Origin of the sequence: Nonomuraea sp. NPDC050153 (assembly GCF_044460125.1) — a bacterium.
Taxonomy (GTDB): Bacteria; Actinomycetota; Actinomycetes; order Streptosporangiales; family Streptosporangiaceae; genus Nonomuraea.
The window spans coordinates 226517-341859 of the sequence record NZ_JBITJQ010000005.1 but is presented as its reverse complement, the minus strand read 5'-3'; the positions used below and the strand labels follow the sequence as shown (position 1 = coordinate 341859).

The 115343-nt window shown below is 72.8% G+C and carries 91 protein-coding genes (2 of these 91 running past the window's edge); 53 read left to right on the top strand and 38 right to left on the bottom strand.

The window, feature by feature from the left end; all coding sequences use genetic code 11:
* Nucleotides 1-1230, bottom strand: partial view of a benzoate-CoA ligase family protein gene (locus ACIBQ1_RS16410; RefSeq protein ID WP_397278209.1) — the 5' portion only. 372 nt of this gene lie to the left of the window's left edge; 1230 of the gene's 1602 nt are visible here — the first part of the coding sequence; the start codon lies at nucleotides 1228-1230; its stop codon lies off the left edge, out of view.
* Nucleotides 1231-1381: 151 nt separating this feature from the next.
* Nucleotides 1382-2134: a FadR/GntR family transcriptional regulator gene (locus ACIBQ1_RS16405; protein WP_397278207.1), complete on the bottom strand. Its 753-nt coding sequence runs from the start codon at nucleotides 2132-2134 to the stop codon at nucleotides 1382-1384.
* Nucleotides 2135-2222: 88 nt separating this feature from the next.
* Between ACIBQ1_RS16405 and ACIBQ1_RS16400 the strand changes: the two genes are divergently transcribed.
* From ACIBQ1_RS16400 to ACIBQ1_RS16365, 8 genes are read left to right on the top strand one after another with little or no spacing between them, the layout of a single operon-like run.
* On the top strand, nucleotides 2223-3719 hold the full coding sequence (locus tag ACIBQ1_RS16400; RefSeq protein ID WP_397278205.1) for an ABC transporter substrate-binding protein: 1497 nt from the start codon (nucleotides 2223-2225) through the stop codon (nucleotides 3717-3719).
* Complete coding sequence (locus ACIBQ1_RS16395) at nucleotides 3716-4654, top strand: ABC transporter permease (RefSeq protein WP_397278203.1); 939 nt, start codon at nucleotides 3716-3718, stop codon at nucleotides 4652-4654. Before ACIBQ1_RS16400 ends, ACIBQ1_RS16395 begins: the two co-directional genes overlap by 4 nt.
* An 8-nt stretch (nucleotides 4655-4662) precedes the next feature.
* Complete coding sequence (locus ACIBQ1_RS16390) at nucleotides 4663-5484, top strand: ABC transporter permease (RefSeq protein ID WP_397278201.1); 822 nt, start codon at nucleotides 4663-4665, stop codon at nucleotides 5482-5484.
* Entirely contained in the window at nucleotides 5471-6385 is a 915-nt protein-coding gene (locus tag ACIBQ1_RS16385) for an ABC transporter ATP-binding protein (protein ID WP_397278199.1), read from the top strand. Before ACIBQ1_RS16390 ends, ACIBQ1_RS16385 begins: the two co-directional genes overlap by 14 nt.
* Complete coding sequence (locus ACIBQ1_RS16380) at nucleotides 6354-7154, top strand: ATP-binding cassette domain-containing protein (protein WP_397278197.1); 801 nt, start codon at nucleotides 6354-6356, stop codon at nucleotides 7152-7154. Before ACIBQ1_RS16385 ends, ACIBQ1_RS16380 begins: the two co-directional genes overlap by 32 nt.
* Entirely contained in the window at nucleotides 7151-8323 is a 1173-nt protein-coding gene (locus tag ACIBQ1_RS16375; protein WP_397278194.1) for a M20 family metallopeptidase, read from the top strand. The genes ACIBQ1_RS16380 and ACIBQ1_RS16375 overlap by 4 nt, the downstream gene beginning before the upstream one ends.
* A complete protein-coding gene (locus tag ACIBQ1_RS16370; protein ID WP_397278191.1) occupies nucleotides 8323-9438 on the top strand; it encodes a P1 family peptidase in 1116 nt (371 codons plus the stop codon). Before ACIBQ1_RS16375 ends, ACIBQ1_RS16370 begins: the two co-directional genes overlap by 1 nt.
* Entirely contained in the window at nucleotides 9435-10865 is a 1431-nt protein-coding gene (locus ACIBQ1_RS16365; RefSeq protein WP_397278189.1) for an aldehyde dehydrogenase family protein, read from the top strand. Before ACIBQ1_RS16370 ends, ACIBQ1_RS16365 begins: the two co-directional genes overlap by 4 nt.
* Nucleotides 10866-10913: 48 nt before the next feature.
* Here the strand turns inward: ACIBQ1_RS16365 and ACIBQ1_RS16360 are convergent, their stop codons facing one another.
* The gene (locus ACIBQ1_RS16360) at nucleotides 10914-11675 is read right to left on the bottom strand and encodes an SDR family NAD(P)-dependent oxidoreductase (RefSeq protein ID WP_397278187.1); all 762 of its coding nucleotides are present in this window, start codon (nucleotides 11673-11675) and stop codon (nucleotides 10914-10916) included.
* Between the two features lie 53 nt (nucleotides 11676-11728).
* Complete coding sequence (locus ACIBQ1_RS16355; protein ID WP_397278185.1) at nucleotides 11729-12265, bottom strand: GNAT family N-acetyltransferase; 537 nt, start codon at nucleotides 12263-12265, stop codon at nucleotides 11729-11731.
* A gap of 118 nt (nucleotides 12266-12383) precedes the next feature.
* Here ACIBQ1_RS16355 and ACIBQ1_RS16350 point away from each other — a divergent pair, with 118 nt between their 5' ends.
* Together ACIBQ1_RS16350 and ACIBQ1_RS16345 are read left to right on the top strand one after the other, a co-directional pair.
* Nucleotides 12384-13205, top strand: a complete 822-nt coding sequence (locus tag ACIBQ1_RS16350; RefSeq protein WP_397278183.1) for a MurR/RpiR family transcriptional regulator — start codon at nucleotides 12384-12386, stop codon at nucleotides 13203-13205.
* 11 nt (nucleotides 13206-13216) lie between these two features.
* On the top strand, nucleotides 13217-14056 hold the full coding sequence (locus ACIBQ1_RS16345; protein WP_397278181.1) for an aldo/keto reductase: 840 nt from the start codon (nucleotides 13217-13219) through the stop codon (nucleotides 14054-14056).
* Here ACIBQ1_RS16345 and ACIBQ1_RS16340 read toward each other — a convergent pair.
* Both ACIBQ1_RS16340 and ACIBQ1_RS16335 read right to left on the bottom strand, forming a co-directional pair.
* On the bottom strand, nucleotides 14053-14658 hold the full coding sequence (locus tag ACIBQ1_RS16340) for an HAD family hydrolase (RefSeq protein WP_397278435.1): 606 nt from the start codon (nucleotides 14656-14658) through the stop codon (nucleotides 14053-14055). The genes ACIBQ1_RS16345 and ACIBQ1_RS16340 overlap by 4 nt on opposite strands.
* A 2-nt stretch (nucleotides 14659-14660) precedes the next feature.
* Nucleotides 14661-16037: an MFS transporter gene (locus ACIBQ1_RS16335; protein WP_397278179.1), complete on the bottom strand. Its 1377-nt coding sequence runs from the start codon at nucleotides 16035-16037 to the stop codon at nucleotides 14661-14663.
* Nucleotides 16038-16154: 117 nt separating this feature from the next.
* Here ACIBQ1_RS16335 and ACIBQ1_RS16330 point away from each other — a divergent pair, with 117 nt between their 5' ends.
* Nucleotides 16155-16346 (top strand): DUF1918 domain-containing protein, encoded by a 192-nt coding sequence (locus ACIBQ1_RS16330; protein WP_397278177.1) that lies wholly within the window; start codon nucleotides 16155-16157, stop codon nucleotides 16344-16346.
* 9 nt (nucleotides 16347-16355) lie between these two features.
* Here the strand turns inward: ACIBQ1_RS16330 and ACIBQ1_RS16325 are convergent, their stop codons facing one another.
* Both ACIBQ1_RS16325 and ACIBQ1_RS16320 read right to left on the bottom strand, forming a co-directional pair.
* Nucleotides 16356-17021, bottom strand: a complete 666-nt coding sequence (locus ACIBQ1_RS16325) for a TetR/AcrR family transcriptional regulator (protein WP_397278175.1) — start codon at nucleotides 17019-17021, stop codon at nucleotides 16356-16358.
* A 30-nt stretch (nucleotides 17022-17051) separates the two neighbouring features.
* Complete coding sequence (locus ACIBQ1_RS16320) at nucleotides 17052-17978, bottom strand: MerR family transcriptional regulator (protein WP_397278173.1); 927 nt, start codon at nucleotides 17976-17978, stop codon at nucleotides 17052-17054.
* Between the two features lie 99 nt (nucleotides 17979-18077).
* On the opposite strand from ACIBQ1_RS16320, the gene ACIBQ1_RS16315 reads away from it, so the two are divergent.
* Both ACIBQ1_RS16315 and ACIBQ1_RS16310 read left to right on the top strand, forming a co-directional pair.
* On the top strand, nucleotides 18078-18584 hold the full coding sequence (locus tag ACIBQ1_RS16315) for a methyltransferase family protein (RefSeq protein WP_397278171.1): 507 nt from the start codon (nucleotides 18078-18080) through the stop codon (nucleotides 18582-18584).
* Between the two features lie 111 nt (nucleotides 18585-18695).
* Complete coding sequence (locus tag ACIBQ1_RS16310; protein WP_397278169.1) at nucleotides 18696-22715, top strand: hypothetical protein; 4020 nt, start codon at nucleotides 18696-18698, stop codon at nucleotides 22713-22715.
* 48 nt (nucleotides 22716-22763) lie between these two features.
* Here the strand turns inward: ACIBQ1_RS16310 and ACIBQ1_RS16305 are convergent, their stop codons facing one another.
* Nucleotides 22764-24077: an alpha/beta hydrolase gene (locus ACIBQ1_RS16305; protein WP_397278168.1), complete on the bottom strand. Its 1314-nt coding sequence runs from the start codon at nucleotides 24075-24077 to the stop codon at nucleotides 22764-22766.
* A gap of 125 nt (nucleotides 24078-24202) precedes the next feature.
* On the opposite strand from ACIBQ1_RS16305, the gene ACIBQ1_RS16300 reads away from it, so the two are divergent.
* Entirely contained in the window at nucleotides 24203-25183 is a 981-nt protein-coding gene (locus ACIBQ1_RS16300) for an acetylxylan esterase (RefSeq protein WP_397278166.1), read from the top strand.
* Nucleotides 25184-25226: 43 nt separating this feature from the next.
* Here the strand turns inward: ACIBQ1_RS16300 and ACIBQ1_RS16295 are convergent, their stop codons facing one another.
* Nucleotides 25227-25514, bottom strand: coding sequence for a HesB/IscA family protein (locus ACIBQ1_RS16295; RefSeq protein WP_397278163.1), 288 nt, complete (start codon nucleotides 25512-25514; stop codon nucleotides 25227-25229).
* Between the two features lie 123 nt (nucleotides 25515-25637).
* Between ACIBQ1_RS16295 and fxlM the strand changes: the two genes are divergently transcribed.
* Complete coding sequence (fxlM, locus tag ACIBQ1_RS16290) at nucleotides 25638-26804, top strand: methyltransferase, FxLD system (protein WP_397278161.1); 1167 nt, start codon at nucleotides 25638-25640, stop codon at nucleotides 26802-26804.
* 95 nt (nucleotides 26805-26899) lie between these two features.
* Nucleotides 26900-27550, top strand: a complete 651-nt coding sequence (locus ACIBQ1_RS16285; RefSeq protein WP_397278159.1) for a DUF4142 domain-containing protein — start codon at nucleotides 26900-26902, stop codon at nucleotides 27548-27550.
* Here ACIBQ1_RS16285 and ACIBQ1_RS16280 read toward each other — a convergent pair.
* Nucleotides 27538-29250, bottom strand: coding sequence for an exo-alpha-sialidase (locus ACIBQ1_RS16280; protein ID WP_397278157.1), 1713 nt, complete (start codon nucleotides 29248-29250; stop codon nucleotides 27538-27540). The two genes, ACIBQ1_RS16285 and ACIBQ1_RS16280, sit on opposite strands and share 13 nt — an antisense overlap.
* Nucleotides 29251-29496: 246 nt before the next feature.
* Between ACIBQ1_RS16280 and ACIBQ1_RS16275 the strand changes: the two genes are divergently transcribed.
* From ACIBQ1_RS16275 to ACIBQ1_RS16230, 10 genes are all read left to right on the top strand, one after another.
* Nucleotides 29497-30393 (top strand): hypothetical protein, encoded by an 897-nt coding sequence (locus tag ACIBQ1_RS16275; RefSeq protein WP_397278155.1) that lies wholly within the window; start codon nucleotides 29497-29499, stop codon nucleotides 30391-30393.
* A 69-nt stretch (nucleotides 30394-30462) separates the two neighbouring features.
* Nucleotides 30463-30711: a hypothetical protein gene (locus ACIBQ1_RS16270; RefSeq protein WP_397278153.1), complete on the top strand. Its 249-nt coding sequence runs from the start codon at nucleotides 30463-30465 to the stop codon at nucleotides 30709-30711.
* A gap of 17 nt (nucleotides 30712-30728) precedes the next feature.
* Nucleotides 30729-32129, top strand: coding sequence for an FAD-binding oxidoreductase (locus ACIBQ1_RS16265; protein WP_397278151.1), 1401 nt, complete (start codon nucleotides 30729-30731; stop codon nucleotides 32127-32129).
* A 92-nt stretch (nucleotides 32130-32221) separates the two neighbouring features.
* Nucleotides 32222-33790 carry an MFS transporter gene (locus tag ACIBQ1_RS16260; protein WP_397278149.1) on the top strand — a complete coding sequence of 523 codons (1569 nt, stop codon included), beginning with the start codon at nucleotides 32222-32224 and terminating at the stop codon, nucleotides 33788-33790.
* Nucleotides 33791-33816: 26 nt separating this feature from the next.
* Entirely contained in the window at nucleotides 33817-34938 is a 1122-nt protein-coding gene (locus ACIBQ1_RS16255) for an FAD-dependent monooxygenase (protein ID WP_397278147.1), read from the top strand.
* A 226-nt stretch (nucleotides 34939-35164) separates the two neighbouring features.
* Complete coding sequence (locus ACIBQ1_RS16250; protein ID WP_397278145.1) at nucleotides 35165-36193, top strand: fatty acid desaturase family protein; 1029 nt, start codon at nucleotides 35165-35167, stop codon at nucleotides 36191-36193.
* Nucleotides 36194-36229: 36 nt separating this feature from the next.
* On the top strand, nucleotides 36230-36712 hold the full coding sequence (locus ACIBQ1_RS16245; RefSeq protein ID WP_366328598.1) for a cation:proton antiporter regulatory subunit: 483 nt from the start codon (nucleotides 36230-36232) through the stop codon (nucleotides 36710-36712).
* An 8-nt stretch (nucleotides 36713-36720) separates the two neighbouring features.
* On the top strand, nucleotides 36721-37881 hold the full coding sequence (locus ACIBQ1_RS16240; RefSeq protein ID WP_397278143.1) for a cation:proton antiporter: 1161 nt from the start codon (nucleotides 36721-36723) through the stop codon (nucleotides 37879-37881).
* 17 nt (nucleotides 37882-37898) lie between these two features.
* Nucleotides 37899-38492 (top strand): pentapeptide repeat-containing protein, encoded by a 594-nt coding sequence (locus tag ACIBQ1_RS16235; protein WP_397278141.1) that lies wholly within the window; start codon nucleotides 37899-37901, stop codon nucleotides 38490-38492.
* A 52-nt stretch (nucleotides 38493-38544) separates the two neighbouring features.
* Nucleotides 38545-40404, top strand: coding sequence for a hypothetical protein (locus ACIBQ1_RS16230; RefSeq protein WP_397278140.1), 1860 nt, complete (start codon nucleotides 38545-38547; stop codon nucleotides 40402-40404).
* Between the two features lie 2 nt (nucleotides 40405-40406).
* On the opposite strand, the gene ACIBQ1_RS16225 is transcribed toward ACIBQ1_RS16230, so the two are convergent.
* The 3 genes from ACIBQ1_RS16225 to ACIBQ1_RS16215 all read right to left on the bottom strand — a co-directional run bounded on the left by ACIBQ1_RS16225 (nucleotide 40407) and on the right by ACIBQ1_RS16215 (nucleotide 42663).
* Entirely contained in the window at nucleotides 40407-41420 is a 1014-nt protein-coding gene (locus ACIBQ1_RS16225) for a hypothetical protein (protein WP_397278138.1), read from the bottom strand.
* The gene (locus ACIBQ1_RS16220) at nucleotides 41410-42000 is read right to left on the bottom strand and encodes a copper resistance protein CopC (RefSeq protein ID WP_397278136.1); all 591 of its coding nucleotides are present in this window, start codon (nucleotides 41998-42000) and stop codon (nucleotides 41410-41412) included. Before ACIBQ1_RS16220 ends, ACIBQ1_RS16225 begins: the two co-directional genes overlap by 11 nt.
* Nucleotides 42001-42096: 96 nt before the next feature.
* Entirely contained in the window at nucleotides 42097-42663 is a 567-nt protein-coding gene (locus ACIBQ1_RS16215; RefSeq protein WP_397278134.1) for a hypothetical protein, read from the bottom strand.
* 461 nt (nucleotides 42664-43124) lie between these two features.
* On the opposite strand from ACIBQ1_RS16215, the gene ACIBQ1_RS16210 reads away from it, so the two are divergent.
* The 4 genes from ACIBQ1_RS16210 to ACIBQ1_RS16195 all read left to right on the top strand — a co-directional run bounded on the left by ACIBQ1_RS16210 (nucleotide 43125) and on the right by ACIBQ1_RS16195 (nucleotide 46243).
* The gene (locus ACIBQ1_RS16210; protein ID WP_397278132.1) at nucleotides 43125-43841 is read left to right on the top strand and encodes a hypothetical protein; all 717 of its coding nucleotides are present in this window, start codon (nucleotides 43125-43127) and stop codon (nucleotides 43839-43841) included.
* 128 nt (nucleotides 43842-43969) lie between these two features.
* Complete coding sequence (locus tag ACIBQ1_RS16205) at nucleotides 43970-44614, top strand: response regulator transcription factor (protein WP_397278130.1); 645 nt, start codon at nucleotides 43970-43972, stop codon at nucleotides 44612-44614.
* A 51-nt stretch (nucleotides 44615-44665) separates the two neighbouring features.
* Nucleotides 44666-45163, top strand: a complete 498-nt coding sequence (locus ACIBQ1_RS16200) for an ATP-binding protein (RefSeq protein WP_397278128.1) — start codon at nucleotides 44666-44668, stop codon at nucleotides 45161-45163.
* 51 nt (nucleotides 45164-45214) lie between these two features.
* Nucleotides 45215-46243, top strand: coding sequence for a PAS domain S-box protein (locus ACIBQ1_RS16195; protein WP_397278126.1), 1029 nt, complete (start codon nucleotides 45215-45217; stop codon nucleotides 46241-46243).
* Here the strand turns inward: ACIBQ1_RS16195 and ACIBQ1_RS16190 are convergent.
* Together ACIBQ1_RS16190 and ACIBQ1_RS16185 are read right to left on the bottom strand one after the other, a co-directional pair.
* Entirely contained in the window at nucleotides 46238-47428 is a 1191-nt protein-coding gene (locus ACIBQ1_RS16190) for an acetate/propionate family kinase (protein WP_397278125.1), read from the bottom strand. The two genes, ACIBQ1_RS16195 and ACIBQ1_RS16190, sit on opposite strands and share 6 nt — an antisense overlap.
* Complete coding sequence (locus tag ACIBQ1_RS16185; RefSeq protein WP_397278123.1) at nucleotides 47398-49701, bottom strand: phosphoketolase; 2304 nt, start codon at nucleotides 49699-49701, stop codon at nucleotides 47398-47400. The genes ACIBQ1_RS16190 and ACIBQ1_RS16185 overlap by 31 nt, the downstream gene beginning before the upstream one ends.
* A gap of 61 nt (nucleotides 49702-49762) precedes the next feature.
* Between ACIBQ1_RS16185 and ACIBQ1_RS16180 the strand changes: the two genes are divergently transcribed.
* From ACIBQ1_RS16180 to ACIBQ1_RS16155, 6 genes are all read left to right on the top strand, one after another.
* Nucleotides 49763-51469, top strand: coding sequence for an IlvD/Edd family dehydratase (locus ACIBQ1_RS16180; RefSeq protein WP_397278121.1), 1707 nt, complete (start codon nucleotides 49763-49765; stop codon nucleotides 51467-51469).
* Nucleotides 51470-51567: 98 nt separating this feature from the next.
* Nucleotides 51568-53199, top strand: coding sequence for a glucose-6-phosphate isomerase (gene pgi, locus ACIBQ1_RS16175; RefSeq protein ID WP_397278119.1), 1632 nt, complete (start codon nucleotides 51568-51570; stop codon nucleotides 53197-53199).
* A 1-nt stretch (nucleotide 53200) separates the two neighbouring features.
* Complete coding sequence (gene zwf / locus ACIBQ1_RS16170; protein ID WP_397278117.1) at nucleotides 53201-54604, top strand: glucose-6-phosphate dehydrogenase; 1404 nt, start codon at nucleotides 53201-53203, stop codon at nucleotides 54602-54604.
* Nucleotides 54605-54657: 53 nt separating this feature from the next.
* On the top strand, nucleotides 54658-55011 hold the full coding sequence (locus ACIBQ1_RS16165) for a spore germination protein GerW family protein (protein WP_397278115.1): 354 nt from the start codon (nucleotides 54658-54660) through the stop codon (nucleotides 55009-55011).
* A gap of 1 nt (nucleotide 55012) precedes the next feature.
* Entirely contained in the window at nucleotides 55013-55549 is a 537-nt protein-coding gene (locus ACIBQ1_RS16160; protein ID WP_397278113.1) for a hypothetical protein, read from the top strand.
* Nucleotides 55546-56181 carry a LysE family translocator gene (locus ACIBQ1_RS16155; protein ID WP_397278111.1) on the top strand — a complete coding sequence of 212 codons (636 nt, stop codon included), beginning with the start codon at nucleotides 55546-55548 and terminating at the stop codon, nucleotides 56179-56181. The genes ACIBQ1_RS16160 and ACIBQ1_RS16155 overlap by 4 nt, the downstream gene beginning before the upstream one ends.
* Nucleotides 56182-56243: 62 nt before the next feature.
* Here the strand turns inward: ACIBQ1_RS16155 and ACIBQ1_RS16150 are convergent, their stop codons facing one another.
* The 4 genes from ACIBQ1_RS16150 to ACIBQ1_RS16135 all read right to left on the bottom strand — a co-directional run bounded on the left by ACIBQ1_RS16150 (nucleotide 56244) and on the right by ACIBQ1_RS16135 (nucleotide 60751).
* Nucleotides 56244-57464, bottom strand: coding sequence for an MFS transporter (locus ACIBQ1_RS16150; protein ID WP_397278109.1), 1221 nt, complete (start codon nucleotides 57462-57464; stop codon nucleotides 56244-56246).
* Between the two features lie 117 nt (nucleotides 57465-57581).
* A complete protein-coding gene (locus ACIBQ1_RS16145; protein ID WP_397278107.1) occupies nucleotides 57582-58481 on the bottom strand; it encodes a sugar ABC transporter permease in 900 nt (299 codons plus the stop codon).
* Nucleotides 58478-59464: a carbohydrate ABC transporter permease gene (locus ACIBQ1_RS16140; RefSeq protein WP_397278105.1), complete on the bottom strand. Its 987-nt coding sequence runs from the start codon at nucleotides 59462-59464 to the stop codon at nucleotides 58478-58480. The genes ACIBQ1_RS16145 and ACIBQ1_RS16140 overlap by 4 nt, the downstream gene beginning before the upstream one ends.
* 3 nt (nucleotides 59465-59467) lie before the next feature.
* Nucleotides 59468-60751 (bottom strand): extracellular solute-binding protein, encoded by a 1284-nt coding sequence (locus ACIBQ1_RS16135; RefSeq protein WP_397278103.1) that lies wholly within the window; start codon nucleotides 60749-60751, stop codon nucleotides 59468-59470.
* A 266-nt stretch (nucleotides 60752-61017) separates the two neighbouring features.
* Here ACIBQ1_RS16135 and pulA point away from each other — a divergent pair, with 266 nt between their 5' ends.
* The 5 genes from pulA to ACIBQ1_RS16110 all read left to right on the top strand — a co-directional run bounded on the left by pulA (nucleotide 61018) and on the right by ACIBQ1_RS16110 (nucleotide 69720).
* Entirely contained in the window at nucleotides 61018-63531 is a 2514-nt protein-coding gene (gene pulA / locus ACIBQ1_RS16130) for a pullulanase-type alpha-1,6-glucosidase (protein WP_397278101.1), read from the top strand.
* A gap of 192 nt (nucleotides 63532-63723) precedes the next feature.
* Nucleotides 63724-64305 carry a hypothetical protein gene (locus tag ACIBQ1_RS16125; protein ID WP_397278099.1) on the top strand — a complete coding sequence of 194 codons (582 nt, stop codon included), beginning with the start codon at nucleotides 63724-63726 and terminating at the stop codon, nucleotides 64303-64305.
* 138 nt (nucleotides 64306-64443) lie between these two features.
* Nucleotides 64444-65166 (top strand): VIT1/CCC1 transporter family protein, encoded by a 723-nt coding sequence (locus ACIBQ1_RS16120; RefSeq protein WP_397278097.1) that lies wholly within the window; start codon nucleotides 64444-64446, stop codon nucleotides 65164-65166.
* 69 nt (nucleotides 65167-65235) lie between these two features.
* Entirely contained in the window at nucleotides 65236-67521 is a 2286-nt protein-coding gene (locus ACIBQ1_RS16115; protein ID WP_397278095.1) for a hypothetical protein, read from the top strand.
* A gap of 39 nt (nucleotides 67522-67560) precedes the next feature.
* Nucleotides 67561-69720, top strand: coding sequence for a hypothetical protein (locus ACIBQ1_RS16110; protein WP_397278093.1), 2160 nt, complete (start codon nucleotides 67561-67563; stop codon nucleotides 69718-69720).
* Here the strand turns inward: ACIBQ1_RS16110 and ACIBQ1_RS16105 are convergent.
* Entirely contained in the window at nucleotides 69640-70830 is a 1191-nt protein-coding gene (locus ACIBQ1_RS16105; protein WP_397278091.1) for a cytochrome P450, read from the bottom strand. The two genes, ACIBQ1_RS16110 and ACIBQ1_RS16105, sit on opposite strands and share 81 nt — an antisense overlap.
* Nucleotides 70831-70935: 105 nt before the next feature.
* On the opposite strand from ACIBQ1_RS16105, the gene ACIBQ1_RS16100 reads away from it, so the two are divergent.
* On the top strand, nucleotides 70936-74421 hold the full coding sequence (locus ACIBQ1_RS16100) for a phosphodiester glycosidase family protein (RefSeq protein ID WP_397278089.1): 3486 nt from the start codon (nucleotides 70936-70938) through the stop codon (nucleotides 74419-74421).
* A gap of 6 nt (nucleotides 74422-74427) precedes the next feature.
* On the opposite strand, the gene ACIBQ1_RS16095 is transcribed toward ACIBQ1_RS16100, so the two are convergent.
* Nucleotides 74428-75240, bottom strand: coding sequence for a hypothetical protein (locus ACIBQ1_RS16095; protein ID WP_397278088.1), 813 nt, complete (start codon nucleotides 75238-75240; stop codon nucleotides 74428-74430).
* A 178-nt stretch (nucleotides 75241-75418) separates the two neighbouring features.
* Between ACIBQ1_RS16095 and ACIBQ1_RS16090 the strand changes: the two genes are divergently transcribed.
* From ACIBQ1_RS16090 to ACIBQ1_RS16080, 3 genes are read left to right on the top strand one after another with little or no spacing between them, the layout of a single operon-like run.
* A complete protein-coding gene (locus tag ACIBQ1_RS16090) occupies nucleotides 75419-76300 on the top strand; it encodes a thiamine pyrophosphate-dependent dehydrogenase E1 component subunit alpha (RefSeq protein ID WP_397278087.1) in 882 nt (293 codons plus the stop codon).
* A gap of 11 nt (nucleotides 76301-76311) precedes the next feature.
* On the top strand, nucleotides 76312-77340 hold the full coding sequence (locus tag ACIBQ1_RS16085) for an alpha-ketoacid dehydrogenase subunit beta (protein ID WP_397278086.1): 1029 nt from the start codon (nucleotides 76312-76314) through the stop codon (nucleotides 77338-77340).
* On the top strand, nucleotides 77333-78556 hold the full coding sequence (locus ACIBQ1_RS16080; protein WP_397278084.1) for a 2-oxo acid dehydrogenase subunit E2: 1224 nt from the start codon (nucleotides 77333-77335) through the stop codon (nucleotides 78554-78556). Before ACIBQ1_RS16085 ends, ACIBQ1_RS16080 begins: the two co-directional genes overlap by 8 nt.
* Here the strand turns inward: ACIBQ1_RS16080 and ACIBQ1_RS16075 are convergent.
* The 4 genes from ACIBQ1_RS16075 to ACIBQ1_RS16060 all read right to left on the bottom strand — a co-directional run bounded on the left by ACIBQ1_RS16075 (nucleotide 78527) and on the right by ACIBQ1_RS16060 (nucleotide 93105).
* Nucleotides 78527-83908, bottom strand: a complete 5382-nt coding sequence (locus tag ACIBQ1_RS16075) for an amino acid adenylation domain-containing protein (protein ID WP_397278082.1) — start codon at nucleotides 83906-83908, stop codon at nucleotides 78527-78529. The two genes, ACIBQ1_RS16080 and ACIBQ1_RS16075, sit on opposite strands and share 30 nt — an antisense overlap.
* A gap of 64 nt (nucleotides 83909-83972) precedes the next feature.
* Nucleotides 83973-90062 carry an amino acid adenylation domain-containing protein gene (locus tag ACIBQ1_RS16070; protein ID WP_397278080.1) on the bottom strand — a complete coding sequence of 2030 codons (6090 nt, stop codon included), beginning with the start codon at nucleotides 90060-90062 and terminating at the stop codon, nucleotides 83973-83975.
* Complete coding sequence (locus ACIBQ1_RS16065) at nucleotides 90059-91546, bottom strand: condensation domain-containing protein (RefSeq protein ID WP_397278078.1); 1488 nt, start codon at nucleotides 91544-91546, stop codon at nucleotides 90059-90061. Before ACIBQ1_RS16065 ends, ACIBQ1_RS16070 begins: the two co-directional genes overlap by 4 nt.
* A gap of 2 nt (nucleotides 91547-91548) precedes the next feature.
* Nucleotides 91549-93105 (bottom strand): AMP-binding protein, encoded by a 1557-nt coding sequence (locus ACIBQ1_RS16060; RefSeq protein ID WP_397278076.1) that lies wholly within the window; start codon nucleotides 93103-93105, stop codon nucleotides 91549-91551.
* A gap of 168 nt (nucleotides 93106-93273) precedes the next feature.
* Between ACIBQ1_RS16060 and ACIBQ1_RS16055 the strand changes: the two genes are divergently transcribed.
* From ACIBQ1_RS16055 to ACIBQ1_RS16045, 3 genes are read left to right on the top strand one after another with little or no spacing between them, the layout of a single operon-like run.
* Nucleotides 93274-93507, top strand: a complete 234-nt coding sequence (locus ACIBQ1_RS16055) for an acyl carrier protein (protein ID WP_355379372.1) — start codon at nucleotides 93274-93276, stop codon at nucleotides 93505-93507.
* A complete protein-coding gene (locus ACIBQ1_RS16050; protein ID WP_397278074.1) occupies nucleotides 93500-94876 on the top strand; it encodes a hypothetical protein in 1377 nt (458 codons plus the stop codon). The genes ACIBQ1_RS16055 and ACIBQ1_RS16050 overlap by 8 nt, the downstream gene beginning before the upstream one ends.
* Nucleotides 94873-96870 carry a N,N-dimethylformamidase beta subunit family domain-containing protein gene (locus tag ACIBQ1_RS16045; protein WP_397278072.1) on the top strand — a complete coding sequence of 666 codons (1998 nt, stop codon included), beginning with the start codon at nucleotides 94873-94875 and terminating at the stop codon, nucleotides 96868-96870. Before ACIBQ1_RS16050 ends, ACIBQ1_RS16045 begins: the two co-directional genes overlap by 4 nt.
* Before the next feature lie 50 nt (nucleotides 96871-96920).
* On the opposite strand, the gene ACIBQ1_RS16040 is transcribed toward ACIBQ1_RS16045, so the two are convergent.
* The 4 genes from ACIBQ1_RS16040 to ACIBQ1_RS16025 are packed head-to-tail and all read right to left on the bottom strand — an operon-like array spanning nucleotide 96921 to nucleotide 101368.
* Nucleotides 96921-98747: an NAD-dependent epimerase/dehydratase family protein gene (locus ACIBQ1_RS16040; RefSeq protein ID WP_397278070.1), complete on the bottom strand. Its 1827-nt coding sequence runs from the start codon at nucleotides 98745-98747 to the stop codon at nucleotides 96921-96923.
* Nucleotides 98744-99691 (bottom strand): methionyl-tRNA formyltransferase, encoded by a 948-nt coding sequence (locus ACIBQ1_RS16035; protein ID WP_397278068.1) that lies wholly within the window; start codon nucleotides 99689-99691, stop codon nucleotides 98744-98746. Before ACIBQ1_RS16035 ends, ACIBQ1_RS16040 begins: the two co-directional genes overlap by 4 nt.
* Nucleotides 99688-100377 carry a PIG-L deacetylase family protein gene (locus tag ACIBQ1_RS16030; protein WP_397278067.1) on the bottom strand — a complete coding sequence of 230 codons (690 nt, stop codon included), beginning with the start codon at nucleotides 100375-100377 and terminating at the stop codon, nucleotides 99688-99690. The genes ACIBQ1_RS16035 and ACIBQ1_RS16030 overlap by 4 nt, the downstream gene beginning before the upstream one ends.
* Nucleotides 100364-101368 (bottom strand): NAD-dependent epimerase/dehydratase family protein, encoded by a 1005-nt coding sequence (locus ACIBQ1_RS16025; protein WP_397278065.1) that lies wholly within the window; start codon nucleotides 101366-101368, stop codon nucleotides 100364-100366. The genes ACIBQ1_RS16030 and ACIBQ1_RS16025 overlap by 14 nt, the downstream gene beginning before the upstream one ends.
* Nucleotides 101369-101556: 188 nt before the next feature.
* On the opposite strand from ACIBQ1_RS16025, the gene ACIBQ1_RS16020 reads away from it, so the two are divergent.
* The 3 genes from ACIBQ1_RS16020 (at nucleotide 101557) to ACIBQ1_RS16010 (ending at nucleotide 106471) form a co-directional block, all read left to right on the top strand.
* A complete protein-coding gene (locus ACIBQ1_RS16020) occupies nucleotides 101557-102705 on the top strand; it encodes an amidohydrolase family protein (protein WP_397278063.1) in 1149 nt (382 codons plus the stop codon).
* A gap of 80 nt (nucleotides 102706-102785) precedes the next feature.
* Nucleotides 102786-105572, top strand: a complete 2787-nt coding sequence (locus ACIBQ1_RS16015) for a glycoside hydrolase family 2 TIM barrel-domain containing protein (RefSeq protein ID WP_397278061.1) — start codon at nucleotides 102786-102788, stop codon at nucleotides 105570-105572.
* Nucleotides 105573-105661: 89 nt separating this feature from the next.
* The gene (locus ACIBQ1_RS16010; RefSeq protein ID WP_397278060.1) at nucleotides 105662-106471 is read left to right on the top strand and encodes a class I SAM-dependent methyltransferase; all 810 of its coding nucleotides are present in this window, start codon (nucleotides 105662-105664) and stop codon (nucleotides 106469-106471) included.
* Between the two features lie 21 nt (nucleotides 106472-106492).
* Here the strand turns inward: ACIBQ1_RS16010 and tuf are convergent, their stop codons facing one another.
* The 5 genes from tuf to ACIBQ1_RS15985 form a co-directional block, all read right to left on the bottom strand.
* Nucleotides 106493-107668: an elongation factor Tu gene (gene tuf / locus ACIBQ1_RS16005; protein WP_397278058.1), complete on the bottom strand. Its 1176-nt coding sequence runs from the start codon at nucleotides 107666-107668 to the stop codon at nucleotides 106493-106495.
* 478 nt (nucleotides 107669-108146) lie between these two features.
* On the bottom strand, nucleotides 108147-108371 hold the full coding sequence (locus tag ACIBQ1_RS16000) for a hypothetical protein (RefSeq protein WP_397278057.1): 225 nt from the start codon (nucleotides 108369-108371) through the stop codon (nucleotides 108147-108149).
* Nucleotides 108372-108871: 500 nt separating this feature from the next.
* Nucleotides 108872-110104 (bottom strand): RNA polymerase sigma factor, encoded by a 1233-nt coding sequence (locus ACIBQ1_RS15995; protein WP_397278055.1) that lies wholly within the window; start codon nucleotides 110102-110104, stop codon nucleotides 108872-108874.
* 38 nt (nucleotides 110105-110142) lie between these two features.
* Nucleotides 110143-110475 (bottom strand): YciI family protein, encoded by a 333-nt coding sequence (locus ACIBQ1_RS15990; protein ID WP_397278433.1) that lies wholly within the window; start codon nucleotides 110473-110475, stop codon nucleotides 110143-110145.
* A 142-nt stretch (nucleotides 110476-110617) separates the two neighbouring features.
* Nucleotides 110618-111214 (bottom strand): hypothetical protein, encoded by a 597-nt coding sequence (locus tag ACIBQ1_RS15985; RefSeq protein ID WP_397278053.1) that lies wholly within the window; start codon nucleotides 111212-111214, stop codon nucleotides 110618-110620.
* 309 nt (nucleotides 111215-111523) lie between these two features.
* On the opposite strand from ACIBQ1_RS15985, the gene ACIBQ1_RS15980 reads away from it, so the two are divergent.
* The gene (locus ACIBQ1_RS15980) at nucleotides 111524-112273 is read left to right on the top strand and encodes a dienelactone hydrolase family protein (protein ID WP_397278051.1); all 750 of its coding nucleotides are present in this window, start codon (nucleotides 111524-111526) and stop codon (nucleotides 112271-112273) included.
* Between the two features lie 90 nt (nucleotides 112274-112363).
* Here the strand turns inward: ACIBQ1_RS15980 and ACIBQ1_RS15975 are convergent, their stop codons facing one another.
* From ACIBQ1_RS15975 to ACIBQ1_RS15965, 3 genes are all read right to left on the bottom strand, one after another.
* Nucleotides 112364-113386 (bottom strand): MFS transporter, encoded by a 1023-nt coding sequence (locus ACIBQ1_RS15975; RefSeq protein ID WP_397278050.1) that lies wholly within the window; start codon nucleotides 113384-113386, stop codon nucleotides 112364-112366.
* A 12-nt stretch (nucleotides 113387-113398) separates the two neighbouring features.
* Nucleotides 113399-114499: an o-succinylbenzoate synthase gene (menC, locus tag ACIBQ1_RS15970; RefSeq protein WP_397278048.1), complete on the bottom strand. Its 1101-nt coding sequence runs from the start codon at nucleotides 114497-114499 to the stop codon at nucleotides 113399-113401.
* Between the two features lie 184 nt (nucleotides 114500-114683).
* A complete protein-coding gene (locus ACIBQ1_RS15965) occupies nucleotides 114684-115235 on the bottom strand; it encodes an acyclic terpene utilization AtuA family protein (protein WP_397278046.1) in 552 nt (183 codons plus the stop codon).
* A 61-nt stretch (nucleotides 115236-115296) separates the two neighbouring features.
* Here ACIBQ1_RS15965 and ACIBQ1_RS15960 point away from each other — a divergent pair, with 61 nt between their 5' ends.
* On the top strand, nucleotides 115297-115343 hold the start of the coding sequence (locus ACIBQ1_RS15960; RefSeq protein WP_397278044.1) for a hypothetical protein. Its footprint extends 1027 nt past the window's final position; the window shows 47 of its 1074 coding nt (coding positions 1-47); its start codon is at nucleotides 115297-115299; its stop codon lies off the right edge, out of view.

Below are 115343 nucleotides of genomic sequence, written 5' to 3'. Positions count from 1 at the left end.
GCACTGGTAGAAGCCGTCCTCGTCCCTGATGTAGGTGTCGCCGGTACGCAGCCACTCGCCCTGGAACACCTGGCGGGTGGTGGCCGTGCGGCACCAGTAGCCGGTGGCCACCGAGTCGCCCCGGACGTACAGGTGGCCCGGCTCCCCGTCCTTGACGGGCGCGCCGGAGTCGTCGAGCAGCTTGGCCTCGTAGCCCGGCACGACGGTTCCCGAGCTGCCCGGGCGTACCCGGCCCGGATGGTTGGAGATGAAGATGTGCAGCGCCTCCGTCGAGCCGAGGCCGTCGATGACGTCCACCCCGAAGCGCTCGGTGAAGCGGCGGTAGATCTCGGCGGGCAGCGCCTCGCCCGCCGAGACGGCCAGCCGTACGGACCGGAAGGCGCCGGCGGGGGCGTCGGAGGCGAGCAGCGCCGCGAAGAACGTCGGGCCCGCGAAGAACAGCGTCGGCCGGTCCTCCATCACCCTGGCGACCGCGCCCGCGGGGGTGGGCCGCGCCGGGTCGAGGACCGCCGTGGCGCCCGCGGCCAGGGGGAAGAACATGGAGTTGCCGATGCCGTAGGCGAAGAACAGCCGCGCCACCGAGAAGCACCGGTCGTCGGGGCGGATGCCGAGGACCTGCCGCCCGTACCCCTCGTAGACGTCCTGGACGGCGCCGTGCCGGTGCATGGCCGCCTTGGGGGCGCCGGTGGTGCCGGAGGTGTAGAGCCAGAGGGCGGGCGAGTCGCGCCAGGTGTCGTACGGGAGGCCCGCCGCCCTGCCCGACTCCAGGACGTCGGACCACAGGCACACCGGCACCTCCAGCGCGGCGTCCTTCTCCGACGGCTCGATGACGACGAGCACCGCCACGTCGGGCGCGCTCCCCACGGCCTCGCGCACGACCGGCGCGAACTCCGGGGTGGCCACGACGACCCTCGCCCGCGCGTCCCGGACCAGGGTGGCGAGCTCGGTGGGGGTGTACATGGTGGAGACCGGTACGGCTATCGCGCCCATGCGCATGACGGCCAGGATGGTGATCGCGCTCTCCGGCCGGTCGGACATGACGAGCAGGACGCGCTCCTCCGGTCTGACGCCCAGCGTGCGTAACCCGGCCGCGAACCTGGCCACGTGGTCGGCCAGCTGCGCGTAGGTCATCGTGCCCGCGGGGCCCGTGAGGGCGATGTGGTCCCCGCGGCCCGCTTCGACCTGGCGGTCGAGGAGAAAGACGCTGGCGTTGAACGACTCGGACGACATGGGCGTCCCCATCCGCAGGCGCTTGTAGGTAGGGAAATCTTCTACATAGAAGGGATGCGCCGTCAATGACGTGTAGTACGGCGAGAAACCGCCGTACGGGGTTGCGGTCCTTCGAGGGGAGAGAGGGCTGCGGAGGGCGGACCGGGGGCGGTCAGTCGAGGAGGGCGGTGAGGGCGGGGCGTTCGGCGGCCGGTAGGTAGCCCGCGTAATAGTCGTACATCGCCTTCCGCGACAGCCGGGCGGCCAGCGGGCCGTCGCCGGCGCGCATGGCGGCCAGCACCTCCTCGTGGTGCCGGATGCTCTGCCGCATCAGCGCCTCCCGGTCGGGCGCGTCGGCGATCTTCTCCGAGATCAGCTTGAGCACGATCGAGCGGACCACGTCCGTGCAGATCTGGATGAGCTTGTTGCCGCTCGCCCGCGCCACCGCGTCGTGAAAGGCCACGTCGGTCTCGCCGAACGCGTCCTGCCCCGTCTCCACGGCCGAGCGCATGCGCGCCACGGCCGACTCCATCTCGGCGAGCTGCTCGCCGGTGCGCAGCCGGGCCGCCAGCAGGATCGCCGACGAGTCGAGCACCATCCTGAACTGCACCAGCTCGGCCAGCGACAGCTCCTCCACCCTGGCCAGTGTGGTCATCGACTTGTGCAGCGCGGCGGGCGAGAACGGCAGCACCTCCGCCCCGTTGGGGTCGCCGGGCCGCGACCGCACCAGGCCGCGAGCCTGGAGCACCCGCAGCGCCTCGCGCACGGTGGACCGGCTGACCGAGAACTGCACCATGAGCTCCCGCTCGCTCGGCAGCCGCCCGCCCGGCGAGAGAGAGCCGCTCTCGATGGCCTCCTCGACCTGCTCCACCACCCGCTCATAGGCGCGTACGGTACGCACAGGCTCGAACCGCGGACCACCCATCAAAGCCCCCTTGACCCGAGCCGTCGTCGACTGGCAATGTGCGTAGCCTACTGGTCCGACCAGTGCACTAGCCAGGAGGCAGTAACACATGAGGCGAATCGGAATCTGGATCGCCGCCGGCGGTCTCCTGCTGGGCACGGCCGCCTGCGGCGGCACCTCCAGCGGCGGCGGCGGTGCGGTCACCCCCAAGACCCAGACCCTTTCCGTCGGATTCGTGGCCGAGCCCGCGAACCTCGACTTCACCTCGACCGAGGGCGCCGCCATTCCCCAGGCGCTGCTCGTCAACGTCTACGAGGGCCTGGTCAAGCTCGACCAGGACGGCAAGATCGTGCCGCTGCTCGCGGAGAAGTGGGACGTCTCGCCCGACCGCAAGACCTACACGTTCACGCTGCGCAAGGACGTCAAGTTCAGCAGCGGCGCGCCGTTCACGGCCGACGACGTGGTGTTCTCGCTCGGCCGGGTGAAGACGGACTGGAAGCTCAAGATCAAGGCGCAGTTCGACGTCGTGGACAAGGTGGAGAAGAAGGACGACTCCACCGCCGTCGTCACGCTCGCGAAGCCGAGCAACGGCTTCCTCTACTCGATGGCCACCAGGCTCGGCGCCATGTTCAGCCGGACCGGGGTCGCCGACCTGGCCAACAAGCCCGTCGGCACCGGCCCGTACACGCTCGGCTCGTGGCGGCGCGGCGACTCCATCCAGCTCAACGCGAACGCCTCCTACTGGGGCACGAAGCCGCCGCTGTCGTCGATCACGCTGAAGTACTTCAAGGACGCCACGGCGATGAACAACGCGCTGCTGACCGGCGGCATCGACGTCATCTCCGCCGTGCAGGCGCCCGAGTCGCTGCAGCAGTTCGCCGACCCCAACCGCTTCCAGACGGTCGAGGGCACCACGAACGGCGAGGTCGTGCTGTCGATGAACAACAGCCGCCCGCCCTTCAACGACAAGAAGGCCCGGCAGGCCGTCCGCTACGCGATCGACCACAAGGCGCTGCTGGAGACCGCCTGGGCCGGGCGCGGCCAGCTGATCGGCTCGATGGTCCCGCCCACCGACCCCTGGTACGAGGACCGCACCGGCGACTACCCGTACGACCCGGCCAAGGCCAAGGAACTGCTCGGCGGCAAGCCGCTCAACGTCAAGATGCGCATCCCCAACCTGCCGTACGCGGTGGCCAGTGCCCAGGTCGTCAAGTCGCAGCTCGCGCAGGTCGGCATCAACGCCGACATCGAACCCCTGGAGTTCCCGGCCCGCTGGCTGGACGTGGTGTTCAAGCAGGGCGACTACGACCTGTCCATCATCAACCACGTCGAGCCCCGCGACATGGGCATATTCGCCGATAAGTCGTACTACTTCCGCTACGACAACCCCGAGTTCGGCAAGCTCCTCGCCTCCGCCGACGAGGGCACCGAGCAGCAGCAGACCGACGACCTGAAGAAGGCCGCCAAGCTGCTGTCCGACGACGCCGCGGCCGACTGGCTCTTCCTGTTCCCGAACCTGATCGTGGCGAAGAAGGGCGTCAGCGGGCTGCCGAAGAACGCCATCGCGGAGTCCTTCGACTTCACCGCGCTCTCCAAGCAGCAGTGACGCTTTACCTGATCAAACGCCTGGTGGTGCTCGTCGCGAGCACCGCCGTGGCCGGCGTGGTGGTGTTCGCGTTCATGGCCCTGCTGCCCGGCGACCCGGCGGAGGTCGCGCTCGGCGTGAACGCCACGCCCGACGCGGTGGCGGCGCTGCGCGAGCAGTTCGGCACCGACCGGCCGCCCGTCGTGCAGTTCTTCGACTGGTTCGGCGGGCTGCTGCAGGGCGACTTCGGCACCTCGTACGTGACCAGCTCGCCCATCGGCCCGCAGATCAGCGACCGGCTCGGCGTCACTGCCGTGCTGGTGCTCGGCGGCATGCTGGTGGCGCTGGTCATCGCGGTGCCCCTCGGCACGTTCGCGGCCGTGCACCACCGCAACCCGCTCGGCGCGGCCATCAGCGCGCTCAGCCAGGTCGGCATCGCGATCCCGGCGTTCCTGGCGGGCATCCTGCTGGTGTTCGTGTTCGCGGTGCAGGCGCAGGCGCTGCCCTCCGGCGGCTACGTGCCGATCACCGAGAACCCGGCCGAATGGCTGCTCGGCCTGTTGCTGCCGTGGCTGTCGCTCGGCCTCGTGCAGGGCGCGGTGCTCACCCGGTACGTGCGCAGCGCCGTGCTCGACGTGATGCGCGAGGACTACCTGCGCACCGCCCGCGCCAAGGGTCGGGGCAGCACCGGCGCCCTGTGGCGGCACGGCCTGCGCAACGCCTCGATCCCGGTCGTCACCGTGCTCGGCCTGCAACTGGCCACGCTGCTGATCGGCGCGGTCGTGGTCGAGCGGGTCTTCGTCATCCCCGGGCTCGGCGACCTGCTGCTCAACGGCGTCGCCGGGCGCGACCTGCTGCTCGTCCAAGGTGTGGTGATGGTGCTGGTGGTGGCCGTCCTGCTGATCAACTTCGTGGTGGACGTGGCCTACCGCGCGCTGGATCCGAGGCTGCGATGAGGGGCCGGATGAACGCCGGCCTGCTGGTCGGCGGCGTGCTGGTCGGGCTCGTGGTGCTGGCGGCGGTGCTGTCGTTCTTCTGGACGCCGCACGACCCGACGCTCGTGGACGCCGCGCGCAAGCTGCGCCGGCCGGGCGGCGGCTACCTGCTGGGGGCCGACAAATTCGGCCGCGACACCTTCAGCCAGCTCATGGTCGGCGCCCGGACCACCCTCTACGTCGGGATCGTGGCCGTCGGCATCGCCGCCGTCATCGGCACGCCGCTCGGCATGGTCGCCGGGATGACGCCGCGCGGCTGGCTCTCCGAGCTGATCATGCGGGTCAACGACCTGGTGTTCGCGTTCCCCGCGCTGCTGCTGGCCGTCATGCTCGGCGCGGTCTACGGGCCGGGCACGCTCACCGCGATGATCGCGATCGGCGTGGCCACCGTGCCCGCGTTCGCCCGGGTGGCCCGCGCCGCCACGCTCCAGGTCATGGTGACCGACTACATCCTGGCCGCCAGGGCCGCAGGGCGCCGCCGTCCGGCCATCGCGATGCGGCACGTGCTGCCGAACATCGGTTCCATGCTCATCGTGCAGGCGTCGGTGTCGTTCGCGATCGCGATCCTGGCCGAGGCGGCGCTGTCGTTCCTCGGCTTCGGCACCCGCCCGCCCACCCCGTCGTGGGGGCGGATGCTGCAGGAGTCGCAGGAGCTGCTGTTCTCGACCCCGCGCCTGGCGCTGTGGCCCGGCCTGGCTATCGCGCTCGCGGTGCTCGGCTTCAACCTCCTGGGCGACGGCCTGCGCGACTACCTCGACCCGAAGCTGAGGAGGGTCCGTGCTGAAGGTTGAGGGGCTGACCGTACGGGCCGATTCCCTCGAATTGGTGCACGAGGTGTCGTTCTCCATCGCGCCCGGCGAGCGGGTCGGGCTGATCGGCGAGTCCGGCTCCGGCAAGTCGCTGACCGCGCTGTCGCTCATGGGCCTGCTCCCCGAGGGCGTCACCGCCGCGGGCACGGCCACGATGGGCGGGACCGACCTGGTCGGCGTGCCCGAGAGCCGGCTGAAGCGGCTGCGCGGCCAGGACGTCTCCATGGTCTTCCAGGAGCCCATGACCGCCCTGAACCCCCTCATGCGCATCGGCGCCCAGGTCGCCGAGGTCATGACCCTGCACGGCACGCCCCGCCCACAGGCCCGCGAGAAGGCGCTCGGCCTGCTCGAACGCGTCCGCCTGCCGGAGCCCGCGCAGATCGCCCGCGCGTACCCGCACCAGCTCTCCGGCGGCCAGCGCCAGCGCGTCATGCTCGCCATCGCCCTGGCCAACGGGCCCGGCCTGCTCATCTGCGACGAGCCCACCACGGCGCTGGACGTCACCGTCCAGAAGCAGATGCTGGAGCTGATCGCCGAGGTCGCGCCCGCGCTGCTGTTCATCACCCACGACCTCGCCGTCGTGGCGTCCGTCTGCGAGCGGGTCCTGGTCATGTACGGGGGACGCGTCGTCGAGAGCGGCCCCATCCGCGAGGTGTTCACCCGGCCCCGCCACCGCTACACCGAGGGCCTGCTGGCCGCCTCCAGGCTCACCCCGCGCGGCACCCGGCTGCCCACCATCAAGGGCAGCGTCCCGGCGGCCGGGACGTTCCCCGGCGGCTGCGTCTTCCGCAACCGCTGCCCGCACGCCACCCCCGAGTGCGAGACCGTACCGGCGCTGACAGGAGACGGCCATGCCCACGCATGCTGGCACCCCGCTGATTGAGGCCCGCGACCTCAGCCGCCGCTACCACCGGCCCCGCACCTCGCTCACCAGGCCGGGCGCCGTCGTGCACGCGCTCAAGGACGTGTCGCTCACCGTGGGCCGGGGCGAGCGGTACGGCATCGTCGGCGAGTCCGGCTCCGGCAAGTCGACGCTGCTGCGCCTGCTCTGCGGGCTCGACCAGCCGACCGGCGGGTCCATCCTGTTCGACGGGCAGGAGATCGTCGGCAGGCCGGAGCGGCGGCTGCGCTTCCTCCGGGAGAACCTGCAGATCGTCTTCCAGGACCCGATGAGCTCCCTCGACCCGCGCATGCGCGTCCGGGACCTGGTCGCCGAGCCGCTCGTGGCGCTCGGCCTGCCGGTCGGCGACCGCGTGGCCGAGCTGCTGGAGGAGGTCGGGCTGCCCGCCTCGGCCGCCGACCGGTACCCGCACCAGTTCTCCGGCGGGCAGCGGCAGCGCATCGCCATCGCCCGCGCGCTCGCGCCCCGGCCGAAGGTGCTGGTCGCCGACGAGCCGGTGAGCGCCCTGGACGTGTCCGTGCGCGGGCAGATACTCAACCTGCTGGCCGACCTCGTGGACGAGCTGGGGCTCACGCTCGTGTTCGTCTCGCACGACCTGTCCGTGGTGCGGCACGTGTGCGAGACGGTCGCGGTCATGAGCCGCGGGGAGATCGTGGAGAGCGGGCCCGTGGACGAGGTCTGGGCCGCGCCCGCCCACGACTACACGCGTACGTTGCTGCAGGCCGTACCGACTCTGGAGGGATTGTTTTGATCGACGTCGACGCCGACGGAGTGGTGGAGTTCACCCAGGCGCTGGTGCGGATCCCCAGCACCAACGACCCCGGGCGGCGCGAGCGGGCCGCCGCCGAGCTGGTGGCCGCCAGGATGCGGGAGTGGGGCTGGGAGCCCACCGTGTACGAGGTGGAGCCCGACCGGCCCAACGTGGTGGCCGTGGTCGAGGGCGGCGGCGGCGCCGGGCCGACGCTGATGTTCGAGGGCCACACGGACGTGGTGACCGAGGGCGACCTGTCCACCTGGACCGTGGACCCGTTCGGCGGGGAGATCCGCGACGGGAGGCTGTGGGGGCGGGGCAGCGCCGACATGAAGTCCGGCCTGGCCGCCACCCTCTACGCCACCCGGGCCCTGCAGCTGGCTGGACCGTTCCCCGGGCGGATCAAGGTGTGCGCGCTGGCCGACGAGGAAGGTCTCATGATCGGCGCGCACCACTTCGTGTCCGAGGGGCTGACCGCCGACGTGGACGGCGCGATCGTGGCCGAGCCGGAGGCGGGCGAGATCTGCGCGGTGGCCAAGGGCGCCCTGCGGCTGCGGGTGGACTTCACCGGCAAGATGGCGCACGGCGCCATGCCGCAGCACGGCCGCAACCCGCTCCCGGCCGTGGGCTCGCTGCTGGTGGGGCTGCAGTCGCTGCAGGAGGAGCTGCAGGGGCGGCATCCGGCGCACGAGCACCTCGGCGAGGTGTACGTGACGCCGACCGTGCTGCGGGCCGGCTCCGAGGAACAGGTGAACGTGATCCCGGCCGGCGCGTCGGTGTTCGTGGACGTGCGGACGATCCCCGGGGTCGAGCACAAGCTGATCGCCGACCGGGTGGCCGCGCTCGCCTCCTACGACGGGATCGCCGCGGAGGTGGCGGTGCTGGTGGACCGGCCGCCGGTGGACGTGCCCGTGTCGGACCCGGTGGTGGCCGCGCTGGCCGCCGCCCACCGTTCCGTCACCGGCGCGGAGCCCGTCTACGGCGGGGTGCCCGGGTCCACGGACGGGACCGTGCTGACGCACTGGGGCGGCGTCCCCTCCGTGGTGTACGGGCCCGGCGGGAAGTGGATCGCGCACCAGGCGGACGAGTTCGTGGAGGTCGCCGAGATCGTCCAGTGCACCCGCGTCTTCGCCGAGGCGGCCCGGCGCTTCCTCAGCGGGGACTTCTGATGCGCCCTGGACCCTCCAACTCGCTGGCGGACGTGGCCGGGCTCCGGGTCGGCCACGCCCAGCGGGTCGGCGGCGGCTACCGTACGGGCACCACCGTGGTCCTGGCCCCGCCTTCGGGAGCCGTGGCGGGGGTGGACGTACGGGGCGCCGCTCCCGGGACGCGCGAGACCGAGCTGCTGGACCCGCGGAACCTGGTGTCGCGCGTGCACGCCGTGGTGCTGACCGGGGGGAGCGCGTACGGGCTGTCGGCGGCCTGCGGGGTGATGGAGCGGCTGGCGGACGCGGGCATCGGGTACCCGGTGGCCGGCGGGGTGGTGCCCATCGTGCCGGCGGCGGTCATCTTCGACCTGGGGCGCGGCGGCACGTTCCGAGCCGTCCCGGACGCCGCCCTCGGCACGGCCGCCTACGACGCCGCCGCGGATACTTCCGCGCCGTCGACGGCGGGGGTCCCTTGGCCCAGAGGCGGGACGGGCTCGCTTGACGGTGCGCTCCCGTCCACCGGCGCCTCCGTCCAAGGGACTGGCGCGCGTGGCGGGTCGGCGGGGAGCGGGTCGCTCGGGGCCGGGACCGGGGCCAGGGCCGGTGGGCTGGCCGGAGGGGTGGGGACGGCGAGTGCCGTGCTGCCCGGCGGCGCCACCGTGGCGGCCCTCGTCGTCGCCAACCCCGTGGGCTCGGTCCTCGATCCCCGCGACGGCACCCTCGCCGGCGCGAGGTACGGCCTGCCGGGCGAGTTCGACCACCTCCAGCCCCCGCTCCAGGGGGAGATCGACGCCTGGCACCCGGAGAACGCCCCCTCCTTCAACACCACCATCGGCGTCGTGGCCACCGACCTCACCCTCACCAAGGCCCAGTGCGGAAAGCTGGCCGCGGTCGCCCACGACGGCCTGGCCAGGGCGATCAGGCCGGCCCACACCATGACCGACGGCGACACGATCTTCGGCCTGGCCACCTGCGAAGGCCCCGAGCCCGACCATGACACCCTGCAGGAGATCCTCGCGGCGGGGGCCGACGTGTTCAGCCGCGCCATCGCGCACGCCGTGCTGGCCGCCACCGGCCACGAGGACGCGCCCGCCTATCTCGACGTGTTCCCCAGCGCCCAACGGAAGCAGTCATGAGCATCGACACCGCATGGCCGTCCGGCCTGCCCATCGGCGACGGATGGGTGGAGACGGCGGAGACCGACGACGTCACCTTCCCGTACGACGGCTCCCTCGTGGCCGCGGCCCCGAGAGGCGACGCGGGCCTGGCCCGGCGGGCCGTGGACGCGGCCCTGGCCGTGGCGCCCGCCATGGCGGCGCTGCCGTCGCACGCCCGCCGCGCCGCCCTCATGAAGGCCCACGACGCGCTGGCGGCCGACCGGGAGGAGTTCGAGCGCCTGCTCGTCCTCGAGACCGGCAAGCCCCTGGTCGACTGCAGGGTCGAGGTCGCCAGGACGCTCGTCACGCTGGCCACGGCCGCCGAGGAGGTCGCCAGGCTGCACGGCGAGACCGTGCCGCTCGACCTGCTGCCCTCGGGGGAGGGGCTGATCGGGTTCTGGACGCGCCGCCCGATCGGCGTGGTCGTCGGGATCACCGGCTTCAACTACCCGCTGCTCCTCGCCGCCCACAAGATCGCCCCGGCGCTGGCCGCGGGCTGCCCGGTGATCGTCAAGCCCGCGCCCGCGACCCCGCTGGCCACCCTCTGGCTGGTGCACCTCATCCGTTCGGCGAACGCGCTCCCCCCGGCCGCCGTGCAGCTCGTCACCGGTGACGTCGAGGTCGGCAGGACGCTGGTGGAGGACCGGCGCATCGGCGCGGTCTCCTTCACCGGCTCGGCCGCCGCCGGGCACGCCATCGCCCGCAACGCCGCCCCCACGAAGGTCCTGCTGGAGCTGGGGTCGAACGCGGCGCTCGTGGTGGCGGCCGACGCCGACCTGGAGGCCGCCGCCGACGCGGTCGTGCGCGGCGGCTACTACGCCTCCGGCCAGGCATGCATCTCCGTCCAGCGGGTGCTGGTCGAGGAGCCCGTACGGGAGCGGTTCGTGTCCCTGCTGGCCGAGCGCGTCAAGGACGTCACGGTCGGCGACCCCCGCCTGCCGGAGACCCGCGTCGCCCCGCTCATCGACGAGGCCGCCACCGACCGCGTGCTGGAGTGGATCGCGGAGTCGGGGGTCGAGCCGGTCACGGGCGGGCACCGCGACGGCCGGGCCATCGCGCCGACCGTGCTCGCGGGCGTCGGCGACGGGGCCGCCGCCTGGGACGAGGAGATCTTCGGGCCGGTGGTGAGCGTGCGCTCGGTGCCCGACCTCGACGCCGCCTTCGCCGCCGTCAACGAGTCCAGGTACGGCCTGCACGCCTCGGTGTTCACCCGGTCGCTGGCCACGGCGTTCGCGGCCATCGAGCGGATCGAGGCCGGGGGAGTGGTGGTCAACGAGGTGCCGGGGTTCAGGGCGGACAACATGCCGTACGGCGGCGTGAAGGACTCCGGCATCGGGCGCGAGGGGCCCCGCTTCGCCATCGAGGAGCTGACCGTGACCAGGATGGCGATCATCCGGCCCGCCTAGCCGGTCGTGGCGACCGGGCCGCGGGACCCGGTCGCCTGGTTGGGCGGCCTAGTTGGGAGGGTCGAAGCGGCCGTCCACGGCCGTCCAGCCGCCGTCCACGTACAGGACGGAGCCGGTCACGAAGCTGGCCGCGTCGCCGGCCAGGTAGACCACCGCGCCGGCCATCTCCTGCGCCGTCGCCCACCGGCCGAGCGCGCTCTTGTTCGCGTACGCGGCGTACCAGTCGGGGTTGTCCTTGATCTGCCTGGTCAGCGGCGTCTCCACGACGCCGGGCGCGATGGCGTTGACCCGCACACCGTGCGGCCCGAACTCGGCCGCCGCCGTCCGCAGCAGCTGCACCAGGCCCGCCTTCGTGGCCGAGTAGACGCTCTGCCCCGGCTCGGTCACCGACGCGCGGATCGACGCGAACCCGATGATCGACCCGCGCCCCCGCTCGACCATGCCCGCCCCGAAGGCCCGCACGACGTCGAACGAGGCCCGCAGGTTCAGCCCCACCACCCGGTCGAACTCCTCGCCGGAGTAGTCGAGCAGCCGCTTGCGCACGTTCGTGGCGGCCGTGAACACCAGCACGTCGGCCGGCTCCTCCCCGGCGGCCCGGTTGACCTCGGCGGCGTCCAGCACGTCGAGCAGCCGGGCGTCGCCGCCGCACGCGGCGGCGGTCTGCTCGGCCGAGGCCAGATCGCGGTCGGCGCACACCACGGAGGCCCCGTGAGCGGCCAGCGCCAGTGCCGCCTCCCGGCCGATCCCGCTCCCTGCCCCGATCACCACGGCCCGCCGCCCATCCAGGCGGAACAGCGCGTCATATCCCATACGAGGCACCCTAGCGACTGGTCCGACCAGTGCACCAGGTCGGGGTCAGCGCGTCAGCGCGTCTCCCATTCGGCGCGCAGCAGCTCGTACTCCACCTCGCCCTGCTCGGCCCCGGGGAGCGGGTCCTCCCAGTCGAGGTGGAACGTGCGGGCGAACCGCAGCCCGCACTTCTCCATGACCCGCCGCGAGCGCACGTTGACCGCCATCGTGTGGGCGAAGACCCGGCGCGCGCCCAGCTCCCGGAACGCCTTGTCGATCAGCGCGCGCGAGCCCTCGGTCGCGTATCCCCTGCCCCAGGCCGACCTGTGCAGCCGGTAGCCCAGCTCCGGCTCGTCGTCCGGCGAACCCTTGGGCGCGCGCAGGTGGAACCAGCCGAGGAACGCCCCGGACGGCTTGTCGAGGGCCGCGAAGAAACCGGACGCGATGAACGCGGGCAGCGTCTCCCCGACGATCTCCTCGCGCGGCGTGGGCCTGCCGCCGTTGAGGAACTCCATGACCTCGGGGTCGTTGTGGAGGGCGAACAGGTGGTCGGCGTCGGACTCGGTGAAGCGGCGCAGGAGCAGCCGCTCGGTCTCCAGGTAGGTGTGCACCGGCAAACGCTAGCCAGCCGGTGGGCGCCCTCTCGACAGGTTTTCCGGCAGCTCGCGCGGCCGGGCCCGCGCCTCGGCGGCATCAAGACGGAATTTCGTTCTCTGGTAATCTTCGCCCATGGAACAAAATTCCCTCGCGGCGGCCGTGCGGGCCAGGCTCTCCGGGCTGTACGACGCCGAGGCGCGGGTCGCGCAGGTGGTGCTCGACCAGGGCGCCGGGCTCGTCCACCTGAGCGTGAGCGACGTGGCGCGGCTGGCCGGCACGTCGGCGTCCACCGTCGTGCGGGCGTGCCGGCGGCTCGGGTTCGGCGGCTACCAGGAGGTGAAGATCGCCTCCGCCCGCGAGATGCCGGGTCCCGAGCCCCAGGACGAGAGCGACCCGCTGGCCGCGACCGTGCGGGCGGCCCGGGACGCGCTCGGCGGGCTGGGCGCCACGCTGTCGCGCGACGGTCTGAGCGCCGCCGCCGAGGCCCTCAACGGGGCCGCCCGGGTGCTGGTCGCCGCCACCGGCCTGTCGGGGGCGGTCGCCCTCGACGCCGCCTACCGGCTGCGGGCCCTCGGCCTGCCGGTGGACCTGCCGCCCGACCCGCTCACCGCGCACCTGGCCGCCGAGCTGCTGCCGGAGCCGTCGGTCTGCCTGGCGATCAGCCACAGCGGGGCCACCCGCTCCACCGTCGACACCGCCCGCCGCGCCCGCGCCGCCGGGGCCCGGGTCGTGGCGATCACCAGCTACGCCAGCTCGCCGCTGGCCGAGGAGAGCACGTGGGTGCTCGTCGGCGGCGGGCAGGACCTCGTCTTCGGCATGGAGGCGGTCGCCAGCCGCCTGGCCCACCTCACCATCGTCGACACGCTGTCCATGATCGTGCTCGGGCTGCGCGGCGGCGCGGCCGAGCGGGCCGTGTCGGCCTCCGCCGACGTCACGGCGAGCCACAGCTACTGAGAGGGGCCACAGTGATCAGTCAGAGCTTCGACCTCGCGGGCGAGCTGCGGGTCAGGCGGCTCGGGTACGGCACCGGCATGCTCACCGGGCCCGGCTACTGGGGGCCGCGCCTCGACCCGGACCAGGCGGCCGCCATCCTGCGCCGTGCCGTGGACCGCGGGGTGATGCTCGTCGACACGGCCGACAACTACGGGCCCGGCCTCGCCGAGGAGCTGGTGGCGCGGGCGCTGCGCCCGTACCCGGACGATCTGATGATCGCGACCAAGGGCGGCGTCGTCCGTACGGGCCCCAACGTCTGGCACGTCGCCGGACGGCCCGAGCGGCTGCGCGCCATGTGCGAGGCGAGCCTGCGCCGGCTCGGGACCGACACCATCGACCTCTACCAGCTCCACCGGATCGACCCGGAGGTGCCGCTGGCCGACCAGCTCGGGACGCTCGCCGAGCTGCGGCGGGAGGGCAAGATCCGGCACATCGGCCTCGACACGGTCACCGTGGAGGAGCTGGAGCGGGCGCTGGAGATCGCGGAGATCGCCTCCGTGCAGAACCGCTTCAACCTGCTGGACCGCGAGTCCGCGCCGGTGCTGCGGGCGTGCGAGGAGCGCGGGCTGGCGTTCCTGCCGTGGTTCCCGCTGGGCAACGGCTCGCTGGCCCGTGCCGGCCTGCCGGAGGTGGCGCGGCGGCACCGGGCGACCGCCGGCCAGGTGGCGCTGGCGTGGCTCCTGCACCACTCGCCCGTCATCCTGCCCACGCCGGGCACCGGGTCGCTCGCCCACCTGGAGGAGAACCTGGACGCGGCCGCCGTCGAGCTCACCCCCGACGACCTGGCCGCCCTGGACGGCCTCCTGTCCTAGAGGGAGCGCACGGCGGCGACCAGCTCCGGCATGCTCCCGACGCAGGGCTCGGCCCCAGGATCCGGCGCGACACCGGTGTCGTCGCTGCGGAACAGCAGGGTGCGCATGCCCAGCGCGCGTGCCGGGGCCAGGTTCGCCGGCCGGTCGTCGACGAACAGCACCTCCCCGGGGGGCACGCCCAGCCCGTCGAGGACCGCCGCGTAGGGCGCCGGGTCGGGTTTGCGGGCCCCGAGGTCCGAGCTGATGAACCAGCGCCGGATGCGCAGGTCCAGGCCGAAGCGGCGGCGCAGGAGCGCCGACCACGCCGCCGCGTCGTTGCTCAGGCAGGCCGGCTCGAACCCGTCGCCCGCCAGCTCGTCGAGGGCCTCGCGGGCGCCGTCCGTGAGCGCGTGTTCCCGGCAGTAGTGCTCGTCGCGCGGGTCCAGGCCGAGCGCCGTCCAGAACTCGTCCGTGGTCACGCGCCCGAGCGTCACCGACCGGTACGCCGACCGGATCTCCTCCTCCGGCGCCGTGCAGCCCTGGCCCCGCAGGTACGGGATGAGCACCCGCCCCTGGACGTTCCCGTACCGGTACAGCACGCCCATCGCGTCAAAGACGATCATCTTCACACACCGACGCTACTGCGGCGCGGGATGGCGGAGGCGACGGCGACCGCGGCGACCGCGAGGACGGCGAACGCCGCGAACGCCGTGGTGTAGCCGGACTCGGCCGGCACCGGGCCGGAGTCCGGCGTGCCGGCGGCCAGCAGCGCGGCGGCGATCTGGGCGCCGACCGCGCCGCCCACGGTGCGCACGATGGTGTTGACGCCGGTGGCCACCCCGGTCCGGTGCGGCTCGACGGCCTCGACGACGAGGTTGCCGATGGAGGCGAACGCCAGCCCGTAGCCGATGCCGACGACGAGCCCGGCGGCGTGGAAGTGCCACAGGCGGTCGTGGACGGCCGCCAGCAGCAGGAACGACACGGCGGCGCAGGCAGCCCCGGCCTGGAGCGGCAGCCGCGACCCGAACCGCCGCCCCAGCAGCGGCGCCAGCGGCGTGGCCACCAGCATGATCAGCGCCATCGGCAGCATGACCAGCCCGGCCTGCGCGACCGACGCGCCGAACCCGTACCCGGCGGACGGCGGTGTCTGCACGAAGCGGGGGATGAGCGTGATGACGCCGAACATGGCGGCCCCGACGACGAGCGTGGCCAGGTTCGTGGTGACGAGCGCGCGCCGGCCCATGAGCCGCAGGTCCACCAGCGGGTCGGGGGAGCGGAGCTGGACGCGGGCGAAGGCGGCCAGCAGCAGCGCGGCCGCCGCGAACAGCCCGACGACCGCCGCCGAACCCCAGCCCCAGGCCCTGCCCTGGCTGATGGCCAGCAGCAGCGCCACCAGCGCCCCGGACAGCAGCACGGCCCCCGCCAGATCCACGCGCCCGGCCAGGGCCGCGCGACGGGCGGGCGGGAGCGCGGCGCACGCGGCCAGCGCCGCCGCCGCGAGCACCAGGGTGCCCCAGAACAGCCACCGCGTGCCCGCCGCGTCGGCCACCGGACCCGCGACCACCATGCCCGCCGACCCGCCGATCCCGAACATGGCGCTGAGCAGCGCGACGACGCCGGGCACCCGGCCGGGCGGCACCGAGGCCCGCACGATCCCGAAGGCCAGCGGGAACACGCCGCCCGCCACCCCCTGGAGCGCCCGCCCCAGCACCATCCAGCCGAGGCTTTCGGCCGGCGCGCACACCAGCGTGCCGAGGGCGAAGCACCCCAGGCAGGCGAGCAGGACGCGGCGGTGGCCGAACATGTCGCCCAGCCGCCCCGCGATGGGCGTGGCCACCGCACTGGACAGCATGAACGCCGTGAGCACCCACGTCGCCGCCGTGGCCGAGGCGCCGAGCGCGGGCCCGAGCACGGGCAGCACCGCGATCACGATCGTCTGCGCGAGGCTCGCGGTCAGCGCCGCGACCAGCAACGCGCCCACCACCATCTTGTGTTCCGTCATAGTTAGGGAACCCTAAGTCTTGTGGACATGCGTCCGCAAGCTTGGTGGTGCGGCTTTCCGGGTGCAATGTGGGAAGGAACCTCAAAGTTGCTGCAGACCAGCTGAGAGGAACTTGTCATGCGCGCGAACGTCGGTGACCACCTGATCGTCCACGGCAACGTCGTCGGCCACGGAGACAGGCGAGGAGAGATCATCGAGATCAAGGGCGAGAACGGCGCGCCGCCGTTCCTCGTGCGATTCGAGGACGGGCACGAGCAGCTCATGTTCCCGGGGCCCGACGCGCTGGTCGAGCCCGCCGGGACCGTCTGACCGGCGCCCTTACGGAGCGGCCGCCCTGATGGCCTCGACGAGCATGTCCAGCTCGGCCTCGAAGAGCTCCTCGGGCGAGACGGCGCGCAGGTGGGGCTCGGCGGCGCGCAGCCTGGGGTGCTCGCCGGTCCGCTCGGCCAGGGCGAGCAGGCTCGCGGTGCGGTGTGCGGCCACGGGATCGCCGTGCAGCTCGCGGTGAAGCCTGCCCAGGACGAGGTCGATGAAGATCATGTAGTGCCGGGCCGCCTGCCGCTCGTCGAGCCCGGCGTCGGCGAGGATCGCCAGGATCGTCTCGACCAGGTGGAGCGCGCCGGGGCCGTGGTTGGCGCGGGTCATCAGCACGTCCACCATGCCCGGGTACGCAGCCAGCTGCCGGCGCATGGCGGCGGCCAGCAGGCGCAGCCGGTGCGGCCACGGGCCCTCGTCGATGCCGGGCGGGACCAGGTCGTGCTCGGCGATGGCGTTCATGACCAGGTCGACGAGGGCGTCCTTGTCGGCGACGTGGCGGTAGAGGGCCATCCGGGAGGCGCCGAGGTCGGCCGCCAGGCGGCGGACGGTCAGCGCCTCCATGCCCTCCGTGCGGGCGATCTCCAGGGCCACGGCGACGATCCGCGCCTGGCTGAGGCTGCCCCAGGCGCGGCGGCGCGACGGCTGCTGGCTGGCGGATGGAGCCACGGTGAAACCGTACTGGATACCTCGGGGGCCTCAGCCCAGGCGGGCGCGCAGGGCCTCGGTGAACCAGCCGAGGGCGGGGGCCAGCGGCTCCGGGGCGGGCCAGCCGTTGATCACCGCCAGCAGTTCGAGGTAGCGCTCCCTGCGCGGGTCGTTCGCCTCCTCCAGCCGGGCCAGCAGCCGCCGCCGCAGATCGGGGCCGTCCGGGAGGCCGCGGTCGCGGGCGTACGCGGCCACCACCGCCGCGACGGCGGCGCCGGCCTCGGAGGAGGCGGGGGCGAGGCCCGCCGCGAGGGCCGGGCGGGCGTGGTCGCGGGCCAGCACGACGGCGTCGGGGCGCGGGGGCGCGTCCCCGGTGCCGGCTCGCTCGGCCGCGAGCCCGGCGGCCGTGCGCCGGACGGCGGCCCGGAAGTCCGGGTCCTGCGCGAGCTCGGCCAGCTCCACCCACGCCTCCACCTGCTCGGGCGAGGGATCGTCGGGCAGTTCGGGCGTCATCGAGCTCATGATCCCCGCGAACCCGGGAACCGTGTCCAGGCCGTCGAAGGCGGCCTCCAGGAAACCGTCGACGAGGCGGCGGCGTTCGTCCTCGGAGAGTCTTGCCAGTTTGTGCATGAGATCCATTTCCTTGGGGCTGGAGCCGCGCCTGGCCACCGCCGTGAGCACCGCGCGCCGCAGCCGGAGCGTGCGGATCTGCACGGCCAGGGCTTCGGCGTGCGCGGCGGCGACCTCGGGGAGCGAGACCTCGCGGTCCACGACCCGCCGGATCGTGGGCAGGTCCACTCCCAGGTCGCGCAGCGTCCGGATGAGCTCCAGGCGTGCGACGGCGTCGAGGTCGTAAAGGCGGTACCCGGCCGGGCTCCGGTCGGCAGGCGGCACGATCCCCCGATCGGAGTAGAACCGGATGGCCTTGACCGTCAGCCCGGTGCGCCGGGCCAGGTCGCCGATGGAGTAGAGCGCCATGCCTCCACCTTTCCGTCTCCCCTGAAGGGAGACTCAACCGGTTGACGGTGATTCGCCCGCTTCTTAAAATCATCTAGTAGTGAATTAAGGAGCCGTCCTATGCGCAGGACACCCGCGGCCATCGTCAGCTCCGCCTTCTTCGTCGCCGCCCCCGGCACCTTCGCCGTCCTGGTCCCGTACTGGATCGGCGGCTGGCGCATGCGCGACCCGTTCCCGGACCCGGTCATGATCCCGCTCAAGGCGCTCGGCGCGATCCTCGCGCTCGCGGGGCTGGCCGTCGTGGTCAGCGCGTTCGTCAGGTTCGTGGTGGAGGGGCTCGGGACGCCCATCCCCGTCGCGCCGCCCGACCGGCTGGTCGTCGGCGGGCTCTACCGGTACGTGCGCAACCCCATGTACGTCGCGCTCCTGGCCGCCGTCATCGGGCAGGCCATGATCTTCGGCGATCCCTGGCTGCTCGGCTACGCCGCCGTCGTGGCCGCCGTCACCTACACGTTCGTCCGCCTCTATGAGGAGCCGAACCTGCGCAGGAGGTTCGGGGCCGACTACGAGCGGTACCGGGCCCGCGTCCCAGGGTGGTGGCCGACCGTGCACCCGTATCGCTCCTGAAAATTGGGGTCCCATGTCCGGGCGGGTTTGACTACCTGTGAGGAGATGTGGTCGCATCGTGACCTATGTTTCTGATGGGATGAATTAGACCGGTCCGGGGGAGAACGTTTCATGCCGCACGCCCTTCTGCGCGTGCTCGCTTCGACGTCCATCGCAAGCGCCACAGTCCTGGTGGTCCTGCCACCGCCTGCCCAGGCCCAGACGCAGGCCCAGACGCGGGCCCACGCCCAGGTGAGGGTGCAGCCCGTGCCCGCCGTGGAGGAGCCGCCGGCCGCCGCGGTCAGCGTGCCCACCCGGCCCTCGCTGGCAGTCAGGCCCGCGGGCACCGGGCGGGTGGGGCCCGACGAGCCCGAGGTGACCACACCTGCCGGGCCGCGCCTCATCGACGAGGTCACTTCCGAGGCCGCCTCCGTCCAGGAGGAGCAGGGCTTCGGCAGGCAGGCGCCCGACGTCCGGAGCGTGCTGCCCGATACGGCGGACGCCGAGCCGCTGACGCTGATCAAGCCGCTGGCGCCGATCCTCAAGGCGTTCGACGGGCTGGGCAAGGCCGTTCCGGGGCTGACGTACCGGCTCTGCGTTCAGAGCGAGGCCGTGCCGGTCTCCTGCTCGATCTCGCAGCCGGTCGCCACGCCGGCCGTCGCCGACGTCACCGGCGACGGCAAGCCCGACCTGGCCGGCGACCTCGTGCCCACGGCCAACCCCGTGGAGGGGGCGGCCGGGCTGGGGTTCGCGGTCAAACGGCTGTCGCAGGAGAGCGTCAAGGCGCTGGTCTGGGCCGAGTACGACGGCAAGGTGTCGGTCGGGTTCGACGGCCTGCGGCACGGCGCGTCGCTGTCGGCCTTCGACTGGGGGACCTTCAGCGTCGACCTGGCGGGCAAGCAGATCAAGGCCAGCGTGAAGCGTACCGATCCGGGCAGGTCCGCGGCCCTGGTCGCCGGGCTGACCGGCCGCAGCGTGGTGAGCCTGCGCCAGACGCCCGCCACCCGCAAGCTCACCGTGACCGCCGCGCTCGACTCGCCCTCCCTGGACGTCGACGCCTCCGCGCCCGCCAAGCTGGAGGCGCTGGCGGTGACCGGCCGCCAGTTCACCCAGGCCGTGCTCGACCGCATGCCCGCCCGCGCCACGGTGCGGCTGTCGAACGGCGAGGTCCGCTTCACCAGCCCGTCCTCGATCGCCCGCGCCCGGCTGAACAGCTTCACCTACCGTGACGGCAAGCTGGCCAGGGTGCTGAGCGCCCAGCTCAGGAAGGTGCCGCCGACCCTGACCGCCAAGTACGCGACCGCGGGCGGCAAGCAGATCCTGACCGTCGAGTCCGGCCGGGGCCGGGCCGGCGCGGCCTCCCTGCTCTTCTTCGACCGGGCCGCCGACAAGACCGTGCTCAAGACCGAGCTGAGCGCCCTGCCGGCCAAGGTGCGCCTGGTCAACGACCTGGCCGAGCACCGCGTCACGCACACGACCAGCTCGCCGATCGGCCGGTTCGCCGTGGTGCTCCAGCGCAACGAGGGCGCCGTCTCCAGCCCGCGCGGCGGCCACGTCACCATGATCAAGAAGGGTGCCGCGCTGGGGGTGTCGGGGCTGCTGACGGGGCTGTCCGGGTTCGACGTCACGTACGGGCCCGTGCCGCACGCCCACCTGGAGCTGGACTCCAGCGGGCGGTCGTTCGTGGGCGCGGCCAGCATCGACGACACCCACGTGGCCCGCCTGGAGGTCTCGAACACGCCCTCCACCGTCGACGTCACCCTCGACCCCGCGGGCAGGAAGGCCGAATACCAGGCCAGCGGCGAGATCCGCACCTTCCGCGCCGCCTACGCGAACCTGAAGACGGGCCCCACCATCGACGGCACCGTCCTGGGCGTGCGCGACGACGTCAAGGCGTCGTGGGAGCTGGGCGAGCGCTCGACCGTCAAGGTCGCCACGTCCTCGAAGATTGACCAGATCAGGATTTATGCCAATAAAGCGCACGTGACCTCTCCGTCCGGGGAGGACCTGGAGGCGACCGTCGAGGGCGTGCGCAAGAGCGTCGAGCTGGTCGCCGACACGGCCGCCAGGAATCTCACCTGGACCGCGGACGCCCCGGTGGCCAAGGTGTCGGCGCTGGCCAGGGTCAAGCTCGGCGACCGGTACGCCAGGGCCGCCGCCGAGGTGAGCGGCGTGCCGGCCCGATTCGACGCCTCGTGGGACCCGGCGGCGTACCGCTTCCGCGGCCTGTCCGGGCCGGTCGGGTCGGCGGAGCTGGCGTTCACCAACCACGACGGCGCCACGGCTCCCACCGGGCCGCACCTGTCGGCGCACTACAGCCAGGCCACCGGCGACCTGGACGGCAGCGTGCTGGTCAAGGGGCTGGAGCAGGTCGGGTTCAGCCCCTTGGAAGGCACAGCCGCGCAGGGGTTCAGTGCGGACTTCCGCTCGGCCAGGCAGACGCTGGCCGTGGACGCCGACGTCACGCGGGGTGACGCCCGCTTCGGCCTGATCGGCACCCTCGGGCCCGTGCCCGGCCGCCTGTCCGTCACCTCCGAGGGCGGCAAGCTCACGTACGCCGGTTCGCGCCTGGACGTGCGCGCCCGCGCCTGGCTGGGCAAGACCGGGGCGCTCGACCGCATGCGGGCCGCGCCGGCCGTGCCCGGCGGCGTGTCCCTGGTGGACGGCGGCTGCGCGGCCGGATCCGCGGGCTGCTCCCAGGGGGCGTTCTGCACGCCGGATCGCGGCTGCTACGGCCTTCAGGGATACCTGGACGTGACCGGGCTGCCGGACCAGGTGAGCGTGGACATGATGGGCAAGACGTTCGCGTTCTCGGGGTTCAGCCCGCGGCGCAAGAGCCTCGGCGTCTATCTGGCCAGCAGCGTGCTGTCACCGGTGCCCGTCAAGGCCAGGGCCACCCTGACCGGGCTGCCCTCCAAGATCACCAGCCTGTCGCTGGGGCCGTTCGGCGTCTCGCCGGGCAACGCCGTGCAGGCCGCGTACCGCATCGAGCCGGCCGTCACGCTCGGCACGCTCGACGTGCGGGCCGAGGCAGGGGACCTGCGCGGGCAGGTGTCGATCGACCCCGTGCCGGCCTCGGTGTCCGTCCAGGGCACGTACGGCGCCAAGACCCGCATCCGCGTGAACAACTCCGCGGCCGTCAAACGCCTGGACGCCAAGGTCACCCTGGCCGGGAAGGGCACCGGCGAGCTGCGCTTCGCGGACGTGCCGGCCGTGTTCGGGGTGGACGCCGACGCCTCGGCCGCCGGGCTGAGCGTGCCGGCGCTCACGTACAAGTCGAACGTCAGCACCCTCGACGGCCACCTCGGCGTGGAGGGCGGGCTGGTGGACCCGCAGGGCAGGCTCGGGGACCTGTCGTTCGAGGTCAAGGACCTGGCCGCCGACACCACCATCCGCATGAACCCCGACCAGTCGCTCGACCTCGTCTCCCGCCCCGTCCCCACGGGCGGCCTGTCGCTGCACGCGGGGCTGCGGATGGACCCCGTCGCGCCGCAGCTGATCTCGGTGAGCAAGGAGGTCCCGTACACGACGGGCTTCCTCACCTACAACGTCGGCGGGAAGTTCGGGCTGGGGGCGAGCTCGATCAAGGACCTGTCGCTGCGGGCGCAGCGCGTGTCGTGGCTGCGCATCCGGCCGGGCAAGATCCCGTTCGGCCTGAAGGCGTCCCCGGCGCTCGGGTACGTCGCGCCCGGCTTCGAGGGCGACTACGGTCAGCTCAAGCTGGCCGCCAAGGGCGTGGACCTGCGGCCCGAGGTCTCCCTGGACGTCCGGCTGAGCAGGGAGGTCGGCAACGACCTCTTCCACGACTCGGTGCGGCTGGCCCCGACCGACTCGCTCGCGCTGCGCCGCTACGACCAGCGGATGCGGCGGATCGGGGCCAAGCAGGAGATCAAGGCGGCGGGGATCAGCCTGGCGTGCGTGACGGTGGACGCCAAGCCCGGCTTCGCGGCCGGGGACGGGTCCAGCTCGATCACGTTGCGCGGCGCCGACGGGCCCCAGATGGTCTCGCTGCTGGATCCGGGGGACCAGGTGCCGGACTACGCGGTGGACCTGCTGACCCACTTCATGAGCCCGTTCCCCGGGGCGGAGTGGAAGGTCGCGGGCACCAAGGCCGGCGGCTGCGGCCCCGCGCGGCGCCCGGCCTCGCGCTGACCCCGGCGGGACCCCCCGGCTGACGGCCGCGCGCCTGGTGCGCGGCCGTCAGCCGGGGCCGCGGTAGCCGGACGGCGGGCGCTCGCCCTCGTACGCCCGCACCGGGCGGCCGGCCAGGAACGCCCGCAGGAGCCCGAGGTACGCCTCGCTCGCGTAGGCGTCCCCGTCGGCGCCGTCCTCGCCGGAGCCGTTCTTGGGGGCGTCGTCTTTGGGGGCGTCGTCCTCGGCAGGGTCGTCGCCGAGGTAGGCGAGCGTGGCCGAGGGCAGCGCCCGCCGGTAGTCCATGGCCGACGTCCAGCCCTGCTCGTCGCACCGGCTCTTGACGATCAGCACGGGGACCGTCACCTCGGACAGGCTCAGCGGGAGGGAGCCGGGCGCCGTCCGCCCGGTCAGGCCGACGTACCCGCCGGTCGCTGTGCCGGACGCGGCGGTGGACGCGGCGGTGGCCGGGCACGGGTGCGGCGCCCCCTGCCGGACGAGGCCGAGGTAGGCGTCCAGCTCCTGGTCGCCCGCGAAGTCGTGCGCCGCCCGCGGGTCCACCCGCAGCAGCGTGGAGACGGCGAGCAGGCGCGGATCCGGCGAACCGTCCCGCCCGAACACCGCCGCCGGCTCGACCTCCCTGTCCGCCTTCCGCCCGGGAGGCAGCCCGGTGGGCGCCGCCAGGACGGCCTTGGCCACCCGGTCCGGGTGCGCGGCCAGGTAGGCGGTCGCCAGCTGGGCGCCGTAGTCATGGGCGACCAGGATCAGCCGGCCGGCGCCCACGGTCTGCCTGATGGCCTCCAGGTCCTCCACGTCGCGCGTCAGCCCGTACTCGCCCGGGTCCCGCAGCCGCGCCGAGCGCCCGGCTCCGAGCTGGTCGTAGACGTACACCTGGTAGCCGTCGGCCGTCAGCTTCCTGTAGAAGGCCGCGGAGGCCGCCAGGTCGGCCACGCCGGGCCCGCCGTGCAGGAACACCACGGGGTCGGGGCGCGTGACCCGCTTGGGCGCGAACCGCACGTACGCCAGCGCCGAGCCCGTCGGCAGCCGCCACTCCCGCTGCCCGGCCACCGGCGCCGGGGGAGCGGGCGGCCGGAGCGGGCGCAGCGTGGCGACGCTGACCGGCCACACGACGGCCGCCGCCACCCCGAGGATCACCACGGCCCGCAACCAGCGCCCCCAGGCCGCCCTCGGCCGGGGCACGCACAGCAGCAGCCCCAGGAAGAACACCGACGCGAAGACCGCCAGCCCCGTCACCGCGAACGCGGTGGGCTCCGCGCCCACCATCGCGGTCCCGGCCAGCGCGGCCAGCCCGAGGACCGGCGACAGGGCCAGCACCCCGGCGCCCGCCACCGCCCGCCCGGCAAGCCTGGCGAAAGAAGCCACAAGGGGACGCTAGTGCACGCCATGGGTTTCGGTCAGGGAGATGGGGGTTCCGGCCAGGGGGCGGGATAGCGCTTTCCGTCCGAATGCTGTGAAATATCAGCATCCTTCTACAGGCTGGAGCTTCCGTGCCACTGTTCGACCTGCCGCTTGAACAACTCCGCAGCTACCTCCCCGAACGCGACGAGCCCGCCGACTTCGACGCGTTCTGGTCACGCACCCTGGCCGAGGCCAGAGAGTTCGACCTGAGTGCCGAGTACGTCCCGTACGACCTGCCCCTCGCCACCGTCGACGTGTTCGACGTCTCCTTCGCGGGCTGGGGCGGGCACCGGATCAACGGCTGGTTCCTGGTGCCGCGCGGTGTGGAGGGCCCGGTGCCGTGCGTGATGCACTACATCGGCTACAGCGGCGGGCGCGGGTTCCCCAAGGATCACCTGTTCTGGCCCAGCGCCGGATACGCGGTGTTCGTGACGGAGACCCGCGGCCACGGCGGCGCGAACGCCGGCAGCCCCGGCGCCACCGGCGACCCGCACGGCAGCGCGTCGCCGCAGGCGCCGGGCATGATGACGCGCGGCATCCTCGACCCGGACGACTACTACTACCGGCGCGTCTTCACCGACGCCGTCAGGGCCGTGGACGCGGCCGCCGAGCACCCGGCCGTGGACGCGAACCGGATCGTCGTCTCGGGCGGCAGCCAGGGCGGCGGCATCGCGCAGGCCACGGCCGCGCTCCACCCGTCGGTCAAGGCGGCGCTGATCGACGTGCCGTTCCTGACCTATTTCCGGCGGGCCGTCGAGATCACGGGGAAGGACCCGTACCAGGAGCTGGTGCGGTTCCTCTCGACCCGCAGGGACAGCGCCGACCAGGTCTTCCGCACGCTGTCGTACTTCGACGGGCTCAACTTCGCCGCGCGCGGCCGGGTGCCCGCGCTCTACTCCGTGGCGCTGATGGACGACATCTGCCCGCCGTCCACGGTGTTCGCCGCCTACAACCACTGGCAGGGCCCGAAGGAGATCTCCGTGTGGCCCTGGAACGGCCACGAGGGCGGCGGCGGCTTCCAGTCGGAGGAGCAGTTGCGCTACCTCCACAAGCTTCTCAGCGACGGGTGACGGGCGCGCCCGCCGTGCCGGTGCGGCACGGCGGGCGCCCGCGTCACGCCGTCTGGTCCTTGACCAGGAACGACACGCTGCCCTGGTCGTCGGCTCCGGCGTCCAGAGACTTGTCCTCCAATACGGTCGCGGCCACGGGGTCGAGGTAGACGCGCGCCCCCTCGGCCTCGACGACCGCATCGGCCGGCTCCGGCGCGGTGGCCAGCGTCAGGGTGAGCGAACTCGCGCCCTCTCCCTGAGACGAGATACGGATCCCGCTCTGGGCAGGCTCGGGCGCAGACGCGGTCAGATCGCGGATCGCCTGGGCTGCGTTGGCTGTCAGGGTGAGCACTACGGCTCCTCCTCACGGTCGACGTTCAGGAGTTGCCTGCCCTTCCCTCAACTCGGCGGCTCAACCCTTCTTGACTGTTTCTTTACCCGGAATTCCTGGAGCTCCCTGTGGAGAATGGGGGCCATGGACTTCGCGGAGCAGAGGCAGGCCATGGTGGCGCACCTGCGGGAACGCCAGGACATCAGCGACTCCGTGGCCGCCGCGCTGCTCGCGGTGCCGCGCCACCTTTTCCTGCCCGGCGTCGATCCCGAGGACGCCTACCGCGACGAGCCCATCGTCACCAAACGTGACGACGCGGGACGGCCGATCAGCTCGTCCTCGCAACCCGCGATCATGGCCACCATGCTCGACCAGCTCGGCGTCGAGCCGGGGCACCGGGTGCTGGAGATCGGCGCGGGCACCGGCTACAACGCGGCCCTGCTGGCCCACCTCGCCGGGCCCACCGGGCACGTGGTGAGCATGGACATCGACGAGGACATCGTCGCGGGGGCCGGGCGGCACCTGTCCGCCGCCGGTGCGACGCGGGTGGAGGCGGTGTGCGCGGACGGCGCCCAGGGGTACGCGGAGCGGGCCCCGTACGACCGCGTGATCGCCACCGTCGGCGTGTGGGACCTGGCCCCGGCGTGGCTGGAGCAGCTGGGCGCGGGCGGGCGGCTGGTGGCGCCGCTCGACCTGCGGGGCGTGCAGGTGTCCGTGGCCCTCGAACGCGCCGGTGACCACTGGGCCAGCCGGTCCGTGGCGCCGTGCGGGTTCATGCGGATGCGCGGGGCGTTCGCCGGGCCCGAGGCGGTCGTGGTGCTGCGCCGGGATCCCGAGCTCATGCTGGGCCTGCCCGAGCGGCGCGAGATCGGCGACGTGCTGGGCGCGCTCGACACCGAGCCCGACGAGGTCGTCGTCGGCGGGGGCGAGACGCCGTACGGGCCGGGCGTCACGATGTGGCTGGCCCTGCACGACCCCCGCTGCTGCCTGCTGACCGGCAGGCTGGGGCGGGGGTTCGGGATGAGCGTCGGCCTCGTCGACGGCGACGCCATCGCGCTGCTCGCCGGGGAGGGCGCGCACGTGGCCCGCGGCCGGGCGCCCACCGGCCCCGGCCTCGCGGCCCAGGGCCACGGGCCCGGCGGGGCCGCGCTGGCGGCCGACCTGGCCGGGCACGTGCGGGCATGGGTCGCGGCGGGCCGCCCGGAGTCGGGCGACCTGCGCATCCACGCCTATCCGGGGTCCGCCCCCGGTGACGGGCGGTCGACGGTCATCCCGAAGCGCCACACGACGCTGGTGGTCGACTTCGGCTGACCGCGGGCGCCTGCCCAGGTGGAATGCCGGAGATTGAGGGAAGGGGTGATGACGTTCTGTAGTTGATTCGTGCCACTATGTCATAGGAAATGCCCATGCGCACTCTGTTGCTGGCAGCCGCAGCCCTGGTCGCCCTCGGGGGCTGTGCCGACGTGTCGACGGACACCGCGGGCCTGGCGCCGCGTACCGACACGCAGCCGTCCGAGCAGGACAAGGCCTGGATGCGGGCCATCCACGAGAGCAACCTGGCCGGCGTCCGGGCGGGGCAGCTCGGGGCGGGCAAGGGCAGAACGCCGCGGATCAAGGCGATCGGCAAGATGCTCGTCGTGGACCACACCAAGCTCGACACGAAGGTGACCGGCGCGGCCACGCGGCTCCACATCGAGCTGCCCATGTCCCCGAGCGCCGACCAGCGCGCCATGCTGGCCGAGCTGCAGAACTCGCCGCCCAACGACTTCGACCAGGACTTCACGGCCGCCATGATCAACGAGCACCAGGACGCGCTGGCGGCCACGAAGGTCGAGATCTCCCACGGGACCTCGCCGACGGTGGTGGCGCTGGCCAAGATGGCGGAGCCGTCGCTGGTGGCGCACCTGACCGCGCTACGGCAGCCCGGGAGCGGCCAGGAGACGCAGACGCCCACCGAATCGTCCATCGGGACGCCCACGGGGACGACACCGGGGACGACACCGGGGGTGACGCCGGGAATGACGACGCCCGGGTCGCCCACGCCTCACGGCGAGTAGAGCTCGACCTCGTTGAGCATGCTGCACGTCCGGCCGAGCTCCGGCCCGCAGTCGGAGGTCGGCTCCGTGACGATCTTGACGTGCCGGCCCGTGCGGTCGATCTCCTCGTACCGCATCGCGTAGTCCGTCCGGTCCTTGATCGTGACGACGGGCTCGCCCCAGGAGCGGCCGTCCTTGGAGACGTACACGCGCGCCCCGGCCGGGTGGCCCGGGCGCAGACTGAGGCCGATCCTGGTCAGCGCGTACTGCCGGTCCAGGTGCAGCACGTACCGGCCGGGGCCCTTGGCGACGGCGCTCGACCAGTAGCCGGTGCTGCCGTCGAAGGCCGCGCCGGGGCGGCTCCTGGGCCGGCCGCTCCAGCGCATGGTGGTCTCGACGCCCAACCGGCCGTCCCGGCGCATCTCGGCCAGGTCGAGCAGGCCAGGGCCGGGCGGGTTGATCGTGAACAGCTGCCGCTTGATCGCGTACCAGCCGTGGTTCTCGAAGCGGCCGTGCGCCGGGCAGGCGGTCTCGTCCAGCAGGCCGTCGGGGCGCACGCCGGGCAGCTTGCAGTTGTCGACCACCTGGATCAGCCGGTGCGGGCCGAGGGCCGCGATCCCGGTGTAGCCGGACGAGCCGTGCACGGGCCAGATGCCGTCGCGGTTGTGGTAGGTCACCCGCGGCTCCAGCCACTCCTCGCCGAGCCCGTCGGGGGAGACGGCCATCCAGTTGTCCGGGCGCCCGGCGCTGAGCACGAGGATGCCGCCCGGGGTCAGCAGCAGCCGTGGCGCCACGCCGCGGACCACGCAGTCCTGGCCCGCGAAGCGCAGCGGGCGCACCGGCGACCAGGTGAACCCGCCGTCGGTGGAGCGGCTCTGGTGCAGCGTGGAGAACCGGGCGCCGTCGCGGCGCAGCACCGCCAGCAGGCTGCCGTCCATCGTCTGCGCGATGCTCGCCTCGTTGTAGACGAGCCTCCCGGACGGCCCCTCTGCCGGACCTCCGATCACGCCGCGCCGCTCGAACGTGCGGCCGCCGTCCCGGCTGGCGTACAGCTCGGCCTGGTACGTCCCCGTCTCCCGGTACTCGGCGTAGGCCGAGAACAGGATCGTGCCGTCGGCGAGCTGAACCGGCAGCCCGTGCGTGGCCCCGCCGGGCATCAGGTCGCCGGGCGTGGTCAGCGTCGCCTCCGAGCGCACCCAGCTCTCCCCGTCCTCCGGCGACGACGTGGTGAGCACGCCCAGCGTCGCGGAGTGCGGGCCGGTGTTGCGCAGGTAGTACTCGGTGGCGAAGTACCGGCCGTCGAGCAGCTGGACGGGGGCCTCGCGCAGCGGCGTCAGGCTCGCCGGGCCGAACGTCCGCCCGCCGTCGCCGGAGATCGCGGCCGAGTTGGTGAGGGTGACGATCTGGTCCACGTTCGCGGTGAAGGTGGTGATCACCTTCTGCCGGGGCGCCCCGCCGGGGCCCACGACGTCGAGGACCGAGACGTTCGGGAAGCCCGCGAACTCGAGCCGTTCGGACTCCGTCGGCTCCCGGTCGACGGGCGGCGGATTGGGATGAATCCAATCTAGTGAGGAAGCAGTATCGATCAGGTAAGCCTCGCCCGGGATGGACGGCTGGGAGTGATCCGGTAGCTGGCAGTAATCGGCCGCTGCCTGCGGCGGGTCCGGCGGAGCGGGCAGTCCCGCGGCCACCGACAAGGCCACGACCACGGATCTTGGCACCCACACCGGCTCGCTCCCCGTCCTGTTTTCCGCATTTGCCGAACCGTTCGGACTCTAGATGATCCACGCTCCGTAACACCGTATTCACCTGCGGGAAGTCGCGGGTTCACAGCTGCCGCCGATCGGGCGGCGAGAGATCCATACTGGATTCGTTAAGTACCAGTTGACAGAAAACCCCTCTCTGACGACGATCGGGACGGCACTATTAAGTGTCAATTTACGTCGTGGGTCGGGAGGTGGCCCCAGATGAGCATCGAGCCGAGGGCGAGAGTGGCCCCAGAGCGAGTGCTGCCAGGCCCGGTGCCCCTGGCGCCGGAGACAGCCGCCCAGCAGCGGGTGGTTCAACGGATCTGCGCCAGGGTGGCGCCCGCCGACGTGGACGTCGGCGTAGACGAAGTACCCCCGGGCGGACTGCAGGTGTGGATCGACACCCCGGTGCCGGTGGCCGCGCAGGAGTCCTGGGTGCTCTACCACCGCATGGCCCGCGAGGTCGCGCTCGTCGGCTGGCACTGCGAGGCCGACGCCGACCGCCTGCTGGTCCTGGGCTGGAGCGCCGCCTGCCTGCACAACCGCATACGCCTGCTCCAGAGCGGGCTGCGCCGGCTGACCGACTTCGAATCGACCGCGCAGCGGGCCGTGCAACTGGAAGGGCGGCGCCCGGACCAGCCCGCCACCGAGGTCGTCATCGCCGTGCGCGCCTCGATCGAGCGGCGGCTGCGCTGGCCCGAGCGGCTGGCCGAGCTCGACGGGTTCGAGCGCAGCTCGGGTCTGCCCCACCTGCAGCTGCTCCTCGCCCAGGTCATCGGACTGGAGGCGAAGGTCGCGGCCGCCTGCGCGGAGCACCTCGTCATGGCGCGGGTGCTGGCGCGGGCCGTCTGCGAGCAGTACGCCCGCCACTCCGACCTGTCGCGCGCCCAGCGCGACGTGCTGGCAGAGTCGCGCCGATGGGTGCACGCCAGCTCCATGATCCGAGGCTCGGCCGGCGCCCGGCCGAGCACCGGCGGCACCGCCGGCCGTCCCCACATGGGGCTGGCGGAGCGCCGTATCGCCGCGAGCGTCATCAACCACGGCGTGTCGCGGGCGATCCCCGCGGCCGTCACTCCGGTGGCCGACCACCTCGACCACACGGAAGGCGCACGCTGACCCAGATCCGCTCAACGGCGAGCGGTCGCCCGGAAAACCCCACCCGAATCCGGTAGGAGAGCTCCCGTCATGCGAACCCCCCCGCACCTGCCCGCCAGAACCATCCGTGACACCCGAGACACCGACACAGTCCGGCCCCGCCGGCACCCCTACGGCCTGCACGAGGTCCCCATTCAGGCGGCGCCGCTCGGAAGCCTCGACATCCCCGGCACCGACGCCGAGCCCGACGAGTACGTCGAGCAGCGGCTGCTCGGCATCAGGGAGATGTCCAACCAGGCCATCGGCTCCATCGACGACCTGCTCCAGCACACCGCGTGAGCCGAAAGAGGAGAGTCATGCAGGAACTTGAGCGACTGGAGCTGAAGTCGCACGACGTCGGGGGTCACCAACCGCGTTCCGTGGCGGGCATCGACTCGCCGCGCAGCCTCGACGAGGTTCGCGCACTCGTACGGCAGGCCATGAGGACCGGCCGCCGCCTCTACCCGATCAGCACCGGCAAGAACTGGGGCATGGGCTCGGCCGTGCCGGTCACGGACGACAACCTGGTCGTCGACCTGAGCGGCATGAACCGCATCCGCGGCCTCGACCTGGAGGCCGGCTTCGCGGTGATCGAGCCCGGGGTGACCCAGGCACAGCTCGCCGAGGTGCTGCTCGACACCCCGTGGATGCTGAACGTCACCAACTCCTGTGCCGATACCTCCGTCGTGGGCAACGCCCTGGACCGGGGCGACGGCACCTTCCGCTCCCGGGTGCACGACGTGGCCGGGCTGGAGGCCGTGCTGGCCGACGGCAGCGTGGTCACCACCGGTGGGCTGGACCCGGTGGGGCGCTACCACGGCCGGGTCGCCGGGCCCGACCTGACGCCCGCCTTCGTCCAGCACAACCTGGGCATCGTCACCGCCATGGCCGTCGCCCTCGTGCCGCGTCCGCAGACCGTCGGCCTCGTTTACGGCCGCATCCCGCGCGACCAGGTCGGCGTCACACTCGACGCGGTCGCCGGGTTCCTGCGCCGCGGCAACCCCGCCGACGGGATGTTGCGCGTGCGCGAGCTGGCGCTCGTTCCGAGCCACGGCGACTGGTTCCTGCCCAGGGGCGTCGACCCGGACCTGTTCACCGTCATGGGGCCGCTGCTCGGCAGCGACGCCGCCGTCGAACTGGCCGAGGAGCTGCTGCGCAAGGCGCTCATCGAGGTCGAGGGCGCCGAGGCGCTGCGCGTGGTCGACGCGGCCGGGGTGGGCCCCGACGACCCGCTCTACCCAAGGGCGCTCATGTCCCAGGGCATCCCCACCTGCCTGGGCGTGCGCAACGCCCTCCGCGTCACCTCCTGCGACCAGATCGACGAGGGCCAGACCGGCTTCCTGGCGTTGATGCCGCTGATGCCGACGCACGCCCGCAGGACCGAACACATCCTGGCCGCCCTCCAGACGGCCGTGGACGCGCACACCACCGCGCTCATGGTCGAGTGGAACCTCGTCAGCCGGCACATGGCCAACGGCGTCATCCAGATCTTCTTCGAACGGGGCGCGCCGGACGCTCCCTACCGCGCCCACCAGCTCCGCAACGACGGCAACTGCCTGCTGCGCGGCCACGGGTGCGCCATCTACCGCTCCGACATCGACCACGCGGCGGCCGACGTGTGGTCGGAGACCAGCACCGCCAGCCTCGGCATGCTGCACCGGCTCAAGACCGCCCTGGACCCGGACGGCCTGCTCTCGCCGGGTCGCTACGGCGCCTGACTGTTCGGGCTTAAGGAACGATCCACCTCCGCCGGTCGCACTGCCGGAGTGTGCCGGTCGGCGGAGACCACTCATAGCTTGGAGGTGACCGCGTGCGTTCGTCACCAGCGCGGGGGACGAGCACCATCGACCGTCGTCACGCCGTGATGTTGCGGCTGGTCGGCGCGGGTGTCATGTTGACGGTGATGGCCGACACCACGGCCACCACCCTGGCAGTCGGAGTCCTGCGGTACACACCCGCCGGGGCCGGCATGCCGCTGGGCGACCTGGTCTGGCTGACCAGCGCGGCGTTCATCCCGATCGCAGCGCTGCTGGCCACCGCGGGCCGCTGGGCGGACCTGTTCGGCCGCCGACGGGTCCTGGCCGTCGGGCTCGTGGTGTTCGTCCTGGGCGGCATCGCCACCGTCCTGGTGGACTCCTGGTCGTACGTCCTGGCGGCACGGGCCGTCCAGGGCGCCGGTGCCGCGGCGATGATCCCGGCCAGCCTCGGGCTGTTGCTCGGAGAGCTGCCGGAGTCGCAGCGGCGCGGCGCGATCGCACTGTGGAGCTCCGCCTCCGGGCTGGGCTGCCTGCTCATGCAGGCGGGCGGCGGCTGGCTGGTCGTCTCCGTCGGCTGGCGGGCCCTGTTCGTTCCCGACGTCGTCATCGGCGTCGCGCTCCTGATCGCCTGCGCCGCGCTTCCGCCGGGTAAGCGCGCCGGGGCCAGGGGCCTGCCGGACGTCCTCGGCGCGTGGCTGCTCGCCGCGGGCATCGCGGTCATCGTGCTGGCCATCTCCAAGGCGATGGCCTGGGGCATGGACGTGGTGTGGCTGGCGCTGGCCGCGCTGGCCCTGCTGGGCGGCGCGCTCGCGCAGGCCAGGCACCACCGCCTGCCCGCGATCGACCTGGCCCTGTGGCGGCGCCCCAGATTCGTCTGGGGCTGGCTCGCGACCTGGGGCTTCGGCGCTCTGTCGTACGGGCTGCTGACCGTGCAGCCGTTGTACCTGCTCCACCTGGGCTACCCCATGCTCGAGGTGGCCATGTGGCTGACACCCACGTCGGTGGCGGTCGTCGTGACGAGCTTCCTGGCCGGAAAGGTCGTCAAGCGGGTCGGCGCGTACGGGCTGATCTACGCCGGCTCGCTGCTGTGCGGCGGCGCCTGCGTGCTCGTGCTGACGCAGGCCGGGCCCACCGTGTGGGGCCTGATCGCCAGCGTCGTGGTCGGCGTCGGCGTCGGCGCGCTCGCGCCGGGCACCTCCGTCGCCACCACCCTGGCCGCCCGCCCCCACCAGTACGCCTCCGCCGTCGGCGCGGCCACCATGGCCCGCATGGTCGGCGGGGCCGTCGGCGTCGCCGTCGTGTCGGTCGTCATCGACCACCCGTTCATGACCGGCCCCTTCGCGGGGCTGGCCGGCGCGCTCGCGATGTGCGTGGCCATCTCCGTGCTGATCGGCGCACTGGCCCTCACCAAGATCACCCGGCTGCGGACCGACCCGGGCGACGTCATGATCAAAGTACCGCGCCGCATGCTGCTGGAGCTGCGCATGACGCTCGCCACCGTGGCGGCGGAGGCCGACGCGTTGCTGCCTGCCGAGACCCGCACACCCCCCACGGACCACATTCCGCGGCCGCGAGCGGCCGAGCCGGGCCCGCTCGCGGGTTCCCGCGGGAACCCGAACTAGTTCAACCATTCGAAAGGGCTCTCGTCATGGCAACCACATCGTGCGACGTAGCAATCGTCGGCGCCGGGCTCGGCGGCTGCTTCCTCGCCTTACTGCTGGGTCGCCGCGGACAGCGCGTCGTCGTCATCGAGCAGGGACCCTCGGTCCCCAGCGCGGGCGCGGACTTCCTCAAGCCCCCCGGGCTCCGGGTGCTCGCCCGGCACGGGCTGGCCGACTTGGTCGGACGCCATGGCCTCAGGCGCGACACCATCCGCTACTACCACGACGGCGACCCCATCCAGGAGTGCCGCTTCCCGGAGGGAGGCTTCCTCGTCCGCCCCTACCGGGAGCTGGTCGAGCTCATCTACACCAGCTGCGTGATGGAGGGCGTCGACTTCTGGTTCGACGCCGGCATCGACGACATCGCGATCGGCGACGGCCGCGTCGAGGAGCTGACGCTGTCGAACGGGAACCGGCTGCGGGCCGGCGTCGTGATCGGCGCCGACGGCACCAAGTCGGCCGTGCGGCGGGCGCTCGACATCGAGCAGCGCACGCTGCCGTACGAGCGGCTGCTGATGCGGGTGGCCACCGTACCGCTGACGGCCAGCGTCGCCCAGCTCAACCGGCTGTACTTCAGCTCCGAAGGCTGGTTCGCCTACCTCTATCCGATCAACAGGGACCAGGCCAGGGTGTTCGTCGGCCTGCCCCCCGAGGACGACAAGGAGATCTTCGAGGACGGCATCCCCGCACTGCTCGACGAGCTGAAGAAGTTCGTCACCGACAGCTCGGACGCCTTCAACGTCCTCCAGCCCGCGACCTGGCAGCGGATCAAGGTCTCGTCGATGCGGGTGGAGGCGTACCACAAGGGCAACGCGGCGCTCCTGGGCTCGGCCGCCTTCGCCTGCCACCCCATGACCGGGATGGGCATGAGCTACACGCTGCACGACGCGGAGCTCCTGGCCGACGTCATCTGCGCGGCGGGCGGCGACGCCGACCTGCTCGAACGGCTGCTGTCCGCCCGCTACGAGCCCCGCGGGGAAGCCCACAGGCAACTGATCGACTACGGGGACGCCCTGGTCGCCACCTTCCGCGACCGGGACGCCTACCTCGCGGCCTTCCGTCCGGAGCTGCACGTCTACGGCGACGCGGCGGCCCTGCAGTCGATCTGAGCCGGTGTCCCCGCCGCCCGCCATTCCCCACCAGGTGAGGTCGTCCGGTGCCACGCTGAGTGCGACGGGCCGGCCCTGTCCCCAGGCGGCGGGGGCGCCCACCGGGCGCCCCCGGTGGTAGGGCGTGCACTACCAAGAGAACGGGTGACAGCGGGGGTCCGCCGGGCCCCGTCTCTCGCGATGCTGATGACTGATCACCTATCAATCGTCAGCATCGGAGAGAAAAGTGGGGACTGTGGGGACCGCCGCCGTTCAGCGCGGCAGCGACTTCGCAAGGCTGTCACGCCGGATCGCCGAGGCGGGGCTGCTGGACAAGCGACCGGGCTACTACGCGGCCAGGATCTCCCTGGTGGGCGGCCTGTTCGCGGGGAGCTGGGCGCTGTTCGCCCTGGTCGGGGACTCCTGGTGGCAGATCCCGGTCGCGGTGCTGCTCGCCGTGGCCTTCGCCCAGGTGACGCTCCTGGCCCACGACCTGGCGCACGGGCAGATCTCCAGGTCGCGGCGCACCAGCAGGATCGCCGGGCTGCTCGTGGGCAACCTGGCCGTCGGGCTCAGCTACGGCTGGTGGATGGACAAGCACACGCGCCACCACGCCAACCCCAACCACGAGGAGCACGACCCCGACGTCGCGCCCGACATCCTGGTCTGGTCGCAGAAGCAGGCCGAGCAGTCGCGCGGCATACCCCGGTTCATCGGGCGCTGGCAGGCGTTCCTGTTCTTCCCGCTGCTCACCCTCGAAGGCGTGAACCTGAAGGTGTCGAGCTTCCGCGCGCTGCGCCGCCCCTCGCTCAAGAGCCGAGGGCTCGAAGGGCTGCTGCTGACCGCGCACGTGCTCGTCTACCTGGGTGCGGTCTTCCTCGTCCTGCCCTTCGGCGCGGCGCTGGTGTTCGTGGTCGTGCACCAGGCCTGCTACGGCATCTACCTCGGCTGCACGTTCGCGCCGAACCACAAGGGCATGCCGGTCCTGACCGCCGAGGACGAGCTGGACTTCCTCCGCCGCCAGGTCCTGACCTCCAGGAACGTGCGCGGCGGCCGCCTGGTCAACACCGCGCTCGGCGGCCTGAACTACCAGATCGAGCACCACCTGTTCCCCAGCATGCCGACCGCGAACCTGCGCAGGGCGCAGCCCATCGTCCGCGACCACTGCCGGCAGCTCGGCATCGACTACGTCGAATGCGGCCTGTTCGCGTCGTGGGGCCAAGCCCTGCGGCACTTGCACGAAGCCGGACGACCACTCCGCGTTGGTAGGGTTTAGTTGGAAATAGGCGGATCTGAGCAGGTTGGGGAATAGGTGGAGGTCGAACAGACAGCGCTGCCGGGAATCGGGCTACGACACGACTTCACCACCCGGAAAGGTCAGCGGGTCGGCGTCGTGTCCCACCGCACCGGCCGCCGGGACCTGGTGATCTACGACGCGGACGACCCCGACGCCGTCTGCCACGTGGTCAAGCTCAACGACGAGGAGGCCGACGCCCTGGCCGAGCTCCTCGGCGCGCCCCGCATCGTGCAGCGGCTCAACCAGCTGCACGAGCAGGTCGAGGGCCTGGTCAGCGTGCAGCTCCCCGTCCCCGACGGCTCTCCCTACGCCGGGCGTCCCATGGGCGACGCCCGCGTGCGGACCCGTACCAGCGCCTCCATCGTGGCCGTCGTGCGCGGCGGGCGGGTCTTCGCCAGCCCCGGCCCCGACTTCGTGTTCGCCGCGGGCGACGTCGTGGTCGTCGTGGGCAGCGAGGACACCACCGCCGAGGTGGCCGGCATCCTGTCGGACGGGTAGAGCCGCGGGTGCACCATACCGCGGTTCTTTTTCTCGAGTTCGGCGCCATCGTTCTTGCCCTGGGAATCCTGGGCGCCCTCGCGCTGCGCGTGGGCATCTCGCCCATCCCGCTCTACCTGATCGCCGGCCTGGCGTTCGGGACCGGCGGGGTGCTGCCGCTGGCGACCAGCGACGACTTCGTCTCCGTCGGCGCGGAGCTGGGCGTCGTCCTGCTGCTGCTGACGCTCGGCCTGGAGTACAACGCCGACGAGCTCGTCACGAGCCTGACCGGCAACGTCCGCGCGGGCATCGTCGACCTGGTGCTGAACGCCGCCCCCGGCGCGATCTGCGCGTTGTTGCTGGGCTGGGGCCCGGTCGCGGCCGTGGCGATGGCGGGCGTCACATACGCCACCTCCTCGGGCATCACCGCCAAGGTGCTGTCCGACCTGGGGTGGATCGGCAACCGCGAGACGCCGACGGTGCTGTCGCTGCTGGTCTTCGAAGACCTGACGATGGCCGTCTACCTGCCGGTCCTGACGACCATGCTGGCCGGGCTGAGCCTGGCCAGCGGGGCGGTCGCGGTGGGCGTCGCGCTGCTGACCGTGAGCGTGGTGCTGGTCGTGGCGCTCAAGTTCGGGCGCTTCATCGAGGCGTTCGTGGCCAGCCCCAACAACGAGGTGCTGCTGCTCAAGGTGGTCGGGCTCGCCCTGCTCGTGGCCGGGCTCGCCCAGCAGCTGAACGTGTCGGCCGCGGTCGGCGCGTTCCTGGTCGGGATCGCGCTGTCCGGCGAGCTCGCCGAGGAAGCGCAGGCGCTGCTGGCGCCGCTGCGCGACCTGTTCGCAGCGGTGTTCTTCGTCTTCTTCGGTCTGCAGACCGACCCGGCGAAGATCCTGCCCGTGGCCGGGCTGGCCGCGCTGCTCGCCCTGGTCAGCATGGTCACCAAGCTGCTGACCGGCGCGTACGCGGCCAGGCGGGCGGGCATCGGCAAGGCGGGCCAGGCGCGGGCGGGCATCGCGCTCATCCCGCGCGGCGAGTTCAACATCGTCATCGCGGGCCTGGCGGTGGGCGCGGGCGCCCATCCGGACCTGGGCGCGCTGGCGGCGGCGTACGTTCTCATCCTGGCGGCCTTCGGGCCCCTGGCGGCCAAGCTCGTGCAACCGCTCATCACGGCCATCGCGAAGCGGTCCTGATCCGCTAGTTTGTTCGCATGATCCAGCCCACCGAGAAGACGATCTGGTCCACCGACTGGGACAGCGAGGAGATCTCCGGCGAGAGCTATCGCCGGGTGCTGTTCCAGGACGTGGACATGACCGAGCTGGTCGACCACGGCTCCTCCTTCGAGGAGTGCCACTTCAGCAACGTGCGCTTCAACGTCTCGGCGCACGACGACGCCCGCTTCCTCAATTGCACGTTCACGCGGTGCTCGTTCTTCGACGCCACGTTCGAGGGGTGCAAGCTGACCGGCAGCGTGTTCGACGGGTGCACGTACGGGCTGCTCAAGGTCGAGGGCGGCGACTGGTCCTACGTCGGCCTGGCCGGCGCCGACCTGCGGGGCAGCGTCTTCCGCGGCACCCGGCTGCGGGAGGCCGACCTGTCGGGCGCCCGGCTGGAGGGCGCCGAGCTGCGGCGGGCCGACCTGTCGGGGGTGTCGCTGCGCGGCGCCGACCTGACGCGATGCGACCTGCGCGGCAGCGACCTGAGCACGCTCGACCCGCTCACCGTCACGCTCAGGAACGCGGTCATTGACCCGTTCCAGGCGACGGTCGTGGCCACCGCCCTGGGGCTGGACGTCCGCGCATAGACGGTCACCGGGATCGGCTGCGGATCTTCGGCGAGCGGCGCAAGATGGCCGTGTGAAAATCACCGATCTCCACCCATCCGAGCGCGCCGTGGCCGAAGCCGTGCCCTACGGCGGGGAAGTCGACCTGCGCTCGGGGGACCTCGACCCGGTCGTGCGCGCGCAGGCCCTGGCCGAGGTGCTCCTCGGCGAGCACGACGGGCCCAAGCCCGCCCTGCGGCTCATCGGCGCCCGGATCACCGGCCTGCTCCACCTGGCCTTCGCCGAGATCGGCTTCCCGATCACCCTTGAGCAGTGCGCGTTCGACGAGGCGCCCGACCTGTACCAGGCGCGCACCCGCTTCCTCAGCCTGAGCGGCTCCACGCTGCCCGGCCTGATCGCCTCGAACCTCCAGGTGGAGGGCAACCTGCGGCTGGCCGGCTGCCACGTCACCGGCGAGGTGCGCCTGTCGGGCGCCCGCGTCAGCGGCAGCCTCAACCTCAACCGCGCCCATCTGGAGAACCCGGGCGGCGCCGTCATCACCGGCGAGCACCTCGACGTCGGGGGCAACCTGCGGGCCCAGGACGGCTTCAGCAGCCACGGCGAGATCATCCTCACGGCCGCGCGGATCGGCGCCGCGGTCAACCTCGACGACGCCCGCCTGCACGCCCCCGGCGGCATGGCCCTGGAGGCGTCCAACCTGACCGCCCAGGTGGGCCTGTTCGCCCGGGGGATGACGGTCGACGGGGAGATCTGCGTGCGCTCCGCCCGCGTCGCAGGGCCGCTCACGCTCCGCGGCTCGCGCGTGCGCAACCCCGGCGGCATCGCCGTGCGCTGCGGCGGGCTCAACGCCGAGGGCGGCCTGTTCCTGTCGCTGGTCGAGGCCGAGGGCCAGGTACGCCTGGGCGGCGCCGCGATCACCCGCTCGCTCAGCCTCGACGGCGCCACCCTGCGCAACCCGGGCGGCGTGGCCCTGGCCGGCGACGGACTCACGGTGGACGGCGCCCTGCTCGCCCGCGACGGGATGACCGCGGAGGGCGAGATCAGCCTGCTCGACGCCTCCGTGACCGGCCCCGCGCACTTCGAGGGCGCCAGGCTGGCCAACCCCGGCGGCTCGGCCCTGACCGCCAACGGCATCACGGTCGGCAAGGTGCTCAACCTCTGCACCGGCTTCTCCGCGCAGGGCCGGGTCCGGCTGACCAACGCCCAGGTCGGCAGCCGCCTGTGCTTCGACGAGGCCACCCTGGAGGCCCCCGGCGAGGTGGCGCTCAAATGCTGGCGGGTCGAGGCGCGCGAGCTGGCCCTGCGGACCGCCGTACCCGTCCGGGGCACGGTGGAGCTGCGCCACGCGCGCATCGGCGTCATGCGCGACGACCCCGGAGTCTGGCCGGACGCCATGCGCATGGACGGGCTCGCGTACGAGGTGCTCGACCCCATGCTGCCCGCCGCCAGGCGGCTCGGCTGGCTGCGCAGGGATCCCGACGGCTACCTGCCGCACGCCTACGAGCAGCTCGCCGCGACGTACCGGCGGCTGGGCAGCGACGCCGACGCCCGCGACACGCTCCTGGCCAGCCAGCAGCGGCGGCGCGCCACCCTCCCGTGGTACGCCGCGTTCTGGGGCCACCTCCAGGACATCACCGTCGGGTACGGCTTCCGCCCCTTACGCGCGGGCGCCTGGCTGCTGGCGCTCCTGGCCGTGGGCACGATCGTGTTCGGCCTGGCCGAGCCGCCGCCGCTGAAGCCGGGGGAGGCGCCGCCGTTCCACCCGCTCGTCTACACGCTGGACCTGCTGCTGCCGATCATCGACTTCGGGCAGGAGAAGGCGTTCAACCCCGGCGGCGGGACGCAGTGGCTCGCGTACGGGCTGATCGCCGCCGGTTGGGTGCTGGCCACGACCATCGCCGCGGGCCTGACCAGGTCGCTGCGGCGCGCCTAGGGTCAGCAGAGGGCCATCGCGGTCTGCCACACGCCGGGCAGCGCCGCCAGGACCAGATCCCCCTTGCGGCGCCGGTCCCGGCGCGTCTCCGCCCCGAGGTCGGCCAGCAGCTCGCGGAAGCCGTCCTCGTAGCCCGACTCGCCTGCCTGCTCGCCCGCCTGTTCGCCCGCCGCGGCCCGCTTGGCCAGGCAGCGCGCGTAGGTGGCCACCAGCCAGAAGACCGCCTCCCGGTGCAGGCCGCACTGGATGAGCTCGCGGGTGCCGTCGATGGCGATGGGCCGCGCCGCCGGGGTGATGTCCGAGTCGAACGGGTAGGAGGGGACGCGGAGGGCCGCCGCGGCGTCGTACACCTTCTCCAGCACGGCCAGGTGCCGCTCGACCCGGGCCGCGCTCAGGTTCGCGGAGCCCAGCAGTTCGAGCAGGCTCTCGTGGAAGTCCAGCCGCCCGTGCTCGGCGAGCAGGTCGCGCACGGCCTCGTAGCGGCGGCGGATCGTGGGGTTGCGCAGCGCCGCCACCAGCAGCACGTGGGTGGTCACCCCGGTGCCGAACAGCCACGAGTTGACCTGGTCGGGCAGGGGCGCGCGCTCGTCGATGCCGTTGATGAACCCGCGCACCCGGTCCATGGCGTTGGTGCACCTGGCCAGGATCCACGGCCGCTCGGCGAAGTCGCGCGAGACCACCTGCTGGATCTCGGTCAGCCGCCCCGACGGGTCGGCCAGCACGCACGGGAGGTGGAAGCTGCCGGCCAGGTGGTAGTCGCTCAGCACCTCGTGCGTGGAGCCCAGCCCGGACAGGGAGGAGACCTCGAGCAGGATGCCGCGGTAGGCGAATTTACCCAGGCGGGCGGGCTGGTCCGCGACCACGATGACGTCCACGTCCGAGGTCGCGGCCAGCTCGTCGGCCGGGTCGGCCCACAGGGCCGACCCGGTCAGGAAGGCCCCGTCGAAGCCCGGCAGCGCGGTGCCCTCCGCCAGCACCCACTGCCGAGCGATCTGTCTGGCTTCCTCAACCCGCATCCACTTCCTCCCGATCTGGGCCGCGGCGCGCGGTCCGGATCAGAACGAACGCGCCCAGCACGACAAGCACCACCAGCCCGCCCCAGATCCAGCCGGGAACGCCCGCCGATGCCGCGGGCCGCTCGCCGGCCGCCGCGGCGGGCACGGCCGCCTGGGGCGGTGTGCTCGCCGTCGGCCCCCCGCCGATGGACGAGGGCGAAGCCGATGGAGAAGGTGATCCTTTCACGCTGAAGGGGATTTCGCCTTCGATGGGATGCCCGTCGGACGAAACGACCCGCCAGGCGATGACGTACGGGCCCGGCGGGAGCGGCTGCGGGACGTCGGTGAGCACCTTCGGCCCGTCGAGCACCGGCTTGCCGAGCGGGACCTCCTTGCCCGCCGCGTCGTGCAGCACGACGAACGGGAACTTCACGCTCGCGCTGTATTCGAGCTCGATCTCGTCGACCGAGCCGACCTGCGCGTCCTTGGCCGGTGAACTGCTCTTGAGCGCGTCGTGCGCGAACGCCGGCGAGGCCGGGAATATCAGGACGAGGGCGCACGCGAGCGCCGCCCCGATGATCTGTCGTGGCAGGAACGCCATGATGGGTCTCCAGAAACGATCTTCCGGACGCGCGCGGCGCCGTCCGGACACAGGCGAGAGTACGCGCCCCGCTGGACGCGCCGAGGGACTGGTGCTTCAGCTGAAGTGCCTGAGCCCCTGGGGTGGGCCTCGCCTGAGGATCGCGCCGGAGACGGTCCTTCCCGCGTACCCGGTCAGGTACGGGGTGACTGGCCGCCACGAGGGCCGGACGGCCTCGACCGGGACGGCGGCGGGCAGCGGGACGATCGGCCGCGGCGCGCCGTAGAGGCTGATCATGAGCCACAGCGCGCGCTCGCCCCGGTGCAGCCACCAGGCCGACAGCGCCGCCGTCGTGAGGTGGACCAGCGCCATGCCGGGCGCGGGATGCCCGTGCGCCGGACCGGTCAGGGCGTCGGGCGTGAGTCGCTCGAAGAGCTGGTGCAGCAGCATCTGCGTGCTCACGGTCGCCACGAGCACGGCCGCGGGGCCACGCTCGCGCCCGTCGATCAGGTACGCCAGCCCGAGCGCGGCCAGCACCCCGGCCAGGTAGACCTCGAACGGCACGAGGCCGCCGCCCGCCAGCGCGTGCCCACCCGCCGACACCGCGCCGCAGACCGTCGCGAACACGACGGCCCGCACAAGACGCAGCACCGGCGACGCGGAGGGCGACGCGGAGTGCGACACAGGGGGCGACACTGAGGGCACAGCCGATATTCTCCTCGAAGGTCGGGAGAAAGTCTCAGATTTCTCCCGTGAATGACCGTCCTGGCCGGTCCGGACGGCCCTGCGGGCCGCGTCACAGCAGGTCATCCGGCCCTTGTCCGGCTTTCCGGACACGGGCGCGGCGACGCCGGAACACCCTGATGAGGGTGTGTGAAAGGGGCGGCCTGATATTGACACTTTTTCACCGGCGCTTTCCCAGCATGGGAAATTCGCCTGCGGCGTGGCGTTGAAGATCGCCTCGCGGCAACTGTAACCATCGTACCGATCTTGTCGGCCCGCTCGGCGGGCGGCAGAGGCCGGATTCCGGCCTGACGCATTCCGAAAGGTTCCGAAAGGTACGGTACATGTCCACTCCCAATTCACGGACAACTGCCCCAGCCAAATCCGCCCGGCCCAAGGCGCGTCACGCGATGAGATGGGCGGTGAGCGGCTCTCTTTCGATGGCCCTGCTCGCCGCCCTGGTACCGGCGGCGAGAGCGGACGACGACGACACCGAGCGCACCGACCGCACCGTCGAGACCGCTGACACCGCCGGCGCGGCCGACACCACCGGCACCGCTGACACCACCGGCAGGGCCGACACCGTCGACCGCCGCAACCGCCGCCGCCACTTCCCCCTCATTCACGGCAGCAGATGCAGCCCGCACCTGTTCTTCAAGGTGCACATGCTCTCTCCGCGCAACTTCTTCCTGCCCCGCACCAACTACGTCGACGGCCCCGGCGGCACGGTCACGGCGTCGGTCACGAGGGAGCACGAGGTCCGCGCGTTCCTGGAGACCGAGAACGAGAGGCGGAGGGCCATCTCCAACAATGAACCGCTCACCCGCGTGGAACCGATCACCACTCGCGAAGTGGTGCGCGAGATGCGCCGGATGGGGCTTCCGCACCTCGAAGAGCGTCACATGGTCTTCACCGGCCACGAATACAGCCGGGAGATCACCAAGGGGATGTACGGCCATCTGTGGTACCGCGTCTTCGGCTACCGCGTCGGCTGGTCGGCCTGGCAGGTGATGGGCTCGTGCCGCGACGTCAAGGTCGCCAGCGGAATGGCCAACATCCCCGCCAGGGTCGAGGGCTGGCGCTACTGGGAGACCAAGTACCCATCCTTCAAGAACCGCCGCCTGCCCTGGAAGCCCTGAGCGAACCGCGCCGGCGCACACGGGCGGGCGGTGCGCCGGGCGGCGGGCCGTGGGACACTGCTCATGACGCCGGGCCTGGGTACGCCCGCGCGGGAAGCGGAAACCGCGGACAGAGGCGACTTCGGGCAATGGCGACTTCCCCTTCGATCCGGGTGGTCCTCGTGGAGGATCACGCCATGGTCGCCGAGGCCATCGGGCTGGCGCTGGCGCGGGTGCCCGACATCGAGGTGGTGGCCCAGACCGGCAGCATCGCCGGGGCGGTGGCCGAGACCGGCAGGTTCCAGCCGGACGTCGTCGTGCTCGACCGGCGGCTGCCCGACGGCGACGCGATCGCGGCCATCGGCAGGCTCGCGGCGGCGGCGCCCAAGGCGCGGGTGCTGGTGCTGACCGGCGAGGCGACCGTCTCCGTGGCGGCCAGGGCGGTGGCGGCGGGCGGCGCCGGGCTGGTGGTGAAGTCGTCCCGGCTGGGGGAGCTGGAGTCGGCGGTGCGGGAGGTGGCGGCCGGCGGGGTGGTGTTCGCGCCCGGGCTGCTGCCCGGGGTGCTCGACCGGCTGACCGGGCGTGCCGGGCGCCTGGGGTCGGCGCTGACGGCCCGCGAACGGGAGACGCTGCTGCTGCTGGCCGAGGGCGTCGGCACGCGCGAGATCGGCGAACGGCTCGGCGTGGCCCGCAACACGGCGCGCAACCACGTGCAGCACGTGCTGGAGAAGCTGGGCGCCAGGTCCAAGCTGGAGGCGGTCGCGCTGGCCCGCAGGGAAGGGCTGCTCGACTGACGCACTTGCACCATGTCGCGTCCCACAGGTGTACCGGGCGTCCTGGCGCGGATGCGTCTCGTGATCGGATGGTGGCTCCCCGAGAGTAGAGGGGTGGTCAGCGAGGAGGCCGGGCGGTACCAGGTGGACACGCCCCTGCCGAAGGAGATGGGCAGCATCACGGCGGCGCGCCGGATCGTCCGTCAGGCCCTGGCCGAGTGCGGCTATCAGGGCTACCACGAGGACGTCCTGCTCGTGGTCTCCGAGCTGGTGACCAACGCGCTCGTGCACGGCGACGGGCCGCCGTCCCTGAGGATGCGGGGCAGCGCGGGGCTGGTGCGGGTCGAGGTGGGCGACGCCGGGGAGCGGCTGCCCGAGCCGCGCGAACCCGGCCCGTCGAACGGCTGGGGGCTGCACGTCGTCCGGCTCCTGTCCATCGGCTGGGGGACCACGCCCGCCGACGGCGAGAACAGCGAGAACGGTGAGAACGGCGAGAACGGCGGGAAAGTGGTGTGGTGCGAGCTGGCGCCCCGCCTGGCCCCGCTCCAGGCCCGCGCTTTCGACGGCTGAACCAGCCGGGGGAGGGTTGGGTCCCCGGGCCGCGTCGTGAAAAGCTGCGGTATGGCCGTGGATGACCTCCCGCAGGCGGATATGGAGTTGCTCGTCCAGAGCATCCGCGATTACGCCATCTTCATGCTCGACCCCCGCGGCAGGATCGCCAGCTGGAACGCCGGAGCCCAGCGAATCAAGGGCTACACCGCCGACGAGATCACCGGCACCCACTTCTCCGTCTTCTACCCGCCCGAGGCCGTGGCGGCCGGCAAGCCGGCCATGGAGCTGGAGGCGGCCGCCGCCGACGGCCGCTGGGAGGAGGAGGGGTGGCGGGTCCGCAAGGACGGCACCAGGTTCTGGGCCAGCGTGGTCATCACCGCCCTGCGTGGCGAAAGCGGCGAGCTGCGCGGGTTCGGCAAGGTGACGCGTGATCTGACCGAGCGGCGCAGCATGGCCAGGGCGCTGGACGAGCGCGGACTGCTGCTCGCCCACCTGGTCCAGGCCCAGGAGCGCGAGCGCCGCCGCATCGCCTCCGACGTGCACGACGACACCATCCAGTCCATGATCGCCGTCGGGATGCGGCTGCGGGCGCTGGGGGAGGGCCTGCCCGAGGAGCACGTGACCGGGGTCGGCGCGCTCGGCGAGGCGGTCGAGGCCGCCGTCGGGCGCCTGCGCGACCTGACCTTCCGCTTACGCCCGCCCGGTGACGGGCTGGTGGAAGGGCTCACCGCCTACCTGGAGCGGGAGATGGCGGGAGTGGCGTACGAGCTGGTGAACCACCTGGACGGCGAGCCGCCCCACGAGAGCGCGATCACCGTCTACCGTATCTGCCAGGAGGCCCTCACGAACGTCCGCAAGCACGCCGGGGCCGTCGCGGTCGCCGTGGAGCTGGCCTCGCTCGACGGCGGCGTCCACGTCCGCGTGCGCGACGACGGGGTCGGGATCACCCGAGAGGACGGCCGCCACGGCCACTTCGGGCTGATCGAGATGCGCGAGCGGGCCGAGACGGCGGGCGGCTGGTGGAGCATCCGCGGCGCGCCCGGCATGGGCACGACGGTGGACTTCTGGGTGCCGGCCGTGCCGCGCCACACGTCATGACCCCCGGCCGATCAGCGCGAGCGCCTGGCGGGCGATCTCCCATTCCTCGTCCGTCGGGATGACGAGCACGGCCACCTCCGCGCCCGGCGGCGAGACCGCCCGCTCCTGCGCCGACTCGGCCCGGTTGAGCGCGGGGTCCACGGTGACGCCGAGCCGGTCGAGCCCGGCCAGGGACTCGGCGCGGGTGGCGGCGTCGTGCTCCCCGACCCCGCCGGTGAACACGATCGCGTCCACCCGCCCGAGCAGCGCGTAGTAGGCGCCGACGTACTTGCGGACGCGCCGCGTGTAGACCGCCAGGGCCAGCCGGGCCTCGGGGTCGTCGCGGGCGCGTACTTCGCGCATGTCGCCGGTCCCGGCGAGCGCCAGCAGGCCGCCGTGGCGGTCGAGCCCGCTCTCCACCTGCCGCGCGTCCATCCCGGCCACCCGCGCCAGGTAGCCGGCCAGCGCGGGGTCGACGTCGCCCGAGCGGGTGCCCATGACCAGCCCCTCCAGGGGCGTCAGGCCCATGGAGGTGTCGACGCTGCGCCCGCCGGAGATCGCGGTCGCGCTGGCGCCGTTGCCCAGGTGCAGCACGATGAGGCCGAGCGTGGCCGGGTCGCGGCCGAGGAAGGCGGCGGCGCGGCGGGAGACGTACGCGCAGGAGGTGCCGTGGAAGCCGAAGCGCCGCACGCCGAGCCGCTCGCGCCACTCGCGCGGCACCGCGTACGTGTACGCCTCGGGCGGCAGCCCCAGCTGGAACGCCGTGTCGAACACCGCCACCTGTGGCACCCCCGGGAAGGCGCCGCGCGCCACCCGGATCCCGGCGAGGTTGACCGGGTTGTGCAGGGGCGCGAGCGGCGCCAGCTCCTCGATCGCCTTGATCACGGCGTCGTCGACGAGCACCGCCTCGCCGAACCGGGTCCCGCCGTGCACGACGCGATGCCCGACCGCGACCGGGTCCAGCTCCGGCCCCGCCGCCCCGAACGCCTCCATGACCGCGGCCAGCCCCGCCTCGTGGTCGGGGAACGGCCCCTCCCGCACGTGCGGCGGCCCGTCCCCGGCGTGGTGCGTCAGCCGCCCGCGCTCCTCGCCGACGCGCTCCACCAGCCCCCTGGCCGGGCGCTCGCGGGTGCGGACGTCCACGAGCTCGTACTTGATGGACGACGAGCCCGTGTTCAGTACGAGGATGCGCCCGGCCACGTCCACGACCTGATCTCCGGGGTGTCCTCGCCGTGCTCGCGTGTGTGGGCGCGGGCCCGCAGCCGTTCGTCGCTCATGCGCTGGCGCAGGTGCGCCGCCGTGGTGCCGAGCCCCGGCACCCGGTCGATGACGTCCATGACCAGGTGGAAGCGGTCGATGTCGTTCATCATGGCCATGTCGAACGGCGTCGTCGTGGTGCCCTCCTCCTTGTAGCCCCGCACGTGGATGTTGTCGTGGCCGCGGCGGCGGTAGGTGAGCCGGTGGATGAGCGACGGGTAGCCGTGGAAGTCGAAGACGACCGGCTTGTCCGTGGTGAACAGGGCGTCGAACTCGGCGTCCGTCATGCCGTGCGGGTGCTCCGAGGGCGGCTGGAGGCGCATGAGGTCCACCACGTTGACGACGCGTACCTTCAGCTCGGGCAGGTGCTCGCGCAGGATCGCGGCGGCGGCGAGCGTCTCCTGGGTGGGCACGTCGCCCGCGCAGGCCAGCACCACGTCCGGCTCGGCGCCCTCGTCGGTGGAGGCCCACGGCAGGATGCCCAGGCCGCGCGTGTTGTGCGCGACGGCCTCCTCCATCGTGAACAGGTCCAGCACCGGCTGCTTGCCCGCCACGATCACGTTGACGTAGTCGCGCGAGCGCAGGCAGTGGTCGGCGACCGACAGCAGCGTGTTGGCGTCCGGCGGCAGGTAGACCCGCACCACGGACGCCTTCTTGTTGATCACGACGTCGAGGAAGCCCGGGTCCTGGTGGCTGAAGCCGTTGTGGTCCTGGCGCCACACGTGCGAGGACAGCAGGTAGTTGAGCGAGGCGACGGGCCGCCGCCAGGGGATCTTCTGCGCGGACTCCAGCCACTTCGCGTGCTGGTTGAACATGGCGTCGATGATGTGGATGAACGCCTCGTAGCAGTTGAACAGCCCGTGCCTGCCGGTCAGCAGGTAGCCCTCCAGCCAACCCTGGCACAGGTGCTCGCTCAGCACCTCCATCACCCGGCCGCCGGGGGCCAGGTGCTCGTCCGTCGGCAGCGTCTCGGCGTTCCACGCCCGGTCCGTGGCCTCGAACACCGCCGACAGCCGGTTCGAGGCGGTCTCGTCCGGTCCCATCAGCCGGAACGTCCGGGGGTTGGCGGCGATCACGTCGCGCAGGAACCCGCCGAGCACCCGCGTCGGCTCGCTCGTCTGCGTGGCGGGCGACTTGACCTCGACCGCGAGCCGCCGGAAGTCCGGCAGCCGCAGCGGCTCCAGCAGCTCGCCGCCGTTGGCGTGCGGGTTGGCGCTCATCCGGCGCGTGCCGCGCGGCACGGTCTCCAGGATCTCCCGCACCGGCCTGCCGCCGGAGTCGAACAGCTCCTCCGGCCGGTACGAGCGCATCCACCCCTCCAGCATGGCCAGATGGGCGGCGTTCTCGCGGACGTTGGCCAGCGGCACCTGGTGCGCCCGCCAGGTGCCCTCGACCTGCCTGCCGTCCACCTCGCGCGGCCCCGTCCACCCCTTCGGCGTCCGCAGGACGATCATCGGCAGCCGGTCGGCCCCGCCCTGTTTGTACGCGGCCATCTGGTCGAAGGCGGTGTCCAGCGCGCGGGCCATCTCCTCGTGGTCGGGCCCCACCAGGTGCGGGCGGTAGCCGTAGCCCTCGATGAGCTTGAACAGCTCGGCCTCGGGGATGCGGGCGAGCACGGCCGGGTTGGCGATCTTGTAGCCGTTCAGGTGCAGGATGGGCAGCACGATGCCGTCACGGTCGCGGTCCGTGAACTTGTTGGAGTGCCAGCTCGTCGCGAGCGGGCCCGTCTCGGCCTCGCCGTCGCCGACGACGCAGGCCACGACCAGGTCCGGGTTGTCGAAGGCGGCCCCGTACGCGTGCGCGAGCGAATAGCCCAGCTCCCCGCCCTCGTGGATCGAGCCAGGGGTCTCGGGCGCCACGTGGCTCGGGATCCCGCCGGGGAAGGAGAACTGGCGGAACAGCCGCCGCATGCCCTCCGCGTCCTGCGAGAGGTCCGGAAAGCGCTCGGAGTACGTGCCCTCCAGCCAGGCGTGCGCCACCGCGGCGGGGCCGCCGTGCCCGGGACCCGCGATGTAGATCATGTCCTGGTCCCGCTCCCTGATCACCCGGTTGAGGTGGGCGAAGCAGAAGTTCAGCCCCGGCGTGGTGCCCCAGTGGCCGAGCAGGCGCGGCTTGATGTGCTCGGGCCGCAGCGGCTCGCTCAGCAGCGGATTGTCCAGCAGATAGATCTGACCGACGGACAGGTAGTTCGCCGCCCGCCAGTACGCGTCGATATGGTCCATCCCCTGCTGCTTCCTCCACAGAAGATGCTGAATCCCCGATATGACGGATAAAGTGCCGAATATGGCATTGAGGAGTTCGCGCTGGTACTCGGGGAACGACCGAAACTCCTACATCCACCGGGCGTGGATGCGGCGTGGCCTGCCACGTGAGGCGTTCGAGGGCGGCAAACCGCACATCGCGATCGCCAACACCGCCTCAGACCTCACCCCCTGCAACTCCCACCTCAACGAGGTGGCCGAGAGCGTCGCGAACGGCGTCTGGGAGGCCGGCGGCGTGCCGCTCAACCTGCCGGTCGTCTCCCTGGGCGAGACGAACGTGCGCCCCACCGCCATGCTCTGGCGCAACCTGGCCGCCATGGCCACCGAGGAGATGCTGCGCGCCAACCCCATCGACGGCGTGGTGCTGCTCGGCGGGTGCGACAAGACCATCCCGTCGCTGCTCATGGCCGCCGCCTCCGTGAACCTGCCCGCCGTCGTGATGCCCGGCGGCCCCATGCTGACGGGGCACTTCCGCGGCGCGCCGCTCGGCTGCGGCACCGACGTGTGGCGCCTCAGTGAGGAGGTGCGCGCGGGCACGCTCTCGCGCGAGGCGTTCCTGCGCTCCGAGTCGTCCATGATCCGCAGCCGCGGTCACTGCAACACCATGGGCACCGCCTCCACCATGGCCTGCATGGCCGAGGCCCTCGGCATGACGATCCCCGGCACCGCGGGCATCCCCGCCCCCGACAGCCGCCTGCTCGAACGCTCCCACGAGACCGGCCGCCTGGCCGTGGACCTCGTCCGGCACGACCGCCGCCCGAGCCAGGTCATGACCAGGGGCTCGTTCCTCAACGCCATCGTGACCCTGGCCGCCGTCGGCGGCTCCACCAACGCCGTCGTCCACCTGCTGGCCGTCGCGGGCCGGCTCGGCGTGGACCTCTCCCTGGACGACTTCGACCGCACCGGCTCCGGGGTGCCGCTGCTCGTGGACCTCCAGCCCGCCGGGCGCCACCTGATGGACGACCTGTTCAGGGCGGGCGGCCTGGCCGCCGTGCTCAAGGAGGTCGAGGACCTGCTCGACCCGGAGGCGATCACCGTCACCGGCCGCCCCCTCGCCGGGCACCTGGCGGAGGCGGAGATCTGGGACGAGAGCGTCATCAGGCGCCGCTCCGACCCGCTGCTGCCCGACGCCGGCATCGCCGTCCTGCGCGGCAACCTCGCCCCCGGCGGCGCGGTGATCAAGCCCGCCGCCGCCTCGCCCGAGCTGCTGCGCCACCGCGGCCGGGCCGTCGTCTTCGACAGCATCGAGGACGTGTACGCCCGCCTCGACTCGCCCGACCTGGACATCGACGAGACCTCGGTGCTCGTGCTGCGCGGCTGCGGCCCCAAGGGCTACCCCGGCATGCCCGAGGTGGGCAACCTGCCGCTGCCCGCCAGGCTGCTGGAGAAGGGCGTGCGCGACATGGTGCGCGTCAGCGACGCCCGCATGAGCGGCACCGCCTACGGCACGGTCGTCCTGCACACCGCGCCCGAGGCGGCGGCCGGCGGCCCGCTGGCGAGGGTGCGCACCGGCGACCCGATCGTCCTCGACGTGGCAGCCCGGCGGCTCGACGTGGACATCCCCGACGCCGAGCTGGCCGCCAGGCAGCCCGTGACGATCGGGCACGCGCAGCCCGTACGCGGGTGGGAGCGCCTCTACGTCGAGCACGTCACCCAGGCCGACCGCGGCGCCGACCTCGACTTCCTCATCGGCTCCAGCGGCGACGTCGTCGGCCGCGAATCCCACTGAGGGTCTAAAGACTCCCCTCCGCCGTGCGCGGAATCAATCTCGGTGGGTAATGGGTTACGGCACGATGGTGATCCGGTTTGGCGACACGAGGAGGAAGCGTGAACGGCGACATCACCCAGAGCCAGGAGTGGGCGGCTCTCGGCAAGCACCATGAGGAGCTGGCGGGCAGGCACCTGCGCGAGCTGTTCGCGGAGGACCCGGGCCGGGCCGGGCGCATGACCGTGACCGCCGGCGACCTGTTCCTCGACTACGCCAAGCACCGCGCCACCGGCGAGACGATCGACCTGCTGGTGGCCCTGGCCGAGCGGGCGGGGCTGCGCGAGCGGATCTCCGCCATGTTCGGCGGCGAGCACATCAACGTCAGCGAGGACCGCGCCGTCCTGCACGTCGCGCTCCGCCTGCCGCGTGCCGCCGAGCTGGTCGTGGACGGGCAGGACGTGGTCGCCGACGTGCACGCCGTGCTCGGCGAGATGGGCGCCTTCGCCGACCGGGTCAGGTCCAAGGAGTGGAAGGGCGCCACCGGCAAGCCGATCGAGACCGTGGTCAATATCGGCATCGGCGGCTCCGACCTCGGCCCCGCCATGGCCTACGAGGCGCTGCGCGACTACGCCGACGCGGGCGTGCAGGCCAGGTTCGTCTCCAACATCGACCCGGCCGACATCACCGGCAACCTCGCCGGCCTCGACCCCGCGACCACGCTGTTCGTGGTCAGCTCCAAGACCTTCACCACGCTCGAGACGCTCACCAACGCCCGCGTCGCCCGCCGCTGGCTGGTCGAGGCGCTGGGCGAGGACGCGGTGTCCAAGCACTTCGTGGCCGTCTCCACCAACGCCGCCAAGGTCGCCGAGTTCGGCATCGACACCGACAACATGTTCGGCTTCTGGGACTGGGTCGGCGGGCGCTACTCCTACGACGGCGCCATCGGCCTGTCCCTGATGATCGCGATCGGGCCCGAGCGCTTCCGCGAGATGCTGGCCGGCTTCCACGCCATCGACGAGCACTTCCGCACAGCCCCGTTCGAGGCCAACATGCCGGTCCTGATGGGCCTGCTCGGGATCTGGTACGACGACTTCTTCGGCGCCGAGACCCGCGCCGTGCTGCCCTACAGCCAGCGGCTGCACCGCTTCCCCGCCTACCTGCAGCAGCTCACGATGGAGTCCAACGGCAAGTCCGTGCGCGCCGACGGCACCCCCGTCCCGGCCGCGACCGGCGAGATCTTCTGGGGCGAGCCCGGCACCAACGGGCAGCACGCCTTCTACCAGCTCCTCCACCAGGGCACCCGGCTGGTGCCCGCCGACTTCATCGGCTTCGCCGAGCCGTTCGAGGACCGCGAGGGCATGCACGACCAGCTCACCGCCAACCTCTTCGCCCAGACCTCGGCACTGGCGTTCGGCAAGACGGCCGAGGAGATCGCCGCTGAGGGCACGCCGCCCGAGGTCGTGCCGCACAAGGTGATGCCCGGCAACCGGCCCACCTCCACGATCCTCGCGCCCAAGCTGACCCCCTCGACCCTGGGCCAGCTCGTCGCGCTCTACGAGCACCTCGTGTTCGTCGAGGGCACGATCTGGGGGATCGACTCCTTCGACCAGTGGGGCGTCGAGCTGGGCAAGAAGATGGCGCTCGACCTGGCGCCCGCGCTCACCTCCGAGGAGCCGCCCGCAGAGCTGCCCGACGCCTCCACCGAACAGCTCGTCCGGAAATACCGCGAGCTGCGCGGAAGGCGTGTCTGACATGCGTCACGCGTCCGGGACCGGGCACGGGCGGGGCGCGGAGAAGGCCGGGGCGCTGGTGCTGTTCGGCGTCACCGGCGACCTCGCGCGCAAGATGATCCTGCCCGCGCTCTACCGCCTGACCGCCGACAGCCGGCTCGACCTGCCCGTCATCGGCGTGGCCAAGACCGACCTCGACCTCGACGGGCTGCGCGAGCACGCCCGCGAGGCCGTCGGCGGCGTGCGCGACGCGGCCTTCGACAAGCTCGCCGGAAACCTGCGGCTGGTCGCGGGCGACTACCGCGACCCCGAGACGTTCGCCAGGCTCGGCGAGGAGGTGGCGGGCAAGGGCTTCCTCGTCCACTACCTCGCGGTGCCGCCGTCGCTGTTCGCCACGGTCGCCGAGGGGCTGGCCGGGGCCGGGCTCAACCACGACGCCCGGCTCGTGGTGGAGAAGCCGTTCGGCCACGACCTCGCCTCGGCCCGCGAGCTCAACGAGGAGCTGTTCAAGCACTTCGACGAGGACCACGTGCGGCGCGTCGACCACTTCCTGGCCAAGGAGCCGGTCGAGGACCTCATGGTGTTCCGGTTCGCCAACACGCTGCTGGAGCCCATCTGGAACCGCAACCACATCCGCAGCGTCCAGATCACCATGGCCGAGGACTTCGACGTGCGCGACCGCGGCGCCTTCTACGACGCCAACGGCACGGTCCGCGACGTGGTGCAGAATCACCTGCTGCAGCTGCTGGCCATCCTCGCCATGGACCCGCCGCCGTCCACCGACGCCCGCGCCCAGCTCGACGAGAAGTGGCGGGTGCTGCGCGCCGTGCAGGCCATCGACCCCGCCGACGTCGTACGCGGCCAATACTCCGGCTACCTCGACACCGACGGCGTGCGCCCCGGCTCCACCACCGAGACGTTCGTCGCGCTGCGCGCCTACATCGACAACTGGCGCTGGGCCGGCGTGCCGTGGTGCGTCCGCTCCGGCAAGGCGCTGCCGACCACCGACCTGGAGGTCGTCGCCGAGCTGCGCAGGCCGCCGGTGACGATGTTCCGCGGCGGCGACGCGCCGCCCGGCCCCAACCTCATCAGGTTCCGGCTCCAGCCGGACGCCGGGGTCACCTTCGACCTGCTGGCCAAGGAGCCGGGCAGGCAGCACACCAGGCCGGTGCCGGTCAGCGTCGACTTCACCAAGGTGCTCGGGCCGATGGAGGCCGCCTACGAGCGCGTCCTGGCCGACGCCGTCAGCGGCGACCCGCGGCGGTTCGCCAGGTTCGACCTGGTGGAGGAGTCGTGGCGGATCGTCCAGCGGGTGCTCGACCTGCCGGAGCGGCCGCTGCCGTACGAGCAGGGGTCCTGGGGGCCGGAGCCGGCCGAGAAGATCGCGCCGGGCGGCTGGCACGAGATCTCGACGACGTTCGACTGACGCATACGGGACGCCGGTGGTCAGCCGGGCGATCCGTGGTGAACGATGGTGGTATGGACATCATGAAGGTGGTGGAGCAGGCGACCGACGCCGCGACCGTCAAGCGCGTCTTCGGCGAGCCCGTCCGGCAGGGCGACGTCGTCGTCATCCCGGTCGCCCGGGTCGCCCAAGGGGGCGGCGGCGGGGAGGGCCGGGGCAAAGGGGAGAAGGGCGAGGAGGGCGGGGGCAGCGGCATGGGCGTCGGCTTCGGCGCCACGCCCGCGGGGGTTTTCGTGCTGAAGGACGGTGAGGTCAGCTGGCGGCCCGCCGTCGACGTCAACCGCATCGTGCTCGGCGGCCAGATCGTGCTGATCGTGGTGGCGCTGACCCTCCGCTCCATCCTCAAGAAGCGGCGACGCGGGCGCTGACGTGCTGGTCGACCTGCTCGACGCGGACCTGCCCACCCGAGACTTCCTGATCCCGGGGGCCAACCTGCCGGTGCGCCAGACCCGGCTGGACGGCCTGTCCTCGCTCGTCCGCTTCCCGCCCGGCTGGGCCCGGCCCGAGCACGGCCACTACCTGGCGGGGGAGGAGTTCGTGGTGCTGGAGGGCGAGCTGCGCGTCTCCGGCATCACGTACGAGGCCGGCCGGCACGGCTGGCTGCCCGCCGGGACGCTGCGCCACTCCGGCGCCGCGCCCGGCGGCGCGCTGGCGTTCACGGCCTTCGCCGGTGAGGACACCTGGGTGAGCAGCGACCTGGACGAGCCGGACGGCCCGAGCCTGCGCACGCCGCTGGAGACCGTCGTCATCCCCGAGGGCGGCCTGCGGCTCACCCCGCACTCCGCCCTCCTGGACACGCCCGTCGCCCTCGGCGGCCCCGCCGAGATGATCACCGTGCCGACCTGGACATGGGAGCGGTCGGCCTTGATCCCCGAGGGGCGAGTCCTCGTAAGGTGGACGCCATGACCTTCACGACGCAGTTCGTGGGCTTCGGGGTGCTCGTGCTGCTCGGGGCGATGTCGCCCGGCCCCGACTTCGCGGTCGTCGTCCGCCGCTCCGCCGTCTCCGGGCGCCTGCACGGCATGGCGGCCGCGATGGGCATCGCCGTCGGCGTCTTCGTGTGGGTGGTCGCCGCGGCCACCGGCGTCGCCGCGTTGCTGGCGGCCTCGGCGACGGCTTTCACCGTGGTGAAGGTGGCCGGGGCGGCGTACCTGCTCTACCTCGGGGCCAAGGCGCTGCGCTCCGCCCTGCGCACGGGCGGGGCGCTGGAGCTGGACCTGCCCGACCCGGGGCGGCGCAGCACCGGGGCCGCGTTCGCGGAGGGCCTGCTGACCAACGTGCTCAACCCTAAGGCGGCGCTGTTCTTCGTGGCCCTGGTGCCGCAGTTCGTCAGCTCGGGGGCCCCGGTGGGGGAGACCCTGCTCCTGTCGGTGATCGCCCTGGTGGGGACGGTCGCGTGGTTCCTGGTGGTGGCCAACGTGGTGGGCACGCTGCGCCGGCTGTTCGCCCGGCCGGTCGTCCGCCGGGCCGTGGACGGCCTGACGGGCGTCGCCCTCGTCGCCCTCGGCGTCAGGCTGGCCGCGGCCACCCGCCCGTAGCCCACCACCCGCCCGACACCGACGTGTCGGGCGGCTCCTCCCGATCCGGCGGCGTGCGGCGTCTAGTGGTCCGGCACTCCCGATTCGGTGGTGTGCGGCGTGTGGTGGTTCGGTGCTCCCGGTTCGGTGGTGTGTGGCGTGCGGCGGTTCGGCAGGGCCGAGCCGGCCGCCAGGACGGCGAGGCCGGCGAGGGTGACCCCGGCGCCGACCCAGAGCGGCGAGACGAACCCGAACCCCGCCCCGAGGGCCAGCCCGCTCAGCCAGGCGCCCAGCGCGTTGCCGACGTTGAAGGCCGCGATGTTGGCGCCGGAGGCCAGCGTGGGCGCGTCCTGGGCGTACCGCATGATCCGCAGCTGCAGTCCGGGCGCGGTGGCCAGGCCGACCGCGCCCATCAGCAGCAGCGAGACGACCGTCATGACCTTGCTCTGCGCGGTCAGCGCGAACACCGCGAGCACGGCGGTGAGCAGCGCCAGGATCGCGATCAGCGACGCGTTCAGCGCCCGGTCGGCGAACTTGCCGCCGAGGAAGTTGCCCGCGAACGTGCCGGCCCCGAACAGCACCAGCAGCCAGGGCACCGTGGCGGAGGCGAACCCGCTGACCTCGGTGAGCGTGAACGCGATGTAGGTGAACGCGCCGAACATGCCGCCGAAGGCGAGCACGGTGACCGCGGCGGAGACCCACACCTGCGGCCGGCGGAACGCGGCCAGCTCGCCGCGCAGGCTCGTCCCGGCCGGCGCCGGCGTCGGCGGCACCAGCAGCCGGATCCCGGCCAGCGCGACCACGCCGATGATCGTGATCGCCCAGAACGTCGAGCGCCAGCCGAGCTGCTGCCCGAGCAGCGTGCCCAGCGGAACCCCGAGCACGTTGGCCGCGGTCAGCCCGGCGAACATCAGCGAGATGGCGCCGGCCCGCCGGTTCGGCGCGACCATGTCGGCGGCGACCACCGAGCCGACGCCGAAGAACGCGCCGTGGCACAGCGCCGCGACGACCCGGCCCGTCATCAGCACCGAGTAGGCCGGCGCGACCGCGGAGATCAGGTTGCCCGCGATGAACAGCACCATCAGCGCCAGCAGCACCTTCTTGCGGTCGAACCGGGCAATCGCCGCGGTCAGCGCGACGGCGCCGGCCGCCACGCTCAGCGCGTAACCCGAGACCAGATATCCGGCGACCGGCTCGCTGACGCCGAAGTCCGCCGCGACCTGCGGCAGCAGTCCGATGATCCCGAACTCGGTGAGCCCGATGCCGAAGCCCCCGAGTGCCAGGGCGAGAAGCCCTACAGGCATGTCCAAACCCTCCATTGCAGTGCGTCCGCGTTTATGCGGCGTCTGCAATTTTTGTCCGCGCGGCCATGCTTCCGCGAGTGGCCGGTGAGCCACTATGCGAAAGATTCAGGCCAGGGTTCAGGACTTCGTGGCGCCGGCCGTGAGGCCGGTGATGAGGTGGCGCTGGACCAGGAGGAAGACGACGCCCGCCGGGATCGCGATGAGCACGGCCGAGGCCGTCATCAGCCCCCAGTCGGACCAGTGCTGGCCGACGAACTGCTGCAGCCCGACGCCCAGCGTGCGCTTGTCCTCCTGCGACATGAACACCGTGGCGTAGCCGACCTCGCCCCAGGCGGTCATGAAGCAGTAGAACGCGGTCACCGCGATCCCGGGCCGCGCCAGCGGCAGCACCACGCGCCAGAACGTGCCGAACGGGGTCAGCCCGTCCACCATCGCGGCCTGGTCGATCTCCACCGGCACGGTGTCGAAGTAGCTCTTCATCATCCAGGCGCAGAACGGCACCGAGATCGTCATGTACGCGATCACCAGCCCGGGGATCTGGTTGAGCAGGCCCAGCCCGGCCATCAGGTTGTAGAGCGGCACGATGAGGATGGCGACCGGGAACATCTGGGTGATCAGCAGCAGCCACATCACGGAGCGGTGCCCGGGGAAGCGGAACCGGCTGACCGCGTACCCGGTGGTCGCCGCCAGGAACACCCCGGCCAGCATGGTCAGGCCGGCGGTGAGCACGCTGTTGAGCAGCCACTGCGGGAACTCGGTCGCGGTCAGCACGCGGACGTAGTTGTCGAGCGAGGAGTGGTCGAAGAGCCGCAGCTCCGCCGAGAGCCAGCTGTCGCGCGGCTTGAGCGAGGTCAGCACCAGCCACACGACCGGGAAGAGCGAGACGGCCACGGCGAGCAGCAGCCCCGCGTGCAGGCCGATCGAGGCCAGCGGGCCGCGCTCGCCGCGCCCGCGCCCCGCCGCACGCCCCGCCGTACGCCCCGTCGTGCGCGCGGGCGTGCTCCCAGTCGTGCTCACCAGGGATCTCCTTGACTGCGCAACGTGCGGCGGTAGCCGATCGCCAGCACCACCAGCATGAGGAGGATGATCACGCCCCAGGCGGCCGAGCCCGCGTAGTTCCGCACGCCGGTGAAGGCCTCGCGGAAGGCGTAGGTGACCAGGATCTCGGTCTCGCTGCCGGGGCCGCCCCGCGTCACCAGGAAGATGATCGGGAACATGTTGAACGTCCAGATCGTGCCGAGCAGGACCACCGTGGACGACACCTGGCGCAGTCCGGGCAGCGTGATGGCCCTGAACCGCTGCCACGGGTTCGCCCCGTCCACCTCGGCCGCCTCGTACAGCTCGGCCGGGATCGACTGCAGGCCGCCGAGCATGGCGACCATCATGAACGGCACCCCGATCCACACGTTCACGGCGATCACCGCGATCTTGGCCGTGGTCGGGTCGTCCAGCCAGCCGACCCCGGACAGCCCGGCCGCCTTCAAGAAGCCGTTGATCACGCCGTAGTCGCTGTTGTACAGGTAGCGCCAGATGAAGGCGGCCACGAAGGCGGGCACCGCCCAGGGCAGGATCAGCAGCACGCGGTAGACCGAGCGGAAGCGGAGCCTGCGGTTGAGCATCACGGCCAGGCCGAGGCCGATGCCGTAGTGCAGGGCCACGCAGACCACCGTCCACACGACGGTCCAGACAAGCTTGTCCCAGAACAGGCCGGAGGTCAGGATCTGCACATAGTTGTCCAGGCCGACGAACTCGTAGGTGGCCGGGATGACGTTCACCCCGATAGTCCGGCCGATGTTCGCCTCGGTGGCGTCCGTCAGCGACAGGTACACCCCGCGCGCCAGCGGCCAGCCGATCAGCACCGCCATCACGACGACCACCGGCGCGATCATCGCCCACGCGTACCAGTGGGCCGACAGCGCGCGCCGCAACCGCCCAGGTCTGTCGTGGCGGCCGCGAGCCCTCTCACCCGCGGCCGCCACCCGTCCGGTCGAGACCGCCACCGGTCAGCTCCAGTCCTTCATGATCCCGCGGTACTGCTCGTCGACCTTCTTGAGCATGTCCGCGGGCGCGGCCTTGCCGCCGACCAGCGACTGGTAGCCCTCCAGCAGCGGCTGGAACAGCTGCCCGCCCTCGGGGATCCACGGCCGCGGCACGGCGGTGTCCATGATGGGCTTGAAGACCACGACGTCGGAGTTGCCCTGCACGTCGGGGCTGGCGTACGCGGAGGTACGGGTCGGCAGCAGGCTGATCTCCTTGGCGATCTTCGCCTGGGCCTCCACGGTGGTCATGAAGCGGACGAACTCGTAGGCCGCCGGGATGTTCTTGGAGCCCGCGTAGATGGCCAGGTTCCAGCCGCCCGTGGGCGCGCCGGCCTTGACCGAGCCGGCCGGGACCGGCGCGATGCCCAGGTTCTTCTTGTCCTTGAACTCCTTGCCCTGGTAGATCTCCGACAGCGACCACGGCCCGTTGTAGATCATCGCCGCCTTGCCCTCCTTGAGGGCGGTCATCGCGTTGGCGTAGCTCTCCGTCGTGGCGGGCTTGGGCGCGGCGCCCGAGCTGATCAGGTCGGCCACGGTCTGGATCGCCCGCACGTTCGCCGGCGAGTTCACCACGATCTTCTTGTTGGCCACGTCCAGGAGGTCGCCGCCCTCGCCGTAGATGAACGGCAGCAGGAAGTAGGAGTCGACGTTGAGCGCCAGCCCCTCGGCGCCGGTCTTGGCCTTGACGTCGAGCGCGGTCTGCTTCAGCTCGGCGATCGTCTTCGGCGCCTCCTCGTGCCCGGCCTCCTTCAGCAGCCGCTTGTTGTAGAGCAGCGCCAGGGTGTCGGTGACCTGCGGCACCGCGTACGTCTTGCCGTTGTACTCGGTGCTGCTCAGCGGCCCAGGCAGGAAGTCGGCCTCGTTGTCCACCGCCCGCGTGCCGTCCAGCGGCTGCAGATAGCCCAGCGACGCGAACTGCGAGGTCCAGGCCACCTCCGAGCGGATCACGTCCGGCGCGCCCGCCCCCGCCTGCGCGGCGGTCTGGAACTGCCCCTGCGCCTGGTCGGAGGGCACGTTCACGTATTTGACCTTGACCTGCGGATACTTCGCCTCGAACTCCTTGATCAACGCCTGGAACGTCGGCCCCTCGCTGTCCGGCCGGGTCGTGTCCCACCACGTGATCTCGCCGCTGACCTTCGACGGGTCGGAGACGGTCGCGGTGGGGCTCGCCGTGTTCCCACCGCCGCAGGCGGAGACCGCCAGAGCCAGTGCCGCAACGACGGCCGCGGCGGGTAAAAGTCGTCGCATGTCCTTCTCCTCACGAGTTCGAGGGGGTGGAACACGCCGGACGTTACGCCGACGTGACGCTCCTTGAAAGATGGGTACGTAAGGTTTCTGCAAGTTGTTACCTTGATCCACGGATGCGGGGGGCTGGCCGCCGATCCCCGTGTTCCCCGGCGTTTCCGCAGGCGGTCCCCTATGGTGGACCCTTGATCACCGCGGGGCCGCCGCCCTTGCGGCCGGGAGGCGGTTCTGGCGGTTTCGGAAATTTCCAGAAAGGGTTGCAAAGCGTCGTGATCCGCGAGGGCGGGGCGAGGGCCCACTGGATCGACCGCGACACGGTCGCGTGGCAGGTCGACCCGTCGCTCGACCACTCCCTGGCCTGCGGCGGCGAGGACGACCCGCGGGTCATCCGGCTGTCGCCCGGCACGCTGAGCGAGGAGCAGCGGAACGCGTGGCCGCACCTGGCGTCGCACACCGCGCTGAAGGTGGACCCGCGAGACGCCGGACTCGTCCGCGAGGCGCTGCGCGACCGGGTCGTGGCCGTGGCGCGGGACGGCTCGGGCGAGCTCGTGGCGGAGACGGGCGTGCAGATCCCCGGCGTGCTCGACGACCTCTACGCCGGGGCGGCCACCGCCCCGCTCGGTCCCTCGGGGCGGACGACCCCGAGGCTGTCGCTGTGGGCGCCGACCGCCCGCGAGGTCGCGCTGGTCCTGTACGGTCCGGGCCGCACAGTGCATCCGATGCGGCGCGACGACGAGACCGGCGTCTGGTCGGTGCGCGGGCTGCCGACGTGGTGGGGCCGAGAGTACACGTTCCTGGTCACGCACCACTCGGGGACGAGCGAGGTCACGGACCCGTACGGACCGGCCGTGACCCCGGACGGCGGGCGCGCCAGGCTCGCCGACCTCGACGGCCCCGCGCTCAAGCCGCCCGGCTGGGACCGGCTGGCCAAGCCCCCGGCCGTCCCCCAGTACCGGGCGACGATCTACGAGCTGCACGTGCGCGACTTCTCGGCCTCCGACCTCACCGTCCCGGCCGCGCTGCGCGGCACGTACGCGGCCTTCGGCCTCGACTCCGCCGGGATGCGGGAGCTGCGGGCACTGGCCGAGGACGGGCTGACGCACGTGCACCTGCTACCGGTGTTCGACTTCGCCACGGTGCCCGAGCGCGGGGCCGACCGGACCGAGCCGGACTGCGATTTCGCCGCGCTGCCGCCCGACTCGGAGCGGCAGCAGGAGTGCGTGGCGCGCACGGCCGCGACCGACTCCTTCAACTGGGGCTACGACCCGCTGCACCACACGGTGCCCGAGGGCTCGTACGCGACCGACCCCGACGAGCGGATCAAGGAGTTCCGCGCCATGGTCGCCGCGCTCAACGGCGCCGGGCTGCGCGTGGTGATGGACGTGGTCTACAACCACACCCACTCCACCGGCGTGCTCGACCCGATCGTGCCCGGCTACTACCACCGCCTGCTGGAGGACGGCACGGTCGCCGACTCCACCTGCTGCCCCAACACCGCGCCCGAGCACACGATGACGGGCCGGCTGGTGGTCGACTCGGTCGTCACGTGGGCGCGCCAGTACAAGATCGACGGCTTCCGCTTCGACCTCATGGGCCACCACCCGAAGGCGAACATCCTCGCCGTCCGGCGCGCCCTCGACGAGCTGACCGTGGCCGTGGACGGCGTGGACGGCAGGTCGATCATCCTGTACGGCGAGGGCTGGAACTTCGGCGAGGTGGCCGACGGCGCCAGGTTCGAGCAGGCCACGCAGGCCAACCTGGCCGGCACCGGCATCGGCACGTTCAACGACCGGCTGCGGGACGCGGTGCGCGGCGGCAGCACCTTCGACGCCGACCCGCGCGCGCAGGGGTTCGGCTCGGGCCTGGCGGGCGCGCCGAACGGTTCCCCGGCCAACGGCACGGCCGAGCAGCAGCGGGCCCGGCTGGCCGGCTACACCGACCTGATCAAGCTAGGGCTGGCCGGGAACCTGCGCGACTACGTGCTGCCCTCCGGGAAGACGGGCGCGGAGATCGACTACAACGGCTCACCCGCCGGGTACGCGGCCGAGCCCGGCGAGACCGTGACGTACGTGGACGCGCACGACAACGAGACCCTGTTCGACGCGCTGGCGTACAAGCTGCCGCAGCCGACGCCGATGGCCGACCGGGTGCGCATGCAGGTGCTGTCGCTGGCCACCGTGCTGCTGGCGCAGGGGGCGGCGTTCGTGCACGCGGGCAGCGAGCGGCTGCGCTCGAAGTCCCTCGACCGCAACTCCTACGACTCCGGCGACTGGTTCAACCGGCTGCTGTGGGACTGCTCCCAGGGCAACGGGTTCGGCGGCGGGCTGCCGCCCAGGGCCGACAACGAGGCCAGGTGGCCCTACGCGAGGCCGCTGCTGGCAGACCCGGCCCTGGTTCCCGGCTGCGCGGAGATCGGCAACTGCCGGGCCAGGTTCGGGGAACTGCTGCGGATCCGGGCCTCGACGCCGGCGTTCGCGCTGGGGTCCGAGGTGCGCGAGCGGCTGACGTTCGCCGACTCGGCGGACGGCGTGATCGCGATGCACGTGGACACGTCCGGGCTGGACCCGCGCTGGTCGTCGGTCACCGTGGTGTTCAACGCCACCCCGTCCACGCAGGCCCAGCCGATGGAGCGGCTGGCCGGGCCGGCGGTGACGCTGCACCCCGTGCAGGCCGCCTCCGGCGATCCGGTGGTCCGGGAGTCGGCCTTCGCCCCGGACACCGGCACGCTCACGGTCCCGGCCCGCACGGTGGCGGTGTTCGTCGCCAAAACCGGCACCGGATAGAGGTGGGACAGCTCGGGTAGGGGGAACATTTAGCACCAAGAAAGTACATCACTGGCGTTGGCGGTCGCGACAGCGCAGACTGGATTGACGGCGATCGCGTGGAGCAGTGGAGCACCCGTGGACTATCACCTTGATCACATGCCGGTCCTGTCCCGCGGCAGACACCGCAATCCGAAACGCGGTGCCTGTTTCATGGAACTGGCCTCCTACCTGGCCGGAGAACGGTGGAGCGACCATCCGGCCTGCACCCACCCCTTGCTGGCCGCACTCGCCCGCCTGGTCAACGACAACACCAGCGACGAAAGCCGCGCCCGGCTCGTCCACCTCGTCCCGTCCATCATCGGCCTGGCCAGCGACGACCTGAGGGTGGACGCCCGCATCGCGCTGCGCTGCGCCACGACGGCCCTGCCGGTGGCGGCGGCCGAACGCCAGCTCGCGCTGGCGGTGTCGGTGCTCGCGGCCGAGGAGATGCTCGCCAGGCTCGAAGGCGGCCCGTCGGGGCGCCTGAGCGAGCAGAGCCGCCGGGCGATGGAGGAGGTGCCGCACGCGGCCGAGCAGGCCAGGCGCTTCAGCCGCGCGGCCAGGATCACGGAGAAGGGCTTTCGCCGGTACGCGGCGCCCAACGCGGTCCAGCTGTCGGTGGTGGGCATCGTCCAGGCCTGCATCACCGACCCGGACGCACTGCTGCGCCGCCTGCTGGAAGAGTCGATCGACGACTGCGCCGCCCTCATCCGCACCCCGGAGCAGACCGCTCCGGCCCCGGTCCACGCCTGACCGGTTTCTCAGCGGCGCCCGGTCGACGGGCGCCCTGATCGGGCTTCTTCGCAGGTCAGGGAAGCCTCCCCTTCGTTGCGGATCTTGAGCAACTGTGTCTACATTCCTGGTGAAACATTGGGAATGGAGGGCACTTTAGTGACTATTGAGCTGACTCACCCTTATGTCCCGGAGAAGCACCACAGTCACCGCGACGTCACCGGTGGGTGGTTGCGTCCCGCAGTCTTCGGGGCGATGGACGGGCTGGTGTCCAACCTCGCGCTGATCGCCGGAGTCGTGGGCGCGGCCGGGGCCGGGCGCGGCGCGGTGGTGGCCGGGGTCGCGGGGCTGATCGCGGGCGCCTGCTCCATGGCGGCCGGTGAGTACACCTCGGTCAAGTCCCAGGCGGAGCTGATGCGCGCGGAGATCGCCGTCGAGCGGCGGGAGCTGGCCCGCAATCCCGAGGGCGAGCAGGCGGAGCTGGCGGCGATGTACCGGGCGAAGGGGCTCGACGCGGACCTTGCGCGGCGGGTGGCCGAGGGGCTGTCGGCCGATCCCGAGCAGGCCCTGCGGGTGCACGTGCGGGAGGAGCTGGGCGTCGACCCCGACGACCTGCCCTCGCCGTACGTGGCCGCCGCGTCGTCCTTCTGCGCGTTCGCGGCCGGGGCGCTGGTGCCGCTGGTGCCGTTCCTGTTCGGGGCGTCCGGGCTGGTCGTCGCCATGGTGGTGAGCGTGCTGGCGCTGTTCGGGTTCGGGGCGGCGGTGGCGCGCATGACCGCGCGGCCATGGTGGCTGGGCGGGGTGCGCCAGCTCGCGCTGGGCGCGGGCGCCGCCGCCGTGACGTTCGGGCTCGGGCATCTTCTGGGCGTCACCGTCTCGTAAGACTCCCGCCCGGAATGTGTGACATTCTCGTGACTGTACGTGATGAGCCTTGCGGCGGATCATGGCGCCATGGACGGATTCCTCGACGAGACCCGCTCGGGTGTGACCGAGCTACGCGTCCACGGCGTCTCCGGCACACCCCCCGAAGGCATGCTGAACCACCCCCACCCCTGGCTCGTCGCCGGCGACGGCACCACCGGGTTCTACCGGCGCTGGTGGACCGAGGGGCGGCCGGACGGCGAGCACGCGGACGTGCCGGAGGCCAGTCACCGGGAGGCCTACGCCTGGGGCGGCCTCACCTCCGGCGGCAGGACGATCGCGCTGTGGCTGCTCCTGCTGCCGTTCGCGCTGGCGAACCTGTCGTACTTCATGCTCCCCCGGCCCCGGCGCGGCACGGGGCTGCGGCACGTCACCGAGGCCGCGCAGCGGCTGTTCGCCCTGCTGCTGACAGGCACCCTCGTCGGGGCCGTCACCCGGGCCAGCGTGGACCTCGTCGGCTGGCAGTGCACCGCGGCCGGGCGGGCCTGCACCTACGACACCGCGCCCGTGTGGGTGCACTGGCTGGGCGCGCTGTGGGGGAACGAGCCGTCCAAGCGGCTGGCGGTCACCGCCCTGATCCCGTTACTGGTCGTCGTGCTGCTGTGGTGGATCGCCCGGCGCACCTGGCAGCGCGACGAGAGCACGCCCCTGCCGCCCGACGGCGGGCCCGGCATCGATCTGCCGCTGGCTCAGCCGCGGCTGTGGCACGGCCGGGCGCCGGTCTGGCGGCTGCGGGTCGTGCACGTCTGCTTCGCGATCGCCTCGATCGGCGTGGCCGTGTCCGCGCCCTTCGCGGGCACCACGCCGGGGCTCGCCCTGACCGTCGCGAACGCTGGCCTGCAACTGGCCGCCATGGTGCTCGCCGCGCTGCCGTCGATCGCCCGGCGGTTGGACCCCGGCTCGGACGAGACGATCCCGGGCCGGCTCACGTTCGCCTGCCGGGCGCTGCGCGTGCTCGCGCCGCTGACGTGCCTGGCCACGCTCGGGACCGCGCTGGTGGGGATGGAGCCGGGCCCGCCCGCGCGGCAGCTTCCCGGCGTGGGAGTGGGGACGTTCCAGTTCGCGCTCACGGTCGGGATCGGCGCGTTCATCCTGGTCGCCACCTGCGTGCTGGCCTGGATGGACCGCGGTTCCGGCGAGCCGCGGGCGATGGGCGGGATCGCCGCGTGGTTCGCGTTGATGGTGGCCGCGGGCAGCGCGAACGTGCTGGCGCTCGGCCTGCTGTTCTGGACCGCCACGTTCTTCGGCGTCCCGGGCACCTCCGCCTCCCCTGAGCCGCTCGACAGGAAGCTCTTCCTCGACGACCCGGTGTGGTGGACGGCCGCGCTGGTGCCGCTGCTGGCGGTCGGCTTCGTGGCCCTGGCGATCGTCCTGTACGCGATCCGCGGCTCCGAGGCCGGCCGGCTGACCACCGAGCTGACGCCCCTCTACGGCGAGCGCGACGGCGGCGCGGTGGCGGAGAAATGGGCGCTCGCCGCGCTGACCGACCGCGCCGGCCTCGTACTGGCCGTGCTGACCGGGATCGGCGTCGCCGGGTTCGCCGCGGCCACCGTGATCTACCAGTTCCACCTGTTCACCCCGGGCGGCGGGATCGTGGGCCTGCTCGCCACGCTCGGGAGCTGGGCCATGACGGCGGTCGTCGTCGGCCTGGTCTTCCTCGGCCGCCGCACGTACTACGACTCCGGCCTGCGCCGCACGATCGGAATCCTCTGGGACATCTCCACCTTCTGGCCCCGGGCCATCCACCCGCTGGCCCCGCCCTGCTACACCGAACGCGTCATCCCCGAGCTGATCGACCGCGTGGGCCGGCTGTCCAGGACCGAGCGGGACGAGGTGGTCCTGTCCGGGCACAGCCAGGGGAGCGTCATCACCGCCGCCCTCGTGCTGCAGCTCGGGCCCGAGGCGCGGGCCCGGGTCAGGATGATCACCCACGGCTCGCCGCTGCGCCGCCTGTACGCCGCCTTCTTCCCCGCCTACTTCGGCTCCGCCGGGCTGTCGGCCGTACGGGAGGCCGTCCCCTGGTACAACCTCTACCGGCTGAGCGACCCCATCGGCGGGCCCGTCTTCGGCCGCGTCGACCCCCTGGCTCCCGCCTCCGGCACCCCGAACGGCCCCCTGAACGGCCCCCTGAACGGCCCCCTGAACGGCCCCCTGAACGGCGTCGACCGGTTCTGCTGGGACCCGCCCCGTCCCGTCCCCGGCGAGCCGCTGCCCCAGGCGCGCTGGCACTCGGACTACTGGCTCGACCCGGAGTACGACGAGGCGCTGAGCCGGTTGATCGTCGGAAGGCCCTCGCCCGAGCTCCCGGCCCGGTAGGGTTTCGGGCGTTTCCCAACAAGAGCGGGGGTTGGCTCGGTGAGATGGGTGCTGTTGCTGCTGGTGTCGTCCGCCCTGTGGTGGACGGCCCCGCCCGCCCAGGCGGCGGCGCAGGCGGCGCAGGGGGCGCGGGAGGACGCCGGCGGGCGGGTGGCGTTCATCGGGGTGCCGGGGCTGATGTGGAGCGATCTCGACCCGGCCGACACGCCCCGGCTGTGGCGGCTGGCCGGGCAGAGCGGGATCGGGTCCCTGTCGGTCAAGGCCGTGGGCACCGTGACCTGCGCGTACGACGGGTGGCTGACCGTGGCCTCCGGCGTGCGCTCGGCGGTCGGGCGCCGGTGCGGGATGTCGCCGGAGCCGGTCGTCCAGGGGTCGGGGGCCGTGGTCTCCGAGGTCGCGGGGCTGCTGCAGCTGCGTGACGGGACGTACGCGGGCACGCTGGGGAACGCCGTGCACGCCGCCGGGCAGTGCACGGCCGCCGTCGGGCCGGGCGCGGCGCTGGCCCTGGCCGACCGGGAGGGCAAGGTCGACCTGTACGCGGCCGAGCCCGCGGGGCTGGCTGACTGGAGCCGCTGCCGGATGCTGGCCGTGGACGTCGACGTGCTGGTGAAGCCGTACATCGTGGACGGCAAGCTGCCGCTGGAGCCCGAGCTGCTCGCCCCGGATCGGCGGCGCGCCCTGGTCCGCGAGGCCGACGCCAAGGTCGGCGCGGCGCTGGACAAGCTGCCCCCTGACACCGAGATCGTGCTGGCCGGGATCGGCGATCACGGCTTGGTGCCGCACCTGCGCGTGGCGATGTGGCATCGCCCGGGCATGGCGGCCGCGCCGGGCGGCGAGGTCGCCGGGCCGTCCGTGGGGGCCAACTCCACCAGGCGCGCGGACATCGTCGTGCTGCCCGACATCACGCCCACGCTGCTCAACGCGGCGGGCATCGCCGCGCCCTCCACCGTGATCGGGCTGCAGTGGCGGCTGGGCGAGCGCACCACGATCGACGACCTGCGCAGGGCCGACCTCAAGGGCACCGCCGTACGCGGCACGACCGGCTTGTTCTTCACCGGCTTCGCCATCCTCCAGGTCGCCTTCTACGCCCTGGCCTACTTCCTGCTGTCCAGGCGCAGGCGGCTGGGCGCGGTGGGCGTGGCCGCCATCGTGCTGGCCTCCGTCCCCGTCTCCACGTACGCGGTCAACCTGGTGCCGTGGGAGCGCAGCCCGTACCCCGTGCCGACGCTGATCGGCGGGGTGCTGGTGAGCACGGCGATCATCGCGGCCGTCGCGCTCGGCGGCCCGTGGCGGCGCGACCCGCTGGGCCCGCCCGCCGCCGTCGCGGCCATCACCGCCGCCGTGCTCGTGGGCGATCTGCTGACCGGGACGACGCTGCAGTTCAACAGCCTGATGGGCTACACCGCCGTGGTCGGCGGGCGCTACTACGGCCTGGCGAACATCCCGTTCGCGCTGCTGGCCACGGCCGTGCTGATGGCGACCGCGGTGGCCGCGGAGCACCTCGTCCGCCTCGGCCGCAAGCGGCTGGCCGTGGCCGGGGTGACAGGGCTCGGCGTGGTGGCGATGCTGCTGGCGGGCTGGCCCGGCGTCGGCAGCGACTTCGGCGGCGTGATCGCGTTCGTGCCGGGCATCGCGGTGACCGCGCTGCTCGTCGCGGGCAAGCGGGTGTCGGTGCTGAAGCTGGGCGCGTTCTGCGTGCTGGGCGGGGTGGCGGTGTCGATCATCGCGGTGCTCGACCACCTGCGCCCGCCCGCCTCGCAGACGCACCTGGGGCGGTTCGTGGGGCAGGTGATCGACGGGACGTTCCTGCCCATGATCGGGCGCAAGCTGGGCGCGATGCTGAACACCATGCTCTCCCCGAACCTCATGCCGATCGTGCTGGCCGGCCTGGCGTTCCTGATCTTCGCCGTGCTGCGGCCCGGGCAGATCAGCGCGGGCATCGTGCCGAGGGCGTTCGCGCGGGCGCCCATGTTGCGGGCCGGGCTCGTCGGCGCGCTGGTCAGCGGCGTGGTCGGCATGCTGGTCAACGACTCGGGCACGGCCGTGCTGTCCATGGCGGTCGCGCTGGCCGTGCCGCTGGTGCTGCACGCGGGCGTGCGCTCGGCGGGGGAGCCGGACTCACCAGGCGAGGTGGAGCTCCTCGGGGGCCCGGTGGATGAGCGTGGCCGCCATGACGACGTCCTCGCCGGCGAGACGTAGGCCGGGCAGCTCGCGCACGAGCAGCTCAAGGGTGACCTTGAGCTGCTCGCGGGCCAGCAGCGCGCCCGGGCAGCCGTGCACGCCGTGCCCGAACGACAGGTGCCGCGCCGGCTCCCGCGCGATGTCGAACTCGTCCGGCCGCTCGAACACCGCCTCGTCCCGCCCCGCCGAGCCGAACGACACGAACACCGTCTCGCCCTCGCCGAGCGCGGTCCCCGCCAGCTCCAGCGGCCTGGTGACGGTGCGGCGGAAGCCCTGCACGGGCGCCTCGTACCTGGCCGCCTCCTCGATCGCCGCCCCCGCCAGCTCCGGCCGCTCGCACAGCAGCTCCCACTGGCCGCGCTCGCGCAGCAGGCGGTGCACGACGGTGCCCAGCAGCGCGGTCGTGGTCAGGTGGCCGGCCAGCATGACGTTCTGCGTGTTGGCCACGATCTCGTCGCGCTGCTCCGGCGTCGGCTCGCCGGGGCCCGGGGCCAGGCCGCGCGACAGCTCCCCGGTCAGGCTCTCCGCCGTCCGCGACCGGGCCGCGTGCGCGTCGAACAGGTGCCGCAACGCGGCCACCTCGCGGGCCGCGGCGACCTGCTCGTCCTCCGGCATCGGCGTGAACAGCAGGTCCTCGGCCCGGTTGCCGGCCCGGATCGCGGCGGGCACGTCGGCCGGGTCGAGGCCGAGCAGGCGCCCGATCACCGCGGCCGGGAGCAGCCTGGCGTAGCCGGACATCCACTCCACGCGGCCCGCCTTCGCGAACGACGCGACCAGCTCCTCCGCCGTCGCCCGGACGAACGGCAGCGCCGCCGCCACCCTGGCCGGGGACAGGCCGCGGGTGAGCGGCCGGCGGTAGCGCGCGTGCGCCTCGCCGTCCGTGCTCAGCACCACCGGGGCGGTGCCGGGCGCGCCCGCCAGCTCCGCGAACGCCCGCGGGCCCGGGATCACGTCGGGCCGCAGCGCGCCCTTGGAGGAGAAGTCGTCCGGGCGCCCCAGCACCTCGCGCGCGTCGGCGTGCCGGGCCACCAGCCAGGCGTCCAGCTCCTCGACGAACGTCAGCCCAGGGGCGGCGCGGGCCCTGGCGTAGACGGGATACGGGTCGCGGTAGAGCGCCTCTCGATCCACGCGTACCATCCTGCAAGCCCGGTCGAGCGCCGACAAGATCTGAAATTTTCTTTTAGTTCACTCCTAAGTCTTGAAAGTTATATCCACGAGCGATTGAGTTCGGTCGTGCAGTCCCTCAGAATCCTGACAGCGTCGGTGCTGGCGTTAGGCCCTCTCGCCCTGGCCGCGGCCCCCGCGCAGGCCGATCCCGCGCCCCCCGCAGAGGACGCGCTCAAGGCGTCGTCCTACCCGCCCCCCTCCACGCTGCTCGCCCAGGACGCCGGGCAGCAGCGGCTGGAGACGGCCAAGAGGACCCGGCCGGTGGCGCCGGGCATCTCGCTCACCTCGTTCGACACCTACGACGCGCTCGGCTGGCTGCGCGCGGACGCGGTCACCGCCGACCTCGGCGGCGCGAAGGCCGACTACCTCTACTCCGGCGAGGTGTCCAGGACCGAGCCGCTGTCCGGGCCCGCCAAGCGCGCGCACGCCGTCGCGGCCGTCAACGGCGACTTCTTCGACATCAACAACTCCGGCGCCGCCCAGGGCATCGGCGTGCAGAACGGCTCGCTGGTGCAGTCGCCCGTCGCGGGCCACGAGAACGCGGTCGCGATCACCGGCGACGGCCTGGGCCGCGTGCTCAAGATGTACTTCGAGGGCGCCGCCACCCCGGCCGGCGGCTCGCCCATCGCGCTCACCCAGTTCAACCAGATCGTGAAGAGCGGCGGCGTCGGGCTGTTCACGCCGCTGTGGGGCTCGTACAACCGGGCCCGCGCCGTCGAGGGCGCCACGTCCGTCGCCGAGGTCGTCCTGGTCGACGGGGTGGTCTCCGAGGTACGCACCTCCGCCGGCACCGGCCCCATCCCCGCCGGGACCACCATCCTGCTGGGCCGCGACGCCGGGGCCACCGCCCTGGCCGCCCTGAAGGCCGGCGACCGCGTGGACGTGAGGTACCAGCCGAAGCCGTCGGACGGCAGCCAGGTCAAGGCGGCCGTGGGCGGCAACTGGGTGCTGGTCAAGGACGGGGTCGTGCAGAACTCCACCGACCCCGCCGCGCACCCCCGCACCGCCGTCGGGTTCTCGGCCGACGGCAGGAAGATGTACCTGCTGACCGTGGACGGCCGCCAGGCCGACAGCCGCGGCGTCACGCTCAACGAGCTCGCCGGCATGATGGTCGAGCTCGGCGCCGCCAACGCCCTCAACCTGGACGGCGGCGGCTCCTCCACCATGCTCGCCCGCGAGCCCGGCTCCGCCGACGTCCAGGTGGAGAACAGCCCCTCCGACGGCGGCGAGCGCCACGTGCCCAACGGCCTCGCGCTCTACGCGCCCGAGGGCAGCGGCAAGCTCAAGGGCTTCTGGCTGGAGACCGCGAGCGACCCCGCCAAGGCGCCCGGCGTCGGGCCCGTCGCGGGTGGCCGCCCCGACCGCGTCTTCCCCGGTCTCACCCGCCGGCTGACCGCCGCCGGATACGACGAGACGTACGGCCCGGCCGCCGGAACGCCGTCGTGGCGGGCCGACCCGGTCGTGCACGGCGTGATCCGCGACGGAAGATTCCACGCCCTGGTGCCCGGCCGGACCACCGTCACCGCCTCCCGCGGCGGCGCCAAGGGCACCATCGACCTGACCGTCCTGCAGCCGCTCCAGCGGCTCGGCATCACCGCCGACCGGCTCGGCCTGGCGGGCGCGGACGGTGTGGCGACGTTCGGGGTGGTCGGATACGACCGCAACGGCAACTCCGCGCCCGTCGAGCCCGCCGACCTCACGCTCGACTACGACAAGAGCCTGCTCGAGGTCACCGCGGCCGAGCACGGCTACTTCACCGTCAAGGCCAAGAAGGCCACCGGGTCCGGCCTGATCACCGCGAAGGTCGGCAAGATCAACGCGGCGGTGCCGGTGACCGTCGGGTTCGAGGAGAAGCCGGTCGCCGACTTCGAGGACGCGGCCGGCTGGACGTTCGCCGCGGCCCGCGCCACCGGCTCGCTGTCGGCCGCGCCCGGTCAGAGCGGGGGCGGCCTCAAGCTCTCGTACGACTTCACCACCTCGACCGCGACCCGGGCCGCCTATGCCAGCCCGCCGCAGCAGATCGTGGTGGACGGCCAGCCGCAGGCGTTCGGGCTCTGGATCAACTCCACCGGCAAGGGCGAGTGGCCGAGCCTGGAGTTCTACGACGCGCTCGGCCAGTCGCAGATCCTGCGCGGGCCGTACATGACGTGGACCGGCTGGAAGTACGTCGAGTTCGCCGTGCCCCCGGGCGTGAACTACCCGCTCAGGCTGCGGCGCTTCTACGTGGCCGAGACCAAAGCGGACGCGAAGTACGCCAACGAGATCCTCATCGACGGCCTGGTGGCCAAGGTGCCGCCGTCGATCTCCGCCCCCGCGGTGCCGAAGGTCGCCGATCCGGTGGTCAAGGCGGACGTGGGCCGGATGCCGTGGCGGTTCGCGGTCATGTCGGACGCGCAGTTCGTGGCCAGGGACCCGGACAGCGAGATCGTCAAGAACGCGCGCCGCACGCTGCGCGAGATCAAGGCGGCCAAGCCGGACTTCCTGCTGATCAACGGTGACCTGGTCGACGAGGCGTCGCCCGAGGACTTCGCGCTGGCCAAGAAGATCCTCGACGAGGAGCTCGGCGGAACCCTGGAATATCACTACATTCCGGGCAACCACGAGGTCATGGGCGGCAAGATCGACAACTTCAAGGCCGTCTTCGGCGACACGTACGGCACCTTCGACCACAAGGGCACGCGCTTCATCACCCTGGACACCTCGCGCCTGAACCTGCGGGGCGGCGGCTACGACCAGGTGGCCATGCTCCGCTCGCAGCTGGACAAGGCCGCCGCCGACGCGTCGGTGGGCTCGGTGACGGTGCTGTTCCACGTGCCGCCGCGCGACCCGACGCCCGGCAAGGGCAGCCAGCTCGGCGACCGCAAGGAGGCGGCCCTGGTGGAGGGCTGGCTGGCCGACTTCCAGCGCACCACCGGCAAGGGGGCCGCGTACATCGGGGCGCACGTGGGGACGTTCCACGCCTCGCACGTGGACGCGGTGCCGTACTTCATCAACGGCAACTCCGGCAAGAACCCGGCCACCGCGCCCGACGACGGCGGGTTCACCGGGTGGTCGCTGTGGGGCGTCGACCCGGTGACGAAGGCCGAGGCCGAGCACGTGCGGCGGAACTGGTTCGCGGACGCGCCCGACTGGATCGGCACGCAGGTCCGGCCGCACGTGGACGACCTCACGCTCACCGCCTCCGCGACGGTCGCGATCGGCGCGCCCGGCGCGGTGACGGCGGCGGTCAAGCAGGGGAGCAGGACGGTCCCCGTCGCCTACCCGGTCTCGGCCGCGTGGTCCGGCTCGCCCAACCTGCACGTGGGCGGCCGCGAGGGCGTCAGGCCGTGGCACGTGGCCTTCTTCGACCCCTCGACGGGGACGCTGACGGCGCTGCGGAAGGGGCAGGTGACGGTCGCCGTCACGGTGAACGGCGTCACCCGCCAGGCCGCCGTGGCCCTGACCGCCAGGGCCGCCGCCTGGCCCGCCTCACAGGTCTGCTCGGAGTCCAAGTCTGCCAAGCCGTCTCTCGTCCGCCTGTACGCGGGCACCTGGAAGACCCTGTCGAAGTGAGCAAGCTCAGATCTCGGAGATGATCTGCCGTCGTTTGGCGGCGTACTCGTCGTCCGTGATCGCCCCCGTCGTGCGGAGCGCCTCCAGCTCCTCCAGGCGCTGGGCGGCGGACCGCTCGGGCGGCGGGAACGCCGGCGAGGCGGCGCCGGCCGCCGGTCGCGCGGCGGCCCGGCGCACGACGGCCTGGATCTGCTGACGCAGCTCCGGCCTGGAGCGCACGTCCATCATGCCGTTCAGCGGGACGCCGTTGGCCTTGAGGAGCTGGAGGATCTCCATCAGCGGGCCGGCCTGCCCGCTCAGGTCGTAGGTCCTGCCGTCCTCGGCCAGGCTGAACTTCGCCGGCACCAGCCCGTTCACCAGAGCGCTGCGCTCCCAGTCGATCTGATGCTCGTGCGTGGCCGGATCCACGAGTACGGCGAGCCTGCGCGCGTTGAAGTTGCCCGCCCGCGTCACGCCGGCCAGCACGCGGTCCTGGGTGTCGAACGCGAACCCCGGGCCCTCGATGCGCAGGCCGAGCTTGATCAGCGGCCGGCCGTTGATCCTGGTGCCGGTCTCCGACATGCCCGTGATCCGGGCGAGCGCCAGCACCCCGTTCCGCTCCAGGGTGGCGGTCTTGGCGGCCGCCTTCGCGCCGTGGCGGGCCAGAGCCACCGCGATCACTACGTCGGACACCGTGAGCGCCAGCCCGACGTAGAACATCCACGGGATCTCTTCGCGTTCGGCCGGGCCGAGCGCGAAGTAGACGATCACGAAGATCGGCCCGACCAGCCCTCCGCAGAGCAGGACGACCAGTTGCGATCTCAGATAACGCCCGAACATCGGCCTGCTCCAGTCATGGGGGCGGTGGATCGGGTGCCAGAGTAACGATCGGCGATCTCGGTCAGGGATCCGTTCGAGAAAGAATCGGACCGTTCCAGCGAGGCTTGGAGGCGCCCTGGACGGGAAATATCGGGATTGTTAGCCTTTCAGGAGGTTCTCCTGGTGCTCGAGAGACCAAATGGACAAACTCTCTGACGACGACCTGGCACTGTTACTGCTGATCCGATTCTTCGAGCTGAAGCTGCTCGCGCTCTTCGAACAGGGCGAGCTCAACGGCACCACCCACACCTGCCTCGGCCAGGAGTACGTCCCCGTCGCCCTGCGCACGCTCCTGCGCGAGAACGACTGGATCTTCAGCAACCACCGGGGCCACGGCCACTATCTGGCCAGGTTCGAGGACGCGGAGGGGTTGCTGGCCGAGATCATGGGCAGGAAAGGGGCGATCTGCGAGGGTGTCGGCGGCAGCCAGCACCTGAAGCGCGACCGCTACCTGTCCACCGGCGTGCAGGGGCAGAGCCTGCCCGTGGCGGCCGGGGTCGCGTTACGGCTGAAGCGGCAGGAGCCGGGCACGCTGGCCTGCGTCTACCTCGGCGACGGCACGTGGGGCGAGGGCGCCGTGTACGAAGCGCTCAACCTGGCCCAGCTCTGGCGGCTCCCGCTGCTGGTCGTGGTCGAGCACAACGGCATCGCCCAGTCCACGCCGACCGGGCTGCAGATGGCGGGCACGGTGGAGGGGCGGGCGCGGGCGTTCGGCGTCGCGCATCACCGGGTGGATATTACGGAAATTTACGAAATCCGCGCCCGGCTGGCGCCTCTCGTCGACCGGATGCGGGCGGAGCCCGGCCCGCTGGTCGTGGAGTTCGCCACCCATCGCCTCGGCCCCCACAGCAAGGGGGACGACACCCGGCCGCCGGACTTCCCCCGCGTCGACTGGTACGCCGCCTACCGGGCCGCGCACCCCGTACAGTCCGCCGGGATCGAGGCGGCGGCCCGTACCCGGATCGACCGGATCGCCGCCGAGGTCGCCGCCCGGCCGCCGGCCGTCTGGACGGCGGCGTGACAGTCCACGGGGTGCGAGGGAGGCGTGCGCGGGTCGGCGAGGACCTCAACGGCGCCCTGCACGGCGTCCTGGAGGACGACCCCTCCGTGTACGTCCTGGGGGAGGACCTCCTCGACCCCTACGGCGGCGCCTTCAAGATCACCAAAGGGCTGTCCACCCGCTTCCCCGACCGCGTGCTCACCACCCCGCTCAGCGAGGGCGCCATCGTCGGCGCGGCCTCCGGGCTGGCGCTGGCGGGCGGCAGGGCGGTCGTGGAGATCATGTTCGCCGACTTCGCCGCGCTCGCCTTCGACCAGATCCTCAACTTCGCCAGCAAATCCGTCACCATGTACGGGACCCGGGTGCCCCTGCCGCTGGTGATCCGGTGCCCGTCCGGCGGCCATCGCGGCTACGGCCCCACCCACAGCCAGAGCCCGCAGAAGCATTTCATCGGGATCCCGGGGCTGTCGCTGTTCGAGATGTCGCCCTTCCACGACAACCGGGCCGTGCTCGACCGCATGCTCGCGCTGGGGGAGCCGTGCCTGCTGTTCGAGGACAAGGTGCTCTACACGCGGTGGATGTACGAGGTGGACGAGCTGTTCAGGTGGGAACTCGTGGGCGACGTGGCGGTGGTCCGCCTCGACACGGGGGGACCCGGCGGCCTGGAGATCCCCTCGGCCGATCTCGACTACGTGCTGATCACCCCCGGCGGGGTCGCCCATCGCGCGCTGGCCGCCATGCGAACTCTGCTGCTCGACCACGACCTGGCCGGAGTCCTGCTGGTCCCCTCGCGCCTGTACCCCTTCGACCCGTCGGAGCTGCTGCCGGTGCTCGGGCGGGCGCCGCTGGTGTGCGTGGCGGAGGACGGCAGCGCGGGCGGCACCTGGGGCGACCACGTGGCCGCCGGCCTCCACACCCGCCTCTGGGGGCGGCTCCGGCGTCCGGTCAGGCTGGTCAGCTCGGCGGACAGCGTGATCCCGACGGCCGCCCACCTGGAGCGCGAGGTGCTCGTCCAGGACTCCACGATCTGCCGTGCCGTGCTGGAGGGGCTGGATGGTTGAGATCCGGGTGCCGAAGCTGAACACCAACGACTCGGCGTACGTGCTGCTGGAATGGCTGGTGGCGGATGGCGCGCCGGTGGGCAGGGATGACGTGGTGGCGTCGGTGGAGACGTCCAAGACGGTGGAGGAGCTGGTCAGCGGGCACGACGGGGTCCTGGCCCACCTGATCCCGGCCGGCTCCGACTGCGCCCCCGGCCAGCCCATCGCTCACATCACCGCCCCCGCCCCACCCACACCCGCCCCGGCTGCGCCTGCTTCGGGACCTTCGCCGACGTCGGAGCCCGGCGACCCTCCGGCCCCGCCCGCGCCGGGTTCCGGCGGCGCTGCGGCTACTGGCGCCCCTTCGGCGGGTTCCACCGGCGCCCCGCCGGCTGGGGTGCCGCTGATCACGGCGCCCGCGCGGGCGCTCATCGACGAGCTAGGCATCGACCCCGCACGCGTGCACGCCCTGCCCGTGAAGGTGGTGCGGCGTGCCGACGTCGAGCGCCTCGTCGCGCCGGGCGCGCTCCCACCCGGCCCGCCGGCGACGCCCGCCGTTGCCGTGCCGCCGGGCGAGGTGCCGACGACGGTGCGGCGGCTGAGCCCTCATCAGCGGGCCGTCGGGAGGACGGTGAGCCTTTCGCGTCAGACGATCCCCGCCGCCTACACCGCCATAAAAGTGGACGTGGGCCGGGCCACCGCAGCCGCCAGGGGCCTCACCAAGCGGCTGCGCAAGCTCGTCGGCCTCCCCGACCTCCTTGTCGCCTCCGTGGCCCGCCTGCACCGGGACTTCCCGCTGTGCTTCGCCGCCCTCGTGGACGAGAGCACGGCCGCCGTCCCCGAGGCGCCCCATGTGGGTGTCACGATCGACCTCGGCACCGGCCTGTACGTGCCCGTCATCCGGGACGCGCACCGCAAGGGCGTCGAGGAGATCGCCGGGGAGCTGGCCGAGTTCCGCAGGCTGGCGCAGCGCGGCGGGTTCAGGCAGGAGCAGCTCGACGGCGGCAACATCGTCGTCACCCTGCACCACGACCCCGACATCGTCATGGCCGTCCCCATCGTCTTCCCGGGCCAGGCGTGCGCCCTCGCGCTCACCTCGCCGCAGCGCGACGGCGAGCGCACGGTGGCGGTGGTCGGGCTGGCCTACGACCACCGGCTGATCAACGGCAGGGACGCCGTGCTGTTCCTCCAGGCGGTCAAGGAAGCCCTAGAGACGGCGTCGTTCGAGGGACTGTAGGCCGACCAGGTCGTCGGGGGCGGCGTCGGCGGCGTCGTCGACCAGCGCCGGCAGCTTCGACCGCAGCGCCACGACCGCCAGCACCGCCATCGCGACCGCGAACAGGACGTACATCAGCCCCACACCCCGCCCCGCCCCGGTCCCGATCACCGCGCCGACGGTCGAGGCGAGCGGCCCGTGCGGGGCGAGCAGCGGGTCGAGCACCGCGGCCCCGTACGGCGCCACGAGCCCGAACCCCAGCGGCAGCGTCGACCAGGCGATCAGCGTGTTGAGCGCGAACACCCGCCCGTGGAAGCGCTGCGGCACCTTCACCTGCACGATCGTGGCGTAGACCCCGTTGAGCAGCGTCACCCACAACGACATCCCGAACGCCCCGACCCCGATCGGCACCAGATCCGCCCGCAACCCCGTGACCAGGCAGAACGCGGCCAGCGCGAGCGTGCACCAGAGCACGGCCCGCATCCGGCCGCGCCCGGGCCCGCCCCACACCGTCATGGCCAGGCCGCCGAGCAGCACCCCGAGCCCCGACAGGAACGAGATCCGCCCCACGTCCTGCAGCCCCGCGAACGACAGCACCAGCGGCGAGATCATCAGGAAGAGCGGCGACAGGAACACGTTCAGGACCGCGAAGAACAGCAGCATCCGCCGGAACCCGAGCTGCCCCCACGAATACCGGAACCCGGCCACCAGCTCCGTCATGACCGGCTCCTTGCGCCGCCAGGCCATCGTCCTGGGGAAGCGCACGAGCAACGTCACGGTGATCGCGAACACGTAGCTGACCACGTCCAGGACCAGGATGCCCCCGAGCCCGACGACCGCCATCAGCCCGGCCGCCGCCAGCGGCACGATGAGCTGCGTCATTCCTCCGGCCATCTGCACGATGCCGTTCGCGTGCCCGAGGTGCCGCTTCGGCACGAGCTGCGGCACGGCCGAGGTGTAGGCGAGGCGCTGGAACGTGAGCGCCACCGACAGCAGCGCGAGCAGCGGGTAGATGTGCCAGGTCTGCAGGTTGCCCGTCCACAGCAGCACGCCGAGCAGGAGTTGCGTGCCGAGCGCGGCGAAGTCGCCGCCGAGCATCACGGTGCGGCGGTCGCTCCGGTCCACGATGGCGCCCGCCAGCGGGGCCACCACCATGCCCGGCACCAGACCCAGGACGGCGAGCAGGGCGAACTGGGCCAGGGAGCCCGTGGTGAGATAGATCCAGATGGGGATGGCGAACTCGGTCAGCGCCGAGCCCATGATCGACACCAGCTGGCCCCCGGCGACGGCCAGGAACCGCCGCATGCTGGGTTGCGCTCCCGCAGCGGAGGCCTTGAGCGGGGCCGAGGTCGGGCTCGGGCTCGGGCTCGGGGTCGCGGTCGGCTGGGCGAGGTGGGAGGTTTCGTGTAGGCGCCAGTTCGGGCCCGCCGCCGTTTCGCCCGGATCCAGGGCGAGGTGGGTGCGGGTGACGATCTCGGCCAGCTCCTGCGCCCGATATTTCAGGAAAAAGTGTCCGGCCTCATCCAACTCCACCACCGCGGCCGTCGGACTCAGGAAGTGCCACTCGCGATACCGCTCCTCGAAGTACTCGGTCGCCGGGTCCCGCTCGCCCGCCACACTGATGACCGGCGCCCGCAACGGCTCCACCGCGCTCTCGAACAGCCCGGTGAAATACTCCTCCGCGGCCTCCGTGTCCTCGCGCATGTTCCTGATGATGTGCCGCGCCTGCCCGGGATCGAGCTCGCTCATGTCGAGCCCCATCGAGGTCAGCCAGTTGGCGTAGCTGCGGTCGCTGCGCAGGTACTCCCGCCGGGCCAGCCGGGACAGCGCCGACAGAGCTCGGTTCCCCGGCCGGGCGAACGGGAAGATCGCCCCGATGTAGACCGCTTCGAGCCGCCGCCCGGCCGCCTCCAGCCGCCGCGCGATGGCGACCGTCAGCGCCGACCCGACCCCGCAGTGCCCGTACAGCGCCAGCGGTCCCCGTACCTTGTCCAGAATCTCCCGCACGCACCGGTCGGCCACCTCCTCCAGAGGCAGCCGGTCCTCCTCCAGCCCCACGTCGTGGCCGGGGATCGCGACCGCCCACAGCGCATGCGTGCCGGGCAGCGCGTCGGCCAGCGGCTGGTAGGCCACCGCGGAGCCCCCGCCGTACGGGACGCAGACGTAGGTGAGCTCGGCGTGTCCACCTCCCGGGGCGCGGCGCGGCGTCAGCTCGTGCAGCAGCCCGCGCGGCCCGGCGGCGGCGCCGTCGGCGAACGCGGCCAGTTCGCGCACCGTCGGATGCTTGAACAGGTCCACCACCGCGACCGGCGACGGCAGCCGCCTGCGCAGGCGCGCCACGACCTTGATGGCCAGCAGCGAGTGCCCGCCGACGTCGAAGAAGTCGTCGTCGACGCCGAAGTCCGCCCCGTCGAGCACCTCTGCCCAGACGGCGCTCACCAGCCGCTCGGTGTCCGTCTCCGGCGGGGTGCGCGTTCCGGCCGGGGCGGCGGAGGGAGCGGGCAGGCGGCGGCGGTCCACCTTGCCGTTGGGCGTGAGGGGGAGGCCGGGGAGGGCGACGAAGCGGGCGGGGATCATGTACGCGGGCAGGGTCTCGGCCAGGTGGGCGCGCAGGCGCGCCGGGTCCGGCCGGGGCGTGACCACGTACGCGACGAGTTGCGCCCCCGTGCCCTGCCCGTCGGTGGTGACCACGCACTCGGTCACGTCGGGGTGGCGGGCGAGGTGGGTCTCGATCTCGCCCAGCTCGATCCGGTAGCCGCGGATCTTGACCTGGGCGTCGGCCCGGCCGAGGAACTCGATGACGCCGTCGGAGGTGTACCGGCCCAGGTCGCCCGTGCGGTAGAGGCGCTCGCCGGTGCGGGGGTGGGTGAGGAAGGAGGCGGAGGTCCGCACGGGGTCGCGCCAGTAGCCGGTGGCCACGCCCGCGCCGCCGATGTACAGGTCGCCGGGCACGCCCGCGGGGGTGTCCCGCAGGCCGGGGCCGAGGATGTGGAACGCCTGGTTGGCGAGGGGGCGGCCGTACGGGATCGAGGTCCAGGACGGGTCCACCCGGCCGATCGGGTACGAGATGGACCAGATCGAGCCCTCGGTGGCGCCGCCCAGGCTGATGACCTCGGCGCCTGGTGCGAGGGCCCGGATGCGGTCGGGGAGCGTCAGCGGGATCCAGTCGCCCGACAGCAGGACCAGGCGAAGGGAGCCGAGGTCGGTGCCCTCGTGCTCGGCGTGGTCCACCAGGAGCTCCATGAGGGCGGGCACGGAGTTCCAGACGGTGACGCGTTCCTCCTCCACCAGGCGGGCCCAGGCGGCCGGGTCCTTGTCGGCGGCCGGGTCGCCCATGACGAGCGTCGCACCGACGGCCAGCGCGCCGTAGACGTCGTACACGGACAGGTCGAAGCTCAGGGCCGAGAGCGCCAGGAAGCGGTCGGCGGGGCCGACGCGGAAGCGCTGGTTGAGGTCGCGGACGGTGTTCAGGGCGGCCCGGTGCTCGATCATCACCCCTTTGGGGGCACCGGTGGAGCCGGAGGTGAAGATCACGTACGCGAGGTCGCCGGGGGAGGCGGGGCAGCCGAACGCCGGGGCGTCCTCGTCCGGGACCACGGCGAGCCGGGTCACCCCGGCGGGCCAGGAGAGGTCCAGCCAGGGCTGCGTGACCGCGATCACGCATTCGCCGCGCTCGATCAGCTCGAAGCGCCGCCGGTCGGGCAGGTCGGCGTCGATCGGCAGGTACGCCGCCCCGGCCGCGTTGATCGCCAGCGCCGCGACGACCTGCTCCCAGCCCCGCTCCATCACGACGGCGACCAGCTGCCCCGGCCCCGCCCCGGCCGCCCTGAGCCGGGCGGCCAGCGCGCGCACCCGGCGGCGCAGCTCCTCGTACGTGATCGCGCCCCCGGGATGGCGCACCGCCACGGACCCGGCCCCGGACCCGGCCTCGGAGGCGGCCATGACCGGCTCGTGCAGCAGCCCCGGCGGGCCGAGGTCGACGGCCGTGTCGTTCCAGCGCCGCCGCTCCTCCCGCTCCTCCGGCGTCAGCAGCTCCAGCCCCGACACCGGCGCCGCCGGATCGGCCGCCACCCCCTCCAGCAGCGTGGCCAGCTGCCCGCCCATGCGCTCGATCCGCTCGGCGGAGAACAGCGCGGTGTTGTAGACGAACAGGAACGACCCGCCGCCCCCGGTGTAGAGCTCCAGGTCGAACCGCGTCGCCCACACCCCCGGTTCGAACCCCTCCAGCGTCAGCGGGCCCGGCTCCGGCTCGCCGCCGTAGTTCTGCATGGCGAGGATGACCTGGAACACCGGCGACCTGGACGGCTCCCGCCGCACGTTCAGCTCCGACACCAGCCGCTCGAACGGCACCTCCTGGTGCGAGTACGCGTCCGTGGCCAGGTCACGCACCCGGCCCAGCAGCTCCGCGAACGACGGGTCCCCGGACAGGTCCACCCGCATCGCCAGCATGTTGACGAAGCACCCGACCAGGTGGTCCAGCTCGGGCAGCGCCCGCCCGGCCACCGGCGAGCCGATCGCCACGTCGTCCTGCCCCGCGTACCGCCCGAGCAGCACCGCGAAGGCCGCCAGCAGCACCATGTACGGCGTCGCGCGGTGCTCCCCGCCCAGCCGGTCCAGCCGCCCGGCCAGCTCGGGCGCAATTGAGAAGTGGTGCGCCGCCCCGCCGTAGGTCAGTTCGGGCGGCCGCGGCGCGTCGGTCGGGAGTTCCAAGGGCTCCAGCCCGGCCAGCCGGTCGCGCCAGTGGTCCACGTCGCCGTCCGGACGGCCGCGCTGCCAGGCGGCGAAGTCCCCGTACGTGACGGGCAGGTCGGGTGCCGTCCCGCCGGTGCAGAACGACAGGATCTCGCGCAGCAGGATGTTCGCCGACCAGCCGTCGGCCGCGATGTGGTGCACGGCCAGCGCCAGCACATGGTCGCCGGGCGCCAGCCGTACCAGCAGCGCCCTCATGACCGGGCCCGACACCAGGTCGAACGGCTCCGCCAGGAACGGCCCCACCAGCTCCCTCGCCGCCGCCACGGACCCGGCCTCGGCGACGGTCAGCGGGACCTCGGTCTCCTCCGACACCAGCACGTCCGGCTGCCCGTCCGCGCCGACGGGGAAGCGGGTGCGCAGCGGCTGGTGCCGCTCGCAGACCTTCCGCAGCGCCGCCGCCAGGTCGTCGGCCTGGAGCGGCCCGCGCACCCGCCGCACCAGCGGGATCGTGTAGGCGGCGTTGCCGGGGGCGTACTGCTCCATGAACCACAGCCGCTCCTGCGCGTACGACAGGGGCGGGGGCCGGTCGGCGGGCAGCGCGGGGATGCTCGGCCGCGACCCGCCGCGCCGGCGGAGGCGCTGGGTGAGCAGCGCCCGCTGCGCCTGGCTCAGTTCGGTCATGAGCCCTCCTCCGTCGGTCTCATGACCAAGGTGCTGTGCCTACTGATGACCTCGACAAGCTCGGTCATGGGCCCTCCGGAGCTCGCGGGTCCAGCAGGCTCCTGGCCTGCTCGTCGGACAGCCCCGCCACCTCGGCCACCAGCGCCTCCTCCACGGCCTGCGCCAGCGCCGCGACGGTGCGGCGGTCGAACAGCGTGCGGATCGGCAGATCCACCCCCGCCAGGGCGCGCAGCCTGGCGGCCACCCTGATGGCGAGCAGAGAGTGGCCGCCCAGGGCGAAGAAGTCGTCGAACGCGCCGATCTTGTCCGCGCCCAGCACCTCCGCCCAGACGTCGGCCACCAGCTCCTCGGCGTCGGTCCTGGGCGGCGTGCCGTCGCTCCCGACGGGGGCGTCCGGCTCGGGGAGCGCGGCGCGGTCGAGCTTGCCGTTGCGGGTGAGGGGCAGCGCGTCGAGCAGCACCCAGTGCGCGGGCACGAGGTACGGCGGCAGCGCCCGCGCGACGTACTCGGCCAGGCCCGCCACGTTCGTCCCCCCACGCGGCACCACATAGGCCACCAGGTCCCCCTCTCGCGCGAGCACGGCCGCCTGGCGGACGTCGGGGTGGGTCAGCAGGCGGTGCTCGATCTCGCCCGGCTCGACGCGGAAGCCGCGCACCTTCACCTGGGCGTCCAGACGGCCGAGGAACTCCAGCTGCCCGTCGCGCCGCAGCCGCACCCGGTCGCCCGTCCTGAAGTAGCGGCCCTGCGGCAGGGTGACGAAGCCGTCATCCTGGGGCGTGCCGGGAGTGTTGAGGTAGCCGCGGGCCACGCCGGGGCCGCCGATGTAGAGCTCGCCGGGGGCGCCCGGCGGGGTGGGCGCCCCGTGGCGGTCGAGGACCCGCACCGGGGTCGCGCCCACCGGGCGGCCGATCGGCGGGTGCGGGTCCCCGCCCGGCAGCTCGGCGCACGTGGCGATGATCGTCGCCTCCGTGGGCCCGTAAGTGTTGACCAGGCGCACCCGGTCGCCGAAGCGTTCGCGCCAGCGGGCCACCGCCTCCGCCCGCACCTGCTCGCCGCCGAGGATCACCAGGCGGAGCCGTTGCGGCCAGGGGATCTCGTCGATCAGGTCCACCAGGTGGTGGAAGTAGGCGGTGGGCAGGTCGAGCACGGTGACGTCGGGCCGCCGGGCGAGCAGGTCGGGCAGGGTGGCGCCGCCGCCGGGCAGCAGCTCGACCGTGGCGCCCGCGGCCAGCGCGGGGAAGATCTCCTCGGCGTGGGTGTCGAAGCTCAGCGAGGCGAGCTGGACGACGCGGTCGCCGGGGCGCAGGCCGTACGCGGAGCGCATCCACCGGACCCGCTCGGCCAGCCCGGCGTGCCCGACGGCGACGCCCTTGGGGGTGCCGGTGGAGCCCGAGGTGTAGATCACGTACGCCAGGCCGGGCCGGCGTTCTGTGCTGCCCGCACCCGGCTCGATCCCCGCCGCGACGATGAGGGACGTCCCCGCGGCCATGGCGCGCAGGCGCTCCGGCGGGTACTCCGGGTCCAGCGGCACGTAGGCGGCGCCTGCCCGCCAGATCGCCAGCATCGCCACCACCGCCTCGACCGAGCGGCCCGACCGGAGCCCGATCAGGTCCCCTTCGCGCGCGCCCCGCCCGGCCAGCTCCCCGGCCAGCCGCGCCACCCGCCGTTCCAGCTCGGCGTACGTCACGGCCTCGGCGCCGCAGCTCACGGCCACCTCGCCGGGGTGCGCCGCCACCGACTCGGCGATGAGCCCTCCGACGGTCCCCACCACGCCCGCCGGAGGGCGGTCCAGCGACGCGAGCAGGGCCTCGTCGGACGGCGTCAGGACGGGCAGGCGCGACAGGGGCACCTGCCGGTTGCCCGGGTCGGCCACCCCCCGCAGCACCACCGCGAACCGCTCCGCCAGCTGCGCCACCGTCTCCGCGTCGAACAACCCCGCGTCGTACCCGAACGCCACCCGCAGCCGCCCGGGCGACCGCCACGCCTCCACGGTCAGGTCGAACTTGGCCTGCCGGTACCCGTCGTCGAAGAACGACATCCGCACCGGGCCGAGACGGTCGCGTTCGCCGTCGGCGGTCTGGCTGTTCAGCGTGAACAGGGTCTGGAACATCGGCTTCCTGGTGAGGTCCCGCTCGACGTCCAGCTCGGCCAGCAGCTGCTCGAACGGCACGTCGTGATGCGCCATCGCGTCCAGGACCGTCCTGCGCGTCCGGGCCAGCACCTCCTCCAGCGCCGGATCGCCCGACAGGTCGCCGCGCAGGACGAGCGTGGTGCTGAGGTAGCCGATGAGGGGCTCCAGCTCCACCCGGTCCCGTCCTGCCGTCGGCGACCCGACCAGCACGTCCTCCTGCCCCGTGTGCCGGGACAGCAGGATCTGGTACGCCGCCAGCAGCACCATGAACAGCGTCACCCGATGCCGCCGCGCCGTCGACTCCAGCCGGGCGAGCAGCTCGCCCGGCACTTCGAGCAGCTGGAAGTCGCCGCGCGTCGCGCCGGGGCGGTGGGGCCGGTCGGTGTGCAGGTCCAGGGTGGGCGGGTCGGCCAGCCGGGCGCGCCAGAAGTCAAGGGCCGCGCCGCGGTCCTGTTCCCGCCGCCAGCCGGCGACGTCCCCGTGCTGCACGGCCAGCGGCGCGAGCTCGGCGGAGGCGTACAGGGCGGCCAGGTCGTCCAGGAAGACGGTGATCGACCAGCCGTCGGCCACGATGTGATGCAGGACGACGCAGAGCACGTGATCATCCGGCCCGAGCCGTACCAGCGTGACGCGCAGCGGCGGGGCGGCCCCGAGGTCGAGCGGGGCGTTCGTGCGGGCGGCCACGAGGGCGCGGGCCTCGGCCTCGTCGCGGGCCGGGAGCCGCTCGACCCGGGCGGGCGCGGGCCGCTCGACCACCGCCACCGGCCGCCCGTCCACCTCGGGGAAGCGGGTCCGCAACGACTCGTGCCTGGCGATCAGCCCGGTCAGCGCCCGCTCCAGCGCCGCCTCGTCGAGCGGGCCCTGGAGCCTGCGCACGATGTACATGTTGTACGAGGCGTCGGCGGGATCCAGGCGGTGCAGGAACCACAGGCGTTCCTGGGCGGGGGAGAGCGGCGGCAGCGTGCCGGCCGGTCGGGGCACGAGGGGGCTGCCCGGATCGCCCGCGAGCTCGTCCAGCGTCGCGGCGAACCCGGCGACCGTGGGACGCGTGAACAGCTCCCGCAGCGGCGCCCCTGTGCCTGCCCCCGTGCCCGCCGCCGCCAGCCGGGCGATGACCCGGGTGGCCAGCAGCGAGTGGCCGCCGAGTGCGAAGAAGTCGTCGTCCGCGCCGAGGTCGCCCGTGCCCAGCACCTCGGCGAAGATCCGCGCCACCTGCCGCTCCCTGGCGGTGACCGGCGCGCCGCCCCGGCCCGCCGCCGGACGCGCGGGCTCGGGCAGCGCCCGCCGGTCCACCTTCCCGTTGGGGGTCAGCGGCAGGGCCTCCAGAGGCACGACGACCGAGGGCAGCATGTACGGCGGCAGCCACTCGGCCGCCCGCTCCAGCAGATCGTCCGGGGCGGCGGGCACCACGTAGGCGACCAGGTCGCCGCCCCGCACCACCACGGCGGCCCGGCGCACCCCCGGGTGCCGTTCCAGGGTGGCTTCGACCTCGCCCGGCTCGACCCGGTGCCCCCGCAGCTTGACCTGGCAGTCCTCCCGCCCCAGGAACTCCAGCGTGCCGTCGCCCAGCCACCGCACCCGGTCGCCCGTCCGGTACCACCCGCCCGCGAACGGCTCCGGGGGCTCCCCGGGCGAGCGCAGGTAGCCGAGGGCGAGCCCGGCTCCGCCGATGACCAGTTCCCCGGGGACGCCGATGGGCGCGGGCGAGCCGGACCGGTCGAGCACCCGTACCGTGGTGTTCGCCAGCGGCCGGCCGATGCCCACCCGGTCGGGGGTGGGCGGCACCTCCCAGGCGGTGGACCAGATCGTGGTCTCGGTCGGGCCGTACATGTTGAGCAGCCGCCCCACGCGCCTGCGCAGCCGCCTGGCCAGCGCGAGCGGCAGCGCCTCGCCCCCGGCCAGCGCCACCAGCCCCGACGGGTCCAGCCCGGCGGACAGCAGCATGCTCCACCCCGACGGCGTGGCCTGCACGTGGGTGACCCCGGACGCGCCGACGAGCCGGGCCAGCGCCACCCCGTCGCGCACGGCAACGTCGTCGGCCAGCACCAGCCGCCCGCCCGTCACCAGCGGCAGGTACAGCTCCAGCCCGGCGATGTCGAACGACAGCGCCGTGCTGCCCAGCCACACGTCCCCGGGACGGGAGCCGAGCAGGCGCTCCATCCCGGCCAGCAGGTTGACCAGCGCGGAGTGCGGCACCGCCACCCCCTTGGGCGTGCCGGTGGAGCCCGAGGTGTGCAGCACGTACGCCACCGCCGCCGATGCCGGGACGGACGCCCCGGGGGCCGGTTCGAGCCGTTCGGCGTGGCCGGGCAGCGGGGAGGTCGGCCCGGCCGGTTCGAGCCGTTCGACGTGGCCGGGCAGCGGCGCGGACGGCCCGGCCAGCGCGACCCGCACGCCTGCCTGGTCGAGCATGGCCGCGACGCGCCCGGCGGGCAGCGCCGGATCCACCGGCAGGTACGCGGCCCCCGCCATCATGACGCCCAGCAGCGTCCCCGGCAGCTCGGCCGAGCGCGGCAGGCACACCGCCACGACGGACCCGGGCCCCGCCCCGCGCGCCCGCAGCCCCGCCGCGACCAGCCGGGCCTGCCGGGCCACCGCGGCGTAGGCGCGCGCGGACCCGGAGCACTCCACCGCGACGGCGTCCGGCCGCAGGTCGGCCTGCCGCAGGAACAGGTCCACGACCGTGCCGGACGGGACGTCCGCCGCGGTGTCGTTCCAGGAGTCCAGCAGCCGCCGCTCCTCGGTCGGCAGCACCTCCAGCTCGGACACCCGCGCGCCGGGACGGCGGACGACCGAGCCCAGCAACGCCAGGAAACGCGCCGCCAGCCGCTCCACGGTGGGCCGGGAGAACAGCTCGGCGCTGTGGACGAACGCGCCGCGCAGCCCCCCGCCGTCCGGCCACAGGTCCACCCTCAGGTCCACCATCGCGGGCGGCGCCCCGTGCGGGAACGGCCGGCTCTCCAGCCCGGCGAACGCGGTGGCCTCGCCATAGCCGACCGCGGCGTTGTGCAGCCCGAACATGGTCTGGAACAGCGGAGTTCGGCTGAGGTCGCGTTCGATGTCGAGCGCCGACAGCACCCGCTCGACGGGCGTCTCGCCGTGCGCCATCGCCTCCAGCACGGTGCGGCGGGTCCGCCGCAGCAGCTCCGTGAACGCCGGATCGCCCGACAGATCGCCCCGCAGCACCAGCGTCGAGGCGAACAGCCCGACCATGGGCTCCAGCTCGGGCCGGTTCCGCCCGGCCGTGGGCGTGCCCACCACGATGTCGTCCTGCCCGGTGTGCCGGGCCAGCAGCGCCTGGTACGCGGCCAGCAGCACCATGAACAGCGTGCACCGCTCCGCCCGCGCGAGCCGCCCCAGCGCGGCCACCAGCTCCGGGCCGAGGTCGAACCAGGCCTCCCCGCCCGCGCTGCCCCGTCTGGCCGGGCGCGGCCGGTCCACCGGCAGGTCCAGCGGCACGGCCCCGTCGAGCCTGGCCGTCCAGTGATCCACGTCCGCGTCGGCCTCGCGCTGCGCGTCGGCGTACTCGGCGTACGTCGTGGTCAGCTCCGGCAACTCGGCCGGGGTGCCGTCCCGGCGGGCCGCGTAGCATCTGGCCAGGTCGTCCATGAGCACGTTCAGCGACCAGCCGTCGCCGATGATGTGGTGCAGCACGACGCACAGCACGTGGTCGCCGGGGGACAGCCGGACCAGCGTGATGCGCAGGGGTGGCGTGGAGCCCAGCTCGAAGGGGGTGTTCGCGCGCTCTTCGAGCAGCCGCTCGGCCTGCTCGGGCGTGTCGAGGTCGATCCGCTCGACCGGTACGGGGCCCGGCGGGTCCACGATCGCGACCGGCTGGCCGTCGTGGTCGGGGAAGCGGGTGCGCAACGACTCGTGCCGCGCCACCACGTCGCCGAACGCGCCGGTCAGCGCCTCGACGTCGAGCGGGCCGAGGATCCGCCGCACGACGGCCACCCGGTAGGCGGGGTCGGCCGGGTCGAGCCGGTGCAGGAACCAGAGCCGTTCCTGGCCGAGGGAGATCATGCGCGCAGCTCGCTGACCGCCGCCGCCACCCCGGCCACCGTCGGATCGTCGAGGAACACGTCGAACGGCACCTCCACGCCGAGCCGTTTCCTGATCCGGGCGCTGATCTGGGTGATGGTCAGCGAATGGCCGCCCAGGTCGTACAGGTCCTCGTCGGGGGCCAGCTCCTCGATCCGCAGGACCTCCATCCAGATCTGCCGTACCTGCTCGACCACCTCGCCGTCGACCGCCCCGGCCGCCGCGCCCGGCGGGTGCGCCTCGGCCTGCTCCGGCGCGGGTACCGGAGCCGGTGCGGCGGCGGGGAGGGGCAGGTCGGCGAGCCGCAGGCCCGGGTCGGCGGCCAGCACGGCCCGCAGGTGCTCCCCGGCCCGCTCGACGTGCTCGCGCCCGATGAGGTCGGGGCTGTAGTGCAGGGTCAGTCGCAGGCCGTCGTCGCCGTCCACGGCCTGCAGGTGCAGGACGTTCCTGACCATGTGGTTCGACATCTTCCACTCGGCCACCACGTCCAGCCCGGCGAAGGCCACGTCCGCCGCGCGCCGCCGGAAGCTGATCGACACCGGCGCCAGCGCGGGGCGGGGCCTGATGCCGCCCGCCGCCCTGGCCGCGGGGATGTCGCGGAAGCGGTTCAGCCCGCGCAGCCGCGCTCGCAGGTCGTGGGCCAGCTCCGCGAGAGTGACGTCCGGCGTCGGCGCGGAGTAGACGGGTAACTCGGTGGCGAACAGTCCGATGTGCTCCCCGGTCTCCGGCCCGCGGGTGGACATGGCGATCGCGACCGCCGGCTCGGCGTTGCCGTACCGGAAGAGCAGGGCGTGCACGGCCGTCAGGAACAGCTCGAACCGCGAGACCCCGGCCCTCTCCCACCCGGACATCTCGCCGGTCAGGTCGAGCAGGACCGTCTCGCCGCGGCCGGCCGTCCGCGCCGTCCCGGCCACCCCATCGATGACCACCGTCGGCAGGTCGCGCCAGTGCTCGCGCCAGTACGCCGCGGCCTCGGGCGGGATCGTGGCGGCGGCCCCGTACGGCATGGGCAGCGGCGGCAGGGGCCCGCCCGAGTACGCCGCCGCCAGGTCGCGCACCAGCAGGTCCTTCGACATGCCGTCGAACACCAGGTGGTGCCCCACGAACAGCAGCACATGCCGCGACGGCCCCACCTCGACCAGCGTGAACCGCGCCAGCGGCCCCCGCCCCAGGTCGAACGGCCGCGCGATCTCCGCGCGCACCAGCTCCTCCGGGTCCTCCGCCCGGACGAACCCGACCGGCGGCCGGTCGGCGGCGGGCACCAGGTGCAGCTCCCCGTCGCGGTCCTCGAACGCGCACCCCAGCACCGGGTGGCGGGCGAGCACCGACTCGCACGCCTTCAGCATCGCGCCCCGGTCGAGCGGGCCGTCGAACCACATGGCGAACGGCATGTGGTACGCCGTGCCGCCGCCGTGCACCATCTCGGTGATCCACATGCCGTGCTGGGCCTGCGATGCCAGGACCATCGTCACTCCTCTGCCATACGGCGCAGTTCCCGCTTGATGACCTTGCCCGCGGCGTTCCTGGGCAGGGCGTCCAGGGTGAGCAGCACCGTGGGCAGTTCGTGGCCGGCCAGCCGGGTGCTCAGGAAGGCCCGTACGTCGGTGAGCGCCAGCGGCCCGGTGGCCACCACCGCGGCGGCCACCGCCATGCCCATCACCGGGTGCGGCACCCCGAACACCGACGCGTCCGCCACGGCCGGGTGCTCGTGCAGCGCCGACTCGACCTGGACCGTCGAGACCTTGAACGCGCCCGACTTGATCACGTCGCTCTCCCGGTCGACGAGGTACAGGTAGCCCTCGTCATCCAGGTAGCCGAGGTCGCCCATGCGCACCCAGCCGTCCCGGAAGGCGCCGTCCCCGTCAGCGCTCTTCCGGCCAGCGCTCTCCGGATCGGGGCTCTCCGGATCGGGGCCCTCCTGGCCGGGGCTCTTCCGGTCAGTGCTCTTCCGGTCGGCGGCGTAGTAGGCGCGGGGATGGGCGGCGGCGCGCAGCCACACCTCGCCCGTCTCGCCGGGCGCCACGGAGGTGCCGTCCGCGTTCGCGATCCTGAGCCGGGAGCCGCCCGCCGCGCGGCCGAGCGAGCCGGGCCGGTCCGCGTCGTAGATCATGATGGTCTGGGCCGGGGCGGCCTCGGTGGAGGTGTAGTAGTTCGCCACGGTCGCGTTCGGGAACGCGGCGGCCAGGCCGGCGGCGACCACCGGAGGCAGCGCGGCGGCGGCCGAGCCGAGCAGCAGCACGCTGGACAGGTCGTGGCGCTCGCGCACGCCGGCGTTGAGGAGCTCGACGGCCATCGCGGGGACGACGAAGACGGTGCCGGCCGCGTACGCCTCGATCAGGGCGGCGAAGCGGGCCGGGGTGAAGAGCGGGAGCGTCACCACAGTCGGGGCGGCGGTGAGGGCGTGGAGCAGCATCACCTGGCCGGCGTTCGTGCCGATGGGGAAGGCGTGCACCAGATGCCGGGAATGAGTGAACGGGCGGCGCTTGGGGTGGACGGGCGGGGAGGTCAGGTTCGCGTGGGTGGCGGCGACGCCCTTGGGGGTGCCCGTCGTGCCGGAGGTGTAGAGGATCTGGGCGAGCGAGAACGGATACAGAACCGCCGCCTCCAGAGCCGCCGGGTTCGGGGCCGCTGTCTGCTCGCGGATGGCCGGTCCCGAGAGGAGCACCGCTGACGGGATGGCAGCCGGCCCCGAGGGGAGCGCCGTGTCCCCGCCGCCGTGGACCACCCTCGCCGCGCCGCAGTCCTCGATCATGTACGCCAGCTCCGGCGGCGCCAGCCGGTCCGAGAGCGGGACCGCCACGCCGCCCGCCTTCAGCACGGCCATCCAGCTCACCGCGTAGTCCAGCCACTCGCGGGCGCCGAAGACCAGCGCGACCCGATCGCCCTTGAGCGGCCCCGGGAGCGCGCGGGCGGCGGCGGTCGAGCGCTCGTCCCACTCCGCCAGGGTCAGGCTGCCCTGGCCGGCGACGATCAGCGCTACGTGGTCGGGATCGGTGGCGGCTCGGGACGTCAGGAGATCGGGCACTGGAAGGGCCGACGGAACCACCCCCAGAATTATTTTCGTCGTGCCGCTTGACGCTAGAAAAAATGCACACACGCGTCAAGCCCTTACCTCTAGGCGCTTGCCGACGTCTGGCACCGCGTGACACACTCGCCCCGGATTCCCCGACGAGGGAGGGTTCACCAGGTGCTGATGGATGGGGAGCTCCACGAACGGCTCGCCGACATGATCGCCAAGGCCGCCGACGGGGCGGTCGATCCGGCCGAGGTGCTGTCCGGGCAGGCCCGGCTGAGCGATCTCGGCGTCACCTCGCTGGCCTACTTACGACTGATCGACGCGGTGGAGGCCGAGTTCGGGGTGGAGCTCGACCCCACGGCCCTCGACAGCCTGGACGCGCTGGTGGACTACGTCCGGCTCCATGGCTGACCCCGGTGAGCCGCCGGCCCGGGACGGGCCGCTGACCTGGGGGCAGCAGGACATCTGGCGCGCGGTCGTCGCCGCCGCGCCGCAGGAGCGCTACCTCAACATCGTCCGTTCCTTCGCCGCGCCCAAGCGCCCGGTGACCGTGGAGCGCGCCGCCCTGGCCCTCGAACGGCTGGTCGCCAGGCACGAGTCGCTCCGCACCCGGCTCACCGGGCCACGCGAGGCGCCGCTCCAGCGGGTCTGGCCGGCGGCGCGCCCTCCGTACGAGGTGGTCGAGTCGGAGCCGGCCGGTTGTCCGGGGCCGGTCGGTCCGGGGCCGGCCGCTTCACGATCGGTCGGTTCGGGCCCGGTCGATTCAGGGCCAGCCGATTCGGGCCCGGTCAATTCGGGGTCGGTCGGTTCGGGGCTGGTCGAGGAGGTGGGCGAGCGGCTGGCGGCTGAGCCGTTCGCGTACTGGGAGGAGTGGCCGCTGCGGGTGGCGTTCGTGGTGGCCGGGGGATATGTCCGGCATGTCGTCTTGGTTCTCTGCCATCTCGCCGCCGACGGCCACGCGGCCGAGCTGGTGGTCAAGGACTTCCGGCTGCTCCTGATCCGGGACTCGCTCCCGCCCCCGCGCGGCGCCACTCCCCGGGAGCTCGCCGCCTGGCAGCACTCGCCCGAGGGGCGGCGCGTGTCCGGGGAGGCGATCGGGTTCTGGCTGAAGGAGTACGCCCGGATGGATCCCGTGCCGCCGTCCTCGCACGTACCGGGGGAGCCGCGCTTCCTGGAGGCCACGATGCGCTCGCCCGCGCTGGCCGCCGCCGCGCAGGCGCTCGCCGCCCGTAACCGGGTCAGCTCCTCCACGGTGCTGCTCGCGGCGGCGATGCGGGTGGCTGGAGGGCTGACCGGGCAGCGGTTCTGCGGGATGCGGGTGATCGTCAACAACCGCTTCGCGGCCGGGCGGCGCGACGTGGTGTCCACGATCTCGCAGGAGGCGCTGGTGGTGCTGGACCTGCGTACGGAGTCCTTCGACGCGCTCGTGCGGCAGGCGTGGGGGACGGCGCTGCGGGCGTACCGGCAGGCGCAGTACGACCCGTACGCGATGGAGGAGGCGGTCACCGGCGTGGGGCCGGGGATCCGGTCGTTCGGCTGCTTCAACGACCAGCGGCTCGTCCAGGAGGACGGTCAGGTCGACGCGCTGGAGGGCAAGACGGAGGTGGCCTGGACGGACGCCATGGACCGCAACATCTGCGACTTCCGCCTGCATGTCGGCGGTGAGCCGGGCCGCATGGAGCTCTCCTGCTACGCCGACACCGCCCTGTTGCCCCCGCCGGGCGTCGAACAGTACCTGCTCGACCTGGAAGGCCTGATCGTGGAGGCGGCCCGTACATGAGCCTGTACGCGGAGACGACGTCGTGCGCGCAGGGGGACGAGCTGCGCTTCCGGATCCTCGACTCCGGCGGCGGCCCGATCGTGGTGGAGGACGTGCCGTCGGGCCGGGTCGTCGTGGAGGACGCCTCGACCGGTGGGCCCTTCTGGACCTTGAAGATCGGCGACGACTGGCCCAGCTCCCTCTATCGAGCCATCTACCGCGATGTTTCCGCATATTTCGTCGTACGTAGTTCGGTGCCCGCTTCGCCCATCCTCGTCTCGATCCCGTTCCCCACCTGGGAGGCGTACAACCGGCCCGGCGTACCCGGCGAGGGCCTCTACCAGTCGGAGCAGCCCGACCGCGCCGTCAAGGTCACCTTCGACCGGCCGGGCGCGGGGCCGCAGATCGAGGAGTGGGAGCTCGGCCTGCTCCGCTGGCTCGGCCCGGCGGGCTACACGGTCGACTACTGCTCGGGCCTGGACCTGCACGGCGGCCTGGACCTCCTCTCCCGCTACCGCCTCCTGGTCGTCAACGGGCATGACGAGTACTGGTCGTGGGAGATGCGGGACGCGGTGGAGACCTTTGCCCGCCGTGGGGGAAATATCGCCATATTCTCCGGCAACACCTGCTGGTGGCAGGTCCGCTTCGAGGACGACCTCCGTACCATGGTCTGCTACCGCGACGCCACAGCCGACCCCATGGCCGCCACCGACCCCGGCCGCGTCACGGTCGAATGGCCCAGCGACCCCGTCAACCGCCCCGAGAACACCCTCACCGGCCTCACCTTCAGGAACGGCGCCGGCTGCTGGGTCGACTCCCGCGTCATGGCCGAGGAGTCCTACACCGCCCGGTTCGCCGGCCACTGGGTCTTCGAGGGCACGGGGCTCGCGGACGGCGACACGTTCGGGAGGGGCGCGCTCGGCTACGAGACGGACGCCGCCGACCTTGAATGGGTGGCCGGCGTGCCCCGGGCGAGCGGCCGCGACGGCACACCTCCGTCGTTCGTGGTCCTCGCCACGGCCGACCTGTCCCACTGGCGCCGCTACGGCAGGGGCGGGGCCGCCACGATGGGCCTCCACCGCCTCGGCGCCGGCACCGTCTTCAACGCCGGCACCATCAACTGGGGCAACACCCTCGCCGACCCGGCCCTGGCCACCATCACCCGCAACGTCCTCGACCGCCTCTCCCACCCACCCGCCACCCCCACCTGGGACTCGATCGGCCCCACCCCACCCCCGACCCCCACCCCACCCCCGACCCCCACCCCACCCCCGACCCCCACCCCACCCCCGACCCCCACCCCACCCCCGACCCCCGTCCCACCCCCGTCCCCCGCCCCGCGCTCGGGCGCCGTAGACGTCGCGCCGGGCTTCGCGTCCCATGAGGTCGCCCCGTCGGCGGGCGTCGAGACGGGTGGCGCCGCAGTTGTGCGGGCGCTCGTGTGCTGTGAGAACCGTCTCTACGCCGTGTGCTCGGACGGGACGCTCGCCGTCAGGGACGTGTGCGGTCAGAACCTCCCGTGGCAGGCGATCGACGAGACCGACGCGATCGCGCTCGCCGCGCCCCGGGAGGCGCACGGCGGCCCGCCCGCCGGGCTGTACGGCGTCGCCCCCGACGGCGCCATCCGTTACCGCGACCCCGTGCCCACCCGCACCCCGTGGCGGGACGTCAGCCGGGCGCCGGAAGGCACCATCGCCCTGGCCGCCGTGGACGAGGGGCTGTTCGCCGTCACAGCCGCCGACGAGCTGTGGCACCTGCCGATCCGGCGGCTCGACACCCACGACTGGAGGAACGTCGGCCCGGCCGCCGGAGCGGTGAGCCTGACCGCGATGAACGGCCGGTTGTTCGCCGTCTGCGCCGGCCGGATCCTCGTCAGGACCGCCGAACGGCACGAGGCCGGGTGGAGCGACATGGGCCCCGCCGGAGGGCGCACCGCCCTGGCCGCCACCGCGGGACGGCTCATCGGCGCCGGACCCGACGGCGGCCTCCGCTGGCGGTCACTGTCCTCGGGATGAGGGCCGCCTTCGCGGGCTCCCACTCAAGGAGCGGCGCCACAGCGGGAACGCTAAGGGCGGTCGCTCTCGTAGGCCAGCCACTGCGCGAACGTGTGCAGCCCGTAGTCCAGCGACACACCCGCCCGCCACCCCAGCTCGGCCCCCGCCCGCTCGACGTTCACCAGCGGTCCGGGAGGCTCGTCGGAGGTCTCGGCGTCCATCGGACGCACCGCCCTGGACACCGCCTCGGCCAGCTCGCTCATGCGCGGCCGCTTCCGGTCGGCGACGTTGTAGACGCGCCCCGCGACCCCCCGTTCCAGCGCCGCCAGCACCGCACCGGCGACGTCCTGTACGTGCACCAGCTGCACGGGACGGCCGGAAACAGGCGCGGGGCGGTTGAGCGACGACCGCAGCACCAGGTCCGCCACCGGTCCCCGCTGCGGCATGCCGGGCCCGTACGGCTCGCCCAGCCGCAGCACCACCGCGCCCGGCGCGGACGCCTCCACCCGTAGCAGGGCCTGAGACAACGGCGTGGCGGCGGGCGACGCGGGCGTCTGCTCGTCCACCCACTTCCGCTGCGGATAGACGTGGACCGAGCTGAGCAGCACCCCGCCACGCCCGCCGGCGAAGGCCGCCCGCGCGAGCCGCAGCTCCTCCTCCGGGTCGGCGTCCGGGGACCAGCCGAGGGCGCACACGTGCACCACCGGCGCGCCGGAGTCCAAGGCGGCGAGACGGAGGCCCCGATCGGCGAACGCGTGCGTCAGGTGCTCACGGACGAACGTCCCGGCGCCGCTCACCGCCACCGCCAGGGCCGCGGATCCCAGGGCCGCGGATCCCAGGGCCGCGGATTCCGGGGCGACGATCGAAGGGGCCCGGCCCGTCCGCGCCCTCACCTCGTGCAGGCCCGCCTCCAGGCCCGCCCGCGCCACCTCGTGCAGTTCCCCCGACAGCCGCCCGAGCTCCCGCCCCGACAGCTCGTGGCACAACCCGCCCGGCCCCATCGTGGCCAGCGCCTCGTCCACGACCCGCGCGTCCCCCAGCTCGCGACCCCGGTGCACGACCCCCATCGTGTACGCCGTCAGCCACAACGCCCCATACGGCCCCGCGCCCGCCCGCGCGAGCAGCGCACCGGCGTCGAACCCCAGGCCCGCCAGGTAGTCCTCGCAGCGCAGGTCCCGCCACCGCCCCGACCCCGGCACCCGTACGGCGCACTGCGCGACGCCCCGCTTGAAGAACGGGATCGCCGGCAGATCGTCGAGCACGGCGTCCTCACCCCGGCCCGCCAGCGGGTCGTCGGTGAAGAAGCACGGCGCGCGGCGCACCCCCTGGAAGTCGTTGTCCACCAGGCTCGCCAGGTCCTCGTGCTCGGCCAGGCTGGGCACCGCCACGAACACCGGCACCCCGGCCTGCCGCAGGTACCGCCCCATGAGCACGTCGTCGGGCCACGTGTCGCCCCGGCCCGGGGCCCACCGCACGTACCCCTCGGCGACCTCCCTGGGCAGCAGCAGGGCGGCCACCGGCGTGTACTCGCCCGCCCCCGCCACCCACCGCGCCCCGGCCAGCGCCCCCTGGCGGGCGGCGGCGCCATTGCGCGAGTTCCAGAACGCGAACAGGGCGAGCGCGGCGTGCGGCATGGCCCGCGCGGCGCGCTCGGCCCGTTCGAAGAACGTGCCGGACAGGACCATGTCGTCGTGCAGGAGGAAGTGGTGGGTGGAGTCGCCGGGGATGCTCGACCAGGCCAGCAGCGAGGTGCGGAACGCCGAGGGCCGCCCGCCCGGATCGGGGTCGGTGACGACGTCCAGCACGCCCCCGGCCAGCCGCGCCGCCGCCTCCCTGCGCCGGGGATGCGCCATCACGGCCCCGCTCAGCCGCACGTTCCCACGGCCTTCCGGGCTCATGTCCCGAGGCATGCGCCTACCGTCAGCTCGCCCGACTCCACGAGGTCCAGGGCGTCCCGCCGGTCCTCGCCCTCCCACTGCACCTCGCGTACGACCAGCAGCCCCGACCCGCAGGCCACCAGCACCCCGCCGGCCCCGGTCGACCACACGGGGGCGAGCACGGTCCCGGCCGGTTCCGCGCCGCCGCGCTCGGTCAGGTCCGCCCCGATGAGATCCGCGCTGTGGACGTACAGCCGCCTCCCGGCAACGGAGGTGAAGGCGCCGGGGTAGGGCGCGGCCAGCGCCCGCACCCAGTCGTAGAGGTCGGAGGCGGGCAGGGACCAGTCGATCACCCCGTCCTCGGGCCGCCGCTTCTCCCACCACGACCCGCCGGGCCCCTGCGGGCGCGCCACCACGCGTCCCTCCAGCAGCAGCGGGATGTACGTCGCCAGCAGGTCCACGTTGATCTCGGTGACCTTGCGATAGACGGCCCCGACGTCGTCGCGCCGGCTGATCGTGAACTCCCGCTGCGCGATCAGGTCCCCGGTGTCGGCCCCCTCGTCCAGGAAGAACAGGCTGACCGCGCTCGTCTCCAGCCGCTTGATGATCGTCCACGGCAGCGCGGCCCGCCCCCGGCCGTCGGGCAGCCGCGTGGGATGCAGCCCGATGGACCCCAGGGGGCACGCCGACAGCAGCGGCTCGCGCACCAGCTGCGACCATCCCGCGATCACGAACAGGTCCATGTCCTTGACCAGCTCGTACGCCTGCCCGTCGTTGATGTCGGCCGTCTCCAGCAGCGGGATGCCGTGCTTGTCGGACGCCTCCCGCAGCGGCGCGAACCCGGAGCGGTGCTGCAGCTTCGGCGGGTAGCCGATCAGCAGCGACGGCGGGGTGCCCTGCGCCACCAGCACGTCCACCGCCGGCGCGGCGAACTCCATCCCGGTGGCGAACGCGAACGTCTTCACAGGACCTCCCTCAGCACCCCGAACGCCTCCGCGTGAGTGACGCCGATCTCCGCTCCGCGTAACGTGGCCAGCGCCGTCACCGAATCCTCGCTTCTGATGTGCGGCGAGGGCCGGTGCTGGCTCCGGTACGCCCGCAGCGCCTCCAGCTTCGTGACCATATAAGCGGATATGTCGCAGTACGCCGTCGAGCGGGGCATCGGCTCCGACGCCCACTGGATCTTCGACATCTCGTACATGAAGACGTTCGGCACCAGCCACTTGCCGAACTGCTGCGCGATCGGCCGGGCGGCGGCGAACCCGGCGTCGAAGACCGCGCAGTGGTCCTGGTCGTAGTCGGCGAAGCTGGGCAGCAGCAGCAGGTCGGGCCGCCGCTCGTTCAGCACCTGCTCGAACAGGTCCACCAGCTCCCGGCGCGGCAGCGTGTCGAGCCGCTCGGTCAGCCCGCGATCCCCGTACGCGATCTCGCAGGTGAAGCCGAGCAGGCCGCGCACGGCCTCGATCTCGTCCAGCCGCTGCCGGTAGGTCGTGGCACCGGCCAGCCCGTAGTGGCGCATGCCGTCCACCGCGAGATACAGGACGTGCACCTCGGCACCCAGCACGGCCTGTGCGGCCATCAGACCGGCACAGCCCAGGACCTCGTCGTCGGCGTGAGGGGAGATCACCAGGACGCGGTCAAAGCGGCGCATTCACTGCCCTTCGGTCCTCGCGGGCGCGGTAGTAGTCGGCGGTGTTCATGATCAGCTCGTCGAGGGTGACGCGGGGCCGCCAGCCCAGGTCGGTGGCCGTCCTGAGCGCCGGGATCTTGTGGAACGACTCCGCCTCGGCGTAGTGCGGCCCGTGCACGGTCCTGCCGTCCACGCAGACGATGGGGGAGGGGCTGCCGAGCAGGGTCTTGACGCGTTCGGCGAGCTCCATGACGGTGACGGCGTTGGCCGGGTTGCCGACGTTGATGATGACGTCGTCGCCGTCGAGCGCCGCGTCCATGAAGCCGATGAGGAAGGCCGTCAGGTCGCCGGCCGCCACGAACGCCCGGACCTGCTCCCCGCCGGCGAACACCGTGATCGGCCGCCCGGCGAGGGCCTGCTGCACGAACGTGGGCATCACGAACCCGCCCGCCCGAGACTGCCGCGCGCCCGCCACGTTGAAGGGCCGGATGACGATGCCGCGCAGCCCATGCCGGCGGCTGTTGCAGACCATGGCCTCGGCCAGCGTCTTGGCGACGGCGTACTCGATGCGCGTGTTGTACTGGGTCGGCACGACGATGTCGTCCTTCTCGTCGAGCACGCCGCTGCGCCCGTACACCTCGGCCGAGCTGAACATGCACAGCGGCACCCCGGCGCTCGCGCACGCCTCGATGACCGGCGCGGTGCTGCCGATGATGTCGTGCCCGAGCCGTCCCGACCGCGCCAGGATGCTGGCCGGGCCCACGTAGGAGGCCGCGTGGATGACGCGGTCCACGCCCGCGAAGTCGCCGCCGGAGGCCAGATGGTCCTCCACGCGCTGCCGGATGACCGTGCAGCGGGGGTCCGCGTCGTAGTCCTCGCCGTCCACGACCGCCCCGGCGTTCGAGTCGATGATCCGTACGCGGTGGCCCGCCGCGAGGTAGGCGTCCACCAGATGTGAGCCGATGAAACCGAGACCGCCGGTGATGACTACTTCGCCACCTGGTGCTCGCACGGACCCGCCTTTCCCGCTAGAGGAAAACGGTCATACTGGGACCTAGGCGGGATTAAAACAGTTTTCGTCTGTCTTGTCACCCATGGCCACAACTTTTCACCACGGCGCGTGAACCCCTCCCGGCACGGGTAGCTCCCCTATCCTGACCGGGTAGGAAGACCTGGGGAGACCCTGGAGAGACACGGCCGATGTCCAGCGAGCTCGACCTCATGCCCGCGGGTTTCGTGCGGGCCATCGACGAGATGAGGTTGGTCGACCACCACGTGCACGGCGTCACGTCCCACGACCTGTCGCGCCGGGCGTTCGAGGAGTTGATCACCGAGTCGGACCGGCCGGTGCCCTCGTGGATGACGCCGTTCGACTCCCAGGTCGGCTACGCCATCCTGGGTCACTGCGCACCGGTGCTCGGGCTCGACCCGCACTGCACGCCGGAGGAATACCTGGCCAGGCGCGCCCGGCTCGGCGTCGACGAGACCAACCGGCTGCTGCTGGGCGCGAGCGGCATCGGGCACTTCCTGGTCGAGACCGGCTACCGGGGCGAGGAGCTGCTCGGGCCCTCCGGCATGGCGGAGGTCACGGGCGTGCCGGCCGACGAGGTGGTGCGGCTGGAGGCGGTGGCCGAGCAGGTGGTCGCCGGCGGGTGCGGGGCGGGCGCGTTCGCCGACCGGTTCGCCGAGGCGCTGTGGGAGCGCACGCGTACGGCGCGCGGGCTCAAGAGCATCGTCGCCTACCGGTTCGGGCTCGACTTCGACCCGGCGCCGCCCGCGCGTGAGGAGGTCACGGAGGCCGCCGGGCGCTGGCTGGCCGCCGGGGGCGGGCGGCTGGCCGATCCCGTGCTGCTGCGCCACCTCATCTGGACGGGGCTGGAGCGGGGCCTGCCGCTGCAGTTCCACATCGGGTACGGGGACCCGGACGTGGACCTGCGCCGGTCGGACCCGCTGCTGCTGCGCGGGCTCATCGAGCTGGCCGAGCCGACCGGGGTGCCGCTGGTGTTGCTGCACTGCTACCCGTACCAGCGGTACGCGGGGCTGCTGGCGCACGCGTACCCGAACGTGTTCTTCGACGTGGGGCTGGGCGTGAGCTACACCGGCGCGCGGAGCGTGGCGCTGGTGGCCGAGAGCCTGGAGGTGGCGCCGTTCGCGAAGCTGCTCTTCTCGTCCGACGGCTTCGGCCCCGCCGAGCTGCACTATCTCGGGGCGCTGCTGTGGCGGCGGGCGATGGCGCGGGTGCTCGGCGGGTTCGTGGCGGAGGGGGAGTGGTCGGTGGAGCAGGCGATGCGGGTGGCCTGGATGGTGGGCGCGGAGAACGCGCGTCGCGTCTACGACCTCGGAGGGTGAGGGCGAATGATGTTCCGCCCAAGTGAGGACAGAAAACTCATCGATGACGAAACCATCTCTAACCTCTAGGCTCGACCGCGATGGATCTCGAAACTTTCTCCCCCGGTTCGGGACTGCTCGAACCCCGGGCGGCACTCCGCTCCGACGCGCCCGCCGTCGACCTCAACGGCACGTGGCGCTTCCGCCTCTCACCCACCGCGAACGTCCCCGACGACTTCGCCCGGCCAGCCTTCGACGACGCGGACTGGGACGAGCTCCCGGTCCCGTCCCACTGGAACCTGCACGGGCACGGGGCGCCCGCCTACACCAACGTCGTCTTCCCGATCCCCGTCGACCCGCCCCGGGTCCCCGACGAGAACCCGACGGGTGACTACCGCCGCGTGTTCGACCTGCCGGAGGGCTGGACGGGCGGGCGGCTGCGGTTCGAGGGCGCCGACTCCTTCGCCAGGGTCTGGCTCAACGGCCACGAGCTGGGCTTCTGGACCGGCAGCAGGCTGCCCGCCGAGTTCGACGCGGGGCCGTACCTGCGGCCGGGGCGCAACGTGCTGGCCGTGCGCGTGCACCAGTGGTCGGCCGCCACCTACCTCGAAGACCAGGACATGTGGTGGCTGCCGGGCATCTTCCGCGACGTCACCCTCACCCGCTCCACCGCCGACGTCTTCGTGCGCACCTCGTACGCCGACGGGCGCGGCACGCTGAGCTTCGAGGGCTCGGGCACGCTGAGCGTCCCCGAACTGGGTGTCGCCGACCTCGCGCCCGGGGCGGAGGTGACGCTGGAGGTGGAGCCGTGGACGGCCGAGACGCCCCGCCTGTACGACGCCGTCCTGACCCTCCCCGGCGAGACGGCACGGCTGCGCGTCGGCTTCCGCACGATCTCCATCGTCGACGGCGTGCTCCTGGCCAACGGCCGCCCGCTGCTGTTCAAGGGCGTGAACCGGCACGAGTTCCACCCGGAGAGCGGCCGGACCATGACGTACGAGACGATGCGCGAGGACGTGCTGCTGATGAAGCGGCACAACGTCAACGCCGTCAGGACCAGCCACTACCCGCCCCACCCCGACTTCCTCGACCTGTGCGACGAGCTCGGCCTGTGGGTCATCGACGAGTGCGACCTTGAGACCCACGGCTTCGGCGAGGTCGGCTGGCGCGGCAACCCCACCGACGACCCCCGTTACGCCGACGCGCTGCTCGACCGCATGCGCCGCATGGTCGAACGCGACAAGAACCACCCCAGCGTCATCATGTGGTCGCTCGGCAACGAGGCGGGCGTCGGCCGGAACCTGGCCGTCATGTCCGACTGGACCCGCGAGCGCGACCCGTCCCGGCCGATCCACTACGAGGGCGACCGGTCGTGCGCGCACACGGACGTCTACTCCCGCATGTACGCCTCGCACGCCGAGGTCGAGCTCATCGGACGGCGCGAGGAAGAGCCGCTGGACGACCCCGAGCTGGACGCGCGGCGGCGGGGCATGCCGTTCATGCAGTGCGAGTACGCCCACGCCATGGGCAACGGGCCCGGCGGGCTGGCCGAGTACCAGGAGCTGTTCGAGAAGTATCCGCGGCTGGCCGGCGGGTTCATCTGGGAGTGGATCGACCACGGGCTGGCGCATCCCGAATACGAGTACGCGTACGGCGGCGACTACGGCGAGCCCGTCCACGACTCGAACTTCGTCATCGACGGCCTCGTGTTCCCCGACCGCACGCCGTCGCCCGGGCTGATCGACCTGAAGAAGGTGTTCGAGCCGGTGCGGTTCGAGTTCGGGGACGGCGTGGTGCGCGTCGTCAACGGCTACGGCTTCGCGGACCTGTCCCACCTGGAGTTCCTGGCCACGGTGGAGGCGGACGGGGAGACGGTCGCCGAGCACCGGCTGACCGTGCCCGCAGAGGGCGGCGAGGTCAAGTTGCCCGCCGGCTCGGGCACCGGAGAGGTGTGGCTCACCGTACGCGCGGTGCTGGCGGCCGACCAGTCGTGGGCCGAGGCGGGTCACGAGGTGGCCTGGGGCCAGGTGCTCCTGTCGCCGCTCGTCGGCGAGGCCGTCGAGGGCGCGCCCGCGACGTGGACCGCCGGGCCGGTCCGCGACGGCGGCGAGATCTCCGTGGGCGACTCGGCCTTCGACCTGGAGACCGGACGCCTGATCAGGCTGTTCGGCGTGGAGGTGGAAGGGCCGCGGCTCGGCCTGTGGCGGGCGCCGACCGACAACGACACCTACGGCGGGCTGGCCGGCAAGTGGCGCGGGCTCGGCCTGCACCGCCTCACCCACCGGGTGGACGCGGTCGAGACCGGCGACGGGCTGACCGTGCGCACCCGGGTCGCGCCGGCCGCGACCGACCTCGGCCTGCGCGCCACCTACACCTGGACGGCCTCGGACGGCGGCCTGGAGCTGCGGGTGGACGTCGAGCCGGAGGGCGACTGGGCCGACCCCATCCCGCGCCTCGGGCTGGACATGACGCTGCCCGCGGGTGCGGTCGAGCACGTCACGTGGTTCGGCCGGGGGCCGGGCGAGGCGTACCCGGACACGGGGATGTCCGCCAGGGTCGGCCGCTGGCGGGCGAGCCTGGCGGAGTTCCAGACGCCGTACGTGTTCCCGCAGGAGAACGGCCACCGGGCGGACGTGCGCTGGGCCGACCTCGGCGCCTTCACGGTGCGCGGGTTCCCGGCGTTCGGGCTGACCGCGCGGCCGTGGAGCGCCTTCGACCTGGACCAGGCGCGGCACCGGCCGGACTTGGCGCCGGGCGGGCGCGTGCACGTCGGCCTCGACCTGGCCCAGCAGGGCATCGGCACCGCGACCTGCGGGCCCGGCGCGCTGCCCGCGTACGACCTCAGGGCCGGGCGGACGACGTTCAGGCTCCGCTTCGAACCCAGCTGACCGACGGATCTGATCATGCGCGGCCCCTCCCCGCGGGGCCGCGCGCCCTTCGTGCTGACGTTTCATTGACGCTCAACGGGAGGAATGTGATGGATGCCAAGGAGTACCTGGCCGGTGTGTTCGACCGTGCTTCCGGCACCTACGAGCAGGTGGGGGTGCCGTTCTTCGCGCCCGTGGCCGCCGAGCTCGTACGGCAGGCCGGGCCCGGGCCGGGCGACCGCGTCCTGGACGCCGGCTGCGGGACGGGAGCCTCGCTCGTGCCCGCGGCGCAGGCCGTCGGCCCCACGGGGCGGGTGGTCGGGCTGGACCTCGCGCCCGGCATGGTCGTCGCGGCCACGGCCGAGATCGACCGGCACGGGCTGGGCCACGCGACCGTCCTGCTGGGCGACGCGGAACGGGCCGCGGAGCTGCTGCCCGGCGAGCGGTTCGACGTCGTGCTGGCCGGGATGATGCTGTACTTCCTGCCCGACCCGCTGGCCGCCGTCCGCTCCATGACCGGGCTGCTGCGGCCCGGCGGCCGGCTGGCGGCCAGCCTGCTGGTCCGGTCGAGCCCGGTCGAGGTCGAGCTGCTCGGCCTGGTGGGGCGGGCACTGGAGCCGTACACCTCGGGGGCGGGCAGCGCCCCGTTCAGCCACACGCTGGGCTCGGCCGAGGAGCTGACCGGGCTGTTCGAGGCGGGCGGGCTGGGCGAGGTCCGGTACGAGGACGTGGTGTTCGAGGTGGCCGTCGAGGCGGGTCAGGTGTGGGACTGGCTCTGGTCGGCCGCCCGCCGCGCCCCGCTGGAGGCGATCCCGGAGCCCCTGCGCGGGGAAGCCCGGGCGGCCCTGGAGGCGTCGCTGCCCCAGGACCGCTTCGTCCTTCCCCGCACGGTGCGCTTCGCGACGGGCGTCCGCCCCTGATCGACCCGGACCTCGCGTGGGTCAGGCGTCGGGCACGGTGAGAATCGTGCCCGCGCCGACCGTCAGCCCGCCCTCGCGGATGGCGAAGCCGAGCCCGGGCTCCAGCGCGACCGCCTTGCCCAGCTCGACCACCACGTCCACCGTGTCACCCGGCTGGGCGGCGACGGCGCCGCTGAGCGTCATCTCCCCGGGCACGTCCGTCGTCCGCAGGTAGAACTGCGGCCGGTAGCCGGACGCGATCGGCCTGTGCCGCCCGCCCTCCTCCGCGGTCAGGAGGTACACGCGGGCGGTGAAGGACCGGTGGGCCCGCTGGCTGCCGGGCGCCGCCAGCACCATGCCGCGCCGTACCTGCTCGCGGCGGACCCCGCGCAGCAGCACGGCCGCGTTGTCGCCGGCCTCGCCCCGCTCCATCGTCTTGCCGAACGTCTCCACGCCCGTGACGACGGCGCCGAACGCCTCACCGAACCCGACCGCCTCCACCGTGTCACCGACCCGGACGGTGCCGCGCTCGATGGCCCCGGTGACGACCGTGCCCCGGCCGGTGACCGTGAGCACGTTCTCGACCGGCATGAGGAACGGCGCGTCCACGTACCGCACCGGCACGGGGATGTGCTCGTCCACCGCCCGGAGCAGCGCCTCGATCGACGCCGTCCAGACCGGGTCGCCCTCCAGCGCCCGCAGCCCGGACACCCGCACCATCGGGACGCCGTCGTAGCCGTGCTCGGCCAGCAGCTCCTGCAGCTCCAGCTCGACCAGGTCGGTCAGCTCCGGGTCCGCGCCGTCGGCCTTGTTGACGGCCACGACCAGGTGCTCGACGCCGACCCGCTTGGCGAGCAGCACGTGCTCCCTGGTCTGCGGCATGATCCCGTCGTGCGCCGACACGACGAGGATCGCGCCGTCGAGCTGCGCCGCCCCCGTGATCATGTTCTTCACGTAGTCGGCGTGCCCGGGCATGTCCACGTGCGCGTAGTGGCGGGTGTCGGTCTCGTACTCGACGTGCGAGATGTTGATCGTGATGCCCCGCTGCGCCTCCTCGGGCGTGCGGTCGATCCGCTCGAACGGCGTGTACGTGGCCTGCCCGCGCTCCGCCAGCACCTTCGTGATGGCGGCGGTCAGCGTGGTCTTGCCGTGGTCGACGTGCCCCATCGTGCCGATGTTGAGATGCGGCTTGTTCCGTACGTAGGCCTGCTTGGCCATGGTTCCTTCCTTGAGACCTGGTTTCCGTGTGACCCGTGCTCGGGGCCGACAACCTCCCCCCGCCGGGTCACCTCAGGACTCACGGGAAGAGGTCAACGCTCCAGGCCGTCGCAGGCACGCTCAAGCACGCCCGGCACCGCGGGCGTCACAAGGAGAGCGTGCAGGAACATGAGGAACATAGTGCGATGGTCAGCACGCAACCGCAACCGAATATTCCCGGGGGCAGGCCGGGCCGACGCCACCCCCCGCGCCATCGCCTGCCCACCCGTTGACCGACGAGGCGGTGGGCCATTTGACGCTCGCCCCGGACCAGGACTCCATTCGGGTCATTTCCCGACCGGTGCAAGAATACATTTTGAGATGGCGATCGATGTCAAATAACGTAGGCGCGGCCAGGTCGGTAGCCGATGGGCGGGATCTCGAAATCGGGTAACTTAGAGTAAGGAGACCGCCGCCCAATGGAATAAGATTCGGCTGCTCAATCGATGGAGTATTGGTAGCGGAAATACCAGCCCGGGAGGAGCTTGTAGCCGGGGACGCCGGTTTCGGAGTAGAAGCAGGGGGAACTGTAGACGTCCGGCGGATCGTTCAGCGCGGCGCTGGAGGCGTTGCAGGTGGCCTCGGCGCTGAAGGGCCCCAGGTAGGCGACCCGGTACGTACGCCCGGAGGCCGCGTTCGCAATGCCCCCGGATACCGCTAACATGCTGACGACACCCACCGTCAACGCCGCGAGGCGCACTCGATGTCCAGCCACTTAATACTCCTTTTCTGCGCTCTGGACATGGCTGAGATCACAGGTCATTCTGACACGAATTATTCGTAGCGCATAGGCTCGGCGGCGACCGCTGGACCTGTGGCGTATAAACCGCGAACGGCGCTTGTCCCGCGGATCCCGCCGGGCCTCGGGAGAATGGCCGAGCGCATGGCGCTCGAACGGGCGGATCGTGGTGCTCGCGTCAACTGCGTCGTTCCAGCCCGGGTCCCGACGCCGTGGGCCGGTGACACGAGCACGAGCGAGAGCCGGCGAGCGCGCTGATCGGGCGAGCGGCGTCGCTGACGTACGTCTCGCCACTCCTGGGCGTTCTTCCCGCCGGTGGCGCCCATGCGGTCGAAATCGTCCCGCGCCCGGATCGCGCCCTTGATCGCCACGAACAGGGCGGTCCAGGTCGAGAGCGTCAGCTGGGCGACCACCCGCGGAATTCCTCAGGACTCCTCGGCGGCGGCCAGGCGGCGCCGGAGGTGGGCGCGTTCGGGTTCGCTCCCGGCCGCGTCGAGAGCCGCGCGATACGCCGCGGCGGCTTCGGGGAGGCGGCCGAGGCGGTGCAGCAGGTCGGCGCGCGCCACCAGGTAGGGGCGGTAGTCGCGCAGCCGCGGCTCGCCGGCCAGCTCGTCCAGCAGTGCCAGCCCCGCCTCGGGCCCGTCGCGCATGGCCACGGCCACCGCCCGGTTCAGCGCGACGACCGGGGACGGGTCGAGCGCGAGCAGCACGTCGTACAGGGCCACAATCTGCGGCCAGTCGGTCGTGGCCAGGTCCGCCGCCTCGTCGTGGAGGGCGGCGACGGCGGCCTGCACGCCGTACACGCCGGGCGGGCCGCCGCTCAGCGCGGTCACCACCAGGGCCGAGCCCTCCTCGATCAGCTCCCGGTCCCAGCGCGCGCGGTCCTGCTCGTCCAGCAGCACCGGCTCGCCGCCGGGTCCGGTACGGGCGTCGCGGCGCGCGTGGACCAGCAGCATCAATGCGAGCAGTCCGGCGACCTCCCGTTCGGAGGGCAGCAGCCGGCGCAGGATCCGCGCCAGCCGGATCGCCTCCTCGGCCAGGTCCAGGCGCTGCAGGTCGGGCCCGGAGCTGGCGGCGTACCCCTCGGTGAAGATCGAGTAGATCACCTGGAGCACGCCGGGCAGGCGCTCGGGCAGCTCGTCCGCGCCGGGCACGCGGAACGGGATGCGGGCCTCGCGGATCTTCTTCTTCGCCCGGACGATCCGCTTGGCCATCGTCTGCACCGGCACCAGGAAGGCCCGCGCCACCTCCGGCGTGGTCAGCCCCGCCAGGCAGCGCAACGTCAACGCGCCGCGGTCCTCGGCGGGCAGCGCGGGGTGGGCGCAGGTGAAGAACAGCTGCAGCCGCTCGTCCGGCAGCTCGCCGTCCGCGTCGCCCGCCGGGGCGTGCGCCGCCCGCTCCGCCTCCACCTGCAGGATGGCCAACCGTGCGGCGAAGGCCTGGTCGCGCCTGAGCCGGTCGACCGCCTTGCGCCGCGCCGTCGTCATCAGCCACGCGCCCGGCTTGGGCGGCACGCCCTCGACCGGCCAGTGCGTCAACGCCGCCTCGACGGCGTCCGAGGTCACCTCCTCGGCGAGGTCGAGATCGCCGAACCGGCGCACGAGCGCGGCCAGCAGTCTGCCGCGCTCCTCCCGGAAGACCGCCTCCACCTCACGCACTTCGCCACACCTCAGGCATCTCAGGCACGTCGAGCGCCTCAGGCGCCGAAGTCGGCGATCGGACGTACGACCACGGACCCGCCGCCGCGCGCGCCCGGGCAGCGGGCGGCCCAGTCGAGCGCCACGTCGAGATCCGGCACGTCGATCACATAGAACCCGCCCAGCACCTCCCGCGTCTCGGCGTACGGCCCGTCGGTCACGGTCCGCACGCCGTCCCGGTCGACGCGCACGGTCGTGGCGGTTACCAGATCGGCCAGCGACTCGCCGGACACCCAGACACCTGCCTCGCGCACGGCCTTGTCGTAGGCCATCCAGTCCTCGACGGTGCACTGGTCGTCCTGGTCGGCGGTGGCGGCGTTGATCAGCATCATGTACTTCACGGTGTTTCCCCTCATGGGCCGGGTCGGCGTACGGCAGGCTCGCCGCACACCCTCACCACGAACGGCCCCCGGCCGAATGGACACGGTCCCCAACATTTTTCTCCCACACCATCACAACACCCGAGCGTGCAGGTCAGCGCGACCGTGCCCTCCGTCGTGTCCATGCGATCGCCGCCGACGCACCCACTCCGATCAACAGGGCGATCGCCATGGGGCCGGTCCAGTCGAAGGCGGGTGCGGGCTCGGCGTCGACTCGGGCAGGCGTTCCCAGCGCCTTGATCAGCTCGGGAGTGAGCGGCTCCATGCCCTGGGTCTGGTCGGAAAGCCGCAACGGCTGGTCACCGGGAGGCAGGAGCCTGTTGCCCGAGCACGACGTCGTGGCCAGCCCCGAGCCGCGGGCGCCGGCGAACACCAGGTAGCGGGCGCCCTTCACGAACTCGTATCCGCAGGCCGGCCCCTGCGCCCTGGTGAACACCTCGACCTCGGCGCCGGGCTCGCCCTTGTAGACGTGGTCGGTGCGGAGCGTGGCGGTGACGCTGCCGCCGTTCAGCATCGGTTCGTCCACCCGGACGTTCGTGACGGTAGCGGAGAACGCGGCCGCCGCCTCGTTGACGTGCTGCTGTGGCGTACGCATCGCACATGAGCAGCCCGAGCGGGCGTCCACCGTACCCACGGAAACCATCAGCAGAGCCGCCACCAAGGAGAACACCGCGAGCATGCGCATCGTCATGCTTATCAGGACGTACCGCTGCCGTGATCGGTTCGGCTGGGCCCGATCTTTGGGCACCGCCCCGGCACGCCACCGCGGGGCGGCCGGATCACCCGACTCACCACAAGATCGCCGTGCCCGTCCCCCGTGCTCTCACGCCGGGCGCGCGCTTGATCGGTGGTAAGGTCACCGCGCACGTACCGATCTGAGGAGGTGAGACCCGTTAACGCTGTAGCAGGCCGGGTGCTCCTCTCCCTCGTGAATGTGCGGTTCGTCTGACCTAGGTGGCCGCGGGAGCGCCCGTAAGGCATCCCGAAAGGCAACGAACCTATGCGTTTCATCTCAGAGACGACCTCGGACGGCGTCTCCGAACGTCTCTTCATGCTCCACGACCTCCCCGGCGTGCTCTGGTCGCCCGCCGACGCCGACGGCGGCCGTCCTCTCGTACTGCTGGGCCATGGCGGCGGCCAGCACAAGACGGCGCCGGGCCTGGTGGCCCGTGCCCACCGCTACGTGACGGAGTGCGGCTTCGCGGTGGCGGCCATCGACGCGCCCGGGCACGGCGACCGGCCCAGGACCGAACGGGACGAGCGGTTCTCGGCCGACCTCAGGGAACGGAGGGCGGCCGGCGAGGAGATCGGCCCGCTGATCGTCCGCTTCAACGCCGAACGCGGCGCGCAGGCGGTTCCCGAGTGGCGGGCCGCCCTCGACGCCCTCCAGGAGCTCGACTGCGTGGGCGCGGGCGGGCCCGTGGGATTCTGGGGGGTTTCGCTGGGCAGCGCGGTCGGCGTGCCGTTCGCCGCGGCCGAGCCGAGGATCACCGCCGCCGTCTTCGGCCTCGCCGGACACGAAACCCTGGCCGAGGCGGCGGCGCGGATCACGGTCCCGGTCGAGTTCCTCCTGCAGTGGGATGACGAACTGGTGCCGCGTGACTCGGGGCTGGCGCTGTTCGACGCCTTCGCCTCCGGCGAGAAGACGCTGCACGCCAACCCCGGCCCCCACGTGGGCGTGCCCGCGTTCGAGCTGGAGAGTTCGGAGCGCTTCTTCACCCGGCATCTTCTCGGGCGGATCAGCGCATAACGGTAAGTTGTGGCGGCCTCGGCCGGTGGTGGCACCGTGCGCGAGGCCGTTCCCGTCTGCTGGGTTCTGGGGAGGAAGAGCCGAGCCGGGTCAGCGGGGTCTGGTGAGCGACCACAGGCAGGCCGCCATGAGGAGGGCGGTCAGCCCGCCGCAGATCATCGCCGTGGAGACCGAGAAGGCGTCGACGACCCGGCCGCCGGCGAGCGCGCCGAGAGCGAAGGTCGCCTGGAAGGAAGAGGTGAAGACGACCGTGGCGGCCTCCGGCGTCCGGGGGGCGGCGTTCATGAACCAGGCTTGGGAGCAGACCGGCACGCCCCCGTACGCCAGGCCCCACAGGACCACCAGCACGACGGCGCCGGCGGCGGTGGTGCCGGCCACGGGCAGCGCCAGCGTGGTCAGGGCGATCAGGCCGCCGCAGGCCATGAAGGCCGCTCGCGGGGCGGTCGCGACCGCCTTGCTCGCGAGGAAGTTCCCGGCCGTCCCGGCGACGCCGTAGGCCAGGAGCGTGGCGCTGACGGCGGCGGGGTCCAGGTGGGTGACGTGCTGGAGGAAGGGGGTGACGTAGGTGTAGGTGCCGAAGTGCGCCAGGACGATGAGGAACGTGGCCGGCAGGGCGATCCTGGTGCCCCGTTCGCGCAGGAGGCCGAGCAGGACGCGGCCGCTGGTGACCTCCTGGGCGGGCAGCGGCGGCAGCAGCACCAGCAGGGCGACCAGCACGAGGAGCGACAGCGCGGCCAGGGTGAGGAAGGCGGTTCGCCAGCCGGCGAGGTGGCCGATGAAGGTGCCGGCCGGCACGCCGAGCACGGAGCCCAGGGGGACGGCGGAGAAGATCAGCGCTGTGGCGGCGCCGACCGAGCGCGGCGGCACGAGGCGGGCGGCCAGCCCGGCGCCGATCGACCAGAACCCGCCGATCGTGAGGCCGACCAGCACCCTGGAGAACAACATGATCCAGTACGAGGTCGCCACCGCCGCCAGCACGTCGGCGACCGCGAGCACCGCCATGAGCACGCACAGCATCACCCGGCGGTCCAGGCGGGCGGTGGCCAGCGTGACGGCGGGCGCGGCGACGGCGGCGACGATGCCGGGCAGCGACAGGTCGCCGTCGGTCAGCACCGGCCCGCGGGCTCAGAGTGTGATCCACTCCGTGCTCGTGGTCACCTCTTCGAGCACCTCCGGGATCGGGTTCACCCCCAGCCCAGGCCCCGCCGGAACCTCCAGGTGGCCGTCGGACAGCTCGAACGGCTCGGTGATGTCGGTGGAGTAGTAGCGCCGCGACCCCGACGTGTCGCCGGGCAGCGTGAAGCCCGGCAGGGCGGCCAGGGCCACGTTCGCCGCCCGGCCGAGGCCGGTCTCCAGCATGCCGCCGCACCACACCGCGATCCCGTTCGCCCGGCACAGGTCGTGGATACGCCGGGCCTCCAGGTAGCCGCCGATCCGGCCGGGCTTGATGTTGACGATGGAGCACGAGCCGAGCGCGATGGCGGCGGCCGCGTGTTCGGCCGATTCGATCGACTCGTCCAGGCAGATCGGCGTCGTGAGCCGCTTGGCCAGCCGGGCGTGCTGCACGAGGTCGTCGTTGGCCAGCGGCTGCTCGATCAGCAGCAGGTCGAACGCGTCGAGCCGGGCCAGGCGGCGGGCGTCGCTCAGCGAGTAGGCGGCGTTCGCGTCGACCTGGAGGAGCAGGTCGTCGCCGAACCGCTCGCGCACCGCCCGGACCGGCTCGACGTCCCAGCCGGGCTCGATCTTGAGCTTGATGCGGACGTACCCCTCGTCGAGGTAGCCCCCGACGGCGTCGAGCAGCTGCGGGATCGAGTCCATGATGCCGACCGACACCCCGCACGGCACCCGCGTGCGGGAGGCGCCGAGGAAGCGGGCGAACGACTCGCCCGCCGTTCGCAGCTGCGCGTCCAGCACCGCCGTCTCCAGTGCCGCCTTCGCCATGCGGTGGCCCTTGATCGGCTCCAGCGCGCGGCCGACGTCGTGCACGTCCAGGCTCTTCGGCAACGCGGGCAGCAGGAAGCGGCGGATCACCTCGGCCGCGCCGTCGGTGTACTCGGAGGAGTAGAGGGGCTCGCCCATGGCCACGCACTCGCCCCACCCCTCGGCGTCCGGCGTCACCACCCTGACCAGCAGGACGTCGCGGGCCGTCTCCGTGCCGAACGACGTGCGGAACGGCGCCACCAGCGGCATCGCGATCCGCCGCAGCTCAACTCCAGTGATCTTCACTTTCTCTCCACTGCGTAGTAGGACTTCCGGAGAACCCCGTGAGCGCGCGGCCCTCGGTCATCGGGCCGCCCGGCACGTCGCGTACGGCGTGCCGCCACGCCTTGGCCGTTCCCGGGCCGGCGCCGCGCAAATCCCGCGATCTGGGTGGGACACCGATGGCGCCGTCTCCGGGATCGCCGGGCGGCTAACGGGGCGTGATGAGGAGCCTGCTGGGGGCCTCCTGGCTGAGGCGTACCAGCTCCAGGGCCGGCTCCAGGGCCGACTCCAGGGGGATCGTGAGCTCCGGGGTGCGGTAGCGGGCGGCCAGGCAGGAGCGTACGGCCTCCGCCCGCATGTCGCCGTCGAGCGAGCTGCGGCCGTCACGGCGGATCTCCACCGCGCACGGCCGCGGCTGCGCGGCCATGACGAGGCCCGCCACGGTCGCCCCGGCCAGCGCGCCCAGGTCGCCCTCGGTCCAGCCGTAATGCCACATGCCCGCCGCCACCACCGGCGCCGCGGGACAGCAGTCCGGCGCGGTGGCCACCACGTCCACCCCCTGGAACAGGGCCTCGGCGATCTCCTCCGCGCGCCTCGCCACGAGGGAGCCCACCCGCAGCCCGGGAAGGTCCGGCATCGGGCCGCCCGCCCCGTAGATGAGCTTGATGCCCGTTTCGAGGGGCTCGGGGCCGCCGTCGCGCCAGCCGCAGACCACCACGTCGAGCGACCCGGCAGAGCTCCACGTGCCGATGCGCAGCATATTCCTTGGACTACCCTTTGCCGTGGATCATCACACACTGTCACGGGCTAGTGTTGCGCGGGTGGAAGAAGAGATCGCGCGCGTGCTCGGCGGCGCCGGCGCCGCCGT

Coding starts and splice junctions, on each gene's coding strand:
- ACIBQ1_RS16405 (WP_397278207.1), bottom strand. CDS start 2,134: ATGGGTGGTCCGCGGTTCGAGCCTGTGCGTACCGTACGCGCCTATGAG.
- ACIBQ1_RS16400 (WP_397278205.1), top strand. CDS start 2,223: ATGAGGCGAATCGGAATCTGGATCGCCGCCGGCGGTCTCCTGCTGGGC.
- ACIBQ1_RS16390 (WP_397278201.1), top strand. CDS start 4,663: ATGAACGCCGGCCTGCTGGTCGGCGGCGTGCTGGTCGGGCTCGTGGTG.
- ACIBQ1_RS16380 (WP_397278197.1), top strand. CDS start 6,354: ATGCCCACGCATGCTGGCACCCCGCTGATTGAGGCCCGCGACCTCAGC.
- ACIBQ1_RS16370 (WP_397278191.1), top strand. CDS start 8,323: ATGCGCCCTGGACCCTCCAACTCGCTGGCGGACGTGGCCGGGCTCCGG.
- ACIBQ1_RS16365 (WP_397278189.1), top strand. CDS start 9,435: ATGAGCATCGACACCGCATGGCCGTCCGGCCTGCCCATCGGCGACGGA.
- ACIBQ1_RS16360 (WP_397278187.1), bottom strand. CDS start 11,675: ATGGGATATGACGCGCTGTTCCGCCTGGATGGGCGGCGGGCCGTGGTG.
- ACIBQ1_RS16350 (WP_397278183.1), top strand. CDS start 12,384: ATGGAACAAAATTCCCTCGCGGCGGCCGTGCGGGCCAGGCTCTCCGGG.
- ACIBQ1_RS16340 (WP_397278435.1), bottom strand. CDS start 14,658: ATGATCGTCTTTGACGCGATGGGCGTGCTGTACCGGTACGGGAACGTC.
- ACIBQ1_RS16335 (WP_397278179.1), bottom strand. CDS start 16,037: ATGACGGAACACAAGATGGTGGTGGGCGCGTTGCTGGTCGCGGCGCTG.
- ACIBQ1_RS16330 (WP_397278177.1), top strand. CDS start 16,155: ATGCGCGCGAACGTCGGTGACCACCTGATCGTCCACGGCAACGTCGTC.
- ACIBQ1_RS16320 (WP_397278173.1), bottom strand. CDS start 17,978: ATGGCGCTCTACTCCATCGGCGACCTGGCCCGGCGCACCGGGCTGACG.
- ACIBQ1_RS16315 (WP_397278171.1), top strand. CDS start 18,078: ATGCGCAGGACACCCGCGGCCATCGTCAGCTCCGCCTTCTTCGTCGCC.
- ACIBQ1_RS16310 (WP_397278169.1), top strand. CDS start 18,696: ATGCCGCACGCCCTTCTGCGCGTGCTCGCTTCGACGTCCATCGCAAGC.
- fxlM (WP_397278161.1), top strand. CDS start 25,638: ATGGACTTCGCGGAGCAGAGGCAGGCCATGGTGGCGCACCTGCGGGAA.
- ACIBQ1_RS16285 (WP_397278159.1), top strand. CDS start 26,900: ATGCGCACTCTGTTGCTGGCAGCCGCAGCCCTGGTCGCCCTCGGGGGC.
- ACIBQ1_RS16275 (WP_397278155.1), top strand. CDS start 29,497: ATGAGCATCGAGCCGAGGGCGAGAGTGGCCCCAGAGCGAGTGCTGCCA.
- ACIBQ1_RS16270 (WP_397278153.1), top strand. CDS start 30,463: ATGCGAACCCCCCCGCACCTGCCCGCCAGAACCATCCGTGACACCCGA.
- ACIBQ1_RS16265 (WP_397278151.1), top strand. CDS start 30,729: ATGCAGGAACTTGAGCGACTGGAGCTGAAGTCGCACGACGTCGGGGGT.
- ACIBQ1_RS16255 (WP_397278147.1), top strand. CDS start 33,817: ATGGCAACCACATCGTGCGACGTAGCAATCGTCGGCGCCGGGCTCGGC.
- ACIBQ1_RS16235 (WP_397278141.1), top strand. CDS start 37,899: ATGATCCAGCCCACCGAGAAGACGATCTGGTCCACCGACTGGGACAGC.
- ACIBQ1_RS16225 (WP_397278138.1), bottom strand. CDS start 41,420: ATGCGGGTTGAGGAAGCCAGACAGATCGCTCGGCAGTGGGTGCTGGCG.
- ACIBQ1_RS16220 (WP_397278136.1), bottom strand. CDS start 42,000: ATGGCGTTCCTGCCACGACAGATCATCGGGGCGGCGCTCGCGTGCGCC.
- ACIBQ1_RS16205 (WP_397278130.1), top strand. CDS start 43,970: ATGGCGACTTCCCCTTCGATCCGGGTGGTCCTCGTGGAGGATCACGCC.
- ACIBQ1_RS16200 (WP_397278128.1), top strand. CDS start 44,666: ATGCGTCTCGTGATCGGATGGTGGCTCCCCGAGAGTAGAGGGGTGGTC.
- ACIBQ1_RS16195 (WP_397278126.1), top strand. CDS start 45,215: ATGGCCGTGGATGACCTCCCGCAGGCGGATATGGAGTTGCTCGTCCAG.
- ACIBQ1_RS16185 (WP_397278123.1), bottom strand. CDS start 49,701: ATGGACCATATCGACGCGTACTGGCGGGCGGCGAACTACCTGTCCGTC.
- ACIBQ1_RS16180 (WP_397278121.1), top strand. CDS start 49,763: ATGGCATTGAGGAGTTCGCGCTGGTACTCGGGGAACGACCGAAACTCC.
- zwf (WP_397278117.1), top strand. CDS start 53,201: ATGCGTCACGCGTCCGGGACCGGGCACGGGCGGGGCGCGGAGAAGGCC.
- ACIBQ1_RS16165 (WP_397278115.1), top strand. CDS start 54,658: ATGGACATCATGAAGGTGGTGGAGCAGGCGACCGACGCCGCGACCGTC.
- ACIBQ1_RS16155 (WP_397278111.1), top strand. CDS start 55,546: ATGACCTTCACGACGCAGTTCGTGGGCTTCGGGGTGCTCGTGCTGCTC.
- ACIBQ1_RS16150 (WP_397278109.1), bottom strand. CDS start 57,464: ATGCCTGTAGGGCTTCTCGCCCTGGCACTCGGGGGCTTCGGCATCGGG.
- ACIBQ1_RS16135 (WP_397278103.1), bottom strand. CDS start 60,751: ATGCGACGACTTTTACCCGCCGCGGCCGTCGTTGCGGCACTGGCTCTG.
- ACIBQ1_RS16125 (WP_397278099.1), top strand. CDS start 63,724: ATGGAACTGGCCTCCTACCTGGCCGGAGAACGGTGGAGCGACCATCCG.
- ACIBQ1_RS16115 (WP_397278095.1), top strand. CDS start 65,236: ATGGACGGATTCCTCGACGAGACCCGCTCGGGTGTGACCGAGCTACGC.
- ACIBQ1_RS16095 (WP_397278088.1), bottom strand. CDS start 75,240: ATGTTCGGGCGTTATCTGAGATCGCAACTGGTCGTCCTGCTCTGCGGA.
- ACIBQ1_RS16090 (WP_397278087.1), top strand. CDS start 75,419: ATGGACAAACTCTCTGACGACGACCTGGCACTGTTACTGCTGATCCGA.
- ACIBQ1_RS16080 (WP_397278084.1), top strand. CDS start 77,333: ATGGTTGAGATCCGGGTGCCGAAGCTGAACACCAACGACTCGGCGTAC.
- ACIBQ1_RS16075 (WP_397278082.1), bottom strand. CDS start 83,908: ATGACCGAACTGAGCCAGGCGCAGCGGGCGCTGCTCACCCAGCGCCTC.
- ACIBQ1_RS16070 (WP_397278080.1), bottom strand. CDS start 90,062: ATGATCTCCCTCGGCCAGGAACGGCTCTGGTTCCTGCACCGGCTCGAC.
- ACIBQ1_RS16065 (WP_397278078.1), bottom strand. CDS start 91,546: ATGGTCCTGGCATCGCAGGCCCAGCACGGCATGTGGATCACCGAGATG.
- ACIBQ1_RS16055 (WP_355379372.1), top strand. CDS start 93,274: ATGGATGGGGAGCTCCACGAACGGCTCGCCGACATGATCGCCAAGGCC.
- ACIBQ1_RS16050 (WP_397278074.1), top strand. CDS start 93,500: ATGGCTGACCCCGGTGAGCCGCCGGCCCGGGACGGGCCGCTGACCTGG.
- ACIBQ1_RS16045 (WP_397278072.1), top strand. CDS start 94,873: ATGAGCCTGTACGCGGAGACGACGTCGTGCGCGCAGGGGGACGAGCTG.
- ACIBQ1_RS16040 (WP_397278070.1), bottom strand. CDS start 98,747: ATGAGCCCGGAAGGCCGTGGGAACGTGCGGCTGAGCGGGGCCGTGATG.
- ACIBQ1_RS16030 (WP_397278067.1), bottom strand. CDS start 100,377: ATGCGCCGCTTTGACCGCGTCCTGGTGATCTCCCCTCACGCCGACGAC.
- ACIBQ1_RS16020 (WP_397278063.1), top strand. CDS start 101,557: ATGTCCAGCGAGCTCGACCTCATGCCCGCGGGTTTCGTGCGGGCCATC.
- ACIBQ1_RS16015 (WP_397278061.1), top strand. CDS start 102,786: ATGGATCTCGAAACTTTCTCCCCCGGTTCGGGACTGCTCGAACCCCGG.
- ACIBQ1_RS16010 (WP_397278060.1), top strand. CDS start 105,662: ATGGATGCCAAGGAGTACCTGGCCGGTGTGTTCGACCGTGCTTCCGGC.
- tuf (WP_397278058.1), bottom strand. CDS start 107,668: ATGGCCAAGCAGGCCTACGTACGGAACAAGCCGCATCTCAACATCGGC.
- ACIBQ1_RS16000 (WP_397278057.1), bottom strand. CDS start 108,371: ATGTTAGCGGTATCCGGGGGCATTGCGAACGCGGCCTCCGGGCGTACG.
- ACIBQ1_RS15990 (WP_397278433.1), bottom strand. CDS start 110,475: ATGATGCTGATCAACGCCGCCACCGCCGACCAGGACGACCAGTGCACC.
- ACIBQ1_RS15985 (WP_397278053.1), bottom strand. CDS start 111,214: ATGACGATGCGCATGCTCGCGGTGTTCTCCTTGGTGGCGGCTCTGCTG.
- ACIBQ1_RS15980 (WP_397278051.1), top strand. CDS start 111,524: ATGCGTTTCATCTCAGAGACGACCTCGGACGGCGTCTCCGAACGTCTC.
- ACIBQ1_RS15965 (WP_397278046.1), bottom strand. CDS start 115,235: ATGCTGCGCATCGGCACGTGGAGCTCTGCCGGGTCGCTCGACGTGGTG.